At 71.1% G+C, this 110,482-nt stretch carries 114 protein-coding genes, 1 tRNA gene and 1 riboswitch (2 of these 116 running past the window's edge); of the genes, 69 read left to right on the forward strand and 46 right to left on the reverse strand.

The annotated features are described in order from the left end of the window. Positions 1-329, reverse strand: partial view of a DsrE family protein gene (locus ACFYNL_RS25695; RefSeq protein WP_388807346.1) — the 5' portion only. 34 nt of this gene lie to the left of the window's left edge; only the first 329 of its 363 coding nucleotides appear in the window; it begins with the start codon at positions 327-329; its stop codon lies beyond the left edge, outside the window. Positions 330-537: 208 nt separating this feature from the next. Between ACFYNL_RS25695 and ACFYNL_RS25700 the strand changes: the two genes are divergently transcribed. The 6 genes from ACFYNL_RS25700 (at position 538) to ACFYNL_RS25725 (ending at position 5,502) form a co-directional block, all read left to right on the forward strand. Beyond that, positions 538-1,215, forward strand: coding sequence for a hypothetical protein (locus ACFYNL_RS25700; protein WP_388807347.1), 678 nt, complete (start codon positions 538-540; stop codon positions 1,213-1,215). After that, complete coding sequence (locus ACFYNL_RS25705; RefSeq protein ID WP_388807348.1) at positions 1,212-2,045, forward strand: hypothetical protein; 834 nt, start codon at positions 1,212-1,214, stop codon at positions 2,043-2,045. Before ACFYNL_RS25700 ends, ACFYNL_RS25705 begins: the two co-directional genes overlap by 4 nt. A gap of 221 nt (positions 2,046-2,266) precedes the next feature. Continuing rightward, on the forward strand, positions 2,267-3,223 hold the full coding sequence (locus tag ACFYNL_RS25710) for a hypothetical protein (protein WP_388807349.1): 957 nt from the start codon (positions 2,267-2,269) through the stop codon (positions 3,221-3,223). Positions 3,224-3,464: 241 nt separating this feature from the next. Next, complete coding sequence (locus ACFYNL_RS25715; protein WP_019754952.1) at positions 3,465-4,040, forward strand: heme-binding beta-barrel domain-containing protein; 576 nt, start codon at positions 3,465-3,467, stop codon at positions 4,038-4,040. Between the two features lie 48 nt (positions 4,041-4,088). Continuing rightward, positions 4,089-4,526: a transcriptional repressor gene (locus tag ACFYNL_RS25720; protein WP_019754951.1), complete on the forward strand. Its 438-nt coding sequence runs from the start codon at positions 4,089-4,091 to the stop codon at positions 4,524-4,526. A gap of 10 nt (positions 4,527-4,536) precedes the next feature. Continuing rightward, positions 4,537-5,502 carry a YgfZ/GcvT domain-containing protein gene (locus tag ACFYNL_RS25725; RefSeq protein ID WP_388807350.1) on the forward strand — a complete coding sequence of 322 codons (966 nt, stop codon included), beginning with the start codon at positions 4,537-4,539 and terminating at the stop codon, positions 5,500-5,502. Positions 5,503-5,547: 45 nt separating this feature from the next. Here the strand turns inward: ACFYNL_RS25725 and dtd are convergent, their stop codons facing one another. Beyond that, the gene (gene dtd, locus ACFYNL_RS25730; RefSeq protein ID WP_388807351.1) at positions 5,548-5,973 is read right to left on the reverse strand and encodes a D-aminoacyl-tRNA deacylase; all 426 of its coding nucleotides are present in this window, start codon (positions 5,971-5,973) and stop codon (positions 5,548-5,550) included. Positions 5,974-6,131: 158 nt separating this feature from the next. Here dtd and ACFYNL_RS25735 point away from each other — a divergent pair, with 158 nt between their 5' ends. The 3 genes from ACFYNL_RS25735 (at position 6,132) to ACFYNL_RS25745 (ending at position 9,412) form a co-directional block, all read left to right on the forward strand. Next, positions 6,132-6,755, forward strand: coding sequence for an aerial mycelium formation protein (locus ACFYNL_RS25735; RefSeq protein WP_388807352.1), 624 nt, complete (start codon positions 6,132-6,134; stop codon positions 6,753-6,755). Between the two features lie 166 nt (positions 6,756-6,921). After that, entirely contained in the window at positions 6,922-8,181 is a 1,260-nt protein-coding gene (locus ACFYNL_RS25740) for a GNAT family N-acetyltransferase (RefSeq protein WP_388807353.1), read from the forward strand. A gap of 388 nt (positions 8,182-8,569) precedes the next feature. Next, positions 8,570-9,412: a winged helix-turn-helix domain-containing protein gene (locus ACFYNL_RS25745; protein WP_388807354.1), complete on the forward strand. Its 843-nt coding sequence runs from the start codon at positions 8,570-8,572 to the stop codon at positions 9,410-9,412. Positions 9,413-9,466: 54 nt separating this feature from the next. Here ACFYNL_RS25745 and ACFYNL_RS25750 read toward each other — a convergent pair whose 3' ends face one another. Beyond that, a complete protein-coding gene (locus ACFYNL_RS25750; protein ID WP_369170343.1) occupies positions 9,467-9,655 on the reverse strand; it encodes a hypothetical protein in 189 nt (62 codons plus the stop codon). A 153-nt stretch (positions 9,656-9,808) separates the two neighbouring features. Here ACFYNL_RS25750 and ACFYNL_RS25755 point away from each other — a divergent pair, with 153 nt between their 5' ends. The 8 genes from ACFYNL_RS25755 to ACFYNL_RS25790 all read left to right on the forward strand — a co-directional run bounded on the left by ACFYNL_RS25755 (position 9,809) and on the right by ACFYNL_RS25790 (position 19,620). After that, positions 9,809-10,687, forward strand: a complete 879-nt coding sequence (locus ACFYNL_RS25755) for a GntR family transcriptional regulator (RefSeq protein ID WP_388807355.1) — start codon at positions 9,809-9,811, stop codon at positions 10,685-10,687. 29 nt (positions 10,688-10,716) lie between these two features. After that, the gene (locus ACFYNL_RS25760) at positions 10,717-11,436 is read left to right on the forward strand and encodes an HAD family hydrolase (RefSeq protein ID WP_388807356.1); all 720 of its coding nucleotides are present in this window, start codon (positions 10,717-10,719) and stop codon (positions 11,434-11,436) included. 235 nt (positions 11,437-11,671) lie between these two features. Next, a complete protein-coding gene (locus ACFYNL_RS25765; RefSeq protein ID WP_388807357.1) occupies positions 11,672-12,736 on the forward strand; it encodes a phosphotransferase family protein in 1,065 nt (354 codons plus the stop codon). Between the two features lie 41 nt (positions 12,737-12,777). Next, a complete protein-coding gene (locus tag ACFYNL_RS25770; protein ID WP_388807358.1) occupies positions 12,778-13,494 on the forward strand; it encodes an HAD family hydrolase in 717 nt (238 codons plus the stop codon). Positions 13,495-13,578: 84 nt separating this feature from the next. Next, positions 13,579-14,583, forward strand: a complete 1,005-nt coding sequence (locus ACFYNL_RS25775) for an ATP/GTP-binding protein (RefSeq protein ID WP_388807359.1) — start codon at positions 13,579-13,581, stop codon at positions 14,581-14,583. A gap of 153 nt (positions 14,584-14,736) precedes the next feature. Beyond that, the gene (locus ACFYNL_RS25780; protein ID WP_388807360.1) at positions 14,737-16,920 is read left to right on the forward strand and encodes a phosphotransferase family protein; all 2,184 of its coding nucleotides are present in this window, start codon (positions 14,737-14,739) and stop codon (positions 16,918-16,920) included. Positions 16,921-16,938: 18 nt separating this feature from the next. After that, a complete protein-coding gene (locus tag ACFYNL_RS25785; RefSeq protein WP_388807361.1) occupies positions 16,939-17,550 on the forward strand; it encodes a TetR/AcrR family transcriptional regulator in 612 nt (203 codons plus the stop codon). 51 nt (positions 17,551-17,601) lie between these two features. After that, positions 17,602-19,620: a HelD family protein gene (locus ACFYNL_RS25790; protein ID WP_388807362.1), complete on the forward strand. Its 2,019-nt coding sequence runs from the start codon at positions 17,602-17,604 to the stop codon at positions 19,618-19,620. Between the two features lie 85 nt (positions 19,621-19,705). On the opposite strand, the gene ACFYNL_RS25795 is transcribed toward ACFYNL_RS25790, so the two are convergent. Continuing rightward, a complete protein-coding gene (locus tag ACFYNL_RS25795; protein WP_388807363.1) occupies positions 19,706-20,548 on the reverse strand; it encodes a nitroreductase/quinone reductase family protein in 843 nt (280 codons plus the stop codon). 167 nt (positions 20,549-20,715) lie between these two features. On the opposite strand from ACFYNL_RS25795, the gene ACFYNL_RS25800 reads away from it, so the two are divergent. Together ACFYNL_RS25800 and ACFYNL_RS25805 are read left to right on the forward strand one after the other, a co-directional pair. After that, the gene (locus tag ACFYNL_RS25800) at positions 20,716-21,339 is read left to right on the forward strand and encodes an RraA family protein (RefSeq protein WP_388807364.1); all 624 of its coding nucleotides are present in this window, start codon (positions 20,716-20,718) and stop codon (positions 21,337-21,339) included. A 62-nt stretch (positions 21,340-21,401) separates the two neighbouring features. Then, positions 21,402-21,920, forward strand: a complete 519-nt coding sequence (locus tag ACFYNL_RS25805) for an HAD domain-containing protein (RefSeq protein WP_388807946.1) — start codon at positions 21,402-21,404, stop codon at positions 21,918-21,920. Here ACFYNL_RS25805 and ACFYNL_RS25810 read toward each other — a convergent pair. Next, complete coding sequence (locus ACFYNL_RS25810) at positions 21,889-22,782, reverse strand: NAD(P)-dependent oxidoreductase (protein WP_388807365.1); 894 nt, start codon at positions 22,780-22,782, stop codon at positions 21,889-21,891. The genes ACFYNL_RS25805 and ACFYNL_RS25810 overlap by 32 nt on opposite strands. 114 nt (positions 22,783-22,896) lie before the next feature. Here ACFYNL_RS25810 and ACFYNL_RS25815 point away from each other — a divergent pair, with 114 nt between their 5' ends. After that, the gene (locus ACFYNL_RS25815) at positions 22,897-23,241 is read left to right on the forward strand and encodes a winged helix-turn-helix transcriptional regulator (RefSeq protein ID WP_388807366.1); all 345 of its coding nucleotides are present in this window, start codon (positions 22,897-22,899) and stop codon (positions 23,239-23,241) included. A 208-nt stretch (positions 23,242-23,449) separates the two neighbouring features. On the opposite strand, the gene ACFYNL_RS25820 is transcribed toward ACFYNL_RS25815, so the two are convergent. After that, complete coding sequence (locus ACFYNL_RS25820) at positions 23,450-23,968, reverse strand: AAA family ATPase (protein WP_388807367.1); 519 nt, start codon at positions 23,966-23,968, stop codon at positions 23,450-23,452. A gap of 24 nt (positions 23,969-23,992) precedes the next feature. Then, positions 23,993-24,283 carry a hypothetical protein gene (locus ACFYNL_RS25825; RefSeq protein WP_388807368.1) on the reverse strand — a complete coding sequence of 97 codons (291 nt, stop codon included), beginning with the start codon at positions 24,281-24,283 and terminating at the stop codon, positions 23,993-23,995. Between ACFYNL_RS25825 and ACFYNL_RS25830 the strand changes: the two genes are divergently transcribed. The 4 genes from ACFYNL_RS25830 to ACFYNL_RS25845 all read left to right on the forward strand — a co-directional run bounded on the left by ACFYNL_RS25830 (position 24,282) and on the right by ACFYNL_RS25845 (position 26,984). After that, positions 24,282-24,857, forward strand: coding sequence for a DUF4240 domain-containing protein (locus ACFYNL_RS25830; RefSeq protein WP_388807947.1), 576 nt, complete (start codon positions 24,282-24,284; stop codon positions 24,855-24,857). The genes ACFYNL_RS25825 and ACFYNL_RS25830 overlap by 2 nt on opposite strands. Positions 24,858-25,055: 198 nt before the next feature. Beyond that, a complete protein-coding gene (locus ACFYNL_RS25835; protein WP_388807369.1) occupies positions 25,056-25,730 on the forward strand; it encodes a helix-turn-helix domain-containing protein in 675 nt (224 codons plus the stop codon). A 120-nt stretch (positions 25,731-25,850) separates the two neighbouring features. Beyond that, the gene (locus ACFYNL_RS25840; protein ID WP_388807370.1) at positions 25,851-26,501 is read left to right on the forward strand and encodes a hypothetical protein; all 651 of its coding nucleotides are present in this window, start codon (positions 25,851-25,853) and stop codon (positions 26,499-26,501) included. A 150-nt stretch (positions 26,502-26,651) separates the two neighbouring features. After that, positions 26,652-26,984 carry a DUF2516 family protein gene (locus tag ACFYNL_RS25845; protein ID WP_388807949.1) on the forward strand — a complete coding sequence of 111 codons (333 nt, stop codon included), beginning with the start codon at positions 26,652-26,654 and terminating at the stop codon, positions 26,982-26,984. Between the two features lie 68 nt (positions 26,985-27,052). Here ACFYNL_RS25845 and ACFYNL_RS25850 read toward each other — a convergent pair whose 3' ends face one another. From ACFYNL_RS25850 to ACFYNL_RS25860, 3 genes are all read right to left on the reverse strand, one after another. Then, on the reverse strand, positions 27,053-28,351 hold the full coding sequence (locus ACFYNL_RS25850) for a PP2C family protein-serine/threonine phosphatase (RefSeq protein WP_388807371.1): 1,299 nt from the start codon (positions 28,349-28,351) through the stop codon (positions 27,053-27,055). Between the two features lie 284 nt (positions 28,352-28,635). Then, positions 28,636-29,721: an NlpC/P60 family protein gene (locus tag ACFYNL_RS25855; protein WP_388807372.1), complete on the reverse strand. Its 1,086-nt coding sequence runs from the start codon at positions 29,719-29,721 to the stop codon at positions 28,636-28,638. A 178-nt stretch (positions 29,722-29,899) separates the two neighbouring features. After that, positions 29,900-30,691, reverse strand: coding sequence for a class I SAM-dependent methyltransferase (locus ACFYNL_RS25860; RefSeq protein ID WP_388807951.1), 792 nt, complete (start codon positions 30,689-30,691; stop codon positions 29,900-29,902). A gap of 740 nt (positions 30,692-31,431) precedes the next feature. Here ACFYNL_RS25860 and mshA point away from each other — a divergent pair. Continuing rightward, positions 31,432-32,769: a D-inositol-3-phosphate glycosyltransferase gene (mshA, locus tag ACFYNL_RS25865; protein ID WP_388807373.1), complete on the forward strand. Its 1,338-nt coding sequence runs from the start codon at positions 31,432-31,434 to the stop codon at positions 32,767-32,769. After that, entirely contained in the window at positions 32,762-33,262 is a 501-nt protein-coding gene (locus tag ACFYNL_RS25870; protein ID WP_388807374.1) for a YbjN domain-containing protein, read from the forward strand. Before mshA ends, ACFYNL_RS25870 begins: the two co-directional genes overlap by 8 nt. A 24-nt stretch (positions 33,263-33,286) precedes the next feature. On the opposite strand, the gene ACFYNL_RS25875 is transcribed toward ACFYNL_RS25870, so the two are convergent. Continuing rightward, a complete protein-coding gene (locus tag ACFYNL_RS25875; protein WP_388807375.1) occupies positions 33,287-34,093 on the reverse strand; it encodes an AraC family transcriptional regulator in 807 nt (268 codons plus the stop codon). A 49-nt stretch (positions 34,094-34,142) separates the two neighbouring features. Here ACFYNL_RS25875 and ACFYNL_RS25880 point away from each other — a divergent pair, with 49 nt between their 5' ends. Next, the gene (locus tag ACFYNL_RS25880) at positions 34,143-34,589 is read left to right on the forward strand and encodes a DUF2000 family protein (RefSeq protein ID WP_388807376.1); all 447 of its coding nucleotides are present in this window, start codon (positions 34,143-34,145) and stop codon (positions 34,587-34,589) included. A gap of 36 nt (positions 34,590-34,625) precedes the next feature. Here ACFYNL_RS25880 and ACFYNL_RS25885 read toward each other — a convergent pair whose 3' ends face one another. Continuing rightward, positions 34,626-35,885, reverse strand: coding sequence for an MDR family MFS transporter (locus tag ACFYNL_RS25885; protein ID WP_388807377.1), 1,260 nt, complete (start codon positions 35,883-35,885; stop codon positions 34,626-34,628). A 153-nt stretch (positions 35,886-36,038) separates the two neighbouring features. Here ACFYNL_RS25885 and ACFYNL_RS25890 point away from each other — a divergent pair, with 153 nt between their 5' ends. Next, entirely contained in the window at positions 36,039-36,800 is a 762-nt protein-coding gene (locus tag ACFYNL_RS25890) for a phosphoglyceromutase (protein WP_388807378.1), read from the forward strand. A gap of 226 nt (positions 36,801-37,026) precedes the next feature. On the opposite strand, the gene ACFYNL_RS25895 is transcribed toward ACFYNL_RS25890, so the two are convergent. Further along, entirely contained in the window at positions 37,027-37,335 is a 309-nt protein-coding gene (locus ACFYNL_RS25895) for a hypothetical protein (protein WP_388807379.1), read from the reverse strand. A 153-nt stretch (positions 37,336-37,488) separates the two neighbouring features. Between ACFYNL_RS25895 and ACFYNL_RS25900 the strand changes: the two genes are divergently transcribed. Then, positions 37,489-37,743, forward strand: coding sequence for a hypothetical protein (locus tag ACFYNL_RS25900; protein WP_388807380.1), 255 nt, complete (start codon positions 37,489-37,491; stop codon positions 37,741-37,743). Positions 37,744-37,868: 125 nt separating this feature from the next. Here the strand turns inward: ACFYNL_RS25900 and ACFYNL_RS25905 are convergent, their stop codons facing one another. Beyond that, positions 37,869-38,117, reverse strand: coding sequence for an SCO4226 family nickel-binding protein (locus ACFYNL_RS25905; protein ID WP_388807381.1), 249 nt, complete (start codon positions 38,115-38,117; stop codon positions 37,869-37,871). A 485-nt stretch (positions 38,118-38,602) separates the two neighbouring features. Continuing rightward, positions 38,603-39,304: a phosphate signaling complex protein PhoU gene (gene phoU, locus ACFYNL_RS25910; RefSeq protein WP_388807382.1), complete on the reverse strand. Its 702-nt coding sequence runs from the start codon at positions 39,302-39,304 to the stop codon at positions 38,603-38,605. A gap of 412 nt (positions 39,305-39,716) precedes the next feature. Between phoU and ACFYNL_RS25915 the strand changes: the two genes are divergently transcribed. Next, entirely contained in the window at positions 39,717-41,006 is a 1,290-nt protein-coding gene (locus tag ACFYNL_RS25915; RefSeq protein WP_388807383.1) for a sensor histidine kinase, read from the forward strand. After that, positions 41,003-41,683 carry a response regulator transcription factor gene (locus ACFYNL_RS25920; protein WP_015659563.1) on the forward strand — a complete coding sequence of 227 codons (681 nt, stop codon included), beginning with the start codon at positions 41,003-41,005 and terminating at the stop codon, positions 41,681-41,683. Before ACFYNL_RS25915 ends, ACFYNL_RS25920 begins: the two co-directional genes overlap by 4 nt. A gap of 98 nt (positions 41,684-41,781) precedes the next feature. On the opposite strand, the gene ACFYNL_RS25925 is transcribed toward ACFYNL_RS25920, so the two are convergent. Continuing rightward, on the reverse strand, positions 41,782-42,495 hold the full coding sequence (locus tag ACFYNL_RS25925) for a DUF461 domain-containing protein (RefSeq protein ID WP_388807384.1): 714 nt from the start codon (positions 42,493-42,495) through the stop codon (positions 41,782-41,784). Positions 42,496-43,119: 624 nt separating this feature from the next. Between ACFYNL_RS25925 and ACFYNL_RS25930 the strand changes: the two genes are divergently transcribed. The 6 genes from ACFYNL_RS25930 to ACFYNL_RS25955 all read left to right on the forward strand — a co-directional run bounded on the left by ACFYNL_RS25930 (position 43,120) and on the right by ACFYNL_RS25955 (position 49,465). Further along, positions 43,120-43,602 carry a CarD family transcriptional regulator gene (locus ACFYNL_RS25930; protein ID WP_003953493.1) on the forward strand — a complete coding sequence of 161 codons (483 nt, stop codon included), beginning with the start codon at positions 43,120-43,122 and terminating at the stop codon, positions 43,600-43,602. Positions 43,603-43,900: 298 nt separating this feature from the next. Beyond that, positions 43,901-44,677, forward strand: a complete 777-nt coding sequence (gene ispD, locus ACFYNL_RS25935) for a 2-C-methyl-D-erythritol 4-phosphate cytidylyltransferase (protein WP_388807385.1) — start codon at positions 43,901-43,903, stop codon at positions 44,675-44,677. Continuing rightward, positions 44,667-45,164, forward strand: a complete 498-nt coding sequence (gene ispF / locus ACFYNL_RS25940) for a 2-C-methyl-D-erythritol 2,4-cyclodiphosphate synthase (RefSeq protein WP_388807386.1) — start codon at positions 44,667-44,669, stop codon at positions 45,162-45,164. Before ispD ends, ispF begins: the two co-directional genes overlap by 11 nt. Before the next feature lie 85 nt (positions 45,165-45,249). Beyond that, positions 45,250-46,647, forward strand: a complete 1,398-nt coding sequence (gene cysS, locus ACFYNL_RS25945) for a cysteine--tRNA ligase (RefSeq protein WP_388807387.1) — start codon at positions 45,250-45,252, stop codon at positions 46,645-46,647. 98 nt (positions 46,648-46,745) lie between these two features. Continuing rightward, a complete protein-coding gene (rlmB, locus tag ACFYNL_RS25950) occupies positions 46,746-47,687 on the forward strand; it encodes a 23S rRNA (guanosine(2251)-2'-O)-methyltransferase RlmB (protein ID WP_388807388.1) in 942 nt (313 codons plus the stop codon). Positions 47,688-47,821: 134 nt separating this feature from the next. Then, positions 47,822-49,465 carry a DoxX family membrane protein gene (locus ACFYNL_RS25955; RefSeq protein WP_388807953.1) on the forward strand — a complete coding sequence of 548 codons (1,644 nt, stop codon included), beginning with the start codon at positions 47,822-47,824 and terminating at the stop codon, positions 49,463-49,465. A 153-nt stretch (positions 49,466-49,618) separates the two neighbouring features. Here ACFYNL_RS25955 and ACFYNL_RS25960 read toward each other — a convergent pair whose 3' ends face one another. The 3 genes from ACFYNL_RS25960 to ACFYNL_RS25970 form a co-directional block, all read right to left on the reverse strand. Continuing rightward, positions 49,619-50,350, reverse strand: a complete 732-nt coding sequence (locus tag ACFYNL_RS25960; protein WP_388807389.1) for an NDP-sugar synthase — start codon at positions 50,348-50,350, stop codon at positions 49,619-49,621. A gap of 84 nt (positions 50,351-50,434) precedes the next feature. Further along, positions 50,435-50,890 (reverse strand): hypothetical protein, encoded by a 456-nt coding sequence (locus ACFYNL_RS25965; protein ID WP_388807390.1) that lies wholly within the window; start codon positions 50,888-50,890, stop codon positions 50,435-50,437. A gap of 232 nt (positions 50,891-51,122) precedes the next feature. Then, on the reverse strand, positions 51,123-52,214 hold the full coding sequence (locus ACFYNL_RS25970; protein ID WP_388807391.1) for an ABC transporter ATP-binding protein: 1,092 nt from the start codon (positions 52,212-52,214) through the stop codon (positions 51,123-51,125). A 219-nt stretch (positions 52,215-52,433) separates the two neighbouring features. Here ACFYNL_RS25970 and ACFYNL_RS25975 point away from each other — a divergent pair. The 5 genes from ACFYNL_RS25975 to ACFYNL_RS25995 all read left to right on the forward strand — a co-directional run bounded on the left by ACFYNL_RS25975 (position 52,434) and on the right by ACFYNL_RS25995 (position 54,900). Continuing rightward, positions 52,434-52,508: transfer RNA gene (locus tag ACFYNL_RS25975), tRNA-Thr, on the forward strand. Positions 52,509-52,693: 185 nt separating this feature from the next. Beyond that, a complete protein-coding gene (locus ACFYNL_RS25980; RefSeq protein ID WP_388807955.1) occupies positions 52,694-52,930 on the forward strand; it encodes a hypothetical protein in 237 nt (78 codons plus the stop codon). Between the two features lie 282 nt (positions 52,931-53,212). Further along, positions 53,213-53,593, forward strand: coding sequence for a hypothetical protein (locus ACFYNL_RS25985; protein ID WP_388807392.1), 381 nt, complete (start codon positions 53,213-53,215; stop codon positions 53,591-53,593). A 375-nt stretch (positions 53,594-53,968) separates the two neighbouring features. After that, positions 53,969-54,274: a hypothetical protein gene (locus ACFYNL_RS25990; RefSeq protein ID WP_388807393.1), complete on the forward strand. Its 306-nt coding sequence runs from the start codon at positions 53,969-53,971 to the stop codon at positions 54,272-54,274. A 278-nt stretch (positions 54,275-54,552) separates the two neighbouring features. Continuing rightward, positions 54,553-54,900, forward strand: coding sequence for a hypothetical protein (locus ACFYNL_RS25995; protein WP_388807394.1), 348 nt, complete (start codon positions 54,553-54,555; stop codon positions 54,898-54,900). A 142-nt stretch (positions 54,901-55,042) separates the two neighbouring features. Here ACFYNL_RS25995 and ACFYNL_RS26000 read toward each other — a convergent pair whose 3' ends face one another. The 3 genes from ACFYNL_RS26000 to ACFYNL_RS26010 all read right to left on the reverse strand — a co-directional run bounded on the left by ACFYNL_RS26000 (position 55,043) and on the right by ACFYNL_RS26010 (position 56,543). Continuing rightward, on the reverse strand, positions 55,043-55,348 hold the full coding sequence (locus ACFYNL_RS26000) for a hypothetical protein (protein ID WP_388807395.1): 306 nt from the start codon (positions 55,346-55,348) through the stop codon (positions 55,043-55,045). Positions 55,349-55,601: 253 nt separating this feature from the next. Beyond that, positions 55,602-55,895 carry a hypothetical protein gene (locus ACFYNL_RS26005; RefSeq protein ID WP_388807396.1) on the reverse strand — a complete coding sequence of 98 codons (294 nt, stop codon included), beginning with the start codon at positions 55,893-55,895 and terminating at the stop codon, positions 55,602-55,604. Between the two features lie 165 nt (positions 55,896-56,060). After that, positions 56,061-56,543 (reverse strand): hypothetical protein, encoded by a 483-nt coding sequence (locus ACFYNL_RS26010; protein WP_388807397.1) that lies wholly within the window; start codon positions 56,541-56,543, stop codon positions 56,061-56,063. A gap of 466 nt (positions 56,544-57,009) precedes the next feature. On the opposite strand from ACFYNL_RS26010, the gene ACFYNL_RS26015 reads away from it, so the two are divergent. From ACFYNL_RS26015 to ACFYNL_RS26055, 9 genes are all read left to right on the forward strand, one after another. Then, positions 57,010-57,792: a hypothetical protein gene (locus ACFYNL_RS26015; protein ID WP_388807398.1), complete on the forward strand. Its 783-nt coding sequence runs from the start codon at positions 57,010-57,012 to the stop codon at positions 57,790-57,792. A 70-nt stretch (positions 57,793-57,862) separates the two neighbouring features. Then, positions 57,863-58,144, forward strand: a complete 282-nt coding sequence (locus ACFYNL_RS26020; RefSeq protein WP_019758024.1) for a hypothetical protein — start codon at positions 57,863-57,865, stop codon at positions 58,142-58,144. A gap of 137 nt (positions 58,145-58,281) precedes the next feature. Beyond that, positions 58,282-59,541, forward strand: coding sequence for a WS/DGAT domain-containing protein (locus tag ACFYNL_RS26025; RefSeq protein ID WP_388807399.1), 1,260 nt, complete (start codon positions 58,282-58,284; stop codon positions 59,539-59,541). A gap of 37 nt (positions 59,542-59,578) precedes the next feature. Next, entirely contained in the window at positions 59,579-59,854 is a 276-nt protein-coding gene (locus ACFYNL_RS26030) for an acyl carrier protein (RefSeq protein ID WP_388807400.1), read from the forward strand. Beyond that, positions 59,851-61,059, forward strand: coding sequence for a beta-ketoacyl-[acyl-carrier-protein] synthase family protein (locus tag ACFYNL_RS26035; RefSeq protein ID WP_388807401.1), 1,209 nt, complete (start codon positions 59,851-59,853; stop codon positions 61,057-61,059). The genes ACFYNL_RS26030 and ACFYNL_RS26035 overlap by 4 nt, the downstream gene beginning before the upstream one ends. 22 nt (positions 61,060-61,081) lie before the next feature. Next, positions 61,082-62,317, forward strand: a complete 1,236-nt coding sequence (locus tag ACFYNL_RS26040) for a hypothetical protein (RefSeq protein WP_388807402.1) — start codon at positions 61,082-61,084, stop codon at positions 62,315-62,317. A gap of 207 nt (positions 62,318-62,524) precedes the next feature. Beyond that, positions 62,525-63,946 carry a hypothetical protein gene (locus ACFYNL_RS26045; RefSeq protein ID WP_388807403.1) on the forward strand — a complete coding sequence of 474 codons (1,422 nt, stop codon included), beginning with the start codon at positions 62,525-62,527 and terminating at the stop codon, positions 63,944-63,946. A gap of 343 nt (positions 63,947-64,289) precedes the next feature. Beyond that, positions 64,290-68,186, forward strand: a complete 3,897-nt coding sequence (gene fxsT, locus ACFYNL_RS26050) for an FxSxx-COOH system tetratricopeptide repeat protein (RefSeq protein WP_388807404.1) — start codon at positions 64,290-64,292, stop codon at positions 68,184-68,186. Positions 68,187-68,414: 228 nt separating this feature from the next. After that, positions 68,415-68,648, forward strand: a complete 234-nt coding sequence (locus ACFYNL_RS26055; protein WP_388807405.1) for a hypothetical protein — start codon at positions 68,415-68,417, stop codon at positions 68,646-68,648. Positions 68,649-68,762: 114 nt separating this feature from the next. Here ACFYNL_RS26055 and ACFYNL_RS26060 read toward each other — a convergent pair whose 3' ends face one another. The 4 genes from ACFYNL_RS26060 to ACFYNL_RS26075 form a co-directional block, all read right to left on the reverse strand. After that, on the reverse strand, positions 68,763-70,568 hold the full coding sequence (locus ACFYNL_RS26060) for an HEXXH motif domain-containing protein (RefSeq protein ID WP_388807406.1): 1,806 nt from the start codon (positions 70,566-70,568) through the stop codon (positions 68,763-68,765). Between the two features lie 17 nt (positions 70,569-70,585). Beyond that, positions 70,586-70,777, reverse strand: a complete 192-nt coding sequence (locus ACFYNL_RS26065) for a hypothetical protein (protein ID WP_388807407.1) — start codon at positions 70,775-70,777, stop codon at positions 70,586-70,588. 111 nt (positions 70,778-70,888) lie between these two features. Next, positions 70,889-72,001, reverse strand: a complete 1,113-nt coding sequence (locus ACFYNL_RS26070; RefSeq protein ID WP_388807408.1) for a trypsin-like peptidase domain-containing protein — start codon at positions 71,999-72,001, stop codon at positions 70,889-70,891. Between the two features lie 4 nt (positions 72,002-72,005). After that, positions 72,006-72,308, reverse strand: a complete 303-nt coding sequence (locus ACFYNL_RS26075) for a trypco2 family protein (protein WP_388807409.1) — start codon at positions 72,306-72,308, stop codon at positions 72,006-72,008. Between the two features lie 188 nt (positions 72,309-72,496). Here ACFYNL_RS26075 and ACFYNL_RS26080 point away from each other — a divergent pair, with 188 nt between their 5' ends. Next, positions 72,497-72,667: a hypothetical protein gene (locus ACFYNL_RS26080; RefSeq protein WP_388807410.1), complete on the forward strand. Its 171-nt coding sequence runs from the start codon at positions 72,497-72,499 to the stop codon at positions 72,665-72,667. Between the two features lie 12 nt (positions 72,668-72,679). Further along, positions 72,680-74,437, forward strand: coding sequence for an HEXXH motif domain-containing protein (locus ACFYNL_RS26085; protein ID WP_388807411.1), 1,758 nt, complete (start codon positions 72,680-72,682; stop codon positions 74,435-74,437). A 25-nt stretch (positions 74,438-74,462) separates the two neighbouring features. On the opposite strand, the gene ACFYNL_RS26090 is transcribed toward ACFYNL_RS26085, so the two are convergent. Both ACFYNL_RS26090 and ACFYNL_RS26095 read right to left on the reverse strand, forming a co-directional pair. Continuing rightward, positions 74,463-74,942 (reverse strand): GNAT family N-acetyltransferase, encoded by a 480-nt coding sequence (locus ACFYNL_RS26090; RefSeq protein ID WP_388807412.1) that lies wholly within the window; start codon positions 74,940-74,942, stop codon positions 74,463-74,465. A gap of 9 nt (positions 74,943-74,951) precedes the next feature. Then, the gene (locus tag ACFYNL_RS26095) at positions 74,952-75,875 is read right to left on the reverse strand and encodes an aminoglycoside phosphotransferase family protein (protein ID WP_388807413.1); all 924 of its coding nucleotides are present in this window, start codon (positions 75,873-75,875) and stop codon (positions 74,952-74,954) included. A gap of 181 nt (positions 75,876-76,056) precedes the next feature. On the opposite strand from ACFYNL_RS26095, the gene ACFYNL_RS26100 reads away from it, so the two are divergent. Further along, a complete protein-coding gene (locus ACFYNL_RS26100; protein WP_388807414.1) occupies positions 76,057-79,287 on the forward strand; it encodes a Tat pathway signal protein in 3,231 nt (1,076 codons plus the stop codon). 136 nt (positions 79,288-79,423) lie between these two features. Here the strand turns inward: ACFYNL_RS26100 and ACFYNL_RS26105 are convergent, their stop codons facing one another. Continuing rightward, positions 79,424-80,404, reverse strand: coding sequence for a zinc-binding dehydrogenase (locus ACFYNL_RS26105; protein WP_388807415.1), 981 nt, complete (start codon positions 80,402-80,404; stop codon positions 79,424-79,426). A 64-nt stretch (positions 80,405-80,468) separates the two neighbouring features. Next, the gene (locus ACFYNL_RS26110; RefSeq protein WP_388807416.1) at positions 80,469-81,629 is read right to left on the reverse strand and encodes an FAD-dependent oxidoreductase; all 1,161 of its coding nucleotides are present in this window, start codon (positions 81,627-81,629) and stop codon (positions 80,469-80,471) included. A gap of 239 nt (positions 81,630-81,868) precedes the next feature. On the opposite strand from ACFYNL_RS26110, the gene ACFYNL_RS26115 reads away from it, so the two are divergent. Further along, complete coding sequence (locus tag ACFYNL_RS26115) at positions 81,869-82,567, forward strand: pentapeptide repeat-containing protein (RefSeq protein WP_388807417.1); 699 nt, start codon at positions 81,869-81,871, stop codon at positions 82,565-82,567. Positions 82,568-82,759: 192 nt separating this feature from the next. Here ACFYNL_RS26115 and ACFYNL_RS26120 read toward each other — a convergent pair whose 3' ends face one another. Then, positions 82,760-83,260: a hypothetical protein gene (locus tag ACFYNL_RS26120; protein WP_388807418.1), complete on the reverse strand. Its 501-nt coding sequence runs from the start codon at positions 83,258-83,260 to the stop codon at positions 82,760-82,762. Between the two features lie 39 nt (positions 83,261-83,299). Between ACFYNL_RS26120 and ACFYNL_RS26125 the strand changes: the two genes are divergently transcribed. After that, the gene (locus tag ACFYNL_RS26125) at positions 83,300-84,703 is read left to right on the forward strand and encodes a M1 family metallopeptidase (RefSeq protein ID WP_388807419.1); all 1,404 of its coding nucleotides are present in this window, start codon (positions 83,300-83,302) and stop codon (positions 84,701-84,703) included. A gap of 139 nt (positions 84,704-84,842) precedes the next feature. Here the strand turns inward: ACFYNL_RS26125 and ACFYNL_RS26130 are convergent, their stop codons facing one another. Further along, positions 84,843-85,358 (reverse strand): GNAT family N-acetyltransferase, encoded by a 516-nt coding sequence (locus ACFYNL_RS26130; RefSeq protein ID WP_388807420.1) that lies wholly within the window; start codon positions 85,356-85,358, stop codon positions 84,843-84,845. Between the two features lie 164 nt (positions 85,359-85,522). Next, a complete protein-coding gene (locus tag ACFYNL_RS26135; protein WP_388807421.1) occupies positions 85,523-86,098 on the reverse strand; it encodes a TerD family protein in 576 nt (191 codons plus the stop codon). 169 nt (positions 86,099-86,267) lie between these two features. Between ACFYNL_RS26135 and arfB the strand changes: the two genes are divergently transcribed. Then, positions 86,268-86,705: an alternative ribosome rescue aminoacyl-tRNA hydrolase ArfB gene (arfB, locus tag ACFYNL_RS26140; RefSeq protein WP_388807422.1), complete on the forward strand. Its 438-nt coding sequence runs from the start codon at positions 86,268-86,270 to the stop codon at positions 86,703-86,705. A gap of 18 nt (positions 86,706-86,723) precedes the next feature. Here the strand turns inward: arfB and ACFYNL_RS26145 are convergent, their stop codons facing one another. Both ACFYNL_RS26145 and ACFYNL_RS26150 read right to left on the reverse strand, forming a co-directional pair. Next, positions 86,724-87,203 carry a GNAT family N-acetyltransferase gene (locus ACFYNL_RS26145; protein WP_388807423.1) on the reverse strand — a complete coding sequence of 160 codons (480 nt, stop codon included), beginning with the start codon at positions 87,201-87,203 and terminating at the stop codon, positions 86,724-86,726. 68 nt (positions 87,204-87,271) lie between these two features. Then, complete coding sequence (locus tag ACFYNL_RS26150) at positions 87,272-87,763, reverse strand: flavin reductase family protein (protein WP_388807957.1); 492 nt, start codon at positions 87,761-87,763, stop codon at positions 87,272-87,274. A 437-nt stretch (positions 87,764-88,200) separates the two neighbouring features. On the opposite strand from ACFYNL_RS26150, the gene cdgB reads away from it, so the two are divergent. Next, positions 88,201-89,859 carry a diguanylate cyclase CdgB gene (gene cdgB, locus ACFYNL_RS26155; protein ID WP_388807424.1) on the forward strand — a complete coding sequence of 553 codons (1,659 nt, stop codon included), beginning with the start codon at positions 88,201-88,203 and terminating at the stop codon, positions 89,857-89,859. A 119-nt stretch (positions 89,860-89,978) separates the two neighbouring features. Further along, positions 89,979-90,950 (forward strand): CBM35 domain-containing protein, encoded by a 972-nt coding sequence (locus ACFYNL_RS26160; protein WP_388807425.1) that lies wholly within the window; start codon positions 89,979-89,981, stop codon positions 90,948-90,950. A 100-nt stretch (positions 90,951-91,050) separates the two neighbouring features. On the opposite strand, the gene ACFYNL_RS26165 is transcribed toward ACFYNL_RS26160, so the two are convergent. From ACFYNL_RS26165 to ACFYNL_RS26175, 3 genes are all read right to left on the reverse strand, one after another. Beyond that, complete coding sequence (locus ACFYNL_RS26165) at positions 91,051-91,980, reverse strand: 1-phosphofructokinase family hexose kinase (protein WP_388807426.1); 930 nt, start codon at positions 91,978-91,980, stop codon at positions 91,051-91,053. Positions 91,981-92,122: 142 nt separating this feature from the next. Beyond that, complete coding sequence (nagA, locus tag ACFYNL_RS26170) at positions 92,123-93,334, reverse strand: N-acetylglucosamine-6-phosphate deacetylase (protein WP_388807427.1); 1,212 nt, start codon at positions 93,332-93,334, stop codon at positions 92,123-92,125. After that, positions 93,334-94,311, reverse strand: a complete 978-nt coding sequence (locus ACFYNL_RS26175) for an ROK family protein (RefSeq protein ID WP_388807428.1) — start codon at positions 94,309-94,311, stop codon at positions 93,334-93,336. Before ACFYNL_RS26175 ends, nagA begins: the two co-directional genes overlap by 1 nt. Positions 94,312-94,409: 98 nt before the next feature. On the opposite strand from ACFYNL_RS26175, the gene ACFYNL_RS26180 reads away from it, so the two are divergent. The 3 genes from ACFYNL_RS26180 to otsB are packed head-to-tail and all read left to right on the forward strand — an operon-like array spanning position 94,410 to position 96,898. After that, entirely contained in the window at positions 94,410-95,702 is a 1,293-nt protein-coding gene (locus ACFYNL_RS26180; protein ID WP_388807959.1) for an ABC transporter substrate-binding protein, read from the forward strand. 47 nt (positions 95,703-95,749) lie between these two features. After that, complete coding sequence (locus tag ACFYNL_RS26185; RefSeq protein ID WP_388807429.1) at positions 95,750-96,007, forward strand: DUF3263 domain-containing protein; 258 nt, start codon at positions 95,750-95,752, stop codon at positions 96,005-96,007. A gap of 45 nt (positions 96,008-96,052) precedes the next feature. Beyond that, on the forward strand, positions 96,053-96,898 hold the full coding sequence (gene otsB, locus ACFYNL_RS26190) for a trehalose-phosphatase (RefSeq protein ID WP_388807430.1): 846 nt from the start codon (positions 96,053-96,055) through the stop codon (positions 96,896-96,898). Here the strand turns inward: otsB and ACFYNL_RS26195 are convergent. Next, positions 96,886-98,319 carry a trehalose-6-phosphate synthase gene (locus ACFYNL_RS26195; protein ID WP_388807431.1) on the reverse strand — a complete coding sequence of 478 codons (1,434 nt, stop codon included), beginning with the start codon at positions 98,317-98,319 and terminating at the stop codon, positions 96,886-96,888. The genes otsB and ACFYNL_RS26195 overlap by 13 nt on opposite strands. Positions 98,320-98,403: 84 nt before the next feature. Further along, positions 98,404-99,348 (reverse strand): glucosyl-3-phosphoglycerate synthase, encoded by a 945-nt coding sequence (locus ACFYNL_RS26200; protein ID WP_388807432.1) that lies wholly within the window; start codon positions 99,346-99,348, stop codon positions 98,404-98,406. Between the two features lie 131 nt (positions 99,349-99,479). Next, positions 99,480-99,635, forward strand: a riboswitch (SAM riboswitch). Positions 99,636-99,653: 18 nt separating this feature from the next. Between ACFYNL_RS26200 and thrC the strand changes: the two genes are divergently transcribed. From thrC to ACFYNL_RS26225, 5 genes are all read left to right on the forward strand, one after another. After that, a complete protein-coding gene (thrC, locus tag ACFYNL_RS26205; RefSeq protein WP_388807433.1) occupies positions 99,654-100,940 on the forward strand; it encodes a threonine synthase in 1,287 nt (428 codons plus the stop codon). After that, entirely contained in the window at positions 100,937-101,212 is a 276-nt protein-coding gene (locus tag ACFYNL_RS26210) for a MoaD/ThiS family protein (protein WP_388807434.1), read from the forward strand. Before thrC ends, ACFYNL_RS26210 begins: the two co-directional genes overlap by 4 nt. A 452-nt stretch (positions 101,213-101,664) precedes the next feature. Next, positions 101,665-101,871: a cold-shock protein gene (locus ACFYNL_RS26215; RefSeq protein WP_019057200.1), complete on the forward strand. Its 207-nt coding sequence runs from the start codon at positions 101,665-101,667 to the stop codon at positions 101,869-101,871. A 383-nt stretch (positions 101,872-102,254) separates the two neighbouring features. Further along, positions 102,255-103,877, forward strand: coding sequence for a chaperonin GroEL (gene groL, locus ACFYNL_RS26220; RefSeq protein ID WP_388807435.1), 1,623 nt, complete (start codon positions 102,255-102,257; stop codon positions 103,875-103,877). A 200-nt stretch (positions 103,878-104,077) separates the two neighbouring features. Next, positions 104,078-105,205 carry an NADH:flavin oxidoreductase gene (locus tag ACFYNL_RS26225; RefSeq protein ID WP_388807436.1) on the forward strand — a complete coding sequence of 376 codons (1,128 nt, stop codon included), beginning with the start codon at positions 104,078-104,080 and terminating at the stop codon, positions 105,203-105,205. Between the two features lie 155 nt (positions 105,206-105,360). Here ACFYNL_RS26225 and ACFYNL_RS26230 read toward each other — a convergent pair whose 3' ends face one another. Then, positions 105,361-105,936: a hypothetical protein gene (locus ACFYNL_RS26230; RefSeq protein WP_388807437.1), complete on the reverse strand. Its 576-nt coding sequence runs from the start codon at positions 105,934-105,936 to the stop codon at positions 105,361-105,363. Positions 105,937-105,977: 41 nt separating this feature from the next. Beyond that, entirely contained in the window at positions 105,978-106,523 is a 546-nt protein-coding gene (locus tag ACFYNL_RS26235; RefSeq protein WP_388807438.1) for a DinB family protein, read from the reverse strand. Positions 106,524-106,665: 142 nt separating this feature from the next. Between ACFYNL_RS26235 and ACFYNL_RS26240 the strand changes: the two genes are divergently transcribed. Together ACFYNL_RS26240 and ACFYNL_RS26245 are read left to right on the forward strand one after the other, a co-directional pair. After that, complete coding sequence (locus tag ACFYNL_RS26240; protein ID WP_388807439.1) at positions 106,666-107,490, forward strand: helix-turn-helix domain-containing protein; 825 nt, start codon at positions 106,666-106,668, stop codon at positions 107,488-107,490. A gap of 128 nt (positions 107,491-107,618) precedes the next feature. Then, a complete protein-coding gene (locus ACFYNL_RS26245) occupies positions 107,619-108,623 on the forward strand; it encodes a methyltransferase (RefSeq protein WP_388807961.1) in 1,005 nt (334 codons plus the stop codon). A 32-nt stretch (positions 108,624-108,655) separates the two neighbouring features. On the opposite strand, the gene ACFYNL_RS26250 is transcribed toward ACFYNL_RS26245, so the two are convergent. The 4 genes in view from ACFYNL_RS26250 to ACFYNL_RS26265 are tightly spaced (at most 40 nt apart) and all read right to left on the reverse strand, a layout consistent with a single transcriptional unit that may run on beyond the window. After that, positions 108,656-109,498: an aldo/keto reductase gene (locus tag ACFYNL_RS26250; RefSeq protein WP_388807440.1), complete on the reverse strand. Its 843-nt coding sequence runs from the start codon at positions 109,496-109,498 to the stop codon at positions 108,656-108,658. A 40-nt stretch (positions 109,499-109,538) separates the two neighbouring features. Then, positions 109,539-109,772: a hypothetical protein gene (locus ACFYNL_RS26255; protein WP_388807441.1), complete on the reverse strand. Its 234-nt coding sequence runs from the start codon at positions 109,770-109,772 to the stop codon at positions 109,539-109,541. After that, a complete protein-coding gene (locus ACFYNL_RS26260) occupies positions 109,753-110,478 on the reverse strand; it encodes a hypothetical protein (RefSeq protein ID WP_388807442.1) in 726 nt (241 codons plus the stop codon). Before ACFYNL_RS26260 ends, ACFYNL_RS26255 begins: the two co-directional genes overlap by 20 nt. Further along, positions 110,463-110,482 carry the final stretch of a hypothetical protein gene (locus ACFYNL_RS26265; protein ID WP_388807443.1) on the reverse strand. The gene runs 1,639 nt beyond the window's last position, so 20 of the gene's 1,659 nt are visible here — the last part of the coding sequence; its start codon lies off the right edge, out of view — the gene reads right to left on this strand; the stop codon is at positions 110,463-110,465. Before ACFYNL_RS26265 ends, ACFYNL_RS26260 begins: the two co-directional genes overlap by 16 nt.

Here is a 110,482-nt window from a genome sequence, read left to right on the forward strand (position 1 = left end):
GCCTCCTGCACGAAGACCTGCGCCCCGGCGATCCGTACGCCCTCGATGACGTCCTTCTCCGTGATGTCCCGGCGGGCCGCGCACTGGGTGCACAGGGTGACGCGGCCCCCGGCCAGGAGCGAGTCGAGCAGGTCGGGCAGCGGGGCCGCGTGCGGGAGTTCGAACTCGGCGGCCTTGCCCGGCAGCGCGAACCAGGCGGACTCGCCGGTCAGCCACAGCGACACGTCCACGCCGCTGGCGACGGCCACCGCCGCCACCGTGAAGGCCTGCGAGCAGCGTTCGGGAGCATCGGCCCCCGCCGTCACCTTGATCACCAGCTTCTTCGCCATGGCTGAATCGTAATCAACTCCCCTACAACCCAGGGTGCAAGCCGTGGGTCTCCTGTGCGCACGCATACGGAATACGGGCTTCATGTTGGGTGGGGGCGTTGTGGAAGGACCCGAAGAGATACGGGAGGCGGTCGACGCGCCGGTGGCACCGCTCGCGTCAGCCGCTTTCGGACCGCCGCCCCTAGCGCGGCGGCGTGGGCGTACGGCGATGCTGATCGCCGGTGCCGCGGTGCTGGGGCTGGTGGCCGGGACGTGTGCCGGTTACCTGATCCAGGCGGACCGCGAGCCCACCAGGCTGCCCTCGCTGTCGCAGCCGAAGCTGACGCAGGCCGAGGGCGCGGCACCCGAGCCGCTGTCGGCCGCGCGGGATCGCCACGTACGGACCGACGGCGACCTGCGCAAGCTGCTGCTGAAGAAGCCGCGCGGGGCGAAGAGCGCCGAGTGGCTGAGAACCGCCGACGGCTGGGTGGACCTGGCCGATCACGCGCGTACGTTCGAACAGCCGGACGCCGCCTACCCGGAGCTGGTCAGCGACGAGTTCCGGCGCATGGCGGTGGTCGGCTGGAAGACCGGCGACCTCGCGGTGGAGATCCGGCTGGTGCAGTTCCGGCAGGAGGAGTCCACCGCGGCCGCCGACATCACCCAGGACAACCAGTACTGGGCGGAGGCCGAGGACCCCGACAGCTGGGCCGTTCCCGGCACCGGGGACGGTATGGCCTACGCCTCCTCCGAGCCCCGCTCCGAGCCCGGATACAGGCCGCTGTACTCGGCGCAGGCGTTCGCGTGGCGCGGTGACGTCGCGATGCAGGTCTTCGCCTTCGACACGAAGCCGATCGCCAAGAAGACGATCATGAGTCTGGCCGAGCGGCAGATGGAGCGGCTGTGAGCGAGAACGAGACGGGTGCCATCGACGTGCTCGGCTCCGGGGGCGAGCCGTCGGCCGTACCGCCCGCCGAGAGGCGCAGGAAGCTGCGCCCGGGCCGTATCGGTGCCGTCGCCGGGGCGGTCCTGCTGGTCGGCGCGGTCGTCGCCGGGGTCGGGTACACCGTCGTGACGGTGCGGGACGCCGACCGGGACGCGGGAGCGCCGGTGTGGAAGTTCCCCGCGGACCGGCCCGACGAGAAGGCGCCGAGCGCCACGGGGCTGGCCGGGATGCTCGTGCCGTACGGCACCGACGGCTGGGTGCGGGGTCCGGACCACGGCCGGTTCGGCTCGGACGCGCGGCTCACCGGGGCCGAGGCGACGGCCCTGAACAAGGAGTCGCTGCGCGACCTGCCCCGCTCGCAGCGGCGGCAGCTGGAGAAGCAGTCGAACCGGCTGCGCATCAAGGGCATGGCGATGCGGAGCTACTTCAGCGCGAACGGCAGCGGGCTCACCCAGGACGCCGCCGCCGGCATCTACTCCGTGAGCATCGTCCTCAGCCAGATGGAGAACCGGGCGGCCGTGCGGGACATGGCGACGTTCCAGAGCGGGTTCCTCGACGCCCTGGACTTCTTCCGCGAGGGCCCCGTGGTCAAGGGCCACAAGAACGCCAAGTGCTTCCTGGCGCCCAAGGAGGTCACCGAGGGCATCGACAGCATGTTCTGCTCCGCCTACGTCGGTGACGTCCTGGTCACCGCCTCGGCGGACGGCGTCAGGCCACTCGACAGCAAGGGAGTCGCGATGCTGCTGAGCACCCAGCTCGACCGCATCGCCGAGCCGGGGGAGGCGGTATGAGCGAGCACCGGTCACAGAGCACCGAGCAGGCTGGTCCGGCGCCGGAGCCGACGGTGGTGGGGGCGCCCGCCGCGGCACCGGAGCCGCCGGCACCGGCCGCCCCGGCCTCGCCCGCGGCGTCCGCGGCTCCCGGGCCTTCAGCGGCTCCCGGGCCTTCCGCGGCTCCCGCGCCTTCCGCGCCTTCCGCGCCTTCCGTGGCATCCGCGCCTTCCGTGGCGCCCGTGGCTCCCGCGCCTTCCGCGGCTCCCGCACCGACGCCCCAGCCCGCGGCCGACGCGGAGCGGGTGGATGACGCGGTGGACCGGGCCCCGCGTCCGGCCGACGCGTCCGGGTACGCCGCGACCCCGCCCCTCCCCGTTCAGCCCCCCGTTCAGCCCCTCGTTCAGCCGCCGCTCCTCCCGCCCGCGCCCGCCAGGAAGGACCGCCGTGTCCTGCGCGCCGCGCTGCGGTGGACCGCTGCCGTCGTCGTCTTCGCGGCCGTCGGGGCCGGGACGGCGTACGGGATCGCCGGGATGGAACGGACCGATGTGCCGGGGCTGCGGACCGAGTCGGACGGACGGTGGGACTTCCCGACGCTGCGCAAGCCGCCGCTGCCGTCCGGCAGCCCGCAGCCCTTCGCCGCGGAGAACAAGGCCGAGGCCCACTACGCCGACCTGCGCGCCCTGGTGCTGCCCGCGCCCGCGGGGGCCGAGGAGGATCCCGCGTTGCGGGGTGAGGACGGCTGGCTGGACACCAAGGGCTTCCTGGCGGAGTACACCGTGCAGGACGAGCGCGAGGAACTGCGGCAGAAGCTCGTCGACAGCGGCCTGCGCCACATCGCCGCCCGCGGCTGGACCACCCAGGACGGCACGCACTCCCGTGTCTACCTGCTCCACTTCGACACCGCCGCCATGGTGGACGAGCTGGTCGGCGACATCGCCCCGTACAGCGGACCGACGTACAAGGTGCGCGGCACCGATGCCTCGGTCATGGACAACGCCTTCGCGGAGGTGCCCTGGCCGGGTGAGTTCCCCCGCCTCGCCTTCACCGAGTCCGAGCCGTACGGCGCCGAACAGGTCCGCCAGGCGTACCTGTCCGCCGGTGACGTCCTCGCCGTCGTCATCCAGTCCCGCAAGGGCACCGCGAAGGCCGTGCCCTTCCAGCAGACGGTGACCCTGCAGAGCCAGCTGCTGGGCTGACCCCGCGAGGGCGTACCTCACACGGAGGGCCGGGCCCCGGCCGCGTAAGCTGGGGCCCGGCCCTGTGCACGTACCGCAATCCCTCCGCTCAATCGAGGAGCACCCCGTGGAGATCTTCTTCGAAGCCCTGCTGGTCCTGGTCTGCGTCGGCGTCCTCGCCTTCACCGGGCTGGCCGTGAAGAAGCTGTACCAGGGCCAGCGCTGACCGCCATCACCGACGTACGAGACTTCTGAGCTGCTCATGATCGAGATCCCGTCCGACCTCCACAAGGACCTTGTCCCGCTCGTCTTCCTGCTCGGCAACTGGGCGGGCGCGGGCGTGCACGACTTCCCCGGTTCCGAGAAGTGCAACTTCGGTCAGGAGGTCGCCTTCACGCACGACGGCCGGGACTTCCTGGAGTACCGGTCCCACACCTGGGTGCTCGACAACGACGGCAACAAGGTGCGGCCGCTGGAGTCCGAGCACGGCTTCTGGCGTGTCGACGCCGAGCGCAAGGTCGAGGTGACGATGGTCCGCGACGACGGCGTCGTCGAGGTCTGGTACGGCGAGCTCGCCGACAAGAAGCCGCAGATCGACCTGGTCACGGACGCCGTGGCGCGGACCGCCGCCTCCGGCCCCTACACCGGGGGCAAGCGGCTGTACGGCTACGTCAACAGCGACCTGATGTGGGTCGGCGAGAAGCAGACCCCGGAGGTCGAGCTGCGCCCCTACATGTCGGCCCACCTGAAGAAGGTCGTCACCCCGGAGGAGGTCGAGCGCTGGGCCAAGGCCCTCCCGGACGACCTGCCGGACGACGGCATCGCGTTCTTCAAGTAGTCCGGCGTCCGCTTAGGCAGCCGTTCGAATGGCTCTAGACTTTCCGGTGTGGTGAGCACCGACTGGAAGAGCGACCTCAGGCAGCGCGGCTACCGGCTGACGCCGCAGCGGCAACTCGTGCTCGAAGCCGTGGACACCCTTGAGCACGCGACCCCCGACGACATCCTCACGGAAGTGAAGAAGACGGCGTCGGGGGTCAACATTTCCACCGTCTACCGCACTCTGGAGCTGTTGGAGGAGCTGGGGCTGGTCAGCCATGCCCACCTCGGGCACGGCGCGCCGACGTATCACCTGGCGGACCGGCACCACCACATCCACCTCGTCTGCCGGGACTGCTCGAACGTGATCGAGGCCGATCTGTCGGTGGCCGCCGAGTTCACGGCGAAACTGCGCCAGACCTTCGGCTTCGACACCGACATGAAGCACTTCGCGATCTTCGGTCGGTGCGAGGACTGCGCGCTGAAGAGTTCAACTACCGAGTCGTAGGCTTAGTCGTATGAAGAGCCCCCTGCTGACCCTGCCCGGCGCCGTGCCCGCCGAGGGCGTGGACGAAGGCGTCGCCGCCCACTACGGCGATCTGTTCCGTGAGCAGCGCGCCCTCGCCGAGGGCACCGGTTTCGTCGACCTCTCGCACCGCGGCGTCGTGACCGTCTCGGGCGAGGACCGGCTGAGCTGGCTGCACCTGCTGCTCACCCAGCACGTCAGCGACCTGCCTGCGGGTGAGGCCACCGAGGCGCTGATCCTCTCCGCGCACGGCCACGTCGAGCACGCGCTGTACCTGGTGGACGACGGCACGACGGTCTGGGCCCATGTCGAGCCGGGCACCCAGGACGCGCTGATCGCGTACCTGGAGTCGATGAAGTTCTTCTACCGGGTCGAGGTCGCCGACCGCACGGCCGACTTCGCGGTGGTGCACCTGCCCGCGGGGTCGATCGCCGAGGTGCCCGAGGGCGTCGTCGTGCGCGAGACGGCGTACGGCCGTGATCTCTTCCTCCCCCGCGCGGACCTGGAGTCGTACGCCGCGAAGGCGGGCCCGGCGGCCGGGCTCCTGGCGCACGAGGCGCTGCGGGTCGAGCAGCACCGCCCGCGTCTCGGCTTCGAGACCGACCACCGCACCATCCCGCACGAGCTGGGCTGGATCGGCTCCGCGGTGCATCTGCAGAAGGGCTGCTACCGCGGTCAGGAGACGGTCGCCCGGGTGCAGAACCTCGGCAAGCCGCCCCGTCGGCTGGTCTTCCTGCACCTGGACGGCAGCGAGGTCCATCTGCCGGCCCCCGGCACCGAGATCCGGCTCGCCGACGAGGGCCCCGACGGCCGCAAGATCGGCTTCATCACCACGTCGGTACGCCACCACGAGCTGGGCCCGGTGGCCCTCGCGCTGGTGAAGCGGAACGTGCCGGTGGACGCTCGGCTGGTGGCGGGGGAAACGGCGGCGGCGCAGGAGGTCGTGGTCGAGCCCTGAGGCGGGCGCCGTGACCGCGGCTCGCGGTGGCTCTCCTCCTGGTGATCAGATCTCGATCAGCACCGTGAACGGGCCGTCGTTGGTGAGCCCCACCCGCATCCGGGCGCCGAACCGGCCCGTCGCCACCGTCGCGCCCAGCGCGCGCAGTTGCGCGACGACCTCGTCGACGAGCGGCTCGGCCACGTCGCCGGGGGCGGCGGCGTTCCAGGTGGGGCGGCGGCCCTTGCGGGCGTCACCGTAGAGGGTGAACTGGCTGATGACGAGGAGCGGGGCGTCGATGTCGCTGCAGGACTTCTCCTCGTGCAGCATCCGGATCGACCAGAGCTTGCGGGCGAGTTGGGCCGCCTTCTCCTCGGTGTCCTCGTGCGTGACCCCGACCAGGACGCACAGCCCCTCGCCGGTGATCTCCCCGACCGTCTCGCCGTCCACGACGACGCTCGCGCCGTCCACTCTCTGCACCACAGCTCGCATGCCGCCATCATGCCGGGTGCGGGAAAGTGCCTCGTAAGGGGCTTCTTTTTTGATCACTAAGCCCCCATCTGGGGCTGTTCGTGGGCACTCGGTCACATAGCGTCCAGTTGGGATGGCACCATGCTTCCACGCGCCGGTCGAGGGGACGGTAGAGGCACATGAGCACACCGAGTACCGGGCAGCCGCCTGGGGCTGTCGTGTTGGACCAAGCGGGCCGGCTGGAGGCTCTTCGGCCGCCCACACAGCGCACCGCCGAGGATCCGGGACCGGGTGCCGATCCACGGCTTCCGGTGGACCCGCCCGAGCCTGATCTGATCCGGCTCAGCCTGCCCGAGCTGCGCACCCTGCGCCGGGACGCCCAGCGGGACGAGGCGGACCTCAGTTACGTACGGCGGCTGCTGCAGGGGCGGATCGACATCCTGCGGGCCGAACTGGCGCGGCGCTCCCCGGCGGGCGCGGCGTCCGTCGTGGAGCGCCTGTCGGAGATCCTGACCGACGCCCCGGCCCGCCACCGCTCCTCCGCGCGCCATGTCACGCTCGGCACCCCGCAGAGCGAGGAGTACCGGCGGCTGGCGTCCGAGATGCTCGCCGAGGTCGAGCTGTCGGACCTCCAGGCGCGTACGGACGTCGAGCTGAACACCGCGATGGGACGGCTCGTGCAGTACGAGCAGCAGGTCTCGCGGCGCCGCCAGTTGCTGCAGCGGACGGCGGACGACTGTGGCGCGGAGATCAGTCGCCGGTACCGGGACGGCGAGGCCCAGGTCGACGATCTGCTGACCTAGGGCCTGTCGTTTGGATCATGTCGGTGTCGCGGGGCGGCCGCCGCCGTCCACAGGCTGTGGACGGCGGCACCGGATCGGGACGCGGGTCGGGGGACACGGGCGGGGCGCGGCGGGCCGGCGGAAATTTCGGCGACACCCCCGCGCCCGCCCGCCTACCGTGGGCCCCATGAGCCGCCCCGAACCCCCCATAGACGTCCGCCCGATCACCGAAGCCGACATCCCCGACTGGACCCGGGCCCTCAACACCGGTTTCCTGCGCACCCCCGGCGTCGCCGAGACGGAGATCGCGGACCGCGCCTCGTACCTCGTGCCGGCCCGGACTCTGGGCGCCTTCGACGACGGCCGGTGCGTCGGGACGTTCCGGTCGTTCGCGCAGGAGCTCACCGTGGTGGGCGGCGGGACCGTTCCCGCCGACGCCATCACCAACGTCACCGTCACCCCCACGCACCGTCGCCGCGGCATCCTCGGCCGGATGATGGAACGCGACCTGGCCGCCGCGAAGGACCGCGGCGACGTCGTCGCGACGCTGATCGCCGCCGAGTACCCGATCTACGGCCGGTACGGCTTCGGCCCCGCCACCTGGACCGCCCAGTGGACGATCGACGTCCCGCGTACCGGCCTGGACCCGAGGTGGGCAGGTCCTGGGGACGGCGGCCGTATCGACATCGTGGACCCGGCGGACGTACGCAAGATCGGGCCGGAGCTGCACGAGCGGGTGCGCCGTGCCCAGCCGGGCGCCGTCAACCGGGACGCGCGCTGGTGGCAAGTCGCTACGGGGGCGCTGCGCCTGGACCGGGACCCGTGGACCGAGCCCTTCTTCGCCGCGTACCGTTCGGCGGGCGGTGAGGTCCAGGGGCTGGTGGCGTACACGGCGGACGACCGCTGGGGGGACGGCAAGCAGCCGTTGAACACGGCGAGCGTGAAGTGGCTGATCGCGGCGACGCCGGACGCCGAGCGCGCGCTGTGGCGCTACCTGTGCTCGATCGACTGGATCACCACGGTCAAGTCCGGCTGGCGGGCTCCCGACGACCTGCTGCCCTTCCATCTGCCCGACCCGCGGGCCGCCCGGATCACGACGCTGGCGGACTGGTTGTGGGTGCGGATCCTCGATGTCGTACGGGCCCTGGAGGCCCGGACCTACGAGGGCGAGGGGGCGCTGGTGCTGGAGGTCGTGGACGAGGGCGGACCGACCGGCGGGCGGTACCGGCTGGAGGCGTCCGCGGACGGAGCCCGTTGTGCGCCGACGGCCGCTGCCGCCGACCTCACCCTCGACGTCGCGGAGCTGGCCCGGTTGTGGCTCGGCGACGAGTCGGCCGTGCGGCTCGCCGCGCTGGGACGGGTGCGCGAAGACCGAGCGGGCGCCGCCCGGGTGGCCGACGCCCTGCTGCGTACGTCCAGGCGTCCTTGGTGCCCGGACATCTTCTGAGGTCTCCTCTCTGCCGACGACGGGGGCTCATCCGTAGCGAGCTGTGCGGTTGTGGTTGGTGTTCGGTTGTGGCTGTGCCATCACGCTGTTCGGTTGTCGGTGTGAAGTTGTGGCTGTGCTGACCGATCGGGCTCCCGGCTCCCCTCCGGAAGGGAGCCCGGCCGGTGGAACTTCGGCTTCAGTGGCCAACCCTCTGAAAGCTTGACCATGTTGTTGAAGTTGGCGACCAACTTCCCTGTAGTTATGACCGCTTGGGAGCGGCTCATAACCACCATGCGCGGAACTGCCTAAAGATGGCGGGAAGTTGTAGTGTTTTGTCGTGGAGCCGAAACACGCCCCCGTCACTGGACGGAACAGGTCACAGCGGCCACAGAAGTCACACCGGGAGGTGGCCGACGAGCTGCGCGCCCGGATCGCCTCGGGTGAGTTGCGGCCCGGCCAGCGCATGCCCACCCAGGCCAAGCTGGCCGACGAGTTCGGCGTCGAGCGCGGAGCCGTGCGCCAGGCCCTGCGCATCCTGCAGTCGGAGCACCTGCTGACCAACGTGTCCAAAGGGGCCCCGGCGACCGTCGCCCTCGACCTGGGCAAGGCGCTGACCGGCCCGGGAGCACCTCCGCAGCCCACCATGGTGGCGCTCGCCCCGCGCATCGCGGCCGCCTTCGCGGCTCCGCACGTCGAGATCGACGCCCTGTGCCTGACCTCGGTCTCCCTCACCCTCGCCATGGGCGAACCGCTGCGCCAGATCCACGCCGGACAGCTGAAACCGGCCAAGGTCGACGTCCGCGTCCTGCTGCCCAGCCGGGACATCTCGCTCGCTTTCCCGACCCCGGTGGACGCCACGGCCGACGACGCCGACGAACGGCTGCGCCGGCGCTGGCTGGCCCAGCGCAACGCCCAGGGGCAGGTGCTACGGCACAACCTGCTCGCGCTGCGCTCCACGCACGGTATCGATGTGCGGGTCAGCTTCCGCGCGCTGCCGTTCACCCCGCCGGTGAAGCTGTACCTGCTCAACAGCACGGAGGCGCTCTTCGCCTACTACACGCTGAAGCGGCACGAGGTGGAGATCGACCACCAGCAGCTGGAGATGTACGACGCCCCGGGCATCCAGTCGACGCTGTTCGCCTTCGAGCAGGGGGCGGGGCTGCGGGACACGACGTTCGTGGAGCAGTCCCATGTGTGGTTCAACGCACTGTGGGAGACGATCAGTTCGGAGCTGGTGCTCACGAGCTGATCGTCTCCCACAGCGTTTGACCTGTGCGTTCGTGGTTCCGGTGGTGCGCATGGCTCATAGGGCGGGCCCCGAGACCAGAAGGGCGAGGACGACGGCCCCGATCGAGGAGACGGTGGGGCTCTTGGCCTTGATGCCGATGGTGAGCAGCAGCAGGCCGATGACGCCGGTGGCTCCGTACTTCCACTGGAGGGTCTGTTCGACGCCGACGACGAAGACGGCGGAGAGGAGTGCGAGGACGGGCATCGGTGTTTCCCCCTTCGGGCTCCTGGGGATGGAAGGATTACTTCCGCCAACTCAACCAACTTGACGCCAACTCTGATTAAGTTGTCCCCACTTGGCCCCTACTTTGAAACAAGTCGCTAACAACTCCCGCTAGATGGATCAGAGTTGTAGCGTTTGGTCGTGACTCAGGAGAGCGTGGCAGTGAACGGCAGCAGGAGACTCTCTCCGCAGGAGATCGCCGACAACCTGCGGGAACGGATCCGGGTCGGAGACCTCAAGGCGGGCGACCGCCTGCCCACCCAGGCCGAGCTGGCCGAGGAGTTCGGGGTGGAGCGGGGCACCGTTCGCCAGGCGTTGCGCGCGCTCCAGGAGGACGGTCTGCTCACCAACGTCAGCAAGGGCAGCCCGCCGCGCATCGCCCTGCCGGCCCCGACCCGGGACGCCCCCCAGCCGACGATGGTCAGCCTGGCCCCCCGGCTCGCCGATGCCTTCGCCGCCCCGCAGGTCCGCGTGGACGTGGTGTGCCACACCTCCGAGACCCTGATGGTGGCCCTCGGCGAGCCACTGCGCCTGATCCACGAGGGGTCGGTCCGCCCTCGGACGATCGACGTACGGATCCTGCTGCCCTCCCGGAACATCCATCTCGCCTTCCCGGTGCTGGTCGAGGGGCGGGGCGACGACGACCCCGTGCACCAGCGCTGGCTGGCCATGCGCAACGCCCAGGCCCAGGTGCTGCGCAACAACCTCCAGGCCACCCGCGCCACGCACGGCGTCGACGTCCACGTGACCTTCCGCGCGCTGCCGTTCACCCCGCCGATCAAGCTGTACCTGCTCAACGGCGACGAGGCGCTGATCGGCTACTACGTCCTCACCGAACGCCAGGAGGAGTACGAGAGCCGGACCCTGGACATGTACGACGCCCTGGGCTCGCAGTCGCTGCTCTTCTCCTTCGCGCAGTCGGCCGGGCAGCGCGACGCCGCCTTCGTGACGGAATCCCAGAAGTGGTTCGACGCCCTCTGGGAAACCATCAGCACGGAGCTGACACTCTCCTAGTGACTTCTGATACGACACGGACCGAACCGGTGACCGCCGAGACCGAAACCGACCCGCACCGGCTCCGGGAACTGATCGCGGGCGCCCGCATCGTGCTCTGGGACTTCGACGGACCGATCTGCCGGCTGTTCGCCGGGCACTCGGCGGAACGGGTCGCGACCGACCTGGTGGAGTGGCTGGAGCGACGGGGACTGCCCGGCCTGCTGTCCGAAGACGAACGGGAGTCGCTGGACCCCCATGTCGTCCTGCGTGCCGTGGACCGCCGGCGCCCGGGCAGCGACCTGGTCGCGGAACTGGAGGAACGTCTCACCCAGGAGGAGCTCAGGGCGACCTCCTCCGCGATGCCCACCGCGTACGCCGACCCGCTGATCCGCACGTGGACGGCGGTCGGGTCCCGGCTGGCCATCGCCACCAACAACTCCCCGCGCGTGGTCCGCACGTACCTGGACGGCCGCGGGCTGCTCCCCTGCTTCAGCCCTCATGTCTACGGCCGCACCCAGAACCTCCACCAGCTCAAGCCGGACCCGCACTGCCTCAACCGGGCCCTGAGCGCCATGGGCGCCGCCCCCTCGTCGGCGCTGATGATCGGCGACACGCCCTCGGACTTCATCGCGGCGGATCGTGCCGGAGTCCCGTTCCTGGGCTACGCGCGTAACCCGCGCAAGGAGAAACTGCTGCGCGAGGCCGGGGCCACGTCCGTCGTGGACTCCCTGTGGCCGGTGCTGGCGCTGGTCCGCGCCGGCGCCTGAACCAGTTACGGCGCACCCTTCCGAAAAGCTCGATGTGGCTCCGAACGGGTTGTCTCGTTCGAGTCGCCGTCCACACCGAACATGTTGGCGCAAACCGGCGGCCGTCTCCCGGACGTGCACGAATGTGTTTGTGCAACGTGCCACAAGGATCGGAAAGTTATGCACCTGTTGACATGGTCCTCAGTCTGAACCGCTACTCTCGGCCATCGTGCCCCCTCTGCAACACGGAGCGCGCTTGTCGCTCGCGCACCGCCTTCTGGAGTCCCGTCGACTCCGAGGCAGGGGAAAGGTGCTCAAGGGCCACCACAACACCAACTACGTGGTGCGGGTAGGGCTGTTGCTAGCCCTGGTGATCGGTGTCGTGCCGTACACGCGGTTCAAGTACCGGGTGCCGCTGAACACGGTCGAGGTCGTCCCGCGCATCTGGCCGCGAGAGTCTGATGTCCTCGAGGTCGTCTGCCGGTATCTGCGCGAGGTGCCGCGTTGCCGCGCCGTGCTGGGCGACCGCTCCCTGCACCGGTATCGCAGGGGCAAGGCGCTCAGTGAGCGGAACTCCGACGGTGTCGTCGACGACAAACTGATGCGCGAGTTCGCCGCGTTCTTCGCCAGGGCCGCCGAGGTGCCGGTCAACGAGCTCCCGCCGCCCCCTCAGGACTGGCCGACCGATGGCGACAGCCAGGGCTTCCTGCACTGGCTCATCGACTTCACCGAAGAGCGCGTCCACCGGCCCAACCGGGACCGCTTCGGTGTCCTCTTCGACGCGGTGGGCATCCCCCGGGACGCGATGGCGACGTTCAGGGAGAACCACCAGGGTCTGACATCCCGACCGTTCCGGCTTCTGCACACCGACGTCCACCGCGCCAATGTCGTGGTGCGGCGCGGGCGGATCTCGGTGATCGACTGGGAACTGGCCATATATGGGGATCCTCTTCATGATCTCGCGACTCATATCGTGCGCATGGGGTACGGCAAACAGGAGCAGGCCGTGATGACCGACCTGTGGGCCCAGGCGATGAAGGAGGCCGGCCACCCCGAGCTGACCGTCGGTCTGGACAAGGACCTGAAGACCTACCTGGCCTTCGAATACGCCCAGTCGGTGTTCCCCGACGTCATGCGTGCGGCTCTCGCGCTGCAGGGCGACCCGGGGGAACAGGACTTCCACGCGGCGGCGGAGCGGGTGAGCCGAGCCATGGGGCGGGCCCGTGAACCGCTGAAGCTGGTGGAGGTGCCGGACTTGGAGCAGATCGTGCAAGCCCTGCGGGAGTGGCACAGTACGACCGTGCCGACGACCGCGGCATGACCGTACGCCGGAATTCCATGCCGGACAGAGGAACTGCGCAGGTGAGTGTGCTCGACGACGAGGATCTACTGCTGGGTGCGGCGAAGCAGATCGTGAACGGACGATGTGTCCTGTTCGACTTCGACGGGCCGTTGTGTCGTCTGTTCCCCGGCAGGTCGTCGGGGCCCCTGGCGGACACCCTGCGGGGGATCGTCGCGGAGCACGGCGCATCGGGGCTGCTCCCACCGGCGGCGTTGGTGTCCATCGACCCTCAGGACGTACTGCGGGCCGTGGATCTGGCGCGTCCCGGGAGTGAGCTGGTGGCGGCGCTGGAGGCGCGGCTCGTCGAGGGGGAGATCGAAGCGGCGCTGAGCGCCCCGCCCACGCGCGGGGCGAGCCCGCTGGTCCGGCGCCTGGCGAAGGAGGGTGTGCGGATCGCCGTCACCACCAACAACTCCCCGGAAGCCGTCGACACGTACCTGCGCCGGATGCGCCTGCGCCGCTGCTTCGCGGGTCACCTTTACGGCCGTACCGACAACCCCAGGCGGCTCAAACCCCACCCCGACTGTCTGGACCGCGCGCTGCACGCGCTGGGCGCTGACACCCAGGACGCGCTGATGTTCGGTGACACGGTGACGGACCTCGCAGCGGCCGAGGCTGCCGGTGTGCAATTCGTGGGATACGCCCGCGACGCCGATGAGGCGAAAGAGCTGTGGGAGGCGGGTGCGCCTGTCGTGCTGTCCCGCTTCGATCACTTCTCGGCCATGATTCCGTGGTGATCTCGCAGTCCTCTTCCTGGTCACCCGTCCGGCGGGGCACGATGAGCAGGCTCGAATCAAATCGGGGGCGCACAGGGGGAATTGGTGTCGGACACAGGCTCGTCGTGGACCAGGAGACTGGCCGCCGGGTGGGGGCGTGCGGAGTCCACGGTCACGAAACTCTTCCTGTTCGCCGTCTTCGTCGTCGGGCTGGTGGCCCAGTTCGTGAAGCCCGTAGGTGACGCCCTGCAGGACAAGGTCTACCTGGGCGGGGCACTGCTCACAGTGGTGGGGTACGTGCTCTACGCCGAGGTACAGCGCCTCAACGCGGGGCACTCCGAGCAGCGGCGGGCCGAGGCGGAACTGCAGGCCGTGGCGCGGCGGCTGGAAGGGGAGGTACAGCGTCTGAACCAGGCCCTTCGCCCGCGTGGAGTCCCGCCCACGGAGCTGGAGGCACGGTTCAAGGATGTTCTCGAACGCGGCGGAGACGTCCGCCTCTCGGTGCTGGGGTTCACCGGCGAGACGGTCGCGGATCCCCTGGTGACGCGGGTACTTCCACGGCTGACCCAGGGCGTTTCGCGCACCATTCGGCTTCGGGTTCTCGTCCCGGATTTCACCAAGGAGATCGAGTTCCCCGGCCGGGTGGGCGCGGACGGCAAAGCCGGTGACGCTCCCCGGTTCCGGGCGAGCCTGGTGAACCGGATCGCCCTCCACGAGGAGAGGTTGAAGAACCAGACAGAGCGCATGGAGCGAAAGGCCCAGGGGACACTGTCCGTCGAGTTCCGCGTGCTGCACATGTCGCCCTGGCTCAAGCTCTACTTCATCAACGACGACGTCGTGTACGAGGGGATCTACGACAAGGTCGAGCCGAACTCCGAGACCCGCGACGCCGACGTCACCGGGCAGCCCGAGCCCAACGGGAGTGGCGGCCACCTCCTGGATCCCCAGGGCTACGACTCCTTGCTGACCCGCTGGGCCAAGGACGACGGCGACGAGGCAAGGGAGATCGTCACTCGGCGCCTGGAACTGTTCGACACTCTCTGGGACAGCGCGCGCGCCTTCACCACCGAGACGTCCGGCACGACGCCGGAACGGCCGGAGGTCTCCTGAGGGAAGGGAAACCGATGGCTCCGGCTCCCGACGCCGAGCCTCGGCCCTCTGGGGCTGGACCCCGTGTATCGGGGCAACCGGGGCCGCTTCGGCGGTGGTTGTGGTCCTATGGTGTTTTACGTCTTTCCTTCGCGCGACACCCGGGAGCGGCCCGTGGGCGCACATCCCCTTCCCCGTCCCGTCCACGAGCGGCGTGACATGTCCGCCGACGTCATCAGGGAGTTCGTAGGGCGAGCCGTGAGGCTGGGCCAGGTCACCGGTGGGCATCGCAACCAGGGCTACGTGTTGCCGCTCACGGATTCCATGGCCCGGCTGGTGGGCCGCGAGGCCGGGACATCCGTGATCGTGCGGATCAGGCGTACGGAGGCGTGGCCCGGCGTGATCAGGACATGGAACGACGAGGCGCGGATCCTCCATGGCATCAGGGGCTCTGTGCCGCACGCACCCGAGTGCCTGATCAGACGGGGCGGGTTCTCGATCCACAGCCATGTGGAAGGTGTGCCGCTGTCGGCTGTCTGTGGGAACGACGAACCCGTCGCCCCCTCGCTGGCCGAGGAACTGGTCGGCCTCCTCGCCCAGACGTCGAAGGTGCGCCTGGGCTCCCTACCGCCTCTGCCGGCGGTCTGGCCGCGCAACCACATGGACAGCCAGGGGTTTCTGCGGATGCTGGCGCGCCTCGTGGACCGGCAGTTCCGGCAGCCCGACTGGCATGCCTTCGGCGGGCTGTTCAAAGTGCTCGGCATCCCCGAGGATGCCCTGATCGGGTTCGCCGAGCGCGTGCCCGCCATGGCCCGGCGGCCGTACAGCCTGCTGCACGCGGACCTGCACCGGGACAACCTGATCATGACCTACGACGGTCACCAGTCCCTCGTCTGCCTCGGCTGGGAGCTGGCCACCTACGGTGACCCTCTGCACGACCTCGCAACTCACCTCGTGCGCATGCGCTATCCCGGGTACCAGTGGGCGGAAGTCGTCGACGCCTGGGCGGAGGCCATGACGGAGGTCCGCCCTTCCGCCGTCGTCGGCGTCGCCAAGGACCTGCGCCACTATGTGGCCTTCGAGCGGGCCCAGTCGGCGTACTCGGACGTGCTGCGGACGGTGCGTTCTCTGGAGCAATCGTTCCCGCAGAAGAGCCTCGGCGAGGCGACTGCGGAGGTGCGCCGGGCGCTGGCGGAGGCCCAGGAGCCACTCCTGCTCGGACACGTACCGAGCGAGGGGAACGTCGAGGGGGCTCTCGTTCGGTGGCTCGCGTCGCGGAGGGGGCCTGATCTCGGGGGCCTGGACGCGGAGGCCTTCGGCTGGAAGCCGGACCGTCGGCTGCCCGCGGCTTTCGACTTTCCCGACTCAGCGGTGCGCGACGCCCTGCTCACCGAGGGTGCGGCCCCGGCAGGCCGGGTGTTCAGGGGCACCGCGCACGTCAACACGGTGGTCCCGGTGCCGGGCAACAGGTTCCATGTCGTGGTCCGGCGCAGATTGGCGGACATCCGCCGACGCGAGCCCAGCTTCCTCAGCGAATACGCGGTGCTCAGGGCGATCGAGGACTCGGGCGCCAGGATGGCGGTTCCCAGGATCCTGGCGCTCGGCGAGAGCCATCCGCGCGAGTTCTTCGCCGTTCACACCTATGTCGGGCATCCGGACGTCGACAGCCCGCCGAACCACCCGGTGCACGGCCTGATGCCGCACGAGGCCGACGGGCTCGTCGACCAGCTCTCCGCCCTGACGCACGTCAACTACTGGCGACTCGACCCGGCCGCCGGGGAGGGCGGGTTCTTCTGCTGGCTGAGAGCCCAACTCGTGCTGCTGGTGAGCGACTTGCCCAGGGAGTCGCAGCGGTTGGCCCGCCTCATGGGGCTCCCCGACGCGGAACGCCTTCAGCAGATCCTGTCCCGTCATCGGGTGAGCGAGCGCAGGTCGTCGCTTCTGCATGGTGATCTCAACCCATGGAATCTGGTGCGCCGCAACGACGACCTGGCGCTGACCATCATCGACTGGGAGATGGCGGTGGTGGGCGACCCGTTGTACGACCTGGTGCGCCACATGCACCTCACCCCGACCCGGCCGGAGATCCGCGACCGTATGTTCCGGCGCTGGGAGAGCACGCTCGGCCCCGAGTACAGCCTCGACTGGCGTCGCGACTGGCGCGAGTACCGGTTGATCGAGGTCGTGCGGTCCGCGTACATCGACCTCGACCGAATGGTCACCGGAGCGAGCCTGGACGCCCCCAACGTCCGCCGGGCGGTCGAGTCCTACCCGATGACCCTGGCGGCGGCCCTGGGGGCGCTCGGGCTGCCGGTGCGGTGGACGGCCACCCCCTCTCTGGCGACGGTGCTGGTCTGACGCCCGTAGGCTCACGTCATGAGCGAGATCGGCCTGCGGGAGCGCAAGAAGCGGCGGATGTACCGGACCGTGTCGGACACCGCCATCCGTCTCTTCCTGGAGAAGGGCTTCGACGCCGTCTCCGTGGCCGAGGTCGCCGCCGCGGCCGAGATCTCCAAGCCGACGCTCTTCCGGTACTTCCCGACGAAGGAGGATCTCGTCCTGTACCGGTTCGCCGACCACGAGGACGAGGCCGCCCGGATCGTACGGGAGGGACCCTCGCCCGTCGCGGCACTGCGGCGGCACTTCCTGGCCGGGCTGGAGCGGTGCGACCCCGTCACCGGGCTGAACGACCATCCCGAGGTCCTCGCCTACCAGTCGATGCTGTACGGGACTCCCGCACTGGCCGCCCGCCTGTACGGCTACCTGGAGCGGTCGGAGGCCGCGCTCGCCGAGGCGCTCGGCGGCGGGCTGGAGGCGAGGCTGGCCGCCGGGCAGATCGTCGCCGTGCAGCGGGTCCTGGCGCAGGAGAACTGGCGACGGATCGCGGCGGGGGAGCCGTTGGCCGAGGTGAAGCGGGATGCGGTGACGGCGGCGGAGCGGGCGTTCGGGGCGTTGGAGGCGGGGCTGACGGGACTGACCGCGCTCTGAGCCTCAGTAAAAAATTTAACTCAGTCACGATTTTTGGGTACGCTCCATGGAATGACGTCACCCGACCCGGCCCTGCGCCACGCCCTCGCCCAGGAACGCGCCCATCACGACCGCTGCCGCGCCGCCTTCGCCGAGATGGTCGAGGGTGCCCAGGAACACGTCGTCACCGGTGAGGACGTCTCCGCCTCCGGCGCAGACGCCGAGGTCCTCGGACGCCGACTGCGCAGCCGCGCCAAGGAGATGCGCGAGCTGCCCGAGGGACCGCTGTTCTTCGGGCGCCTCGACTTCGGCGGCGACGGGCAGGCGCTGCACATCGGGCGGCTGCGGATCAGCGAGCATCCCGCCGAGCCACCCCTGGTGGTCGACTGGCGTGCTCCCGTCTCCCGCGCCTTCTACCAGGCCTCCGTCCACGACCCGCAGGGCGTCGCCGTACGGCGGCGGTTCGGCTGGGCGCCCGGGAGCTGCGGCGACTCCGCCGACCTCACCGGCCTGGAGGACGAGCACCTCGACCGGGGCGAGTCCCGGGCGAGCGAGATCGTCAGCCGGGAGATCGAGCGCCCCCGGGTCGGGCCCATGCGGGACATCGCGGCCACCATCCAGCCCGAGCAGGACGACCTGGTACGGGGCGACCTCACCCTCTCCGTCTGCGTGCAGGGCGCTCCGGGCACCGGCAAGACCGCTGTCGGCCTGCACCGCGCCGCGTATCTGCTCTACACCCACCCGCGGCGCATCCGGCGCGGCGGCCTGCTGATCCTCGGCCCCAACCGCACCTTCCTGGCGTACATCTCCCAGGTGCTGCCCGCGCTCGGCGAGACCGGCGTACGCCAGTCCACCCTGCGGGACGAGATCGCCCGGCATCCGGTCACCGGAGCCGACGACGACCGGGCCGCCGGGGTGAAGCACGACGTGCGGATGGCTCAGGTCCTGCGGCGGGCGCTGTACGCGCGGGTGGGCGCCGAGAAGGCGGAGGCCCTCGTGGTCCCCGACGGCTCGTACCGGTGGCGGGTCCCGGAGGGCGAACTGCTGCGGATCGTCGACGGGGTGCGGGCCGAGGAGCCGCCGTACGCCGTCGGGCGGGAGCGGGTGCGCACGCGGGTGGTGCGCTACATCCGGGACCGGGCCGAGCGCCGTGCCGGCCCGCAGGGCAACGCCTGGGTGCAGAAGATCTCGCGGGCGCGGGCGGTCGGGGCGTACGTCGACGCGGTGTGGCCGCGGGTCCGGCCCGAGGAGGTGGTCGCCGCACTGCTCACCGGTCCCGGGACGCTGGCCGCGGCGGCGGACGGGCTGCTGGACGCCGACGAGCAGAAGGCGCTGCTGTGGGCGAAGCCGCCCCGGTCGTGGAAGTCGGCGCGCTGGTCGGCCGCCGACCTCGTGCTGCTGGACGAGGTGGCAGGCCTCATCGAGCACCCTCAGGGGTACGGCCATGTCGTCGTCGACGAGGCGCAGGACCTGTCACCGATGGAGTGCCGGGCGATCGCGCGCCGTGCGGCCTTCGGCTCGATGACGGTGCTGGGGGATCTGGCGCAGGGGACGACGCCCTGGGCGGCACGGTCGTGGCGGACGGTGCTGCGGCACCTGGGGAAGCCGGACGCGGCGGTCGTACCGCTCACCGTGGGGTTCCGGGTGCCCGGGGCGGTGCTGTCGCTGGCCAACCGGCTGCTGGAGCGGCTGGACGTGGAGGTGCCGGCGGCCCGGTCGCTGCGCGGCGAGGGGGAGCTGCGGTTCCGGGAGGCGGGCGGAGACCTGCCGGGGGCGGTCGCGGCCGCCGTACGGGACGCGCTGGGCCGGGAGGGATCCGTGGGGGTCGTCGCGGCCGACGGCGAGGTGGAGCGGGTGCGTGCGGCGCTGGAGGCGGCCGGGATCGAGGCGGGGGGCGCGGACGAGCTCGGGGCGCGGGTGGCCGTCGTGCCGGCGGGTGTGGTGAAGGGACTGGAGTACGACCACGTCGTCGCCGTGGAGCCGGCCGCGATCGTGGCGGCGGAGGAGCGCGGGTGGCAGCGGCTGTACGTGGTGGTGACACGGGCGGTGGCGGGGCTGGAGGTCGTGCACGACAGGCCGCTGCCGTTCTGAGGGGTGCCGCGCGGTCGGGAGGGGGTGACTTCGAGGGGTGCCCGCCGTCGTCCGCCGCGGCACGGGAGGCACCCCTCGTCAGGTCCTACGCGGCGTCGAGGATCGGGATCAACTGCTCCTCCTCGTAGGCCAGATGGTCCTCCAGCGCCGCGGTGAGGCGCTCGACCTCGGCGCGGGCGGTGGCCGGGTCAGCGGCCTCGGCGGACACGGCGCGGCGCAGGTCCTCGACGAGCTCTGCGATCCGCTCGTGCTCCTCGCCCAGCCGGGCCAGCGCCGGCGCGAACTCGGGGTGGCGGTCGGCCAGGACGGGGAACATGCCCTGATCCTCGCCCGTGTGGTGGTTGTGCAGGCCGGCGCAGAAGGTCAGGCAGTTGACGCGGAGCTGGGCACCGAGGGTCGTACCGCCGTCCTTGCTCATCTCCTCGCGGATCAGCGCGAGTTCACGGCGGAAGGCGTCGTGGACGACCTTGATGGCCTCGCCCATGGAGGAGGCGTTGATGTTCGGCGGACCACCCCGGGCGATCTCCTCCAGGGCCACGACGGGTATCACCCGCTCCGTCTTCTCCTGGTACTCCGCCCAGCCGGGTTCCGCCTCCACGGCCCGCGCGAAGGCCCGGTCGCGCTCCTCGCCTTCGAGGACGACGGCCCGCGCCTCGTAGGTGAAGGCGCCGCTCTCGACGGTGACCTGCGGATTCGCGACGAGGTTGTGGAACCACGCCGGGTGCCTGGGGGCGCCGCCGGCCGAGGCGATGACCAGGACGCGGGCGCCGCCGTCGGGAAGGTAGCCGACGGGTGTGGTGTGCGGGCGGCCGGTGCGGGCGCCGGTGGTGGTGAGCAGCAGGAGCCTGGCACCTTCGAAGTAGCCGCCCACGCGGCCCTTGTTGGCGCGGAACTCCTCGATGACCGGTCGATTGAAGTCGTTGGGCAAGTCTCTCTCTTTCTCTGTCGCTGGTTTCCGTACGAAGGGAAGGCGAAGAGAAAGAGGCGGGCCCCTGGCCCGCCGCCCTGACCTCACTCAGAGGCCGGGCAACACCCAACTCGTTCACGGCACATGGCCGACCCGGCAGTCATGGGGCAGACGGTACCGTCCGTCCCATGACTGCCGCCACGGAATATCAGCAGATACCGACGACCACGCTCGCCGACCTGCTGGGGCGCGGGCAGGTGCTGGACCTCGGCATCCGTCCGCTGTGGGGGCCCGTCCCGCGTGTGGCAGGCCCGGCGTACACGGTCTCGTGCCCGCCCGGCGACAACCTGATGCTGCACGCGGCCATCCACCGGGCGCCCTCCGGTTCGGTCGTGGTGGTGGAGTCGGGCGACCTGGAGTACGCCTTGGCCGGCGGGAACGTCTGCGCCGTCGCCCAGCGCCGCGGGATCGCCGCGTTCGTCGCCGACGGGGTGATCCGGGACCTGGCCGAGGTGCGGGAGGCGGGCTTCCCGGTCTTCGCCCGGGGCGTCGTCCCGATCCCGGGCACCAAGGCGGCCGTACGGCCGCTGAACGAGCGGGTGCGGTGCGCAGGCGTGGCGGTCGACGCCGGGGACGTGGTGGTCGCCGACGAGGAGGGCGTCGTGGTCGTACCCGCCGCCCGCCGGGAGGAGATCCTCGCGGCGGCCCGGACCAGGCTGGCCGAGGAGGCCGCGCGGTCCCTCGACCAGTGGGAGGCCGCGCACCGGGCGCGGGTCGACCGGCTCCTGGCCGAGGGCGGGTTCGAGGGATGAGTCCGCCGCCGGTGTCCCGACCGCCTTCGATGCCCTCGTCGCGCCCGCCCTCGTCGCGGTCGGTGCTCGTCTTCCTCGACGTCGACGGAACCCTCGTCCCGTTCGGGGCGGACCGCCCGTACCCGCGGTACGAGCCGGCCCACCCGCTCCCCGAGTCGGCCGACCACCCCCTGCTCTCCCGGGTCGACCCCGGCCTCGGCGCCCGCCTGGCCGGACTCGCCGGGCTCGGCTGCGAGCTGGTGTGGGCCACGACCTGGCTGGACGACGCGAACGCCTGCCTCGCCCCCTGGCTCGGGCTGCCCGCGCTCCCGGTGGTGGACTGGCCGGACGAGGGCGGCGAACCCGGGCTGTGGCCCCGTGGCCTGCACTGGAAGACGCGTCCCTTGGTGGCGTGGGCCGCAGGGCGCCCCTTCGTCTGGGTCGACGACGAGATCAGCGGCACCGACCGCGCCTGGGTGGCCGGCCACCATTCAGGGCCGGCTCTCCTCCACCGCGTCGACCACCGCCACGGCCTCACCGACCGGGACTTCGCCGTCCTTCAGGAGTGGATCACCGCAGGTGGCGGGTCAGCAGCTCGCTGACCCGCAGGTACCCGTCCGTGCCGTGCCCGAGGGCGATGACGCGGCGGGCCTGCCCCTCGATCGCGCGCATGACGGCGGCGTCGATGCCGTGGGACTCCGACGCCTCGACGATGTGCGCCATGGTGGAGGCGCCGGAGGTGATCGGGTTGAGCTCGCCGGAGTAGGTGGCGTCGTCCACGTCCCCCGCGAACTCCTCGAAGAGCGGCGGCAGGATCGCGGCGATGCCCTGCGCGAAGGGAGTGAGCTCCCGCGCGGTGATGCCCTCGGCCCCCGCCACGGCCACGGCGTGCGCGAAGCCCGCCATCGAGGTCCAGAAGATGTCGAGCAGGGCGATGTCGTAGGCCGCGGCCCGGCCGATGTCCTCGCCGAGGTGGGTGTGGGCGCCGCCGAGCGCGTCGAGGACCGGTCGGTGCTCGCCGTAGAGCTCCGCGGAGCCGCTGTAGATGAACACCCCCTGCGGTGTGCCGATCGCCGTGGTCGGCGTCATGATCGCGCCGTCCAGATAGCGGATTCCGTGCGCGTCCGCCCACGCGGCGGTGTCCCGGGCGCGGTCCGGGGTGTCGGCGGTCAGGTTGACGACGGTACGGCCCTTGAGCGCGTCGGTGACCGCGTCCTGCCGCAGGACGGCGTCGGCGGCGTCGTAGTTCACCACGCAGACGACGGTCAGCGCGCTGGCGGCGACCGCCTCCGCCGCGGACGCGGCCGACGTGGCGCCGCGGCCGACCAGCTCCCGGTCCCGCCCCGGAGTGCGGTTCCAGACGGTGACCCGCACTCCGGCGTCCAGGAACGCGCTGGCCAGGGCCCGGCCCATCGGGCCGAGACCGAGGACGGTGACAGCGGACTCGGAGGCGTGTGTGGACATGAGTAACTCCCTGTAGGGTGAAGCCGATTGATGACAAAAGGGGTGGGACATGGCGGAGCAGGGCCTGGCCCGAAAGGGCGCGGTGAAGAGGGCCGTGGCACCCAGGGGCGTGGCATGACGCACCGGCGCCATGACCCGAACGTGTGCGGGGTGACCGCGGCGATCGCCGTGATCGACGGCAAGTGGAAGACGTCGCTGCTGTGGCGGCTGGAGGACGGCCCGCACCGCCCGGCCGAACTGCGCCGCCGGCTGCCGGGGCTCAGCGAGAAGGTGCTGACCCAGGCGTTGCGTGAGATGGAGGCGGACGGACTGGTGCACCGGCAGGTCTACGACGTCCTGCCGCTGAAGACCGTCTACTCCCTGACCGACTTCGGCCGCGAACTCGCCGAGGCCCTCGGCCCGCTCTCCGACTGGGGGCACCGCCGCCTGGAGAGGCTGACGGAGAGCAGGTCGGCCTGATCCGTCGCTTGGACCGGTCGGTCCTGGACCGTTCGGTCCTGATCCGGTCGATCCTGATCCGGTGGGTCACCTCCCTCGTGGTGTCGAGCCGGTCCTGCGGTGGCCGGGTGCCTCGCCGATCACGCGTATCCAGGTTCTGATGTTCGTCGGCCGCTGCCAAGTACCCACAAAAAAGTGGGTACCGCAGATGACGTGCGGTTCGGGTACCTCAGCAGCCGACGGCCGCCGCGATCCGCCGGGCGGCCTGGGCGGGCGTGAGGCGAGTGGTGTCGACGACCTCGGCCTCGTCGTGCAGCCAGGTGCGGGCCGCCTCCGCGTAGGGCTCCAGGTAGCGGAGGCGGAACGGCGAGGGCACGGGAGTGGCCCGCTCGATGCGCTCGCGGAGGGTGTCCTGGTCGGCGTGGAGCACGAAGTGCCGTACAGGGATGCCGTGGTGGGCGAGACCGGCGCTGATCTCGCGCCAGTACTGCTCGACCAGGACCGTCATGGGCATCACCAGAGTGCCGCCGGTGTAGTCGAGTACGCGGCGCGCGGTCTCCACCACGAGCTGCCGCCACGGCGGCCAGTGCTGGAAGTTGTCCGTCCCGGGGAGCCCCGGCGCGATGTCCATGAGCGTCTCGCCGACCTTCTCCGCGTCGAGCACCCGGGAATCCGGGATCAGCGGTTGCACGAGTGCACTGGTCGTCGTCTTGCCCACGCCGTGGGTGCCGTTGAGCCATACGATCACGGAACCCACGCTAGGCGCTCAGTCTCAGGACCGTGTGCCCTGCGCCGCTTCGCACTCGGCAGCGAACTCGTCGAGGAGCTCGAACAGGACCCTGATCGCGTGCTGTTCCTCCTCAGGCGGAAGGTTCCAGAGGTCGTCCCAGCCGTTCGGGAGGGCGATGTGCGGGACCTGGCCGGGCCAGGCATGGTTGCAGTCGCGTCCGCGACGGGCGACCAGCCGGTCGTGCCAGCCGGTGAGCCGCGCCCGCCTTTCAGACGCTCGGCAGGGTCCGCCATGCGTTGTCAGAGGCGCCTGGCACAGTGGCGCTGTGGACATGGATTCCTTCTGGGGGCTCATCGAGGAGTGCCGGCGTCAGGGGCGGGGCCGGGACGGACGGCTCGCGTGGCTGCGTGACGAATTGTCGCGACGGCCGCTCGCTGAGGTCGTGCAGTTCCAGGTGCGCTTGGACGAGGTGACGCACGAAGCGTTCACGTGGGATCTGTGGGCAGCTGCGGACCGGATCTTCGGGGGCTGGTGTTCGGATGACGGGTTCTGCTACTTCGGCCTGTGGATGGTAGGACTCGGCCGGGAAGCCTTCACTCAGGCGGTCGCTGATCCGGATGCCCTGGCCGCCACCCCGGAGGTCCAGGGCTTGGTGGGCCGTCCGCGGGAGGTATGGAACGACGACTGGCCCGGGTGGGAGTCGCTCGACTATGTCGCCATGGAGGCGTACCGGATCTCGGCCGGTGTGGACGACGAGTGCGGCGATGCCTTCTACGAAGCCGTCGACGCGGAGCGGGGCGATGGAGGCGGTAGCACCGGACCGCTCGGCGAGCGTTGGGACGTCCGATGCGAGGACGAGGCAGCACGCAGGCTGCCGAGACTGAGCGCGATGTTTCCCCTGTCATAGTGGCCCGGACGCGAGCGGGCGTAGCCAAGGTCGACTGAGACGGACGGACGGCCCGGTGGTTCGGACGGACCGAGACCGGTCCGCCTTCAGCGAGTCGTGTCACGGGACACCCGGTTGCTCGGCCCGCCGCACGTGGCATGGCGCACTTTTGCAAGCAGGTGCTTGCAATAGTTAGCGAGAGTGGTGCAAGGTGGAGGCATGGCATCGCTCAACGTCGGCAATCTCGGCGAGTACCTGCGTGAGCAGCGGCGCAACGCGCAGCTGTCACTGCGGCAACTCGCCGATGCCGCCGGGGTGTCCAATCCGTACCTGAGTCAGATCGAGCGCGGGCTGCGCAAGCCGAGCGCGGAGGTGTTGCAGCAGGTCGCCAAGGCGCTGCGGATCTCCGCCGAGACGCTGTACGTGCGGGCCGGCATCCTCGACGCCGAGCGGGACCGTGACGAGGTGGAGACGCGCGCCGTCATCCTCGCCGATCCCACGCTCAACGAGCGGCAGAAGCAGGTACTGCTCCAGATCTACGAATCCTTCCGCAAGGAGAACGGGTTCGGGATATCCCCCGAGGCGGGGGAGGCGGCCGAGTCGGTCGACCTGGCCGAGGCCGTCGGCTCGGGCTTGGGCGCCCATCACGGCGACGGCCACCGTGACGACCACCGCGACGGCGCGGCGGTCCTCGACCGCAGTGACGCGGGCGACGAGAGTGACTTCGGCGACTCCGCCGTACGTCGCGGCCGTACGACCCGCACGAACAGCACGGCCGACGGCGGCCGCAAGTCCGCCGAGCGCCGTACCCGCACCACCCGCACCACCCGCACGACTCGTACGTCCGACGGCACCGAAGCCGACCCGGAGAACCCGAACGACCCGCGGCAGTAAGACGGTTGACCACGCGCTGCCCGACGCACGCCACGACCCGGCACGCGTCGGCGTTCAGCCGTACGGCCCGCCGCGGCATCCAAAACCCTCACCTCGAAGCAACCCGGGAGGACCATCACCATGGCCATCACCGACGACCTGCGTAAGACCTTCAGCGACCCGACCCCGCTCTACTTCGCCGCCGGCACCGCCGACCTGGCCCTCCAGCAGGCCAAGAAGGTGCCCGGCCTGGTGGAGCAGCTGCGCACCGAGGCGCCGGCCCGGTTCGAAGCCGTGCGCAACACGGACCCGAAGGCCGTCCAGGAGAAGGCCACCGCCCGCGCCAAGGAAGCAGGAGCCAAGGCCAAGGAGGCGCAGGAGACCATCCAGACCAAGGTCACCGAGTTCATCGGCAGCCTCGACGCCGACGTCAAGAAGCTCGGCAGCAATCTCGACGCCGACCTGAAGAAGCTCGGCGAGACCGCCCAGGACCTCGCGCTGCGCGGTGTGGGTGTCGCCGCGGAGTACGCCGTCAAGGCCCGGGAGACCTACGAGAAGGTCGCCGAGCACGGCGAGCAGGCCGTGCGGACCTGGCGTGGCGAGGCGGCCGAGGAGATCGAGGAGCTCGCGATCGCCGTCGAGCCGAAGGCGGAGCCGGTCGAGGTCAAGCAGGACAAGGCCGAGGCGAAGCCGGCCGAGCCGAAGCCCGCCGCGGCCGCCAAGGCCCCCGCCAAGAAGGCCCCGGCGCGCAAGCCCACCGCCGCCAAGAAGACGACGCCGCCCGCCAAGTAACACGGACGGGTGAGAAGCGGCCGCCGGACCCGGGCCGGGCACTTACGGAGTGCCCGGCCCGTTGTTCGGGTAGCGGTCCCTCCAGTGCGGGTACGGTGACCGCGTAGGTACGAGCCGATAGAGCCGATACGGGTGGTGGACGTTGTGCTGATGGAGGGCTTCCAGGGATTCCTGTGGCTGCTGAGCATGGCCCTGATTCTTTTCAGCGGATTCGCGCTGATCGACGCGGCCATCCGCCGTGAGGACGCCTATCGCGCCGCCGACAAGAAGACCAAGCCGTTCTGGCTGATCATCCTCGGGCTCGCCTTCGTGGTGAACCTGATCTTCAACATCCTGTCGTTCCTGCCGATCATCGGCCTCATCGCGACGATCGTGTACATGGTCGACGTCCGCCCCGCGCTCAAAGGCCTCCCGGGCGGAGGCCGCAGCAGAAGGGGCTCCAGCAGCGACGGCCCGTACGGCCCGTGGAACGGCGGCCGCTGATCAGGCGGAGGACCGACGCCGCCGGGCACGCCCCGTAGGGGGCGCGGGGCTTCGTCGGCGGGCCCCGATCACACGCCTCGGTCGAGCAGCAGCACCGCCACGTCGTCCGTCAGCTCGCCCCCGTTGAGGTCGCGCACCTCGTTCACCGCGGCCCGCAGCAGTGCCTCGCCGCGCAGCCCCTCACCCAGCTGTCGGCGCACCATCTCCACCATGCCGTCCTGGCCGAGCCGCTCGCGGCCGTCACCGACGCGTCCCTCGATCAGCCCGTCGGTGTAGAGCATCAGGCTCCACTCGGCGCCCAGCTCCACCTGCATCCGAGGCCACCGGGCGCCGGGCAGCAGCCCGAGCGCCGGCCCGTTGTTGTCGTACGGCAGCAGCCGCGCCGCCCGACCCGGCCGGGCCAGCAGCGGCGAGGGGTGACCCGCGAGGCACAGCCCCGCCCGTCGGCCGTCCGGTGATATGTCCACCGTGCAGAGCGTCGCGAAGATCTCGTCGTCGGACCGCTCATGCTCCAGCACCTGCTGCAGCGTCCCGAGCAGCGCGTCCCCGCACAGCCCCGCCAGCGTCAGCGCCCGCCAGGCGATCCGCAGTTCCACGCCGAGCGCGGCCTCGTCGGGCCCATGGCCGCAGACGTCGCCGATCATGGCGTGCACGGTGCCGTCGGCGGTGCGCACGACGTCGTAGAAGTCACCGCCGAGCAGCGCGCGCGAGCGCCCGGGGCGGTAGCGGGCGGCGAACCGCAGCGAGGAGCCCTCCAGCAGCGGCGTCGGCAGCAGACCGCGCTCCAGACGGCGGTTCTCCTGGGCCCGCATCCGGCCCTCGGCGAGCCGTCGCTCGGCGGTGTCGGAACGTTTCCGTTCCACCGCGTACCGGATGGCCCGGCTCAGCAGCCGCCCGTCCAGCTCGTCCCGGAAGAGATAGTCCTGAGCGCCGACGCGCACGGCCTCCGCGCCGCGCTCGGCGTCTCCGGAGGCGGTGAGGGCGAGGACGGCGTGCCGGGGCGCGAGCTCCAGGACATGGCGGAGCACGGCCAGCTCGTCGTCGGTGGCACGCCCGGGCGCCTGGAGGGCTAGGTCCAGCAGGATGCAGTGGACGTCGTCGGTGAGCAGCCGCTCGGCCTCGGTGAGGTTGCGGGCGGTGCGCACACGGATCGGCTTGCCGGCCGAGTCGAGGAGTTCGGGCACGATCGGCGAGCCGCCGGGATCGTCCTCGATCAGCAGCAGCGTCAGGTTGGTGTGAGCGGTGTTCTCTACCGTTTCTTCCTTACGCGGGGCCTCTTCCGTGGAGGTGCCGCCTGGGGATGCGGCCTGCGCCTGACCACTCTCCACGGCCGGGATCGCTCTCTGCCGCGGTATGGGTACGGGCATCGTCTTGAGTTCCTTCCCTCCCCCCGAGGGCACGGTGGGAACGAGGGACCTCGATCCACCGACGGGGACCATAGCGGTAGTCGGCGCCGCAACGGAATGGCGTGAGCCACGCCGCGTTGACGCTCGCCCCTGTCATATGCCGCGTTCCCTACCGCAGTTGGACAGGGCGGAAGTGTCTTCGGGATGACGAAGGTCACGTCGGCGCCCGATTTCGGAGCGATGTGACGTGGGGTGGGTCACGTGGCAGGCGTCACGAGGCACCCGTCACAAGCCCCCCTGAATCCTCATGCATCCGGGCGAACCACCCCGAGGATGGGCATCGAGCCGGCCCCCGCGACGGTCACCGTCCGCCCCGGACGCGGGGCGTGGATGATCGCGCCGTCGCCGATGTACATGGCCACATGGCTGGCGTCGGCGTTGTAGATGATGAGGTCGCCGGGGCGCATGTCCGCGATGTCGATGCGCTTCAGCTGCCTCCACTGCTCCTGGGAGGTCCGCGGGATGCCGCGCCCGGCGCTCACCCAGGCCTGCGACGTCAGCCCCGAGCAGTCGTAGGTCTCCGGACCCTCGGCGCCCCATTCGTACGGTTTGCCGAGTTGCTCGGAGGCGTACTCGACCGCCTTGCGGCCCTGCTTCGACGCCTTGCTGTCGAGGTCCTTCAGGACGCCGGAGTCCAGCCAGGCGGTCTGCGCCTTGCGGGCCGCGGCCTCCTCCAGCTGGGCGAGGCGTTCCTTCTCCTCCTTCTCCAGCCGGGATTCGAGCTTCTCGGCCTCCGCGATCTGCTTCTCGATCTTCTTCTGGGCCGCCGCCTTGGCCTTGCGGCCGGCCTCCAGCTTGTGCCACCGGGCGGAGGCGTCCTTGGCGTACAGCTCCAAGTCCTGCTGGGTGCGGGCCATCTCGGCCAGCAGTCCCTTGGTCGCGCGCTGCCCCTGCAGCACCCGTCCGGCATCGTCGAGGAAGTCGCGCGGGTCGTCGCTGAGCATCAGATGGGCCTCGTCGGGCAGTCCGCCGGAGCGGTACTGGGCCGCGGCCGCGGCGCCGGCCCGCTTCTTCAACTCGGCGAGCTTCTCCTTGCCTTCGACGATCCGCTTGGCCAGCGCGACGATCTGGGCGGACTGCTTCTCGGTCGCCTCCTCGGCGGCGTTGTACTCGTCGGTGGCGACGGACGCGGCGTGGTAGAGCTTTTCGAGCTTCTGGCGGACCGCCTCCAGCTCTTCGTTCGACACGGTCGCCGCGGAGGCGCTGGGGCTGGGATCGGGTGCCGCGAACGCCGTGCCCGGTGCCGCCAGTACGGTGACCGCGCAGACGACGGCCACGGCGGCGAGGACGCTGCGCCTGCCCACCGGAAGGGTGCGCTTGCCCCGTCCCATACCTCTTCCCCCAAACCTGATTTACCGTCAGTAACATACGGACGCTTGGGGGATCGTGCCATGCCACGGCGCAAAACGACAGGGGCAGTGACTCTCTCCCCCGCGCCCTCCGTGGTACGACGATCTCCCCGCCTTTGTGACGAACGACTCACGGAGATCGTTCCATCGGGCCACGAAGTCAGCCCCGTGGGGCCAACGCCTCCCACCGGACCGTCACTTCCCCCTGCCGCCACCGCACCGGCCCGTCCACCACCGGCCAGTCGCCCGCGAGATCCCGTACCGCGCGGATCCAGCGCTGCCGCGCGCCGTACGACGCGTAGGGCGCCGCGGCGGCCCAGGCGCGGTCGAAGTCCCGCAGAAAGGCGTGCACCGGCTCGCCGGGGACATTGCGATGGATGAGCGCCTTCGGCAGCCTCTCGGCGAGATCCGAAGGCCGCTCCAACGACCCCAGCCGCGTCGCGAAGGTCACCGTCCGGGGCCCCTCCGCCCCGAGCGCGACCCACACGTGCCGACGCCCGATCTCGTCACAGGTCCCCTCCACGAGCAGCCCGCCACGGCCCCCGGTCGCCGGATCGGCGGGCGCGAGCCGCGCGCACAACCGCTCCCAGACCGCCGCGACCTCGCTCTCCTCGTACTGCCGCAGCACATTCGCCGCACGCACGAGCGTCGGCCGCTGCGGGATCGGGATCTCGAACCCCCCGTGCCGGAAGACGAGCCCCTCCCGCTCGTACGGCTTCGCCGCGGCGACCCGCGCGGGCTCGATCTCCACACCCACCACACGCACCCGCGGCGCCACCATCCGAAGCCGCACAAGCAGCTCCACGGCGGTCCAGGGGGCGGCCCCGTACCCGAGGTCGACGGCGACCGGATCCCCCGCACGCCGCAGCTCGGCCCCGTACGTGTGAGCGATCCACCGGTCCATCCGACGCAGCCGATTCGGATTAGTGGTCCCGCGAGTGACGGTGCCCACAGGTCGGGCAAAGGCGCGGGAACTCATACGTACGAGGGTATGCGCCGCCCGCGACCCCAAGTGAGCACCACCCCCACGGCCCAGCTGGCCGCCCCGCCCGCCCCCGGCTCACGGCCGCACCCCCAGCGCCCCGCCCGCCTCCGGCTCACGGCCGCACCCCCAGCGCCCCGCCCGCCTCCGGCTCACGGCCGTACCCCCACCGCCCCGCCCGCCTCCGGCTCACGGCCGTACCCCCACCGCCCCGCGGCCGCCGACGGCGCAAGGGGCCGTGCCGGGGGGTGCCCGCCCGCAGTGGCCGGCGTCAAGAAACAGCACTTCCAGTCGCCGCCCGACCGCCGGCCCGAGGACGGACACCCCCCGGCACGGCCCCGACCCCCCACCGACGCAACGCGCACCCCACCGCCCTCGGCGTGCCGCAGTCACAACGCGCACCCCACCGCCCTCGGCGTGCCGCAGTCACAACGCGCACCCCACCCGCCCCTGACCCCCACCGGCGCAACGCGCCCCCCACCCCCGCCATGCCGCAGGCACGACACACCCCCCAATCCCGATGCGCCACAGGCGCCGCCCCCCTCAAGAGGCCACCGACCACCCACCCCCCGAACAGTTGAGCGACCCCCGGTAACGCCTAGGCAAAAACCGCCCCGCCCGGAATGGGAACCCCTCCCTCCGGCGTTGCACCGCCTTGGAGGGCGCCCACACCCTCCACCCGGCATGCCCGCAGCAAGGAGGAACGCCACGTGAGCCAGTACGTGAGCAGGCTCGGGCGCCGCGCCCAGGCCGCCCCCCACCGGCTGCGCCTGCACCGCCGCCCCCGCCGCGTAGCCATGCTCTCCGTGCACACCTCACCGCTCCACCAGCCCGGCACCGGCGACGCCGGCGGCATGAACGTCTACATCGTGGAACTCGCCCAGCGCCTCGCCGCGATCAACATCGAGGTGGAGATCTTCACGCGCACCACGGCGACGGACCTCCCTCCCACCGTCCAGCTGGCCCCCGGCGTCCTCGTCCGCCACATCGACGCGGGCCCGTACGAGGGCCTCAACAAGGAGGACCTCCCCGCCCAGCTGTGCGCCTTCACCCACGGCGTGATGCAGGCCTGGGCCGGTCACCGCCCCGGCTACTACGACCTGGTCCACTCCCACTACTGGCTCTCCGGCCACGTCGGCTGGCTCGCCGCCCAGCGCTGGGGCGCCCCCCTGGTGCACGCCATGCACACCATGGCGAAGGTCAAGAACGCCAACCTGGCCGACGGCGACACCCCCGAGCCCGCCGCCCGCGTCATCGGCGAGACCCAGATCGTGGCCGCCGCGGACCGCCTCATCGCCAACACCTCCGAAGAGGCCGACGAACTCGTACGGCACTACTCCGCCGACCCTGACACGGTCGCCGTGGTCCACCCCGGCGTGAACCTGGACCGCTTCACGCCCGCCGACGGCCGAGCAGCCGCCCGTGCCCGCCTCGGCCTCCCGCAGGACGCGCTGATCCCCCTGTTCGCGGGCCGTATCCAGCCGCTGAAGGCGCCCGACATCCTGCTGCGCGCGGTGGCCGTGCTGCTGGACGAGCACCCCCACCTCCGCTCCCGCGTCGTCGTCCCGGTCGTCGGCGGCCCCAGCGGCAGCGGCATGGCCAAGCCCGAGGGCCTGCAGAAGCTCGCCGCCCGACTGGGCATCGCGGATGTCGTACGGTTCCGCCCGCCCGTCGGTCAGGAGCAGCTCGCCGACTGGTTCCGCGCGGCATCCGTGCTGGTCATGCCCTCGTACAGCGAATCCTTCGGCCTGGTGGCCATAGAGGCACAGGCGGCCGGCACCCCCGTCCTGGCGGCAGCGGTGGGCGGCCTCCCGGTGGCCGTACGGGACGGCCGTACCGGCTTCCTGGTGCAGGGCCACAACCCGGCCGACTACGCGCGCGTGCTGCGCGCCTTCGCCGACGACCCGCACCTGTCCCCGCGGATGGGCGAGGCCGCCGCCCGGCACGCGCAGTCCTTCGGCTGGGACACCGCGGCCGCCGCCACGGCGGACGTCTACACGGCCGCGGCCCAGGCCCACCGCCGTCGCGTACGCTCGCACCATGGCTGACGAACAGAAGGCGGCGCGGATCGTCGAGGGAGCCCTGAAGGACGCCGAACTCGACTTCGAGAGCCCGGCCCCCGGCAACTACGTCGTCAAACTCCCCGGCACCGACAAACTGTCGACGACGGTCTCCCTCCTCGTGGGCCGCCACTCGCTGTCGCTGAACGCCTTCGTCATCCGCCACCCCGACGAGAACGAGGGCCGCGTCCACCGCTGGCTCCTGGAGCGCAACCTCAAGCTGTACGGCGTGAGTTACGCCGTCGACCAGCTCGGCGACGTCTACGTCACCGCCAAGCTCCCACTGGCCGCCGTGACCGCCGACGAGATCGACCGCCTCCTCGGCCAGGTGCTCCAGGCGGCGGACGGTGCCTTCAACACCCTCCTGGAACTCGGGTTCGCCTCCGCGATCCGCAAGGAGTACGAGTGGCGCGTGGCGCGCGGTGAGTCGACGCGGAACCTGGACGCGTTCGCCCACCTGACGAAGCGGTCCGCCGACTGAACGCCCGCGCGACCTGAACGACGCTCAGCGCGCGCTGCCGCGGTAGCGCCCCGGCGGCACGCCCACCAGCTTCCGGAAGTGCCTGGTGAGATGGGACTGGTCGTAGAACCCCGTCGCGGCGGCCACCTCGGCGGGTGAGCGGCCGTCCAGGAGCAGGCGACGGGCGCGTTCGACGCGGCGGGACATCAGGTACTGGTGCGGGGCGATGCCGTACGCCGTGCTGAACGACCGTACGAGATGGGCGGGATGGGCGTGCAGCAACTGCGTCGCCTCGTCGAGGGCGAGGCCCGCCACGACGCGCTCGTCGAGCAGCTCGCGCAGCCGACGGGCGAGGACCGGGTCGCGACGCGGGACGTCCCTGCGCCTCCCGGGACGCAGGTGGCTGCGCAACCGGTCGCTGACGAGAGTCAGCCTGCTGTCCGCCTCCAGCTCGTCGCCGGGATGGGTGAGGGCCGTGTGCAACTGGCCGACGCACAGCCGCAGGGCGGGGTCCCGCAGGTCGGGGGAGTCCACCGCCGGGCCGATCAGATCCTCGCCCAGCCGGGTGCTGTCCAGGTACAGGACGCGTTTGCGGAAGCCGTGCGGGGTGGCGGGGGAGCCGTTGTGGGGGACGTGCGGCGGGAGGAGGGACACCGTGTCGTGCGGGGTGCCGTGCTCGTGCCGGTCGAGGTCGTAGCGTACGGCGCCGTCGTCGACGATGAGCAGCGTCCAGGCCTCGTGGACGTGCATCGGGTAGGCGTACTCGGTGAAGTGGGCGTGGAAGACCTCGGTGACGCCCGGGACGGAGGGGCGCCACGCGGAGACTTCCTGGCGGTTCCGGGCGGCGGCCATGCAAAGAACGTACAAGACCGTGCCGTACGGCGGCCGCCAGTCTCGTCCTATGAGCGATGAGGCATCCGTGAGTGATGAGGCACCGGTCCGTTTCGACACGAAGATCGCTGTGCTGCTGCGCGAGGATCTGGAGCCCTGGCAGCGGCTGAACGTGACCGCCTTCCTGGTCAGCGGCCTTGGGACGCAGGTCCCCGAGGTCATCGGGGAGCCGTACGAGGACGCGGACTCGGTGGCGTACCTGCCGATGTTCCGCCAGCCGGTCCTGGTCTTCGAGGGCACGAAGGAGATGCTGACGACGGCTCACGCGCGCGTGCTCTCCCGTTCCCTCCCGCGCGCGGTGTTCACCTCCGACCTGTTCACCACGGGCAACGACCGCGACAACCGGGCGGCGGTGCGGGCCGTGGGCACGGCGGAGCTGGACCTGGTGGGGCTGGCGGTGTACGGGCCGAGGAACGCGGTGGACAAGGTGGTGAAGGGGGCGCGCATGCATCCGTGAGACACACCAGGGCCCCCGGCGGGCCCGGTCGGTGGCTCAGGCCGCGCTGACCTCCGGCTTCGCGTCGGCCGGCGTCACGGTGGAGGCCGGCTCCTCGGCCGGCATCCACCGCATCAGCGTCGCGTACCCGATCCCCGCCGCCGTACCGACGACGGCGCACATGCCCCACAGCCACTCGGCGCCCCAGCGGTCGATGACGAAGCCGGACATCAGGGGGGCCACCAGGGCCGCCACCGACCACGACAGGGTGTACATGCCCTGGTAGCGGCCGCGCCCCTGGGCGGGGGAGAGGCGGACGACGAGGCCGGTCTGGGTCGGCGCGTTCAGCATCTCGCCCAGCGTCCACACGCACACCGTCAGCGCGACGGTCCCGACCGATCCCGCGAACGCGGTGAGCGCGAAGCCGTACCCGGCGAGCAGAGACGACACGACGAGGATCCGCCCGGTGTCGCGGCGTTCGATGAAGCGCGTGAGCGGGATCTGGAGGGCGACGATCAGGACACCGTTGACGGCGATCGCGAGCCCGTAGTCGGCGGGGGAGAACCCGGCCTCACCCATGGCCACCGGCAGCCCGACCGAGCCCTGCTGGAAGACGAGGGCCACGAGGAAGGACAGCCCGACCACGCCCATGAAGCGCCCGTCACGCAGCACGGTGCCGAGTCCGATTTCCGCCTCGGCGGCCTTCTCGGTGGCCGTGCGCTCGGGCCGGGACTCCGGCACCTTCATGAAGACGACGACCGCGCACACCATGGTCATCCCGGCCTCGATGAGGAACCCGGCCAGGTAGCTGGCCTCGGCGATGAAACCGGCGGCCATGGAGGACACGGCGAAGCCGAGGTTGATCGCCCAGTAGTTGAGCGAGAAGGCCCGCACCCGGTCCTCGGGCCGGACGATGTCGGCCATCATCGCCTGCACGGCGGGCCGGGAGGCGTTGGAGGCCGCACCGACGACGAAGGCGACGGCGGCGATGGCGACCGGGTGGTGCATGAACCCCAGCACCGCCACGGAGACGGCGGTGGCGACCTGCGCCAGCAGCAGCGTGGGCCGCCGCCCGAGCCGGTCGGTCATGACCCCGCCCCCGATGGAGGAGACGACCCCGCCCAGTCCGTGCAGCGCCGCGACAAGACCGGCGTAGGAGGCGGAGTACCCGCGGTCGAGGGTCAGGTACAGGGCCATGAAGGTGGCGACGAAGGCGCCGAGCCGGTTCACCAGGGTGCTGGTCCACAGCCACCAGAACTCACGGGGCAGCCCGGAGACGGATTCTCGGGTGGCACGTCTCAGCGCGGCGACGGACACGCGTACTCCCCCACAGATGTAAGAATCAAAAACGGCATGCGCAACTTACGACTCCGCCGCGGCGCGCGACCACCGAATTAACAGATCCCGTCAACCGTCCGCTCCTCGAACGGGGGGCTCACCCCGCCAAAGGCTTCGATTACGCTCAGACGCATGGCCGACGCACCGTACAAGCTGATCCTCCTCCGCCACGGCGAGAGCGAATGGAACGCGAAGAACCTGTTCACCGGCTGGGTGGACGTCAACCTGAACGAGAAGGGCGAGAAGGAGGCAGTCCGCGGCGGCGAGCTCCTGAAGGACGCCGACCTTCTCCCCGACGTGGTCCACACGTCCCTCCAGAAGCGCGCGATCCGCACGGCCCAGCTGGCCCTGGAGGCCGCTGACCGCCACTGGATCCCCGTGCACCGCTCGTGGCGCCTGAACGAGCGCCACTACGGCGCCCTCCAGGGCAAGGACAAGGCCCAGACCCTCGCCGAGTTCGGCGAGGAGCAGTTCATGCTGTGGCGCCGCTCCTACGACACCCCGCCGCCCCCGCTGGAGGACGGCACCGAGTTCTCCCAGTCCGCCGACCCCCGCTACGCGACGATCCCGCCGGAGCTGCGCCCGCGCACCGAGTGCCTCAAGGACGTCGTCGTCCGCATGCTCCCCTACTGGTACGACGGCATCGTCCCGGACCTCCTGACCGGCCGCACGGTCCTCGTCGCCGCCCACGGCAACAGCCTGCGCGCCCTGGTCAAGCACCTGGACGGCATCTCCGACGCCGACATCGCGGGCCTGAACATCCCGACGGGCATCCCCCTGTACTACGAACTCGACGCCGACTTCAAGCCGGTCACCCCCGGCGGCAAGTACCTCGACCCGGAGGCCGCGGCGGCGGCCATCGAGGCGGTCAAGAACCAGGGCAAGAAGAAGTAACACGGAACGATCGAGGCCCCTGCCTGCGGTTCATCCGTGGGCAGGGGCCTTGGTGTCTCCCCGGACGGCGGCCAGGAGTCCCACCGGGACAGCGATCTCGACGGGGCACGGGCCCAGAGTCGTGAGCGCGCCGCCGGTTGTGCCGTCGAGCGCGGTGACGACGTACGAACGCCCCCGCCCCGCGCTTGTGGCGCGGGTCGAGGGCGTGATCGCGAAGAGCCGGGGACTAGCCGGGGAACGGCTTGCTCGCGTCCTCGTCGGCCTTGATGCAGGCGTCGAGCCTCTTCTGCAGGGCCGCCGCCTCGTTCAGCGCCTTCCGGGCCGCCGCGGGCTCGCCCAGCTGCTTGAGCTTCGCGGCCTTGGACTTGAGGGCGGCGATCTGCTGGCGCATCTGGCTCGGGTTGCACGTGATGGCGGCCTTGGCCGAAACCTTGCTCTGGCCGGCCGACGGCGCGGCCTGCGCGGGCGCCGACGTGATGAAGAGGCCTCCGACGATGGCCGCGGAGACGGCCAGGGCGGAAAAGCGCTTGGTCATAGGTTGTTCCCCCATGTAGGGCTGTGCGTTGGTCGGGAAGGATCTTACGCACACTTGTAAACTCAGCGGTAACCGGCCCCGGACTCAACCCACTTGAGCGCCGGACGACTGGCAGACTGGCCGCCTGTCGTGGGCACCTGGGCCGGGGGTGGGATGAGCGGGCGTACGAGAGCGTGGCTGATCGGTGGCTGGCTCGTACTGGTCGTCGGTGGATGGTCGTTCACGGAGTCGATCGACGACGGGATCGAGCCGACCTCGGGTCCGCGGCCGAAGTCCTCGTCGCCCAAGTCGCCCTCCGGGTGCGAGGTGCCGACGCCCGCACCGTCGGAGCCGGCGGAGAACGACCTCGCCGACCGCCACGGCGAGGAACCCGGCGTCGCCACAGCGGTCATCTGCCGAATCGGGTGAGGTGAGGTGATCGGCGGGCGTCGACGCCGCGAGTGTCCCCCATCCCTACCGCCCCGTCTTGATGCTCGACGGCGGCAGTGGCGTCGTGGGCCTCCTGCAACTGTTCGGTACTCCCCAGACCCTCCTCAGACCGTCAGCGGAACCGGATGGACCTCGTCGGCCTTGTGCCCGGCCCGCTCGTGAATGCGCTGGACCGCTTCGGCCGAGGGCGCCTCGGAGAGGCAGTAGACGACGCCGGACTCGGGGTCGGCCCAGGCCCGCTGGAAGTGCACGCGCTCGTCCTCCTCGATGGCGAGGTCGGCGTTGTGCGCCTCGCGCAGCTGCTCGGCCGTGATGCCCTTCATCCCGTGGTGGACGTCCATGTACAGAGCCATGTGTCCGCACCTCCTTTCTGAACCCGGAGTGCGTTCACCTGCTCTCCTTCCATGCTGCGCCCGCACGGCATGGTGAGCGAGGCGAGGCGGGCACAGCAGAAGGGCCCCGGTGCGGTCGCCGCACCGGGGCCCCTCACCGCCGTACAGCCGCACGGCGTCGTACGAGGCGTCGTACAAGATCCAGGGCGCCTTACGCCGTGGGCCCTCCCGCCGCCCGCTTCCTCACCCGCACTGGCAGGGGTTCCCCGACTGGCATCCGCACCCGCAGCCCGAGCCGCAGCCGCACGCGCCGAAGAGCGGGAGGCTTCTGATGTCGGCGGACTGCTCGGTCGGGCGTTCCTGCGTGGGGTCCGGTGTCGTGCCGGCGCTGTTGGGGGATTCGGCCATGGTCCCTCCTCAAGGCTGGAGCCTGTGCCCATTCCATGCCCGCGTCCCTGGGCGCATCAACGGCGCACAGAGGCTTACGTACGCCCCGCCCGGAAGGCCTACGCCCCCTCGGCCCCCGAGGCCGGCTGGATCTCCGGCTGCAGGTCCGCCTGGAGCTCGTCCGCGTGCTCGCCCGTCACCAGGTACACCACGCGCTTGGCCACGGCCACCGCATGGTCGGCGTACCGCTCGTAGTAGCGGCCGAGCAGGGTGACGTCGACGGCCGTCTCGATGCCGTGCTTCCAGCGCTCGTCCATCAGGTGCTGGAAGAGGGTGCGGTGGAGCAGGTCCATCGCGTCGTCGTCCTGCTCCAGCTGGAGCGCGAGGTCGACGTCCTTGGTGACGATCACCTCGGCCGCCTTCGCCATCAGGCGCTGCGCGAGCTGGCCCATCTCCAGGATCGTCGCGTGCAGGTCCTGCGGGATCGCCCGCTCGGGATACCGCAGCCGCGTGAGCTTGGCCACGTGCTGGGCCAGGTCGCCCGAGCGCTCCAGGTCGGCCGACATGCGCAGCGAGGTCACGACGATACGGAGGTCCGTCGCGACCGGCTGCTGGCGGGCGAGCAGCGCTATGGCCCGCGCCTCCAGGTCGTGCTGAAGATCGTCGACCTTCTGGTCGGCCTCGATCACGCTCTCGGCCAGCTTCAGGTCGGAGTCGAGGATCGCCGTCGTGGCGCGCCCGATCGCCGACCCGACCAGCCGGGCCATCTCGACCAGACTGTCGCCGATCGAGTCCAGTTCCTCGTGGTACGCGTCCCGCATCAGGGAGTCCCTCTCTTACGTCTGCCTCGGGTGTTCCGGGGGCCGGGAACCGTTGCCGGACCGTCCGGTCCGCTCCGCCGGTCCGCACCGCCCACCGATCCGTCAGTCCGCTCCGACCCGTCAGTCTTGTCGTCAAACCGGCCAAACCGTCAAACCGACAGTCCTACCGTCGTGACTTAGACAGTAAGACTGTCGTCAAAACGTCAGTCGGACTGTCGTGAAACCGTCAGTGTGATCTCCATGCCGAACCGGCAGGGCGAACCCGACGCTCCCACGATCCGGCCCCTACGCGTCTGTTTCCGCCACCCCAAATGAACCATCTCTGGCTCCAAGGTGAACTCTGAGCGACGAGTGTTCGAGCTCGCACTCCGACGGCTGTGGCCGACGCCTGCCCCATGCCTAACCTGGACTCATGGACGTGAACGCGGCGGTCGCCGCAGCTGCAGCGATCGCCGGGGTACTCACCGGCGTCATCGCCATGCTGGCGTTCCGCTGGAGCGAACGCGACCTCAAGCGCCCCACCCGGACCTCCCTGCACACCGACCCGGTCCTGCCCCCCGGCGTGGACACGGTCCTGTCGGTGCTGCGCTCCTCCGCCGTCGTCCTCGACGAAGGGGACGGCGTGGTCAAGGCCAGCTCGGCGGCGTACGCCCTCGGCCTGGTCCGCGGCGGCAAGCTCTCCGTCGAGCCCATGCTCCAGATGGCCCGGGACACCAGACGGGACGGTGAGATACGGCAGGTCGAGCTGGACCTGCCGAGACGAGGCACCGGACGCGGCGAGGCCCTCGCCGTGTCCGCGCGCGTCGCGCCCCTCGGCTCCCGCCTGGTCCTGCTCCTCGTGGAGGACCTCACCGAGGCCAGGCGCATAGAGGCGGTACGGCGGGACTTCGTCGCCAATGTGAGCCATGAGCTGAAGACGCCGGTCGGCGCGCTCTCCCTGCTGTCGGAGGCCGTCATGGACGCCTCCGACGACCCGGAGGCCGTGCAGCGCTTCGCCGGCCGTATGCAGATCGAGGCGACCCGGCTCACCAACCTGGTGCAGGAACTGATCGACCTCTCCCGGGTGCAGAACGACGACCCGCTGGAGGACGCCGAGCCCGTCCGCGTCGACGAACTCGTCGCCGAGGCCATGGACCGCTGCCGGCACGCCGCCGGGACCAAGCAGATCACCATGGCCGCCGGGGGCACCTCCGAGCTCAGCATCTGGGGCCACCGCGGCCAGCTCGCCGCCGCGCTCGGCAACCTCGTCGAGAACGCCGTCAACTACTCGCCCGCCCGCACCCGCGTCGGCATCGCCGCCCGCCGGGTCGCCGCGCCGGGCGGGGACCTCATCGAGATCGCCGTGACCGACCAGGGCATCGGTATCTCGGACAAGGACAAGGAGCGCATCTTCGAGCGTTTCTACCGCGTCGACCCGGCCCGTTCCCGTGCCACCGGTGGCACCGGCCTCGGTCTCGCGATCGTCAAGCACGTGGCCGCCTCGCACGGCGGGGAGGTCACGGTGTGGAGCTCCGAGGGACAGGGCTCCACCTTCACCCTGCGGCTGCCGGAGGCCGGTGCGGCCCGCGACCGTGCTCAGCAGCACCCCGACCTCGACGACGAGGCCGGACAGCCCACCGGCGCCCGCTCCCGCACATCCCCCGACTCACCCCCTGACACCACCGCGTACGAAACGCTTTCCGCCCCGGAGGTCCTTCCGTGACCCGTGTGCTCGTCGTCGAGGACGAGGAGTCCTTCTCCGACGCCCTGTCGTACATGCTCCGCAAGGAGGGCTTCGAGGTCGCCGTCGCGACCACCGGGCCCGACGGCCTCGACGAGTTCGAGCGCAACGGCGCCGATCTCGTCCTCCTCGACCTGATGCTGCCGGGGCTGCCCGGCACGGAGGTGTGCCGTCAGCTGCGCGGCCGCTCCAATGTCCCGGTGATCATGGTGACCGCCAAGGACAGCGAGATCGACAAGGTCGTCGGCCTGGAAATAGGGGCCGACGACTACGTCACCAAGCCGTTCTCCTCGCGCGAGCTGGTCGCTCGTATCCGGGCCGTCCTGCGCCGCCGCGGCGAGCCGGAGGAGGTGACACCGGCCGCCCTGGAGGCGGGCCCGGTCCGGATGGACGTCGACCGTCACGTGGTCACGGTCTCCGGCTCCAAGGTCGACCTTCCGCTCAAGGAGTTCGACCTGCTGGAGATGCTCCTGCGCAACGCCGGCCGCGTACTGACCCGGATGCAGCTCATCGACCGCGTCTGGGGCGCCGACTACGTCGGTGACACCAAGACCCTCGACGTCCACGTCAAGCGTCTGCGCGCCAAGATCGAGCCGGACCCGGGCGCGCCGCGGTACCTGGTGACGGTGCGCGGCCTCGGTTACAAGTTCGAGCCGTAGGCCCGAGCGCGTACCCGGCCACCGTAGAAGAAAGGCGGGACCCCCCGAACGGGGGGTCCCGCCTTTCTTCTACGGCCGTGCAGCTGCCGTACGGCAGCTCAGTGACCGGCAGCCGTGTGCGAGGCGCTGTCGGACGGGGACGCCGCTCCGGCGCCGCTGCCGGCGCTCGTGCCGGCCTCGTGCCCGGCTTCCGCCCCGGCGCTCGACGTGGCCGCCCCGCCCGGGGAGGCCGTGCCGCTCGGGTCGGTGCCGGCGGCCGGTGAGCCGCTCGGCGAGGCCGACGCGCCCGGCGCCGCGGGAACCTCGGTCGGGCCCCACTCCTTGAAGTAGTGCTCGGCCGGGACGACGAACGCGCGCAGGCTCACGTCACCGGTCTTGCTGAAGGTGAAGGTGATCTTCTGGGCGTTGCCGTCCTGGACCGCCTCACGGCTGCTCGGCAGCACCGCGGCGGCGTTGTCCTTGCCGCCCAGGATCAGCGATCCGCCGGCCGGGATGGTCAGGCTGCCACCCTTGGCGGGCTTGAGCTGGGCGGTCTTGTCGGTGCCGTCCACCTTGATCGCGTCCAGCGTCTGCGGGGTGCTGCCGGAGTTGAACAGGGTCGCGGAGATCGCGGCCGGGCCGGTCGACTCCAGGTCCGGCTGGGTGATGACCACGGCGTTCTGGATCTCGATGTCGCCGACGGAGGTGGCCGCGTTGTCGGGCTTGATCTCCAGCGTCTGGGCGTTGTTGCCGGCACCGCACGCGGCGAGCGAGGCGATCGAGAACGCGATGGCGGCGGCGGCGAGGGCACCGCGTCGAAGGCTGCTGCTCACGGCGGCGGCAACTCCTTGACTCGAACGGGGCGGGCTGCATAAAGCCGCCCTAAGTGTCTGTCAGCGGCCTTAGGTTACCGAGCCGTTCCCGCGCCGCCGCACCCGACCCTCCCCTGAGCGGCCGAAGTGCCGAGGAAGCACCTCTTCGTACGTCTTCCGGCATCCGACCGTCACCCACAAGTGAGCCGCCGGTCACATTGCCCGCGCTCTCGTCCGCCATTCGCATTAGCGCCTCGCAAGTCCGCGCGCAAAACCTCGGTGAAGGAATACGCGACCCCACCGGAATTGATCACCGAGTGTGCCGCCGGCCCGGCCGTGATCAATTCCGGAAACGTCCGGTACCCGACTCCGGACGCCGAACGGAGTAGCGGAAGTCGCACACTTGGAACCGGACATATGTGGACGTTCGGCCGCTCGAAGGTGCCTCCGGATGTGTGTAACGTACGCGTTTCACCTCGCCCGAAGAGCCCCTCCGACCTGCGAATACATTCTTCCGCTCGGCCTGCGCAGCACGTTCCTGTCGGACTTGTCAAGCCCCGAGATATGCCCTGACCTGCGAAAACGCCATTCAGTAGACGCCGTATCCGTGTTACCCTGGATAGCCACGGAAGGGGTACCTGTCACATGACGTTCAAGGTTGGCGACACCGTGGTCTATCCCCATCACGGGGCCGCGCTGATCGAGGCCATCGAAACTCGCCAGATCAAAGGCGTGGACAAGACCTACTTGGTGCTGAAGGTCGCCCAGGGTGACCTGACGGTACGTGTGCCAGCGGACAATGCGGAGTTCGTCGGCGTGCGTGATGTGGTCGGTCAGGACGGGCTGGACCGGGTCTTCGAGGTGCTGCGCGCGCCGTACGCCGAGGAGCCCACGAACTGGTCGCGTCGCTACAAGGCAAATCTGGAGAAGCTCGCCTCCGGCGACGTCATCAAGGTCGCGGAAGTCGTGCGTGACCTGTGGCGTCGTGAGCGTGAGCGTGGACTCTCCGCAGGTGAGAAGCGCATGCTCGCCAAGGCCCGCCAGATCCTGGTGAGCGAGCTCGCTCTCGCGGAGAACACCAACGAGGACAAGGCCGAGGCCCTGCTCGACGAGGTTCTCGCGTCCTGACGCGATCCATCCGCCTCGGTTCAGCACAGTGCTGAATTTCTTCAAAAAAGTGCCGCGGTGCCCGATGACGCAACAGCCGTCGCCGGGCGCTGTGGCATGTTCGCTCACAGGCGCTGTACATCCCCCCTCGGGGGTGTCCCCCGATACTCGGCGTGCCGGGCCGGGCGGCTGCTCGACCGCTGTCACGGAAGGGGTCCGGTCAAGACGGCCCACCCGGCACTTCCCCGAGCTCCACGAGCAGGGGGTACCTCCAGGGCCATACCCACGTAGGCCGAGCACACAAACCTGACAGGAACCGATGTCTGACGTTTCGCTTCCTTCGCCCTCGGAAGTCCTTGGCGCGGCCCGCTCCGGCGCCCGAACGGCCGTCGTGATCCCGGCCGCCGGCCGGGGCGTACGCCTCGGTCCGGGCGCCCCCAAAGCGCTCCGCGCGCTGAACGGCACACCCATGCTCATCCACGCCGTGCGCGCGATGGCCGCCTCCCGAGCCGTCTCCCTCGTGGTCGTCGTGGCCCCGCCCGACGGCGCCGCCGAGGTCAAGTCGCTGCTCGACGCGCACGCCCTGCCCGAGCGCACCGACTTCCTGGTCGTCCCCGGAGGGGAGTCCCGCCAGGAGTCCGTGCGGCTCGGCCTGGACGCGCTCCCGCCCGACTACGACATCGTGCTGGTGCACGACGCCGCCCGCCCGCTGGTCCCCGTGGACACGGTGGACACGGTGATCGAGGCGGTGCGCGACGGAGCGACGGCCGTGGTCCCCGCCCTGCCGCTCGCGGACACCGTCAAGGAGGTCGAGCCGGCCACCGCCGAGGGCGAGCCCGAACCGGTGGTGGCCACACCGCCGCGCGCCCGCCTGCGGGCCGTGCAGACGCCGCAGGGCTTCGACCGCGCGACGCTGATCCGGGCGCACGAGACGGTGACCGGCGACGTCACGGACGACGCCGGCATGGTCGAGCAGCTCGGGCAGACGGTCGTGGTCGTCCCCGGCCACGAGGAGGCCTTCAAGGTCACGCGCCCGCTGGACCTGGTGCTGGCCGAGGCGGTTCTGGCGCGCCGGAGGCTGAACGATGGCTTCTGAGCTGCTGCCGGCACTGCCCCAGGTGGGCATCGGCACCGACATCCACGCCTTCGAGGAGGGCCGGGAGCTGTGGTGCGCCGGCCTGAAGTGGGAGGGCGAGGGGCCGGGACTCGCCGGGCACTCCGACGCCGATGTCGTCGCGCACGCCGCCTGCAACGCGCTGTTCTCGGCGGCGGGCCTCGGTGACCTGGGACAGCACTTCGGCACCGGGCGGCCCGAGTGGTCCGGCGCCTCCGGGGTCGTACTCCTCACGGAGGCGGCGCGGATCGTGCGCGAGGCGGGCTTTCGCATCGGCAACATCGCGGTTCAGGTCGTCGGCCCACGCCCCAAGATCGGCAAGCGGCGCGACGAGGCCCAGAAGATCTTGTCGGAGGCGGCGGGAGCCCCCGTGTCGGTGTCGGGCGCGACCACGGACGGCCTGGGCTTCCCCGGCCGGGACGAGGGCCTGATGGCGGTGGCGACGGCGCTGGTCGTCCGCACCGGCTGAGGCGGGGGTGTCGACCCGGGGGCGCGGGACGCGACAAACGGGGCACTGCTCCCCGCACCCCCACCGGCCCACTACCCTAGGTGCCGTGACTATTCGGCTGTACGACACCAGCGCCCGGCAGATCCGTGACTTCACCCCGCTCCAGCCGGGCTGCGTCTCGATCTACCTGTGTGGCGCCACCGTGCAGGCCGCACCGCACATCGGGCACATCCGCTCGGGGCTCAACTTCGACATCATGCGCCGCTGGTTCGCGTACCGCGGCTATGACGTGACGTTCATCAGGAACGTAACGGACATCGACGACAAGATCATCAACAAGTCGGTCGAGCAGAACCGCCCCTGGTGGTCCATCGGCTACGAGAACGAGCGCGCCTTCACCGACGGCTACACCGCCCTCGGCTGCCTCCCGCCCACGTACGAGCCCCGCGCCACCGGTCACATCACCGAGATGGTCGAGATGATGCGCGGCCTCATCGAGCGCGGCCACGCCTACGAGGCGGACGGCAGCGTCTACTTCGACGTCCGCTCCTGGCCCTCCTACCTGGAGCTGTCCCGGCAGGACCTCGACGAGATGCGCCAGCCCACCGAGGAGGGCATCACCGGCAAGCGGGACCCGCGCGACTTCGCGATGTGGAAGGCCGCCAAGCCGGGTGAGCCCGACTGGGAGACGCCCTGGGGCCGCGGCCGACCCGGCTGGCACCTGGAGTGCTCGGCGATGGCGCACAAGTACCTGGGCTCCGCCTTCGACATCCACGGCGGCGGCCTCGACCTGATCTTCCCGCACCACGAGAACGAGATCGCCCAGGCCAAGGCCTACGGCGACGAGTTCGCCCGGTACTGGGTGCACAACGCCTGGGTCACCATGAGCGGCGAGAAGATGTCGAAGTCGCTCGGCAACAGCGTGCTGGTGTCCGAGATGGTCAAGCAGTGGCGCCCGATCGTCCTGCGCTACTACCTGGGCACCCCGCACTACCGCTCCACCATCGAGTACAGCGAGGACGCCCTGCGCGAGGCCGAGTCGGCGTTCGCGCGCATCGAGGGCTTCGTGCAGCGCGTGGTGGAGAAGGCGGGAGTCGTCGAACCGTCCGCCGAGGTGCCGCTCGCCTTCGCCGAGGCGATGGACGACGACCTCGGCGTCCCGCAGGCTCTGGCGGTCGTGCACACCACCGTCCGGCAGGGCAACTCCGCGCTGGCCGCCGACGACAAGGAAGCCGCGGTGGCCCGCCTCGCCGAGGTGCGCGCCATGCTCGGCGTCCTCGGTCTGGACCCGCTCGATGCGCAGTGGGCCGGCGAGACCGACCGCGGCGAGGATCTGCACGGCGTGGTCGACACCCTGGTCCGCATGGTCCTCGACCAGCGCGAGGCGGCCCGCTCCCGCAAGGACTGGGGCACCGCGGACGCCATCCGCGACCAGCTGAGCCAGTCCGGCCTCGTCATCGAGGACAGCCCGCAGGGCCCGCGCTGGAGCCTCGGGCCGCGCTGACCGGGCTCAGGCCCGGGAAGATCGATTGTGCCGCCCGGCCCTCCGGGCGGCACACTGCATAGACGCACATTCGAACGCTCACGACAGACAGGTAGGTCATGGCCGCGAACAACCGCCGCATGTCCGGCAAGAAGGGCGCGCAGGTCGGCAGTGGCGGCCAGCGACGCAAGGGTCTTGAGGGCAAGGGCCCGACCCCGCCCGCCGAGATGCGCAAGGGACACAAGAAGAACCGCATCGCCGGCGCCAAGGCGAAGCAGGCCGTCCGCCGTCCCGCGCCGCGTGGCCGCGGCGGCAAGTCCTCGTCCGAGCTGGTCGTCGGCCGCAACCCGGTCGTCGAGGCGCTGCGCGAGGGCGTGCCCGCGAGCACCCTGTACGTCCAGCAGTTCATCGACAACGACGAGCGCGTCCGCGAGGCCCTCCAGCTCGCCGCCGAGCGCGGCGGCATCAACCTCATGGAGGCCCCGCGCCCCGAGCTGGACCGCATGACCAACGGCCTCAACCACCAGGGCCTGGTCCTCCAGGTCCCGCCGTACGAGTACGCCCACCCCGAGGACCTGGCGAGCGCCGCCTACGACGACGGCGAGGACCCGCTCATCGTCGCCCTCGACGGCGTGACCGACCCGCGCAACCTCGGTGCCGTCGTCCGCTCGGTCTCCGCCTTCGGCGGCCACGGCGTCGTCGTGCCCGAGCGCCGCGCGGCCGGCATGACCGCCGGTGCCTGGAAGACGTCCGCCGGTACGGCGGCCCGCACCCCGGTCGCCCGCGCCACCAACCTCACCCGCGCCCTGGAGGCGTACAAGAAGGCGGGCATCGTGGTCGTCGGCCTCGCCGCCGACGGCGAGCACGAGATCGGCGAGCTGGAAGCCCTGCAGGGCCCGGTCGTCATCGTCGTGGGCAGCGAGGGCAAGGGCCTGTCCCGGCTCGTCGGCGAGACGTGCGACTTCCGAGTCCGCATCCCGATGCCCGGTGGCGCGGAGTCGCTCAACGCCGGTGTGGCGGCGGGAATCGTGCTCTACGAGGCGGCACGTCGGCGCGGCTGAACACGCGTCCGTCGTTTCACCCGTACGGGGTAATTCTGGTGGCAGTGGTGCGACCTGCGCATCTTTGACGGAGTCCGGACAGATCCGGCCGGTCAAGGCAGTGTCCTAACGTCACGTCACTCGGTTAGTTGAGTGTGGACACCAGAACACCCCGCACACCCACGGGGGACCGCTCGTCGGGATACGACGACGCTCCCGCGCTGAGCATGGTGAAGGTGCCGAGCGATCCGGCGCAGATCATCGTCAATCACGCGAGCTTCCGCGTGTTGTTGGGCGCGTCGACCGGGCGTACCAAATCCCCGCGCATCGCACGGCACTTGAGCGCCACCGAGGACACCACCCGCATCCCCGCCGTGGGCGCGGCCGGCAGAGCGGGTGCCGCGTCCGGCGCCCGCCGCCGGGTCTCCGTCTGGAACGGCACGTCGGCGCCGGACGACACCGGCGCCCACCGCCTGCTCCAGGCGGTGCGGGACGGAAGCGTCCGCCACGGCGACGAGACGGCGCCCCTCGGCGGGGGCACCCAGGTCATCCCGCGCGTCGACGTCGGCGGCTACGACCGGGGCTACGACGACGAGTTGACGCAGACCGTCGAGACGCCGACGGTCGGCGCGCAGCGCACGCACGAGTCCCTCGAGACGCGGCTGCTGCCCCACATGCGCACGGTCGAGAGCGCCTACGACGAGGAACTCGTCTACGACGACGAGCAGTTCGAGGACGAGGCCCGCGGTCCGGACGAGTCCGGTGCGCAGCACAAGCGGTACGGCGAGGACCCCGCACGGCACGCCTACTACCCCGGCCGCCGGATGAACCTCGGTGTCGTCCTGCTGCCGCTGCGCGTCTTCCTCGGCTTCATCTCCATCTACGCCGGCATGGGCAAGCTCTGCGACCCCGTCTACTTCGACGGCGGCAAGCGCGGCTCGATGGTGACGTGGCTCAACACCCTGCACCCGTGGGAGGTCGCCGAGCCGCTGCGCCAGTTCGCCCTGGAGCACCCCATCGGCTCCGGTCTCGTCATCGCCTTCTTCCAGGTCATCGTGGGCGTGCTCACGGTCCTGGGCTGCTGGCAGCGGGTTGCCGCGGTCGTCGGTGCGCTGCTGTCGGCCGCGCTCCTGGTCACCGTGAGCTGGAAGAGTGTCCCGGTCTACGACGCCCCGGACATCATCTACCTCGCCGCGTGGTCCCCGCTGATCATCGCGGGCGCCCCGGTGTACTCCATCGACGGCCGCCTCGCGGGAATGGCCTGGCGGCGTCTCGGCCCCCGCTCCGACATCTGGGAGCTGCGCCAGTACGTACTGCGCCGCGGTGCCCTGGTCACGGTGATCGTCACCGGCCTCACCCTTCTGATCGGCTCCCTGCTGGGCGGTGCGGTCCGCGACGCGGACCGTGTGGTCGTCCCCGGCCCCGGTGAGGCGCCCCGCAACGAACTGCCCGGCTCCCCGCTCCCGCAGGAGTCCGACCAGCGGCACAGGAGGACGCCGTCGGCGTCCAACTCGCCCACCCAGGGCGCCACGTCGGGCACGGCCACCCCGTCGGGCGCCGCGACCACGCCGGGCGCCACCAGCGACACGGGCAACGCGGGCGTGGGGACGCCCAGCCAGACGCAGGGCACGGGGGGACAGGCCCCGCCCCAGCAGTCCACGCCGGTCGACCAGGCGCCCAGCACCAGCACCGGCCCGACCTCCGGTGGACCGTCCTCCGGCGGCGGCTCGACCGGCGGTTCCGGCAGCGGCGGCTCCGGCTCCGGCGACGAGGGCCTGGTGGGCGGCCTGCTGGGATGACCGGTGCGGTGGGCGGGTTCCCGGCACCCCGCCCACCGGCTGCCACCGCACGACGCCGAGTACGACGAGGGGCCCTGGACGGATCGACGTCCAGGGCCCCTCGTCGTGCCCGCCGGGCTCACGGGCCGTACACGGGAAACGGCACGGGCGGTCTCAGCGGCCCAGTGCCGCCAGTTCCTTCGCGGCCTCCGTGAGGTCCTTCGCCGTGTCGATGGCGCGCCAGTACGCCCCCTGCGGGATCGGGAAACCGGCCAGCCGGCGCTCTCGGGCCAGATGGGGGAACGTGGTGCGCTCGTGGTCGCCGCGCTCGGGCAGGAGGGCGGCGAAGGCGGGGGAGAAGACGTAGACGCCCGCGTTGATCTCGAAGGTCGACGGCGGGGCCTCGATGAAGTCGGTGATGTGCCCGAAGCCGTCGGTCTTCACCGCGCCCCACGGGATGCGGGGGCGCGCGAGGGCGAGCGTCGCGACGGCGTCGCGCTCGGTGTGGAAGTCCGCCATGTCGCGCAGCGAGAAGCGCGTCCAGATGTCGCCGTTGGTGGCGTACCAGGACTGATCGGGGTGCGGCAGGTGCGCGGCGGCGTACTTCAGGCCGCCGCCGCGGCCGAGCGGCTCCGTCTCCACGACGGTCGTGACACGCACGGGCAGGTCGGCCGTCTTCAGCCAGTCCTGCAGGACGTCGGCGAGGTGGCCGCAGCTGACCACCACGTCCGTCACGCCCTCCTCGGCGAGCCAGGTGAGCTGATGGCCGATGATCGGCGTCCCCGTGCCGGGGATCTCGACCATCGGCTTGGGCCGGTCGTCGGTGTAGGGACGCAGCCGGGACCCCTGGCCCCCGGCCAGGACGACGGCTTGAACGGGGCGGGACGCGGCGTTCGGATCAGTCATGAACGAACTGTACGCGGCGCCCCGCTCACGGCATTCGCCGGCAACCGTCGCCCTTCGGCCGTCACCGTCCGATGAACCAGGTGATCAACGATGCGCGGCCGCCACACCCGAGGCGAAGGCGGTGTCGCAGACGGGGCGGGAGTACGACTGGGCGCGCGTCGGACCGTACACCCGCACCGCGGCACGGCCGAGGGCGCGGGCGATCGAGGCACAGTGCCGCGCCAGGGACGGGCGCTCGTCCACGGCCTGCTGGAGGTGGGTCAGGGCGACGCCCGGGTTCTTCTCCTGCAGCTCGGTCAGCAGCTGGTCGCGCAGCACGTCCTGCGGGGCGCGTGGAGTGGCGTTCCTGGACCCCGCGGTCGAGACGTCGGTCGCGGTGAGCACCGAGTCCGAGGGGTTCCCCGACCAGTTGACCCGGGTGACCGCGAGGGTCCCGGAGAGCACCAGGACGACGGGCAGGACGAGGGCGAGCGTGCGGCCGAGCTGGCGGGCGGGGCCCCGGTGGCCGCGTCGTGTCTGTTGGGTGGTGGAGTGCTTCACGCGAGTGAGGGTAGCGTTCAGTGCTGATATGGCGACATTTGGTCACCGTTTCGGGGGATGAACTGACGCCTGCGCCCGGCGACGTGTTGACGTACAGCGCTCGAAATGACCCGATCTGCCGGGGTATTTATCGACACGGAAGAGGGCCCCGCAGCAGCGTGCGGGGCCCTCTTCGTCAACCTGGGTGAATTATCCGGGGTTGTGCCTCCTGTGGTCGCCCCCGGGCGCCGCCTCAGTCGGAGAGCCGCTCACCCGTGGAGGTCGAGAACACGTGGGTCTCGCCCGAGCGCGGGACGACGTGCAGCGTGCTGCCCTTCTCCGGGACGTCACGGCCGCTGACGCGGACGACGAGGTCCTTGGAGTCGTCGCCGCCGACCTTGGCGGTGCCGTAGACGTACGCGTCGGCGCCGAGCTCCTCCACCACGTTCACGGTGACCGCGAGGCCCTGGTCGGAGTCCGGGCCGGCCACGTCGAAGTGCTCCGGGCGGACACCCACGGTGACGGTCTTGTCGGTGGCGGCGGAAAGCGCGTCGCGGTCGACCGGCACGACCGAGTTGCCGAACTTCACACCGCCGTCGGTGATCGGGACCTCGACCAGGTTCATGGCCGGGGAGCCGATGAAGCCGGCGACGAAGAGGTTGGCGGGGCGGTCGTACATGTTGCGCGGGGTGTCGACCTGCTGGAGCAGACCGTCCTTGAGGACCGCCACACGGTCACCCATCGTCATGGCCTCGACCTGGTCGTGGGTGACGTAGACGGTGGTGATCCCGAGCCGCCGCTGCAGCGACGCGATCTGCGTACGGGTCGACACACGGAGCTTGGCGTCCAGGTTGGACAGCGGCTCGTCCATGAGGAAGACCTGCGGCTCACGCACGATGGCGCGACCCATGGCGACACGCTGGCGCTGGCCACCGGAGAGGGCCTTCGGCTTGCGGTCCAGGTACTCGGTGAGGTCGAGGATCTTCGCGGCCTCCTCGACCTTCTTGCGGATCTCCGCCTTGTTGACGCCGGCGATCTTGAGCGCGAAGCCCATGTTGTCGGCGACGGTCATGTGCGGGTACAGCGCGTAGTTCTGGAACACCATGGCGATGTCCCGGTCCTTCGGCGGCAGGTGCGTGACATCGCGGTCACCGATGCGGATGGCGCCGCCGTTGACGTCCTCCAGCCCGGCGAGCATGCGGAGCGAGGTGGACTTGCCGCAGCCGGACGGGCCGACCAGTACGAGGAACTCTCCGTCCTCGATGTGGATGTCGAGCGCGTCAACGGCGGGCTTCTCGGTGCCCGGGTAGATCCGGGTCGCCTTGTCGAACGAGACAGTGGCCATGGTGAATGGGCCCCCTTCTACCGGCAGGAACGTGCCGGACGATCCGTTGTAGGAAGGTGGTTGGTTTAGTCCACACATGCGGACTGGCTCTGGACGGTACCTGGCGTTCGCCTGGTCTGTCAGTACCTAAAGGCATGTGAACTTCGCGGAAATTTTCGACGGGGCCGACTCGGAACCTGGGTACACTGCACGGGCGCGTGCCCGAGCCGGCGCGCGCAGGCCTCCTTAGCTCAGCTGGTCCAGAGCGGCTGTCTTGTAAACAGCAGGTCGTCGGTTCGAATCCGACAGGGGGCTCTCCGAGGCGGGGCGGTGTCGACGACACCGCCCCGCACGTTTTTTTCCCACTCCCTCCCGCACCCCATGTCCCCCAAGGGACACGGGACATGGACCGGCATGCAACCGCTCCGCTACTGCTAGTGTTCGTTCCGTCACGGTAGGCAATCAGCCTCAATGTATTTGTCATGAAAACCGAGGGTTCCATGCGCAAGCTCCACCAGGTCATGATCGTCGCGGCGGCGGCCGGCAGCCTTTCCGCCATCGGTGCGGGCACCGGTGTCGCGTACGAGAAGGCGCCGAGCAAGACCGACCTCTACCGCCCCTACCAGGAGTGCAGCCCGCAGACGGTGGCCGAGGGCAGCCTCCCGATCGCCGTGCTGGGTCTCTCCGAGACGTTCGACACCACCTGCGGTCAGTTCAACAACGCCTTCACGGGCTGAGGTCGGCGGCGTAGTCGTGCGCGACGCCTTCCGCGGGCCCCTTCGGGGTCACCCCCGAAGGGGCCCGTCCATGTCCTGAACTCCGGTGCGGCGATGAGCGGTTGTGGCCACCTCGGACAGCGCCACACAGCAGGTCAGTCCTTCACTTCGTAAAGCGAAACGGTCCCGAACCTCCCGGACGCCGGTGGGGCGCGGGGCCCGTATCTCCGACTTCCCAGGCCCTGGCGCGGCGGTTCGCGGCGCCCGGTGCCCGGGCACCCCTCACAGAAGGAGACGCAACACATGTTCAACGGAAAGAAGATCGCGGCCGTCACAGCACTTCTCGGTGGCCTCGCCATGACTTGTATCGGTGTCACCCAGGCTCACGCCATGGCGAACCCGGGCGGGTGCGCCCCCGACGCCCAGGGCAACATCGTCTGCACCCAGCGGATCGTGGGCCAGGTGCCCGAGGGTGAGGACATCGCCCTGCGCCGCTCGGTGACCTGCCAGCCCACGCAGCCCCTGACCTTGCCCGCTCCCGGCCTGCTGTCCAGCGGACAGACGCGGATCGGCCCCCACATCACCTGCACCGACGTGACGCCCGCGGCCCCGGCGCCGGCCGCCGACACGAGCAGCGACAACGTCAGTGCTCTCTCGCGTCTGCTGGGCAGCCCCAGGGTGTAGCTCTCGACGCGCCCTGCCCCCCTCTCAAGCAGCGGATGGCCGGAACCGGCTCGACCGGTCCGGCCTCCGCTGTTTCTGCGTTCTCGACGCTCGGATCCACCGGCGTCGGCAAACGGGTGACGGCCGCCGGCTGCCCGTTACCCACCCTCGGGCAATCGTCGTTCCCCTCAAGGGAGAAGGGCGGCCGCGGCATGGCCGCGGCACCGGCTTCCGCATTCCCTTCGAGGCCCGTGACGGGACGGACGAAAGGGTTCCTTGGCATGGGCCGACACGACACGGAGAAGGGTAAAGGTCCCAAATTGCTACGGATTGCGTGTATATGCTCACATTAAGTAGTCAGCCAGGGCTTCGTGCCCGGGAAGAAAGGGTCAAACTATGCGCAGGTTTCAGCGTGTTGCCGTCGTAGCCGCTGCGGTCGCGGGGCTGTCCGCCTTCGGTATCGGCGCCGGCACCGCCTTCGCCCACGAGGACGACGACCTCAACGCCCAGAACGTCACCGCGGTCGCCACCTCGACGGCCAACGCCGTGGGTACGTGGGGCGTTCCGGCCGACGACAAGTCGAAGGCTGCTCCGCACGCCGCGCCGGAGGCCGCTCCGCAGGCCGCTCCGGAGGCTGCCCCCAAGGCCGCCGCTCCTGAGTACGGCTACGGCGAGTACTCCGCTCCTTACGTCGCCAAGTAACAAAGCGCCGAGGACTCGATGCGCGAGTTTCAGGGCACTGTGATTGTCGTCGTGACGGTCGCGGAGCGGGTGACTTCGCACTCCGCACCACGGCCGGCCCTCTAGGGCGTATTCACGGCAGGCGCATCAACGTTCCTCGGACCCTTAGCAACGGCAGCCCGGACGCGCGGCAGACCCATCAGGGTGCGCGTCCGGGCTGCGTCAGTGTTCTCCAAGGCTCGGGCGGGCGCCGGTCGACGGCGCGGGCGTCCGGGCCTAGATTGCAAAGGACGCAGCACATGATCGGTCGACAGAAGATCGCAACCGTCTCCAGCCTCATCGGGGCTCTCGCCCTGGTCTACGGCGGTGCGGCGCAGGCGCACGCCGATGACGACAAGGGCGCGTGCACGATCTCCGCCCAGGGTGACATCGTCTGCATCAAGAAGAGCGAGACCATCCGCAAGGACAAGCGCGGCGGTTATGTCGTCAAGCAGAAGCACGACTGCGAGACGACCGAGCGGCCGCGCTTCACGTTTCCGGAGGGGCACCTGCTGAACGACGGTTCGACGGACTCCGGGCCGGTTGTGGACTGCTCGAACAAGACCAAGCTGCCCAAGGGTTACAAGCTGCCCAAGTTCAAGTTCTGAGGACGAGCGGGAAAATGCCGGACCCGAATCGGGGATCGATTCGGGTCCGGCATTTCCGGGTCATTTGTCGGCGGTGGACCCGCGGGTAAAAGCCCGGTGCCCGGCCTCAGGCCGGGCACCGGGTGGAAGGCTGTCTTCGGTGTTACTTGCCGACGGCGTTGTTGCAGCCCATGGTCGAGCCCAGCGACGTCTCCTGCGCGCCCGGGCTGCCCTCGCCGTTCAGCAGGTTGCCGCCCAGGCCGTTCGCGATGCCGACCTGACCCAGGATCGAGGCGTTGGCGTCGTGCGACCTGCAGGTGGTGCTCTGCTGGACGCTGAACGAGGTGCCGCCCTTGCCCCGGCCGTGCGAGCCGTAGCCGCCCTGGTCGGCCTGCGCGACGCCGGCGCTCAGGAGTCCGACGCTGCCGAGAGCGGCGACCACCACGGCGGCCTTGCGAAGCTTGTGCATGTCATCTCCGGTGGAGTGGAGTGGTGCGATCTGTAACAGATCGACTTCGTACGTTTACGGAGGCTAATAAGAAGTATTGCGAAGCAATATGCGGCACGCCGAATTACGAATCGGTCTCACCGTCTTGGCCGATGGCCTGAAAAGGTGCGGCTCGGCTGGGTCAGGGCACAAAAAGAAGTCCCGGCGCCGGACTTGCGGCTCGGCGCCGGGACTTTCTTTTGTGCCGTCAGTCGGCTGTGCGACCGTCAGGCGTTCAGAACGCGCTGTTGTTGCAGCCCATGGACGAGCCGAGGTGGGTGTCCTGGCCACCGGCGTTGCCCTCGCCGTTGAGGCCGTTGCCCAGCAGGCCGTTGAGGATGCCGACCTGGCCCAGCACGTCGAGGTTCAGGTCGTGCGACTTGCAGTTGGAGCTCTGCAGGACGCTGACCTTGTCCCCGCCCTTGCCGCCGTGGCCGTCGAGGCCCTGGGCCGTGGCGGTACCGGCGCTCAGAAGTCCGACGCTGCCGAGAGCGGCGACCAGGACGGCAGCCTTGCGAAGCTTGTGCATGTCATCTCCGGTGGAGTGAGGTGTGGTTGCGACCCGTAAGGGATCGACTTCGTACAGTCACCAGAGATTAATACGAAATATCCGATATGTCTTAGCGACGCGCCGATTTTGCGCACGCGTGTTGCGTATGTGCGTGATGTACGTGTGCGGCGCGCCTGTGCTTTGTCAGCTGGTCGCGCGGGCGCTGGCGGCGGAGTTCGCCTGGCTGTTGGCCTGGTCGCAGTCGACACCGCGGGCGTCGGCGGCACCGAGAGCGGCGACCGGGACGTTGGCGTTGAGCAGGGACTGCGGGCTGCACTCCTGGTAGGGGCGGAAGAGGTTGGCCTGGCTCAGCGGGTCCGACTGCGGCGCCTGCTGAGGGCTGATCTGGGGGCTGATCTGCGGGCTCAGCTGGGGGTTGAGCTGCGGGCTCACCTCGGCGCCGCGCTGGGGGGCCGGTGCCGCCTGGCGCATGCCCGGCCCGTTGGAGCTCTGCACGGAAGCCTGCGAGCGGGTCCACGAGTGCGCCTGGGCGTCCTGCTGTCCGACGGGGGCCGGGTGGCCACCGTTGTAGGCGGCGGGAGCGTCGGCGACGCTGGGGCCGGCACCGATGGCTGACAGACCGCTGGCTGCTGCGACGACGAGCGCGACGTGGTGGAGCTTGCGCATGGAAACTCGGCCCTTCGTTGACCTGGCATGGAACGTGTGGAAGTGCTGTGAGCCATTGCTCTGACCCGTGGGGAACGAGACGACTGCGGCGTCGGTCACGTGAGTCGGGGTGTGGTCACCCGTTTGCCAGAGGGTGTTAATCATCAACCATGAGAAGTGCGCCTCGATCGCACCCACTTGACGGGATGACAAGTCCGCAGAGCCGTTTATCCGATCGATGGCAATGGAGTGATGGGCTTTCCTGTCCCGTGACCTGCCCCCTGAAATGTCGTTGCCAGCGGGGAGAGGGCAGCGATCAGGAGTCAGAGAGGGGCTACGGGATTCGCTGTCGCTCCAGCGTGAAGTCCACATGACAGCTCAGGCATTACCCCTGTAAGGGCACAGTACGAATATCAGACTGAGCGCACGCAAGACTGCACTGAATACACCGGATTCCCTGTACAGGTAATGAAGGGCCGAGGGTTCCATGCGCAAGCTTCACAAGGCCGCGCTCGTCGTCGCAGCGGCCGGCGGTCTGACCGCCATCGGTGCCGGCGTGAGCGAGGCCACCGAATATCCCGTCGGGTACAGCGGCGCTCCGGCGCCGGGTCCGCAGTATCCGGCGCCTCAGTACGCGGCCCCGGCGCCCCCTCCGCAGTACGCGGCGCCCCAGTACGCGGCACCCGCCCCCCAGTACGCGCCGCCCCAGTACGCGGCACCCGCCCCCCAGTACGCGCCGCCCCAGTACGCGGCCCCCGCGCCCGCTCCGCACCACCCGGCGCCCCAGCAGGCCACGGCGGAGGCTCGTTCGACGGGTGTCGCGCAGGTCAGCGCTCCGCGCCCGCACCCGCAGCCGGCGCCCCACTACGCGGCTCCCGCCCCGGCCCCCGCGCCCGCTCCGGCGTCCGCGCCGCAGGCCGGTTACGCCTCCGCCTCGGCGTCGTCGGGCGGCATGGCGGAGGCCTCCAACGCGCCGCGTGCGCAGGCCGCTCCCCAGTCGCCGGTGTCGCAGGTCGTGCCGCAGGTCACCCCGCAGACGGCGCCGCAGGTGATGCCGCAGGTCGCCCCCCAGGTCAACGCTCCCCAGGTCTTCAACCCGGAGCCCCCGCCGCGGGTCGCCCCGCAGGTGAACCCGCAGGTGAACCCGCAGGTGAACCCCCTCATCAACCCGCTGCTCACGCCGGCCGGACCGCCGCAGGTGCCGGGGCTCGGCCTCGGCCAGGTCCAGGCTCCGCCCGTGGGCCAGTTGGGTCTGCCGCGGCTGGGCTGACGGCCCGTAATTGTCCACCGTTCCCCTCGATCTGCTGCACAACAGATCTGCTCGACCAACGGAGAAGGAAATGCGCAAGCTTCAGAAGGTGGCCCTCGTGGGCGCCGTCCTCGGCAGTGTCGGTTCGTTCGGCGTCGGCACCGCCGTCGCGCACGGTGAGGCGGGTGCCCACGACCTCGACATCACCCAGGGCATCGAGTGCCGCTCGCACGACATGAACATCGACGTCCTCGGCAGCGTCGGCCTCGTCAACGGCCTTGCGGGCAACCTGCTGAACGGTGAGGGCTCCCCGGGTGCGCAGCCCAGCCACCTCGGTTCGGACATGGGCTGCAACAGCCAGGCGCTGCGGTAACGCGGCACAGCGTTCGGTCCGACGCCCGCTCCACCACGGGGCGGGCGTCGGACTGTTGACCCATGTACGGTGAGTGAACCTTCGTGACCCTGCGTGTAGGGTGATCTCGTTATCAGGAAGGGTGGGCGACCTGTCGCATGAGATTGTCCTGCGCCGACGAGATGCTGTTGCTCAACGGATGCCCGGGAGTGATCGGCCTGGCGGCGGTGTTCTGCGGTGAGCAGCCCGACGTGGACCGGGTCAGGGCGCGGGTCGCCGAGCGGTGGACCGGTCTGGAGCGGATGAGCCGGGTGCTCGACGGAGGTCCGGGCGACGTCGGTACGGGGCGGCGTGGCCGGGCGCGCTGGACGGTGCCGGGGCCGTTCGATCCCGCCGTGCATGTCGGCGTGGCCGACAGCAAGTTGGACGACCTGTGGGCGGTGAGCGTGGACCGGCCGCTCGACGGTGCGGTGCCGCCCTGGCGGTTGTCGGTGGTCCCGGACACGACGCACGGCGGCGGGTTCGCCCTGGCCCTCGTCGCCCAGCACGTACTGCTCGACGGACGCTCCTTGGCGACGTTGATGCGTTCGCTGATGGACAGTCCCGCGACGGTGCGGCAGCCGGGGCGGTCGGCGTCGCTCACCCGTACCGGGCTGCGCGCGGCGGGCAGGGAGCTGAGACTGATGGCGGCCGCCGGGCAGGCCCTCCCGATGCCCTCGCCGCAGGGGACGTGCTCCTCGGTCGCGGTGTGCGAACTGCCCGCGGACACCGTCCGATCCGCCCGCCGGCAGCCCGCCGACGGCCGTGGCGCGACACTGAACGAACTGCTGGTGGGCGCGGTCGCCGGAGCGCTGCGGGCCGAGTACGGGCCGGTGCGGCGCTGGCGGCAGCGGGAGGAACCCGTGTACACGGCCGTCCCGTGCGACCTGCGTACCCGGGCCAATCCGAGGGAACTGGGCAACACGCTCACGGTCGTCCGGGTGCCGTTGCCCGTCGACGTGGACGGCCCCGTGGCGCGGCTGCGCGCCTGCCAGGCCGCTATGGCCACCGTCCCCGAGCGGGCCGCCGCCCACGCCGGCGTGCTGTTTCCCACTGCAGAAGCGGTTCGGCGGACGGGGCCCTGGGTGACCAGGCTGCTGACCGGTCGCGGTCGCCGCTCGTGCTTCGCGGCGACCGCGACCACAGCCATGAAGTGGCCCGGCGGGAAGAGCACCTTCGAAGGGCGCCGGCTGGTGCGCACGGTGGGGCTGCCGCCCCTGCAGCACCCCGGCACCGCCAGCTTCGCGCTGGCACAGGCGGGGGACACGTTCACGCTCACCGTGGTGTGCAACCTGCGACCGGACGACGCGGGTCGGCTCGCCGAAGCGGTCGTCACGGAGTTCGAGACATGGGCTATGGCGGCGACGCCGTCGCGGTGAGCCGGCCCTGACGGCACCAGGAGATGGAGGCAGTTGCATGGATGTGGAACACGGCGACGTATGGGAAGCGCTGCGCCCGCTCTGCGCGCGGGTGATGTCGGTGCCGCCGGAGGCGGTCGTGCCGCATGCCCGGCTGGTCGCCGACCTCGGAGCCGACAGCCTGGACATCACCGAACTGGAAGCGGCGTCCGAGGAGTTGTTCGGGGTGTCGCTCAGGGGCACCGACAAGAGCGGGGTGTCCACCGTGGGTGACGTCGCCGACCTCATCGTGCGGCTGCGCGCCCCCGAGCCCCGCAGCACCCTCGCCCGATGAGCCGCCGACCCGCCGTCGCCGTCACGGGACTGGGCGTCCGCTGTGCGGCCGGAGCGACTCCGCAGGCGCTGTGGGACAGCCTCCTGCAGAGCCGTACGGCGATCTCGCTGCACGCCTTCGACGACGAGGGCACCGTCGTGTACCCGGCGTCCGCCATGACCGGCTTCGACCCGGCCGGCTACCTCTCGCCCAAGGAGGTGCGGCGGGCCGACCGTTCGGTGCAGATGGCGGTGTGCGCGGCCGTGGACGCCGTGGAGGACGCCGGGGGACTGCATGGCGCGTCCGACCGGCGGGCGGTGGTCACCGGCACCGGGTACGGCGGTGTGATCAGCCAGGAGAACGGCATCGGGCACCCCGACGTGCTGTACGCGCCCCGGCTGATGCACAACGCGGGGGCGTACTGGGTCAGCGCCCGGCTCGGGATCACGGGTCCCAGTCTGACGATCTCCACCGCCTGCGCCTCCGGCACGCACGCGGTCGGGGAGGCGCTGCAGATGATCCGGTCCGGGTGCGCGGACGTGGTGGTGGCGGGCGGTCATGACAGTCCGCTGACTCCCACGACGGCGCTGGCCTTCGGGCGGGCCGGTGCGATGGTCACCGAGTGCGCGGAACCGGCCGCCGCCTCACGGCCGTTCGACATCGACCGGCGCGGGTTCGTCCTCGCCGAAGGGGCGGCGTTCCTGGTGCTGGAGCGGTTGGACCTGGCCCGGGCGCGGGGTGCCCGGATCCACGCCATGCTGACCGGGTACGGGCGCACCTCCGACGCGCACCACCTCACCGCTCCCCATCCGGACGGTGCGGGCGCGCGGGCGTGCATGGAGCAGGCGCTCGCCGATGCCGGTACGACGGCCGACGCCGTCACCCATGTCAACGCGCACGGCACCGGCACCGAACTCAACGACCTCGCCGAAGCGCGGGCCCTCGCCGCCCTGTTCGGGCCCGCGAGGGTCCCGGTCACCGCTTCCAAGTCGGTGACCGGGCACGGGCTGGGCGTGGCGGGAGCGCTGGAGGCCGTGATCACGGTCCTGTCCGTACGGGAAGGGCTCGCGCCGCCGACGGCGTCGCTCACGCGGCTGGACCCCCGGTGCGACATCGACGTGGTCACCGCCGAACCGCGCAAGATCCCCAACGGTCCGGTGATCAGCAACAGTTTCGCCTTCGGCGGCCACAACGCCTGTGTCGTGTTCGATTCACCCCACGGCTGAGCACCGAAGGAGGCTGCGGAGCATGAGGCTGACGGCGGTCGAGGAAGGGCACCTGCGCAACGGGATGCCGGGGACCATCGGCATCGCCGCGATGTTTCCCGGGGGGCCGCTCGACCTGGGGCAGGTGCGGTCCCGGGTGCGCGAGCGGTGGGGCGCACTGGAGCGGATGAGCCTGGTCGTCCAGCCACCGAGAGGGCCCCGGGTGCTGTGCGGCCACCGGTGGAGGGCGGCCCCGTCGTTCGATCCCGGCGCGCACATCACCGCCACGGACCAGGACCTGGAAGCGCTGCTCTCCGACGGTGTCAGGCGTTCGTTGCCACCCGGTCTCCCCCCGTGGCGGCTGCTGGTCACCCCGCTCGCCGTGGTGCTGCTCGGCCACCACGCCCTGCTGGACGGCCGGTCCTTGGAGACCCTCTTCCGGCTGCTGATGGACGACGCCGTACCGCTCGGCACTCCCGGACCGGGCGCGGCACACCCGTCCGCGACGGCGCGGCAGCGGCCCCGCGTCGGTCCGCGCGGTGTCGGTGGGGAGTTGCGTCGCGTCAGGGCTCTCGGTCAGCGCCTGCCCGTGGTCCCCGCCGGCGAGGCGCGGCCGTCGGTGGCCGTCGTCGAACTCGACCCGCAGGTGATGCGCGCGGCCCGTCGACAGCCGGCCGACGGGCGCGGGGCCACGCTCAACGAACTGCTGCTGAGCACGTACGCCGGCGCCCTGCGCTCCTGCTACGGGCCGCTGAGCGCCTGGCCCACCGGACCGGCCCCGCTGTACGCCACCGTGCCGGTGGACCTGCGCACCCGCGACCACGCCCGGCGGCTCGGCAACGGCGTCACCGCGCTGCGCGTCCCGCTGCCCGTCGACACCGAGTCCCCGGTCGCCCGCCTGCGCGCCTGCCAGGAACTGGTCGCGGCGTTCCAGCACCGCAGCGACGCCCACCGTGCGATCCTCCCCACGCTGCAGGCCGTCGCCCGTGCCGTGCCGTGGCTGGCCGGGGTGATGGCCAGGAGCCTGGCGCGTCCCGAGGTGACCACGAGTCTGTGCACGGCCTTCAAGTGGCGGGACAACCCCAGCCACCTGCTCGGCCGTCCGCTCTCGCGGGTCGTGCCGCTGCCGCAGCTCTCACCGCCGGGCACGGCGAACCTCTGCCTCGTCCACACCGGCGACGCCTACACGTTGACCGTCGTCAGCCACTTGCGTGCGGGAGACGCGGGGATGTTGGGGGAGGCGGTCGCACAGGACCTGAAGGCGGTCGCGGTGTCCTAGGTCGTGTCACCGACGTCCCGGGGCAGCACACCTGGCGACCCCGCGGGCAACGTTGGCCAGGCATGGCCGACTTCCTGCCGCGCCCGATGCGTCGGCCGTACCCTGGTCGGCACCATCAGGGCGTCTTGGCGGCTGTCTGGAGGTAACGGGGTGGCAGGGCGGGTGCGTAATCCGGAGCGGGTTCGCAACAGGTTGGTTGTCTCCATCGTGGATACCCTCCAGGGTTCGGCCACGGTGAACCAGGCGGGCAGCCGGGAGTTATGGCGGGAGATACTCGCCGACGAACTGGATTCCCCCGTGGAGCCCTTCGGCAGTGACCGGCTGCGGCCCTGGTTGCTGCATGTGGTGAAGAGATGCACCGAGGTGGGCGACGGCCTGGCCTGCCTCGTACGGTCGCTGGAGTACGTGGAGCAGCAGTCGGTGACGGTTGCCGCGCTGTGGCCGCTCGTGGACGAGTGGGAGGCCGTCGACTTCTTCAACCACGCCGACCTCGGCGAGCTGCGGCCCGTTCTGTCGTCCCTGCCGTCCTCGGACCTGGCCGCGATGACGCGGCGCGCGAGCCGTTCACGGGTGCAGGAGCTGCCTGTGTGGTGCCAGACGGCGTGGCAGGTCTTCCTGCGGCTGGCGGGCGAGAACGCCCCGGTCGGCGAACTTCCGCCCAGCATGGCCTTCCTCGCGCTCGCCGCCGACCGGTTCGTCGAGGAGGGCCGACCCGACGCCGCCGAAGTGCTGCGCCGGTTCAATCGCGCCACGGCCACGGACCTGGGCGTGGCCGACCTGCTGGCGGACTGGCAGCACTCGGAGTTCCTGCAGCCGGCCCCCTCCCTGGTACCGGCGTATCTGCTCATGCAGTTCGAGCCGGACCGGGTCGAGGCGAATCACTACCACCTCTCGCATTGGCGTCAGTCCGACTCGGAGGGCTGGCATCCCGTGCGCGGCGAGACCGTTCGCCTGACCAGGGAAGAGCTGCCGGCGGCGGTGGAGCGGCTCATCGAGGACGTCGAGGAGAAGTGGGCCGATCTGCGGCAGCCGGTGATCCTCGAATTCGTCCTGCCGTGGGAACTGCTCAACGAGCCGGTCGAGTGGTGGTCCAAGGAGTCTGATTCCTCTTCTCCCACACCACTTGCCCTGGACTACCCGGTCGTGGTGCGCAGCCTGGAGCGGTTGCAGCGGGCCGCCTGGCATCGGCCCTGGCACAACAAGTGGCGCCAGCTGCGGGAACGCCCGGCGGACAGCCATCCGCACTGGAGCCGCCCTGAGGAGGACGGGGCGTACTTCTTCCACCTGGAGCGTGAACTCAAGGAAGACCTCCGTGCGGTGTGCCTGGTGCTCAGCGAGCCGCCCGGCGATGACTCGGGCACCGGACGCAGCGAGGTCCTCGCCGGGCTGCGGGCCGGGGTGCCCGCGATGATCTGGCACCGCAACGACTGCTCCGACCCGGCGTTCCAGGACGCCATCGGCGAGATCCTGGAGGACCGGGGGCTGGGCAGTCTGGCCGAGCGTGTCGGAAAGTGGCGCAAGGAGGCGCTGGCCCTCGGCCCGGGCGGCTGGGGGCAGCATGTCGGACGCCATCTGGCCATCCTGCTCGACGATCCGGAGCGCAAGCCGAGCCCGCCCGGGCCGGCGTAGCCTGCCGTGCCGTGCGGCATGCGGTCGTGGAGTGTGCGATCGCTGCGCGGCAGAGGGGGTGAGGTCCACGGGTTCTTGGCTCACCCGGGGGGTGGGAACGCCGCCGAGATGCGTGCGCGCCGCCCCTCGTGGCACGGTGGTTTGTGGCTTGTGTCCCATGTTGCAAGGTACGCGGACCGCTGCCAGTCTTGGCACGTGGATGTCACGCATGCCCGCGGACTGCGGGACTCCTCTTCGGTGCCTCCTCCGTCCCTCCTCTCGCCCTCCGGCATCCCCGGACGCTCTGAGAGCGCTCATGCAGTGTGACCACGGCCCACGCCCGGTACCGGCATCAGAATCTGACATGACGTCAGTCGATGTGGTGGTGCGGACCCTGAGCGAACTGGAGCGATCGGATTCGCCTACGCGCCCCGGTGTGCTGCTCGTCCTGGACGACCACGTGACCATGCGGGTCTGGGACGAGACGGTCGGCCGTCTGGCCGAGGCACTTGCCCGCGACGAGCGGCTGGGCGAGGTCACCACGCTACGGCTGCTGAGTTCGGACGACACCGAGCCGGAACGGATCCGGTTGGAGCACGAGCATCTCCCGCCCGCCGGCTCCGGGCGCCGGGTGGTGCTGGTGCTGACCGACGGACTCGCCGCGGGCTGGCGGTCGGACGCGGTGTTACCACTGCTACGTGAACTCGGACGGAGCGAGCCGCTGGCGATCCTGCATCTGCTGCCGCAGCGACTGTGGTTCCGCACCGGCCTGGACGTCCACCGCATGGGGCTGCTCGCCGAGCACCCCTGGGCACCGAATGCCTCCCTTCGTTGGGAACTGCGCACCTCCCCGCTCGAACCCGTCGACGACCCCGCCGCGCGTGAGGGTGTGGTGCCCGTCCCCGTTCTGGAGCTGACCGAGCGCTCCCTGTCGGGCTGGGCCGACCTGGTGGCCGGGCGCTCCCGCGACTGGCTGGAGACATCGGGCGTCCGTGCCCGCGGCTGGAAGCGGCGGGCGGACGCCGCGCGGGCGGTGCCGTGGATCGAGGACGTGCCCGATCCCGCCAGCGCTGTGCCGCCCTGGGAGCGGATCTCGCAGTTCCGTGCCGCCGCCTCTCCCACCGCGTTCGCACTGGCCACCAGGCTCGCGGCGGCGCCACTGACTCTTCCGGCGATGCGGGCCGTGACCGCCTCCGTGCCGGGCGCCGGTCCGGCGCACCTCACCGAGCTGCTGATGAGCGGACTCGTGCGGCCCGCGGGCACGGACGCCGAGCGTGCGGCCGGTGTGGCCTTCGCCTTCGGTCCGAACATCCGCCAGGAGTTATTGGCGCTGGCCCGCCGCAGGGACACCGCTCGTGTGCTGCACGACGTGCGCAAGCTGCTCACGCAGGTCCACGAGGGCGACGATCCGGTCCTGCCCGCCGCCGACGACCTGTTCGAGGCGGCCGAAGTGCCACCCGTGACCCGGCGCAACGTGGCGTTCCTGCGCGTTGAACTTGCCGCTCTGCGCGCTCTGTCCGGGCGCTTTCTGCGGCGCGCCGAGCGGCTGGGACAGGCACTGCGGACCTACGACCGACAGAACACCGTCAGCCTGAGCAAGGGATCGGGCGGTAGTGCCCACCCTGTCGAAAGCAGGCCCACCGGGGCCCGGACATCTTCAGAAGGAGCGACGGCGATGGCGACCACGCAGCAGCCCGCGGTGGAGGGCGGGCGATCGACGCAGCCGCGCATCTGGGGGAACATCCCGCCGCGCAACCCGAACTTCACCGGCCGTGTGGACCTTCTGGAGCGACTGAGCGAACGCCTGCGGGAGGGTATGACCACCGTGCTCCCCGAAGCTCTGCACGGGATGGGCGGTGTCGGCAAGACCCAGTTGGCGATCGAGTACGCGTACCGCCACCAGTCCGAGTACGACATCGTGTGGTGGATTCCCGCCGAGCGCCCCGGCAAGATCGGCCAAGCGCTGGTGGAGCTCGCCCAGCGGCTCGGCCTGAGCACCAGCGCCGAGGCCAATATCGCCGGTCCCGCGGTGCGCGAGGCGCTGCGCGAGGGGCGGCCGTACTCCCGGTGGCTGCTCATCTTCGACAACGCCGACGATCCCGAGCGGGTCCGCGAGTACTTCCCCGCCACGACCGGTGGCAGTGGCACCATCCTCGTCACCTCGCGCAACCGTCGCTGGAGTGTGAGCGGCCACGGGCACTCCCTGGAGGTGGACGTCTTCACCCGGGCGGAGAGCAAGGAACTGCTGCGGCGCTCCGGACCGGCCGGGGGCGACCTCGACGACGGCGAGGCGGACCGCCTGGCCGAGGCCCTCGGCGACCTGCCGCTGGCTCTGGAGCAGGCCGCCGCCTGGCGTGGAGAGACCGGCATGCCCGTGTCGGAGTACCTCCGCCTGTTCGAGCACAAGCGCAGTGAACTGCTGGAGGTCTCTCCGCCCCCGGACTACCAGCTGCCCGTGGCGGCCGCCTGGAACGTCTCCCTCGACCATCTGCAGACGCGCAGTCCGACCGCGCTGCGGCTGCTGCAGCTGTGCTCCTACTTCGCGCCGGACCCCATTTCCCGGTCCATCTTCTCCGGCCTCGGCGGAGGCAGCATCGACCCCGATCTCGACCGCGCCCTGAACGACCCCATGCGGCTCGCACGCGCCGTACGAGAGATCAACCGCTACTCACTAGCCCGGATAGACCACCGCACGAACTCGATCGAGATGCACCGGCTGGTTCAGGCGGTATTGATCAACCGTATGACACCCGACGAACAGACCCGCATGCGTAACGGCGCCCACACCCTGCTGGCCGCCTCCGACCCGAAGGGCCCCAACCAGCCCGCGAACTGGCCGCGGTACGCCGAGCTGTACGGCCATGTCATCGCCTCCGGCGCCGTCGAGTCGGATCAGCCGTGGGTGCGGGAACTGGTGATGAACGTCGCCAAGTACCTCTGGTACTGGGGCGACCACAAGGTGGCACTCGAGTTCACGGAGCAGGCCTGGCAGACCTGGGAGCGCAAGTTCGGGGAGGAGGACCAGCAGGCGCTTCTGATGGCGTGGTGGCTCGGCTTCCTCTACCTGAAGGTGGGCCGCTACGACGACGCCTCGGAGCTGGTAGCCCGGATGAAGGGCGTCTACGCCCGCACAGCGCCGCAGGGCCGCGAGGACATCCGCGAGGACGCTCTGGAGACGTTGATGCTGGAGGCGGCCGTACGACGGGTGCAGGGGGACTTCGCCGCCGGTGCCGAGCTGGACGAGATGGCCTACGACCGGGCGCGCCGCGCCTTCGGCGAGGACGACCCGACGACGCTGAGCACCGCGCACAACCTCGGGGTGAGTCTGCGGCTGGTCGGGGAGTTCCAGCGGGCGCTGGAACTGGACGAGCACACGCACGAGATGAAAACGCGGTTGTTCGGCCGTGATCACCAGCAGTCCCTGATCACCGAGGGCAGCATCGCCATCGACGTGCGCGAGACCGGTGACTACGTCGGAGCGCGGTCCAGGCAGCAGGGGGTCGTCGACGGTTTCCGGGCCGAGTTCGGAGCCGGCAACCCCTCGACGCTGGGGACCCTCCGCCAGCTGGGAGAGGCCTGCCGCAAGGAGGGGGACCACTCCGCCGCGCTGGACATGGCGCGCGAGGCGTACAACCAGTTCGTCCGCCGCTACGACGACATGCACCCGGAGGCCCTGACGGCGGCACTCGCGCTGTCGGTGGCCCTGCGGCACAACGGGGACCTGGAGGCGGCACGGGAGCTGGGCAAGACCACGTCGCAACGGTTCCGGACGCTGTTCCAGCCCCATCATCCGCACGTGCTGGCGGCCGATGTCGACCTCGCGGTGACCCTGCGGCTGCTGGGCCGGGGGGAGGAGGCCAAGGAGCTGGACCAGGCGGCACTGGAGTCCCTGACCGGACGGCTCGGGGCGAGCCATCCGATGGCTCTGGCCTGTGCCATCAATCTGGCGAGCGATCTGAGCGCCCTTGGGCGGGTGTCCGAGGCCTGTGAACTGGGCCGCAGGACGCTGGAGCTGTGCCGGACGAGGCTGGGCGAGGACCATCCGACGACGCTCGTGGGCGCGGCCAACCTCTCCCTGGACCTGTTCGCCCTCGGCGAGGAGGCCGAGAGCGAGGCGCTGCGGGCGGATGCCCTGGCACGTATGGAGCGGGTCCTGGACGAGCCGCGGCGGAACTCCGCCCAGACGGCACCGCACCCCGCGACCGTGCAGACCCGCGCCCGCGAGCGGGCCAACTGCGACATCGATCCGATGCCGTTGTGATATGACGCGCGGCCCGTGGGGCGGCGCCTGGAGTGCCGCCCCACGGTGAATTCCATTCCACCGATATTTGCGTTCCCGAGCGTGTATCGTGCTTCTCCGATCGGGGGCTCGGAGCGGTGAAGTGCCGGCTTGGCGGTCGGCCGAGGTTCGATCAAATCCTGATTTCTCGCATGGGTACCCCTTTCCCTGATTTCGGGAATGCCGGGGGTGGATGAAAGGTGTTCTGTGATGGCGCACGATGCTGTGGACTGTCCCTATCAGCGCGTGGTGAGGGCGGCCGCCTGGTCGGTCTCGGGTGTATCAGGGCTGGCCAGTGCGGGTTCTTTGGTGATGATGGCAGGGGAGATGGTCCAGCAGGACGGGCCGATGGTGGGGGGCTGTGCGGCTGCGGCCACCGTATTCGGCGGCGTCTGCGGCGGTCTCGTGAAGTGGCTGAAGAAAGACAAGGGCAGGGAGTCCTGACCCATTCTCGAAAAAGTTAGATCATTTCCTTTCGAATGACCCCCGGTGCGAAAGTCGCCGGGGGTTTTCTCATGCCTTTTTCGAGGTCACCCGGGCAGGAAAAGGAACGCCGCGTCACGAACGCAGCCACGTCGCCAGTCGGATCGGGTCGGGTGCGGGGTGGGTGGCGCGGGTCACGGCCTCGTGGACGGTTCGGGCCCGTTCGGGGTGGTGGCACAGGAGGTGTGCCGCGCCGGGGGCCAAGCCCGATGCCTTCAGGGCCTGGCCCAGGCCGGCCCAGGCTCCGGCCGTGCCCGGGTCGGCCGTCAGGTGGGCGACGTAGGCACGGCGGGCCGAGTCGGCGTCGCCGGCCACGAGCAGTGCGTCGGCGGGCAGGGCGCCGGTGACTTCGGCCGCGGCCTTCTCCGGGTCCTCGGGCGCCGCACGGCCGTCGGCGGCGTCGACGAGGCGATGGCGGACCAGTGTCGCCATGCTGTCCAGCCCGTGTGCGCAGGTGTCGGGCACGATGACCGGTTCGGCCGACAGGGACGAGGGCGGTCCGCTCGCGCCGGTCAGCCAGGCGCGCACCGCCTCGTCCACCGCCGGGGCGGGGGGACGCAGATGGTGGGCCCGCCAGCGGGCGACGTGGTAGTCGTTGCACAACCTCGCCAAGGCCGACTCGGCCTCGGGCACCGGCTCCCGCAGCCACTCGGCGCAGCGGTCGCGAAGCGTGTCCAGCAGGGCCGCTCCGACCGGGGTCAGACGCGCGTGCCCGCGGATCTGGTCCAGCGCGGTCGCCACATGGGTCCGCCACAGGGCGAACTCGAAGTGCTGCAAGCCGTCCGGTGCGGCGGCGGTGGCGCGCCGCGCGCGCCAGAACCCGGTGACGCCCATGAACGCGTAGATGCCCTGCAGCAGCCCGTCGATGGGGCGCGGGTCGTCCCGCCAGGGCGCGTACCACAGTTCCCCGTTCTCCCCGGGGCTGCCGGTCAGGAGCGGAGTCAGGTGAAGCAGTCCGCCCAGCTTGGTGTGCTGGAACTCGTGCACCAAGGTGGCGGCCAGCTGAACGGCGTCGTCCGGCTCCGAGGCCTCCATCCCGCCGAAGGCGTCTCCCGCTGACACGCTGCGTGGCCGGAACCTTTCTCCAGCGGGGGTCGGGGTGAGCGACAGCATGCCTCGCCGCATGGCCTCGGCCGTTCCGGGAAGTTCGCGCAGCAGCACCTCCCATGCCTGCCCCAGCACCTTCCGCCACCGCGCCGCCGCCTGCTCGGACACCGGGTGCGGCACGGTCGGCTGGGGATAGGTCCGGAACGGATCCGTGTCGTCCAGTGTCAGGTTCAGCCGGTGTCCCAGCGGGCCGACTGCGACTCGGCGTACCGGATGCCAACCGGGCCCCGGTGAGTTCGGCGGGTCCGGTAAGGCGACCGACGCCTCGCGCGTCTCGATCGCCGCTCGTCCGCCGGCGGCCCGGACCGTGGCCGTCGTCCATGGCTCGGGCGCGGGCAGTTCGGCACAGCCGAGGGTCGGCAGGGAGACCCGGCCGTGCCACACCGGCACGTCGAGGGCGAAGTCGAGGCCCGCGCGCAGCGCCGCCGCGGAGGCCAGGGCCGCGAAGTGGCCGAGCACCACCTTCAGCGGAAGCTTGTCCTTCGGTGCCGTGCCGCGCAGTCGGCGCAACGCCGTGGCCAGCCACATGCCCGTCTGCGGGTACATGAGCAGATCGTCGACGACGGCCGGGGCGCGCCGCTGCGCTCGGCTGAGCACGTCCCAGGCGGGGCCGAGGTCCGTGGTGTCGTCGAGCATCCGCAGCAGCAGCAGACGTCGGCTGCGTTCGGCACCGAGCAGGATGTCCACGGTGGCCGGACCGCCCTCGCCCCGGAGCAGTTCGGCCAGACAGGAAGCGGGCAGGTGGTGGTGGGGCAAGGAGGGCTCAGTGCTCATGGCCGGCCCCGGCGTCGTCAGTCGAAGCGCTCCGCCGGGTTGAAGTCGCCTCCCCCGCTGGCCTGCGGATGGTCGATGCGCTGCCGCAGCTCCTCCAGTGGAGCGGCGAGAACTCGACCGTCGATGGAGCGCAGCGCTTCAAGAGACACCCCCGCGAGATCGACAAGATGGGACTCGACGGTGGCCACAGACGGCTCGATGACGGCCAATCCCCTTCCCTCCCCGATTGGTTCGTCGATGCGATCTGCCCACATCCCCCTGATGATGGCCCGTCGTGCCGAGGATGAAACACCGCTGTCGCGGGGCGCCGCGATATCAGGTCAGCGTCTTTCCCCGGACCGGCCATGGCTGCGCGACAGCGCCGCCGCCTCCTGGTCCACGCGGATCATCCCGGCGGAGTTGCCCTCCAACAGCCTTATCTCATCGAGGAGTTGGTCGAGAGTGCCGGGGTAGCGCAGGCATGTCCTCACGATCCCGAACACATCCGGCCGCAGGGCGGGGGAGCGCAGGCTCATGGCGGCGATCACCGGGTCGATGCCGGCCAGGACGAGAGCGAGGGACGTGCGGTCGCTCACCGTGGGCAGGGCGGTCAACGCGTCCACGAGACCGTTGATTTCGCGCAGGGGGAGATCGTCCGGAAGGCCCGCCAGACTGAACCGTGGCGTCGTGCCGCCGGGCGGGCAGGAGAAGCGGACCAGTTGCTCCGCGGACGTGGGGAGACCGGCGTGCTCGTGCAGCAGGGCCAGTTCGGTGCTCGTCAGGAGGTCGTACCAGCGGTCGACGCGAACGGCGGCCAGCCGTCCCGGCCCGTCGGTGCGGTGGTGTGCGCTGACCAGGCCGATGAGCGTGCCGTCGTGCCAGACCGCCGCGCCGGACATGCCTTCCCAGGGTGAGCGGTCCGGCTCGGGGTCCGTCCCGGGCGGGGTGACGGCGATCTCAAGGGTGCCTTCGCGGCGGTTGGACAGCACTGAGGTCAGGCCGGACGCGTGGCAGGAGTCGCGGTACCGGGACGGCGATCCGTCGTCGAGCCGCCGCATCCGGTGCTCGCGGAGTTTGAACCGCGGGAAGCCCATGGCCGTCACCGGCAGCACGTCGTCCGTGTCCGGCACGGCTCCGAACGCGGGCGAGGTTTCGGCCGCGGTCGCGTGCACGCCCGCCGGCACGGCTCCGGTGATCTCCAGGAGCGCCACATCGGCCTTGTCGGCCACCAGCGCCACGTCTGCGGACGCGGTCCACTCGTCGGCGCGGTCGGCCTCGAACCGTACTCGCGTGGCTGCCGGGTCGGTGTCCCGGACGACGTGCGCCGCGGTGAGGACCCAGCGCCGCCCGACTCGGTAGCCGCTCCCGCGACGTCCGAGGCCGTGGGAACCGCGCGTGATCACCTCGGCCACCCGTACGGGGTCCAGTCCGCGGCGTCCTCCCGTTGCGCCCACCGGCTCAGCGCTCCCGCTCGGCCTCGTCGCCGCTCACCCACGGTGCCCGCCCGCCGCCGCTGCGGGTGCGCGGGTCCAGGGTCAGCTTGATGCGGTGGGTGACGCTGTCCGCCAACCGGCCGTCGGCACCTGCCTCCACCACCCAGAAGCGGACCTTTCCGCCGGCCGTGGCCGACCGTTCCACCGTCACCGCCGCCTCCACCTCCACCGGGCCCACTTCGAAGTAGAGGTCCTCGCCCGCCGCGGCGGCCCGCGCGGCGGTGAGTTCTCTGCGCAACTCCTCGATCATCTCCGCGAGTTCAATCACATACGGGGCCTACCCGCCGCGCCCTGTCGTCACTCGATCGAGGGCCGGTTGCGCGCTGTCGCGCCGTGCGATTCCTGTGATGCATTAGGGTGCTGAAGCAGCATGAAACCACCTGAAAGACTGATTTTCAGGCATATCTGGTTACGCATCGCATTCCTCGTAGCGCCTTCACTGCACAGGGACGGGTCATGGAGAAGTCATCGGTCGAGTCCGAGCTGATCGATCTCAGTGAGATTCCCCTGGATGCCTGGCCGTCCCACGACCTCCGCGGCGTCGAAGGCTCCATGCGCCGACTCCTGAGCCGTATCGACGATCCGGCGAGCAGCCTCGGCGGCTACAACCCCCAGCGCGACGCGTAGGCCCTCGCCCCCATGCAGCCGACCACCCGTCGACACGCGCTGTCCTCCGTTTCCTTCGACGAGTTGCTGGGCGGCGGAGGCAGTCCCGGGACCGTGGCCGCCCTGCGCGCGAGCGAGCGCAGCTGGCGGCTGCTCGTCGTCCGGGCGCTGCTGGACACGGCCTCCTCGGTGCCCACCGGACCTCTTCCCCCACTGGCCGACGGCTGGCAGTTGCTGTCCCGGGCCCGGGCAGTGGACGAGGACATCGTCGAGCGGTTGCTCGCCTATCCGGCCGTGGGAGTGTGGGCGGCGCACACCCTGCGCCGGCTGCGGGGGGCCGCCGAGGACGACGCCCCGCTGTGGGTGGACACCGGTCACCTGCACTCGATCGCGGCCTGTGCGGCGATCCACGCCGGACTCGAATTCCGTACGGCTGTCCCCGTCCGGCAGGGCTGGGCGGTGCTTCCCTCGCTCGGGGCCATGCGGGTGCCCGGACCGGTGCCGTGGGCGACGGCCGAGGTCGCCGCCGACGCCGACGGCGTACGGATCGCGGGGCGGCACCTGACGGGACCGGACTGGCATGCCCTCACACGGCTGCGCGCCGACGGGTGCACGCTGCTGCTGGACGACAGCGATCCCTACCGCACCCTGCGCCGGCCGACGTCCGCCGAACCCCTGGACCGCCCCGAGTGCTGGCAGGAGGTGTTCGAGGAGGCCTGGGAGATCCTTCGCGGCACCGGCTCCGAGGAGGCTCGGGCGCTGTCCCTCGGGCTGGTCTCGCTGGTGCCGCGGCCACGGGCCGAGCGGTTCCGGCCGCACAGCGCCTCCTCCGGCGACGCGTTCGGCGCGGCGCTGGCGTCGATGCCGGACGACGGCGAGCAGTTCGCGTCCACGTTGGTGCACGAGTTCCAGCACAACAAGCTCAGCGCCTTCATGCACCTGTTCACGCTGTACGACGACCGGGCCGAGCGCGACGGACTCGGTGGCCCGGGCACCCGGCTGTACTACGCCCCGTGGCGCGACGATCCCCGGCCGCTGGGCGGACTGCTCCAGGGCGTGTACGCCTTCTTCGGCGTCACCGGGTTCTGGCGGCGGCGCGACTCGGCGCTCGCGCGGTTCGAGTTCGCGCTGTGGCGGGCCCAGACGGCATACGCGCTGCGCTCGATCTCCCGGGCGGACGGGCTGACCGACCTGGGGCGTCGTCTGGTGGCCGAGCTGTCTGGGCGTCTGGAGCCGTGGCTGGACGAGCCGGTGGACGCTCGGGCCCGGTCCGCGGCCGAACTCGCGGTCGCGGACCACCGGGCGACCTGGCGGGCCCACCACCTGCGGCCCGAACCACGGGAGGTCCGGGCCCTCGCCACGGCCTTCGCCGACGGCGCTCCCCTCCCGTCACCCACGCACGAGGGGACGCTCACCCCGGGCACGCCGGTGCGCGGCTTCGACACCCGCGCGGCCCTGCTGCGCTGGTCCCTGGCCCACCCCGCGGGCTTCGACGGTCTGCGCGGCGACCCGGGTGGCACGGTGAGCGGGGCCCGGCCGGAGGACGTCGCCCTGGTCACGGGGCACACGGCCGAGGCGCTGGACACCTGCCACGCGCGCATCGTCCACGGCGACGGCGACCCGGAGACCTGGGTGGGGCTCGGCCTGGCGGCCCGGGCCGTGGGCGACCCGGCGGGCGAGGGTCTGCTGAGCCACCCGCAGTGGGCGATGGCCCTGTACGCGGAACTGGCGGCGCGGGCCGACCCGTTGCGCGTGGGCCGTGCCCTCGCGGGCGTCGCCGGGAGCTGGTGAGCGCGGGCTGAGCGGTGGGTCCGCGTCAGACGCCGCTGCCCAGCTTCGTCAGCGCCTCGTCCGTCAGGCGGTACACCGTCCACTCGTCCTGGCGGCGGGCGCCGAGGGACTCGTAGAAGGCGATGGACGGGGCGTTCCAGTTCAGCACGGCCCATTCCAGGCGCTGGTAGCCGCGCTCCACACACAGCCGGGCCAGTTCGGTGAGCAGGGCCTTGCCGTGGCCGGCGCCGCGGGCGGCGGGGCGGACGTAGAGGTCCTCCAGGTAGATGCCGTGGACACCGCGCCAGGTGGAGAAGTTCAGGAACCAGATCGCGCAGCCGACGGTCTCGCCGGTCGTGTCGTCGGCCGCGATGTGCGCGTAGGCGGCCGGGCGGTCGCCGAACAGGGCCTCGTGGAGCTGCTCCGGGGTCGCCTTGGCCTCGTGCGCGGCCTTCTCGTACTCGGCGAGCTCGCGGATCAGGGCGTGCAGGGCGGGGATGTCGTCAGGGGTCGCGGTGCGGATCATGCCGTGAGGTTAGCCGCGCGGCTCGCGCAGCCGCCGGGCGATTTCCAGATGCTGCTCCTGCGGTGCCTCGCCGTCCTCGACGTCCCACAGGGAGTTCTGCAGGAGTCGGCCGTACGTCCACGCACGCGCGCGTTCCCGGTCCAGGCCGAGGACGTCGGTCATGGCGTCGAAGCGCCAGCGCACGTCGGCGGGGTCGAAGCGGTTGGCGAGGGCGGGCCACAGCTCGAAGCCCGGGTCGCCGGCGAGCGGTTTGGGGTCGATGGCGAGCCAGGGGGCGCGCGCGGAGGCCAGGACGTTCTCGTCGTGCAGGTCCCAGTGCAGCAGGCGGTCGCCGGGCTCGTCGGCCACCTCGCGGACGGCGGCCGCGCAGTCGGCGACGGCCCGGCGGGTCCGCGCGTCCGGGATCCGCCGCAGCGCCCAGGGGGTCTGCTCCAGCATGTCCCGCGTGATGTCGCCGAGTCGGCGCAGGCCGGCGGGCGCGGGGAAGGACGTCAGGTGGGCCAGCAGACGGGCGATGACCAGGACGGACTCGTGGACGTCCGGGAGGTGCGCGAGCATACGGTCCGAGTCGAGGCGTTCCAGCAGCATGGTGCCGGTCGCCGCGTCGTGGTCGAGGAGCCGTACCGCCCCGTCGCCGTCCCAGACGCGCAGGGCCACCGGTTCGCCCTCGCTCTCCTCGTCGAGGAGCTGCAGCTTCAGCGCGGCCCGGGTGCCGTCGGCCGCCGTGACCGGCAGGACCAGGGCCGACCAGCCGTGCATCGCGGAGCCGTCGAGGCGCAGGTCCCAGCGGTCGAGGAAGTCCGCCGCCAGGTCCGGCAGCCGCTCGATGAACGCCCGCCCCTCCTCACCGTTGACCTCCGCCTGTACCGCCGCGAGCTTCTCAGGGACGTCGATCACCCTGCGGACCCTACGGGTGTACCGCGATCGGCTCACCCGAATTCGACGTACCGACGGACGAGCAGGGGGAGTCGGTGGGCAGGGCGGGGCGGGAGACGGTCGGCGACATGGCCCACGCCTTCATTCCTTCGGCGGCTTTCGGTCCGGATACTCATGCGTGCGTTGTCGTACCTGTGTGCGACCATCCCCTCAACGACCAATGATCCAGGGGGATTCCGTGTCCGACGACGACTGCTGTCCGTCGGCGAGACGGAGGCGGGCGGCCGGGTCGCCGACCGTGTTCGCCGTCATCGTCTCGCTGTTCGCCGCACTGCTGACCTGGACCGGGGCGAGCCCCGCCGGTGCCGTCGGCGAGGAGTGCGCGCCGCTCGCGCTCGCGCCTTTCGGTGACCCGGGGGACGCCGTCGGCAAGGCGACCGTCCCACCCGACGCGAGCGTCTGCTACACCGTCACCGTCGAGACGCCGGGCCTGTATCTGGCACCGGCGAAGGACGGTCACGGCAACGCGATGACCCGGCAGCTGCTCGCCGCCGACGGCAGCCAGGTGGACTGCCACGGCGACGGGTACGCCACGGACGGCATGTGCGACGTGCCCGCGGCCGGCACCTACACGCTGAAGGTCCTCAACACCGGCTGGGAGGACGCGGCCACCGTCGTCGCCTTCGTGCCGCTCGGCTCGTCGGAGGGCTGCGCGGAGCCGGTGGGCACCCACTGGGACCAGCCCGACCTCCTGCGCAGGACCGTGAGCCCGGTGGAGGTCGACTGCCAGCCCTTCCGCGGCGAGCGCGGCGACCGGGTCCGGCTCGCCCACGGCACGAAGACCTACGGCGACTCCCTCGCCTGGATCACCGACGCGACCGGTGCCCGGATCTGTGAGCGGTTCCCGCAGGACGACGAGGACAGCTGCGTACTGCCCGGCGACGGGCCGTACCGGGTGATCTCCACCGTCTGGCGTGCGGAGGGCGGCTTCCCCGCCGAGTACGAGGTGAGCGTGCGCCGGCTCAACGACCCGCAGGGCTGCACCACCGCCCCGGTCCGTGCGTTCGGGCCGCTCGGGCAGCAGCAACCGGCCACCAGCCCCTGTGTCACCTTCACCGCGTCCGCGGCGGGCCCGTACACCGTGCACTCGGTGAGCGCGGACCGCGAGGTCGGGGTTCCCCGGGTGTACGACGCGGACGGGCTGAGCGTGTGCCGCTACGAGGCCGACCCGTGCCCCGTCAAGAAGCCGGGGACCTACACGGCCGTCGTCGGCCGGGGCGCGTACCCGGTGGTCCTCGACCGGGCCTCCGGCGCCGGGTGTGTGGCGACCGGACTCGGCCTGCACAGGGGCGAGTTGAGCACGGTCGGGCAGTACGACTGCCTGACGCTGGACGTCCCGCGGGGCGCCCGGATCGCCGCGCTCACCTCGCTGTCCTCGGCCGGGCTGACCCCCGAGGTGGAGATCCTCGACCGTGACGGCACCCCGCAGTGCGGCGCGGACGAGCTGCGGGGCGGGGACTGCGCGCTCACCGGGGCGGCTCCCTACCGGGCGCTGGTCCACACCGAGGACGGCGGGGACTCGGCGACGGGCCGCTACGCGGTGGCCTTCCACCGCACCGACGTGGCGCGGGGCTGTCCCGTGCTGCCCGCCGGCAGCTTCGGCGCGGGCGGCGCGAAGGCCACGCTGACCACCGGTGACGGTGTCTTCTCGCACTGCCTGGGCATCCCGGCGGACGCGCACACGGCCACCGAGGTGTTCCAGCTGGCCGCCACCGCCGGGACCGCCTCCGCGGCGTTCTCGGTGCTGGACGCCGACGGCAAGCGGGTCTGCCAGCGCTACGCCACCACCAACGGCTGGAGCATCTGCTCGCTGACCCCGGGCAAGGCCCACACCGTGCTGGTCACCGGCCGCGACGAGGCGGCGACGTACACCCTGACCCGGCGGGACGTCACCGCGAGCGCCTCCGCGGCGGGCTGCCGCAGGACCGCGGCGGCGAAGGTCGGCGGGCCCTCCGTGAAGAGCGGGTACGACGGCCCCGGCACGCTCGACTGCCACCAGGTGACCACCGCCGCGGACACCGATGTCGTGCACGTCGACGTCCGGGACGCCCTCGGCACCGCCAACAGCGCGGTCGTCGCAGGGGACGGTCGCGTGGAGTGCTCCTTCCGCAACACCTCCTGCGCGGTCACCGGGTCCACCATGCACCAGGTCCTGGTGCAGACCCCGGTCACGCTGAAGGCGGCGCCCGAGTACCGCCTGGACGCCCTGCGCGTCTGGACCGCCGACGGGCCCGCGCCGGAGTGCGTGAAGGTGCCGTCGGTGGCCTACGGGTACGGGCCGATCACCGGGACCCTGGACGAGTCGCGGACAGCGGTGTGCGCGGCGCTGCCGACCGCCGGGTCCGACCGTTTCGAGACCGACATCAAGGACACCTCCGGCGCCGCCGGCACCGCGGTGCCCGTGCTGTACAACACCAAGACCTGGGCCAACGGCTGCACGCACTACATCCCTGAGGGCTACGACTGCGACGCGCTCGGCTCCTCGCAGGAGAGCACACCGACGCTGTTCCTCCTCGGTCTGCCCGAGAAGGCACCCCGTACCGCCTACAGCGCCGAGCTGACCTGTACGTCCCCGGTCTGCGGCACGGAGAAGACGGCCGTCACCGCGGTGAGCCCCGACACCGGGGCCGCCGGCGGCAAGGTGCGGCTCACGGTCACCGGCACCGCGCTCGGCCCGGACGTCACCGTCCGGCTCAGCCAGGCCGGCAGGACGATCACGGCGAAGGCCGACTCGGTCTCCGCGGACAACCGGACGGTGACCGCGACCCTCGACCTGACCGGCGCGGCCACCGGCACCTGGGACGTCAGCGTGCACACGCGCGGCTGGGAGTTCCCGCGCGGTTCGTTCACCGTGACCGCGCGGCCCGAGCTGAAGAACACGGCGGCACCCGAGGTCACCGGCACGGCCAGGACGGGCGCCAAGGTCACGGCCTCGCCCGGAAGCTGGTCGGCGGCCCCGTCGTCGTACACGTACCAGTGGAAGGCGAACGGCACGGCGATCAGCGGGGCGATGGCGGCGACGTACACCGTCCCCGCCTCGCTGGTCGGCAAGAAGCTCACCGTGACCGTCACCGCGGTCAAGGCCGGCTGGGTCAGCGGGTCGGCGACCTCGGCGCCGGTCACGGCGGCCAAGGGCGACGCGCCCAAGGCGACCGAGGCGCCGGTGATCAGCGGGACCGCGAAGGTCGGGAAGACGCTGAAGGCGGCCAAGGGGACGTGGAGTCCCGCGCCGACGACGTACTCGTACCAGTGGTACGCCGACGGCAGGGCGATCAGCGGCGCGACCAAGTCGTCGCTCGTGCTGAAGGCGGCGCAGAAGGGCAAGAAGGTCACCGTGAAGGTGATCGCGCACCGCACCGGTCACCACGACGGGGCGGCGGTGAGCAAGGCGACGAGGGCGGTCGGCTGATCGCCCACGGCATGCGGTGGGGGGAGGGGCTCTGCGGTCGGCGGGGCCCCTCCCCCCGTGCCGAACGGTCGGGTGCCGCTGCTGGAAAGGATGCGGGCCCGCCTCGGAGGTCATGGCTGGAGGTCATGGCTGGTGGTCATGGCTCCAGCACCACCTTTCCGACGGTCCCGCGTGTCTGGAGGGCGCGGTGGGCCGCCGCCGCCTCGGCGAGCGGGAAGCGCTGCACGACCGGGGTGAGCCGGCCCGCGGCGGCCTCGGCGAGGGCGCGCAGTTCCAGGGTCCGCAGCGGGTCGGGGCCGCCGGTCCTCCGCATCATCACCGGGCCGAGGACCTGCTCGGAGACGCCGTCCACGATGTAGGGCCCGCCGTCGTGGAGTCCCTGTCCCGACCAGCCGAAGACCAGGTGTCGGCCGCCCGGCCCGAGCAGGGCGACCGACTCGCGGGCCACGTCCCCGCCGACGCCGTCGAAGACGACGGTGGCCTGCCGCCCTCCGAGGAACGCCCGTACTTTGCCGGGCCACCCGGGGTCCGTGTAGTCGACGGCGAGATCGGCGCCGTTCTCCCGTACGAGGGCGGCCTTCCGCGGCCCTCCGGCCAGCCCCACGACCACGGCACCGGCGCTCTTGGCGTACTGCACGAGCAGGCTGCCGATGCCGCCGGCCGCCGCCGGGACCACGGCCACCGCATCCGGCCCGAGCTCGGCGAACTGCAGGATCCCCATCGTCGTACGTCCCGTGCCGATCATGGCGACGGCCTCCGCGAAGCCGAGGCCCGCCGGGATCTCGTGGACGCGGTCGACGTCGACCACGGCCAGCTCGGCGTAGCCGCCCGGCGCGAACCCGAGGTGGGCGACCACACGCTTGCCGAGCCACGACTCGGCGACCCCCTCACCGAGGGACTCGACGACTCCGGCGACCTCGCGGCCGGGGATCGTGGGCAGCGCAGGCAGCCGGGGTGCGGGGCCCTGCACCCCCTCGCGCAGGGCCGTGTCCAGGAGATGGACGCCGGCCGCGGCCACGGCGACCCGGAGTCGGCCGGGGCTCGGTGCCGGGTCGTCGACCCGTTCGTGGGTGAGGTTCTCGGCCGGGCCGAAGGCGTGCAGGCGGATGGCGTGCATAGGATCCCCCATCGGGTGTGCGCCGGGTGGTGCCGGGGCGGTGCCGGGAACCCACTCTTCGACCTCAAGCCCGCTTGAGGTCAAGGACGTGCCGGCCGAGTGCCAAGGAGACGGCCGTGAGCGCGCTGTTGAAGGAGACCTCGGACAGCACGCCGGGTGCGGCGACCTGATCGCCCGCCAGGTAGACGCCGTCGCCCCGGTCCACGGCCGGACGGTCGCGCCAGCTCGTGCCGGGCAGGTCGACGGCGCCGGTACGGCCGCGCGCGACGGCCTCGCGCCGCCAGGTGACGCGCTCGCGCCAGCCCGGGAAACCGAGGTCGAGGAGCTGCTCGGCGCGTGCGACGCCGTCGGCCTTCGACTCGTGCGGGGCGAGCGGTATCTGACCCTGGATCAGCTGCTCGCCGGCCGGCGCGAGGGAGCGGTCCTGCGCGGTGAACCGCTCCAGCCACCCGGTCGCGTCGAGATCGGAGACGGCGAAGGCGTCCCCGCGCCGGGTGCGCACGGCCAGGTCGACGAGGGTCGTACGGCCGCTGGTCCAGGTCAGGGAGTCGTCCTTGAGGAGGCGGCGGGCGGCGTCGAGGGAGGTGGCGACGACGACGGGAGTGTCGGTCGGCAGCTCGTCCACGCGGGACAGGGTCTCCATCCGCACCCCGAGGTTCCACGCCCGCGCCGCCATCCGGTCGATCAGCGTCGCCCAGCCGCCCCTCGGGTAGTGCGCCTCCGGAGGCAGCTTGGTGGCCCGGCGCAGCCGCTCCTGCACGAACGCGGCGGACAGGGCACCGGGGTCGTGGTGGAAAAGGGCGACGGCGCTGTAGTGCGCGGCGGCACGCGCACCCTCCTCACCCGCGATGCCCGTGGCCCAGGTCATGAAGTCGACGTCGACGGGCGCCTCGGGCAGGCCGCGCCGCAGCAGCTTGAGCATGGCGAAGGGCGGGGTGCGGCGCAGGGCGCCCCGGTGCCGCAGCCGCAGCCGGGCGGCCTCCAGGGGCGGGATCGGCGCGAGCGGCCCGATCAGGTCGCGCTGCCTGAGCCAGGACCAGTGCGGGCCGCCGTTGTACAGGGCGTGCGGCCCCTCGTTCGTGCGGTAGGGGCCCTCGGCGGTGCGCGCCCGCCCGCCGAGGGTGTGGTGGGCTTCGTGCACGGTGACCTTGGCGCCCGCCTCGGCGGCGGTGATGGCCGCGGTGAGCCCGGCGAAGCCGCCGCCGATCACGGTGATGCGGTGCATGGCTGGACTGCTCCCTCTGCTCGGGGTCGCGTTTCGTGCTGGTGCTCTGCGCGTACGGCTCCTGTGCGCACGACGCTTGTCGACCACGACTCTGTGACCGCGATCGACTCTGTGACCGCGACCGACTCTGTGACCGCGACCGACTCTGCGACTACGACGGATCACGGCCGTGGAATGTGACATCGATGGCGTCGTCGCAGGTCAGGCGGATTGTCAGTGGTGGGGTGCAGCATGGGGTCATGGCGAGGAGAGCGATGGGTGAGGGTGGCGGTCCGGGCCGAGGCGTGGTGAAGGGCGCGCGGCGGCCCGAGGTGCGGCTGCCGGCTCTGGAGCCGTTCAGGGGCGGCGGGTTGGAGCCGGACGGGGACTACGACGGCCTGGAGTTCAGGGAGGAGGACCTCGCCGGGCAGGACGGTGGGGGCGCCCGCTTCATGGACTGCGCGCTGCGGGGCTGCGCCGTGGACGAGACGAGACTTCGGCACGCCCGGATCCTCGACTCCCTCCTCACCGGCCTGCGGGGCGTCGGCACCGACCTCGCCGAGTCGACCCTGCGTGATGTGGAGCTGGTCGACGCCCGCCTCGGCGGGGTGCAGCTGCACGGTTCGGTGCTGGAGCGGGTGGTGGTCCGGGGCGGGAAGATCGACTACCTGAACCTGCGCAAGGCAAGGCTCAGAGACGTCGTCTTCGAGGGCTGTGTCCTGATCGAGCCGGACTTCGCGGGCGCCCGGCTGGAGCGGGTGGAGTTCGTGGACTGCGCGCTGAAGGGGGCGGACCTCAGCGGGGTGACGCTGACGGACGTGGACCTGCGACGGGCGGGCGAACTGGACATCGCGAGGGGGGTGGACCGGCTGGCCGGTGCGGTGGTCAGCCCGTCGCAACTGCTGGATCTCGCCCCGGCGTTGGCGGCCGAGATGGGGTTGCGCGTGGAAGCGGAGTAGGGATGGGGCAGGGAGGGCGTGTATGCTGGATCTTGAGCTGCTTGCCGGAACTCCCGGCGGACGGTGCTGCGTTGGTGGTCCAAGGAAAGACGCCCCGCTTCCTGCGGGGAAATGCAGGTGCAAGGCCTGCCCGGCGCTCTGACAAGGAGCCCCTCCCGTTGCCGAACGGGAGGGGCTCCTTCGTTGTCCGGTCTAGCCCACCCGGGGGAAGCGAGCCTGGAGCGTCCAGATCGCCGGGTTCTCGCCCAGGTCCTCGTGCAGGTCGATCAGGTCGGCGATCAGGTCGTGCAGGAAGTCGCGGGCCTCACGGCGCAGTTCGGAGTGGGAGAAGGTCAACGGGGGCTCCTCGGCGGGCATCCAGTCCGCCTCGATGTCCACCCAGCCGAAGCGGCGCTCGAAGAGCATGCGGTCCGTGGACTCGGTGAAGTCCAGTTCCGCGTGTTGCGGGCGGGAGGCACGGGAGCCGGCCGGGTCCCGGTCCAGCCGCTCGACGATGTCGCACAGCGCCCAGGCGAAGTCGAGCACCGGCACCCATCCCCAGGCTGTGGACAACTCCCGGTCCGCCTTGGTGTCGGCGAGGTAGACGTCCCCGCAGAACAGGTCGTGGCGCAGGGCGCGGACGTCCGCGCGACGGTAGTCCGTCTGCGGGGGGTCCGGGAAGCGGGTGGAGAGGGCATAGCCGATGTCGAGCACGTAGGGATGGTGTCACGCCCGACCTCATAGGATCACAGCGTGTCCCGTTTCGCGCCCCGTGCCCTGACCGTCACCTCCGCCCTGCTCGTCCTCAGCGCGTGCGCCGGCGGCGTCGAGGGCAGCCCCGGCGGCTCCGGCCTGCGCGACCCGTACTTCCCCAGGTCCGGCAACGGCGGCTACGACGTCACCCACTACGCCCTCGACCTCGCCTACACCCCCGACGACCGCCGCCTCGCCGGCACCGCCGAGATCACCGCCCGAGCGACCCAGGACCTCTCGGCCTTCGACCTCGACCTGAAGGGCATGGACGTCGAGCGGGTCGAGGTGGAGGGCGAGCGTGCCCGCTGGAGCCGTAACGGCCAGGAACTGGTCGTCCGGCCGCACGGCGACCTCACCGAGAACGAGACCTTCCGGATCACCGTCCGCTACTCCGGCACGCCGCAGACCATCACCGACCCCGACGGCTCGCAGGAGGGCTGGCTCCCCACCGCCGACGGCGTGCTCGCGCTCGGTGAGCCGACGGGCTCGATGGCGTGGTTCCCCGGCAACCACCACCCGTCCGACAAGGCGTCGTACGACCTCGCGATCACCGTGCCCGAAAAGCTCCAGGCCGTCTCCAACGGGGAGTTGACCCACCGGTCCACCCGTGAGGGCCGTACGACGTTCCGGTGGCGCACCGCGGAGCCCATGGCCGGCTATGTGGCCATGCTGGCCATCGGCGACTACGACATCCGCCGCTCCACCGTCGCCACCGAGGCCGACGGGGAACTGCCCGTCCACACGGCCGTCGTCCGCTCGCAGTCCGACTCCGCCCGCAAGGTCCTCGACCGGCTGCCCGAGATCATGGAGTGGGCCGAGTACAACTTCGGCCCCTACCCGTTCTCCTCCACCGGCGCGGTCATCGCCCCGCGGAACGCCGCCGCCTACGCCCTGGAGACCCAGAACCGCCCCGTCTTCCCCGGCGCCCCCGACACCAAGCTGTTCGTCCACGAACTGGCGCACCAGTGGTTCGGCAACTCCGTGACGCCGAAGAGCTGGCGGGACATGTGGCTGAACGAGGGCTTCGCGACGTACGCGGAGTGGCTGTGGCGCGAGGACGACGGCGGCGACAGCGCGCAGGAGACCTTCGACGCCCTGTACGACCACGGCGAGGACGAGTACGAGGACCTGTGGTCCTTCCCGCCCGCCGAGCCGACCAGCGCCGCGCACATCTCCGACGCCCCCGTCTACCAGCGCGGCGCGATGGTCATCCACAAGATCCGCCAGACCGTCGGCGACGACGCCTTCTACGACATCGTCCAGGGCTGGGCGGCGGCCCACCGGCACGGCAACGCGGACACCGCGGACTTCACGGCGTACGTGGAGAAGAGCGCGCCGGACGAGGACTTCGACCCCATCTGGCAGGAGTGGCTGTACGGCGACGGAAAACCCGCCCGGCCCTGACACGGCCCGTCCTCACCCCGCCGGCCGCCCCCCCGCGTCGCCGCACGGGCCGCCCGTACCGCCTCGGCGTGCGTGAACCGCCGCTCCGGCACCTGCGGCGAGTCGCTCCGGGGGTCACCGGCGGCGAACACGTCCGGTCTCAGAGGAGCGGCTTGCGCAGGACCGTGCAGGGGCGGTCGAGTTGGCGGTCTCTTCCGTAGCCGATGGTCTCGTAGCCGAGGGCCGTCCAGAAGTCGAGGGCCTGGGGGTTGTTCTCCAGGACGGCCAGACGCAGGGCGGAGCGGCCCGCCGTGCGGAAGCGGTCCTCCACGAGTGCGGCCAGCCGGCGTCCGTGCCCCTGGCGTTGCGCGTCCGCGTCCACCATCAGCAGCCCGATCCAGGGGTCCGGGTCGGACGGGTCCGGGTGCCGGGTCAGTGCGATCACGATGCCGACCAGCCGTCCGGCGCTGCGCCCGAGCAGCACCTCTGCCCCCGGCACCCGCGACTCCTCGGCCAGCGCTGCCGCCACCTGCTCCCGCCGTACGTCGTCCGGGTCGGGGAAGTCGCCGCTGAGGGCGTGGAACTCGCGGTTGGAGGCGTAGAGCGCGGTGAGTTCGGTCAGGAGCGCGGCCGGGATGTCGTGGTCGGGGGTGAGGGGGAGGGAGTCGAGGATCACATGGGGCAACCTATCGAAGCCCTCGGCCGGCCTCTCCCGCGGGAACCCCCGGGACGCCGGGGTGCCGAAATGCCGGAACCCCCCGGACGCCGGCGTGCCGAAATGCCGGAACCCCCGGCCGCGGCCAGGGGTTCCGAGGGTTCCGGTACAGCGGACCGCTCCGGTCAGACGTTCACGCCGAAGTCCTGGGCGATGCCCACCAGGCCCGAGGCGTAGCCCTGGCCGACCGCGCGGAACTTCCACTCCGCGCCGTTGCGGTAGAGCTCGCCGAAGACCATGGCGGTCTCGGTGGCCGCGTCCTCCGACAGGTCGTAGCGGGCGATCTCGGCGCCGCCGGCCTGGTTGATGATGCGGATGTAGGCGTTGCGGACCTGGCCGAAGTTCTGCGAGCGCGACTCGGCGTCGTAGATGGAGACCGGGAAGACGATCTTGTCGATGTCGGCCGGGAGGGCCGCCAGGTTGACGTTGATCGCCTCGTCGTCGCCCGCGCCCTCACCGGTGCGGTTGTCACCGGTGTGGACGATCGTGTTGTCCGGCGTCTGCTTGTTGTTGAAGAAGACGAAGTGGGCGTCGGAGTAGACCTTGCCCTGCGTGTTCACGGCGATCGCGGAGGCGTCGAGGTCGAAGTCGGTGCCGGTGGTGGTGCGGACGTCCCAGCCGAGGCCGACGGTGACGGCGGTCAGGCCCGGAGCCTCCTTGGTGAGCGAGACGTTGCCACCCTTGGACAGGCTTACAGCCATTGTTGGGAGTCCCTTCCCTCGTTGCGGTACGGCTAGACGCTACAGCTACCCCTATGAACGCGGAGACGGGTGCCATAGGTTCCAGGTGTCTTTACTTTCTTTGCCAAAGAGCACCCGTAGGGGAGACAGCGGGATATTCGCGTGACGTGGACCGGACAGAACCGGGAACATGGACGGCATGTCCGGTCCCTACCTCATCCGCGGCTCCGTCTCGCTCCCCGAGGCCGAGCTCATGTGGCGTTTCTCGCGGTCGAGCGGCCCGGGCGGCCAGCACGTCAACACCAGTGACTCGCAGGTCGAGCTGCGGTTCGACCTGGCGAGGACCGAGGCGCTGCCCGAGGTGTGGAAGCAGCGGGCGCTGGAGCGGCTGGGCGGGCGGCTCGTCGACGGCGTCCTCACCGTCCGCGCCTCCGAGCACCGCTCCCAGTGGCGCAACCGCGAGACCGCCGCGGTACGCCTCGCGGCGCTCCTCGCCGAGGCGACGGCCCCGCCCCCCAAGCCCCGTAGGCCGACCCGCATCCCGCGCGGTATCAACGAACGCCGTCTGAGGGAGAAGAAGCAGCGCTCGGACACCAAGCGGGGCCGTTCCGGACGGGACTGGGGATAGCCGGCCCGGGCGCCGCCGTCACCGCTCCAGGTCCAGCACACCCACGGTCTCGCCCTCGGAGGTCTCCCCGTTGGGGCGGAAGCCGAGGCCGAGGTAGAAGTTCTCCGGGCCGTTCGCGCCGGGGTGCCAGGTGACGTACAGCTGCTCGCCGCCCCGGCGCCGGATCTCAGCGGCCACCGACTCGACCGCGAACCGGCCGTAGCCCCTGCCCTGCTCCTCGGCGGCGATGTTCAGCCGCCACAGTCCGGAGCGCAGGACGCTGCCGTCCTCATACCAGTCGATGTCGAAGAAGGCCATCAAGAACCCGACCGGGCGGTCGCCGTCGACGATCAGGCGGGGCCAGGCGACGCCCTCGGGATGGACGTACGCCTCGGCGAGGGACTGCATCACGGGCGAGACCGCGTGTTCCTGGTCGGGGCGGACCCGTATGCCTGTGGCGGCCTCGAAGTTTCCGGGTGTGATCTTTTCGAGGCGCGGAGACGGAGTGGTCGACGTCATGCCGGAACGGTAAGTCGGGTGATCACTCGCGCGCCACGCAATTGAGTGTGGGTCGCCGCCGCCGGGACTTACCCCAAGTGCCGATAACGGCCCCGGAAATACGTCAGCGGACCGCCGTCGGCACTCGGCGCCGAGGCGGACAGGACACGGCCGATCACCAAGGTGTGGTCGCCCGCGGTCACCCGCTGCTCGGTGCGGCACTCCAGGGTGGCCAGGGCGCCGCCCACCAGGGGCGCGCCGGACTCCAGGCCGCGGACGTACGGGATGTCGGCGAACAGCAGCCGGTCGCTGACGCGGCCCTTCATGGCGAAGCGGCCGGCGATGTGGCGCTGGCTCTCGGCGAGCACCGAGACCGCCCACACGGGCTGTTCGGTGAGCAGGTCGTCCATGCGGGAGCCCTCGCGCAGGCTGACCAGGACGAGCGGCGGGTCCAGGGAGACCGACATGAACGCCGTCGCCGTCATGCCGACGTCCTCGCCGGCGGGTGCGTGCGGGTCGTCCGGGTCCAGGGGCGGCTCCAGCGCGGTCACCAGGACCACACCCGCGGCCAGCCGCGACATGGCGGCACGGAACTCGTCGTTGCTCACTCCCTCAGCATGCCCGGAGCCGGTTCGGGAGGCGGGGAGGGGGGCGGTCACGGGCGGCGCTGCAGCGGAAGTCTTCGGCACGCCGAAAACGCTAATGTCAGGCCCGCCCACGCCGCATCGGGCCTCCGTACGAGAACGGACCTAGGACTCCCGACCTACCTTGTTCCTGGGCGTTTCGCGGCACCTCCACAGGCATGCCGAGTTCGCGTTCGGCAAACGCGCAGGAGAAACGCAGAAACACCGCTCAATTGTTCACGTTTATCTGTGACTTGAGTCACAAGAGCCATTAATTGTTGACCCTGTGTACCGAGTGAGCAGCGCGCTGTGATTCAGTGGCGGGGAAGTCAGCAAGGAACGTTACGCCGAAGAGAACCCTTGATTCGCTGCGAGGTCTCGGGGGGAGGGCGAGCATGGAGACCGAGTCGGAGCCGTATGTCCGTCTTGCGACCCTGCGAAAACTGCACCAGGTCATGGCTGACATGAACACGGCCCGAAGCCTGGCGGACACACTCCAGACCGTCGCCGACGGCGTCGTCACCGGCCTCGGCTTCGAGCTCGCGTGCGTCAACCTCGTGCGCCCCGACGGCGATCTCGTCGTCGCCGCCTTCGCCGGCAACCCCGCCGCCGAGGCCCTCATCACCGGCCGGGTCGGCTCGCGCGAGTCGTGGGAGCGCCGGCTGGGCATGGGCGAGCAGTGGGGCGACCTGGTCTTCATACCGCACACCGAGGGCTGGGTCCTCGACGACGACGACGTACCGCAGTGGTACACCGACGGGCCCGCCCCCCGCTTCGAGGACGAGTGGCACCCGGCGGACCGGCTCTTCGCGCCGATGTACACGCCCGGTGTGCAGGGCGGCGCGTGCGGTGAGCTGATCGGCGTCCTGTCCGTGGACCGGCCGCGCAACGGCCGGCTGCCGGGCGCGTGGGGGCGCGAGGCGCTCCAGATGTACGCGTTCCAGGCGGCGATCGCCATCAGCAACGCACGTCTACGCGCGAATATGCAGCGGGCGCTGGTGAGGTTGGAGCGCGAGCAGCAGGCCCTGCGCGCGAGCGAGGAAAGCTTCAGGCAGGCTTTCGAGTACGCCCCTTCCGGCATGGCCATCGCCGAGATGGGCGGCGACCAGCACGGCCGGATCCTCAGGACCAACGACGCGCTCTGCCGCCTCCTGGGCCGCCCCGCCTCCGCGATGCGCCGCTACTCCTTCTCCGACCTCGTCCACCCCGAGGACATCGGCACCCTCCTGCGGACCTCGGCGGAGGGCGGACGAGCGGAACTCCGCCTCGGGCGCCGTGACGGCACGTACGTCTGGGTGTCCCTGCGCAACAGCGTCGTCGCCGACGCCGCCGACGGACCGCGCTTCCTGCTCACCCACGTCGAGGACATCGAGGAGCGCAAGCGCCGCGAGCTCCAGCTCGCCCACCGCGCCTCGCACGACTCGCTGACCGGACTGCCGAACTCCGCCGAGCTGCGCGCCCGCCTCTCGGCCCGCCTGTGCCAGCGGCCCGCCCACGCCGGCTCCCTGGAGTCCACGGACGCGGCCTACGGCCACCCGGCCGTCTTCGACGCCAACGGCCACGGCTTCGACTTCCGGCCGAGCCCGGCGGCGTACGACGCCTTCGACCACCACGTCCACACGGTCGCCCCCGTCGAGGGCGAGCGCGACGACGGGGCCAAGGGGCTCGCGGTGCTCTTCTGCGACCTCGACGGCTTCAAGTCGATCAACGACCGGTTCGGGCACAACGCGGGTGACGCGGTTCTCATCGAGGTGGCCCGGCGGCTGTCCCGCGGGGTGCGCGACGGCGACACCGTCGCCCGGCTCGGCGGCGACGAGTTCGTGATCCTCGCGGACGGGCTCGGCCGGGCCGACGCCCAGGACCTCGCCGTACGTCTGCGCAACGAGATCATCCAGCCGATCCGGGCCGAGGGGCGGGCCGTCCGGGTGGGCGCCAGCTTCGGTATCGGGTGGGCACACTGCGGCATGACCGCGGACGAAGTGTTGAAGTCCGCTGACGAGCGGATGTACGTAGAGAAACGATCTCGTCCCAAACAACACCGCCGCGCCGGGTAACTCCAGGTCAGCTGGCCGATGCGATTCGAGTCACCCGTTTGGGCCAGTGAGAGCGGGTAGGCTCGCCCTTCTGAACTCACGTATCGCATCCGCCCGCACCTGGTGAGGAGTACCAAGGGATGACGTCCGGCAACAACGGCGCGACCACGCCCGAGGACGACGACCCGTTCGGCTACCTCTACGCCGACGGGCAGGCCAACGGAGCCCAGCCGCCGTCGGGTGGCGGGGGCTACGGCTACCCGGGCTCGGTCAACCGGGTGCGGGCGGTCGGCCAGCGCCAGTACGGCCAGCCCGCGCAGACCGCGCAGTACGGTCAGACGATCCCGCAGCAACAGCCGCAGGGCGCGCCCGGCCAGCCGAACGCCCACTACGCGGCACCGGAGACGCTCCCCGGCGGGGCGACGACGGCTTCGCCGCAACCGGCGTACGGCGGCGGGTCCGGGAACGGCCGCGGCTCGGGCCCCAACACCAAGGGCCTGCTGATCGGCGCGATCGCGGTCGTCGCGGCCGTCGTCATCGGCATCAGCGTGGCCATGCTGGGCCCGGGCGGCGACAAGGACGAGGCGGGCGGCGACGCCACGGCCACGCCGACGCAGTCGCAGCCGCAGAAGAGCACCGCGCCGAGCCCGTCGAACAGCAACAGTCAGGCGGCCAAGGAGGACCTGCCGACGATCGACGTGAAGGCGCTCGCTCTCGACGGCGGCGCCACCACCGCGTCCGACGTCAAGGGCGCCAAGGCTGACGGCGGCGTCTACGTCAGCGGCTTCAACCAGGTCGGTGCCTCGGTCACCTGGACCGTGGACAGCATCCCGAAGTCCGGCAAGTACACCGTCTACGTCGGCTACAGCGTTCCCGGCAAGGACCAGAACGCCACCCTCACGGTCAACGGCACAGCCGCCGGCAGGCCGGTCGACATGAAGAACTGGACGGGCGCCGGCGAGGGCGACTATCAGAAGGGCTGGACGGAGACCTACAACTACGTCCAGCTCAACAAGGGCACGAACACGATCAAGGTCTCCTGCGAGCAGGGCAACCAGTGCGACGCCCTCCTCGACCAGATGTGGATCGTCAAGGGCTGGGTCGACGAGTAGGGGTCGTCGTTCGGATCACGGCCGGGATCGCGTCGGCGCAGCGCAGTCGCTTCTCTCAGCCGACCTCAGCCGACCTCAGCCGAACGGCAGGCCGTAGCGGTCAGGCGGCACTCGCCTCACTCGTCACCGCCACCCGCCCCAGCAGCTCCTCGTAGACCTCCCGGTCGAACTCCCCCGCCACCGGCGCCGTCACGCTCGCCGCGCTCAGCGCCGCCGCGCGGGCCAACCGGTCCGGCCACGGCAGCTGTTCCACCAGCCCCGACAGCAACCCCGCCACCGCCGCGTCGCCCGCGCCCGTCGGGTTGCCGTGGAGGCGGGTCGGGGGAGTCGCGCGCCAGTGGCCCTCGGGGGTCACCGCGAGCAGGCCGGCTTCGCCCAGCGAGGCGACCACGGAGCGGGCGCCGCGCCTGCGCGCGTCCTGCGTGGCCCGCGACGGCTCGTGGGAGCCGGTCAGTTCGGCCAGTTCGTCGGCGTTTGGCTTGATGACGTCCGGGCGGGCGGCGACGCCCCGGCGCAGTGCCTCGCCGCTGGTGTCCAGCAGGACGGGCACCCCGGCGGCCTTCGCGGACCGCACCAGATGGGCGTACGCCCCCACCGGCACGCCCGGCGGCAGGCTGCCGCACAGGGCCACCGCGGAGGCCGACGCCAGCAGGTCCTCGTACGCCTGCTGAAAGGCGGACCACTCGGTCGGCGTGATCGTCGGGCCGGGTTCGTTGAGCTGGGTGGTGTCGCCGGTGTGGTCGTCGACCACGGCGATCGTGCGCCGGGTGGCGTCCGCCACCGGGACCAGCGCGTCCGTCACGCCCGGCGTCCCGGTGAGCCGCTCCCGGACGACGCGGCCCGTCGCGCCGCCCGCGAAACCGGTGACCGTCACCTCGTGGCCGAGGGCCGCGAGGACACGGGCCACGTTCAGGCCCTTGCCGCCCGGGCGTTCGGTCACCTCGGAGACCCGGTGGGCGGCGTGCGGGCGCAGCGCCGGGACTCGGTAGGTGATGTCGAGAGCGGTGTTCAGCGTGACCGTGAGGATCACCTGGGCCGACCTCCCCCGAAGAAGTTCGCGATGTGTTCGCCGTCTGTCCGCCGGACGCTCCGGCCGGAGGCTTGATCATGCCAAACGGGCGGCGGACGTCCCAGTCTCCCAGGACAACCGCCGCCCCCAACAGCAGGACACATCACCCCAGTTGGGGCTCAACCACCCATTCGCCCCGGCGCATCACGCCCACGAGGTCGAAGCCCGAGTCCAGCACGACCAGGTCGGCGTCCTTGCCCGGCTCCAGCGAGCCGATGCGGTCGTAGCGGCCGAGCAGCTTGGCGGGGTTGGCGGACAGGGCGGCCACCGCGTCCTCGATCGGCAGCCGGTCGATCGTCACCGCCCGCTTGAGGGCACGGTCGAGGGTGAGGGTCGAGCCCGCGATCGAGCCGCCCTCGACGAGGCGTGCCACACCGTCCGTCACATCGACCTCCAGCGGGCCGAGCATGTAGCGGCCGTCACCGAAGCCGGCCGCGTCCATCGCGTCCGTGATGAAGGCGACCCGGTCGGCGCCCGCGTGGTGGAACGCCAACTGCAGGGCCGCCGGGTGCAGGTGCGTGCCGTCGTTGATCAGCTCGACGGTCACCCGCTCGTCCTCCAGCAGCGCCGCGACCGGGCCGGGCTCGCGGTGACCGAGCGGCGGCATGGCGTTGAACAGGTGGGTGGCGACCGTGGCGCCCGCGTCGACGGCCCGCACCGTCTGCTCGTACGTGGCGTCCGTGTGCCCGACCGCCGCGATCACGCCGTGGTCGGCCAGCAGGCGTACGGAGTCGAGGCCGCCCGGCAGTTCGGTGGCGAGGGTGACCATCGCCGCGTGACCGCGCGCGGCGTCGATCAGCTTGCGGACCTCCGCCGGGTCCGGGTCGCGCAGCAGTTCCTCGGAGTGGGCGCCCTTGCGGCACGGGGAGATGAAGGGGCCCTCGAAGTGGATGCCGGCGATGTCGCCCTGCTCGGCGAGTTCGGACAGCAGACCGGCCCGCCGGGCCAGGAAGCCCATGTCGCCGGTCACCGTGGAGGCCACCAGGGTGGTGGTGCCGTGCAGACGGTGGGTGTGGATGCCCTTGAGCACGTCGTCGGCGGTGCCGGAGGTGAAGGAGGCTCCGCCGCCGCCGTGGTTGTGGAGGTCGACGAAGCCCGGGACCAGCCAGTGGCCGGTCAGGTCGATGCGGTGGGCGTTCTGCGGTGCCGTCCCGGCGATGCGGGTGCCGTCGACGACCACGTGGCCCTTGGCGAGGGTTCCCGTCGGCATGACCACGTCGGCGCCGGACAGGACCAGGGGCGCCTTGCCGTGCGCGGGCCGCGGCTGGTGGGTGGTTTCTCGCGCAGTTCCCCGCGCCCCTAGGGCGTTGGCCATCAGGGGGTTACCTCCGTACGGTCGATGTGGTCGAGGAGATCCCAGGCCAGGAGTCCGGCACCGAGGCAGCCGGCCGAGTCCCCGAGCGCCGCGGGGACGATCTCCGGCAGCTTCTGGAAGGTCACCCGCCGCCGGACGGCCTCCCGCAGCGGTGTGAACAAGGTTTCCCCGGCCTCGGCGAGGCCGCCACCGATGATCAGGACGCGGGGGTCCAGCAGGGTGAGCGCGGTGACCAGGCCGTCGGCGAGTGCGTCCACGGCCCGCTGCCAGACCCGTACGGCGTTCGGGTCGCCGGACGCCACGGCCTTGGCGCAGTCGGCGGCGTCCGCCTCCGGGTCCCCGCAGGCGGCGGCCCACGCCTCGCTCACCGCCGCCGCGGACGCGAACCGCTCCAGGCAGCCGCGCTGCCCGCACGGGCAGGGGTCCCCGCCGGGCCGTACGACGATGTGGCCGATCTCGCCCGCGAAACCGTGCGCGCCCGCCTCCACGCGCCCCTCGATGCCGATGGCGCCGGCGATCCCGGTGCCGAGCGGGACGAAGAGGAAGCGGTCGGCGCCCCGGCCCGCGCCGATGCGGCCCTCGGCGAGGCCGCCGGTGCGCACGTCGTGGCCGAGGGCGACGGGGACGCCGCCGAGCCGTTCGGTCAGCAGCCTGCGCAGGGGTACGTCCCGCCAGCCCAGGTTGGCCGCGTAGGTGGCGACGCCCCGCTCGGCGTCGACGATGCCGGGGACGGCGACGCCGACGGCGGCCGGGGGTTCGCCGAAGCGCTGTTCGCCGTACGCGCGCAGCTCGGCGGCGAAGCCGAGGATGCCCTCGACGACCGCGTCCGGCCCGCGCTCGCGCCCGGTGGGGCGACGGGCCCGGTGGAGCAGGGGTGCCGTGCCGGGCGCGCCGTCGGCAGGCGTGCTGCCGCTCGCCCCTACCAGGGCGGCCTTCATCCCGGTGCCGCCCACGTCGAGGGCGATGACATGTCTCACGGGGACAGTGTGTCTTGCGTACCCGCGAGAGGTCTAGTCCACTTACGTGGTGTAGACCTTAGGGGGCAATTTGTATGACGTTTCGAAAGTATTCGAACATGGGTGTGGGGCGGTTTTGCGTGCAGCGGCGTAGGCGTACCGGAACGATCGCGGCGGTGTCCGCGCTGGGCCTGACGGCGGTCCTGGGCGGCTGCGGGCTGACCGGCGGTCCGGGCGAGGTCACGCTGAAGCTGGTCGCGGCGGACTACGGCGACAGCGCGGTGAACAGTTCCCAGAAATACTGGGACAAGCTGGTCGAGGAGTACGAGAAGCAGCACCCCGACGTGACGGTCGACGTCACGGTGTACTCCTGGAACGACGTCGACGCCAAGGTCAAGGGGATGGTGGCCGCCGGGGAGGCGCCGGACCTGGCGCAGATCGGCGCGTACGCCGACTACGCCGCCAAGGACCTCCTCTACCCGGCCGACGACCTGCTCTCCATCCCCGTCCAGGGCGACCTCGTCTCCCAGCTCGCGGACGCGGGCCAGGTGAACGGGGTGCAGTACGGCATTCCGTTCGCCTCCTCCACGCGCCTGCTCTTCTACAACAAGACCCTCTTCGAGGAGGCCGGCATCACCCCGCCGACGACCTGGAAGGAGCTGGCAGCCGACGCCCAGGCGCTCAAGGCGAAGGGCGTGAAGTACCCGTACGCGCTGCCGCTCGGGCCCGAGGAGGCCCAGGCGGAGACGATGCAGTGGCTGCTCAGCGGTGGGGGCGGCTACACCGACCCCGAGACCGGCACCTACAGCCTCGACTCGGCGGAGAACGTCGCCACCTTCAACTGGCTGAAGAACAACCTGGTCGGCAAGGGCCTCACCGGGCCGGTCGCGCCCGGAGAGCTCAACCGGGCCGACGCGTTCTCCGCCTTCGCGGCCGGTGACGTCGGCATGCTCAACGGACATCCCTCGCTGATGCAGATGGCGGCGAAGAAGGGCGTGAAGTTCGGCATGGTGCCGATGCCCGGCCTGGAAGGACCGACCAAGGTCTCCATGGGCGTGGCCGACTGGATGATGGCCTTCAAACAGAACGGGCACGCCGAACAGGCGGGCGAGTTCCTCGACTTCGTCTACGACGAGCGGAACGTGCTGGACTTCTCGCGGCGCTACGACCTCCTTCCCGTCACGACCTCCGCGTCCGCGCGGATGACGGCGGCGAAGCAGGACGCCGACCTCAAGCCCTTCCTGGAGCAGCTGCCGCTGTCCGAGCTGTACCCGGTCGGCCACACGTCCTGGGCCTCCGTCAGCGCGGAGATCAAGCAGCACATGGGCAGGACGGTGGCCGCCGGTGGCAGCCCGTCGACGATCCTGGGCCAGCTGCAGTCGACGGCCGCGCGGGTGGAGAACGCGGAGTAGGCGGCGGCCCGGGCCGACTGTCAGCGGCCGGGGTTACGGTGCTGGGCATGGACCAGCACCAGGACGGGAGCAGGACGCAGGGCGGCCTCGCCGAGCGCGAACAGGCCGTCCTCGCCCTGGAACGGCGAAGTTTTCCGGGGCCCGGCGCGAAGGAGCGGGCCATACGGGAGGAACTGGGCCTGGCCCCCGTGCGCTACTACCAGCTTCTGAACGCCCTCCTGGACGACCCACGCGCCCTGGCGCACGACCCGGTCACGGTGAACCGGCTGCGGCGGGTCCGGGAGGCGCGGCGGGCGGAGCGCTGAGGGCGGCCACGCGTACACCGGGCCCAGCCTGGATAGGGTCGCCGTATGGGCAGTCACAAGGAATCTCTGCCGGTACCCGTGACCCCGCGGGGGCGTGACGGGCTGGACGCCATCCTCGCGAGGCCCGCAGGCACGCTGGTGGCGCTGGACTTCGACGGGACGCTCGCGGCGATCGTGGCGGACCCGGAGCGGGCTCGCGCCCACCCCGACGCCGTGCCCGCGCTCGTCGCGCTCGCGCCGAAGGTGGCCGCCGTGGCGGTGATCACCGGCCGTCCGGCCGAGGTGGCCGTGCGGTACGGCGGCTTCGCGGGCGTCGCGGGGCTGGAGCACCTCGTCGTACTCGGGCACTACGGAGCCGAACGCTGGGACGCCGTCAGCGGTGAGGTCACCGCCCCCGACCCGCACCCCGGCGTCGCGGCCGTCCGCGACGAACTGCCGCGGGTCCTGGAGCGCACCGGCGCGGGCACCGGCACGTGGATCGAGGACAAGGGGCACGCAGTCGCCGTGCACACCCGCCGCGCGGCCGACCCGCAGGGCACCTTCGAGGCCCTGCGTGAACCCCTCCACGACCTCGCCGCCCGAAGCGGCCTCGTCGTCGAGCCGGGGCGGATGGTCCTCGAACTGCGCCCGCCCGGCATGGACAAAGGCAGGGCACTGAGCGAGTACGTCCGCGAACTGGGCGCCGGGTCCGTCCTGTACGCCGGGGACGACCTCGGGGACCTTCCCGCGTACGCCGCCGTCGACGAACTCCGCTCCGACGGCGTCCCGGGCCTGCTGGTGTGCAGCGGCAGCGAGGAGGTCACCGAGCTCTCCAAGCGGGCGGACCTCGTGGTCGACGGCCCGGAGGGCGTCGTACGGCTGCTGCGGCAGATCGCCGATCAGGCGGACTGACCGGCGTCGCCCTCCTCCAGCGCGTGCAGCTGGTCCAGGAACCACTGGGCCGGGGGGAGGGCGGTCGCCGACGCGGCCAGCCGCTTGGAGCGCTCCGCCCGCTCCTCCGGTCCCATGGACAGCGCCTCGTGCAGGGCCCGCGCCGTGCCGACGACGTCGTACGGGTTCACGGCGATCGCGTCCTCGCCCAGCTCCTCGAAGGCACCGGCCTCCCGCGACAGCACCAGCGCGCATCCCTCGTCGGAGACGACCGGCACCTCCTTCGCGACCAGGTTCATGCCGTCCCGGATGGGGTTGACCAGCGCCACGTCCGCCAGCCGGTACGCCGCCAGCGAGCGCGCGAAGTCGTCCTCGACATGCAGCACCACCGGCGTCCAACCCGGTGTTCCGTACCGGGAGTTGATCTCCTCGGCGAGCCGCTGCACCTCGGCCGTGTAGTCCCGGTACACCGCCAGGTCCTGCCGCGAGGGGTAGGCGAAGGCCACGTGCGTCACCCGCTCGCGCCACTCGGGGTGGTCGTCGAGCAGCTGCCGGTACGCCAGCAGGCCCCGAGCGATGTTCTTGGACAGCTCGGTCCGGTCGACCCGCACGATCGTCCGGCGGGCGCTCCCGTCGGGTGCCGCACCGATCTCGCCCTTCAGCGCCGTCATCCGCTCGACGACGTCGGCCTCACGGGAACGTGCCCTCAGGAAGTCCGCGTCCGCCCCCAGCCCGTGCACCCCGACCCGGGTGCCGCCGAGCCCTCCGGCGAACCGGTCGCAGCACGCCTCGAACGCGTCCGCCCACCGCCGGGTGAGGAAGCCCAGCCGGTCCGCGCCGAGCATGCCGCGCAGCACCTGCCCGGCCACGTCGTCCGGCAGCATCCGGAAGTACTCCGGCGGTGCCCAGGGCGTGTGCGAGAAGTGGCCGATCCTGAGGTCCGGGCGCAGCTCGCGGAGCATGCCCGGCACCAGGGTCAGGTGGTAGTCCTGCACGACCACCGCGGCACCCGGCGCCGCCTCCTCGGCCAGCGCCTCGGCGAACGCCCGGTTGTAGGTCTCGTACGACGCCCACCGGCGCCGGAACTCCGCGTCGAAGACCGGTTCCAGAGGCGTCTGGTAGAGCATGTGGTGCACGAACCACAGCACCGAGTTCGCGATGCCGTTGTACGCGTCGGAGTGCACCTCGGCAGGGATGTCGAGCATCCGCACGCCGCCCCGGCCCGCCCCCGCGACTCCGCGCCGGACCGCCTCCCGGTCGCCGTCGGAGAGCGCGGAGCACACCCACAGCGCGTCCGCGTCCGAGCCGATCGCGGACAGCCCCGAGACCAGCCCGCCGCCGCCGCGCTTGGCGTTCAGCGAACCGTCCGCGGCCACCGTGTACGAAACCGGGCCGCGGTTCGACGCGACCAGCACTTTTGCAGCACCCTGCGTGGAAGCCATACGCCTCAACCTAGCCCGGCACGGAAACGCTCAAACGTGCGGTTCCACTCAGTGGCGGGCCTGTATACGGCCCGTGTGCGACACCTACGCGACCCGCCGCGCCGCGTACTCGGCGATCTCCACCATGGGCGGCCGCTCCTCGGTGTCCACGGAGTACGTGCGCGGCTCGAACCCGTCCTCACCGCGCTCGAACTGGGTCAGGCAGGGACGTACGAGATGCCCGCGGGCCAGCCGCAGCTGGGCCGTGCGGTAGATCGCCGCGGACATGCGGCCCAGGGCCTGTCCGTCCTGGTGGCGGTGCTTGCGCACACCCACGTCCACCTGGGCCAGGGCGTCCAGGCCCACCAGGTGCAGGGCGTCGACCAGCATGCCCAGCTCCACGCCGTACCCGACCGGGAACGGCAGCTGCTCCAGCAGCGAGCGGCGGGCCGCGTACTCGCCGCCCAGCGGCTGCACGAAACCGGCCAGCTGCGGCCAGTGCATGTTCAGCAGCGGGCGTGCCATCAGCTCGGTGACCCGGCCGCCCTGTCCGGCCGCGGCGCCCAGGGGGCGGTCGTACATCGCCTTGACCAGGTCGACGCCCGGCTCGGTGAGCAGCGGGCCCACGATGCCGGAGACGAAGTCCGAGGAGAACTCCTTCAGGTCGGCGTCGATGAAGCAGATGACATCCCCACGGGTGACGAGCAGGGAGCGCCACAGGACCTCGCCCTTGCCGGGCACGGCCGGCAGGCGCGGCAGGATCTCGTCCCGGTGCACCACGGTCGCGCCGGCCGCCGCGGCCACCTCGGAGGTGCGGTCGGTGGACCCGGAGTCGACGACGACGATCTCGTCGACCAGCGGAATCTGCCGTATCAGGTCGTGTCGGATGATCGCGACGATGTCGCCGACGGTCTCCTCCTCGTTGAGCGCCGGCAGCACGACGGAGACCGACTGGCCCGAACGCTGCTTGGCGGCCAGTACGTGGTGCAGCGGGCGGTCGGACACGGACCAGGAGCGGGTGCTCAGCCAGCGCTCGACTTCTTCCAGCACGGTCGGCTGCTCCTCACTGTTGTCTCGCGGTTCGGACGACTATCTCAACTGTCCTGGCCGTCGGTTACAGTCTTGGACAACGCGGATGACCATCGCATGTCCAGGGTCGGCCGCGGTTCACAACCGCATACAGCTCATCCAGAGGGGCAGAGGGAAACGGCCCGATGAAGCCCCGGCAACCCTCCAGTCGGTACTCGTAGGTCACTGGCGACCACTTCGCGAGGCTCCCGGCTTGGGAAGGTGCCAAATCCGTCTCACGGCGAAGTGCGTCGTGAGGAAGATGAGGAGAAAGGGCCTCGCCTCACATGGCTGTGCAGACTGTTGCAAGCACCACGGAATCCACCGTAGACCTCGGTCCCGCCGCGGCGCTGTCCTGCCGCGAGTGCGGTCACCGGGTACCCCTCGGACCGGTCTTCGCGTGCGAGGAGTGTTTCGGCCCGCTGGAGATCGCGTACGACTTCTCGGCCTACGAAACCGAGGAGCTCCGCAGGCGGATCGAGGCGGGACCCGCGAACATCTGGCGCTACGCGCCCCTGCTGCCCGTCCCGGCGGACGTGGCGACCAAGCCGAACATCAACCCCGGCTGGACCCAGCTCGTCCAGGCCGACAATCTCGCGGCCGAACTCGGTGTCGAGGCCGGCAAGCTGTTCGTCAAGGACGACTCCGGCAACCCGACGCACTCCTTCAAGGACCGTGTCGTCGCCCAGGCCCTGGAGGCGGCCCGCGCCTTCGGCTTCACCACGCTCTCCTGCTCCTCCACCGGCAACCTGGCCGGTGCCGTCGGCGCCGCCGCCGCGCGCGCCGGCTTCCGCTCGTGCGTGTTCATCCCGCACGACCTGGAGCAGGGCAAGGTCGTCATGGCCGCCGTCTACGGCGGTGACCTCGTCGGCATCGAGGGCAACTACGACGACGTGAACCGGTTCTGCTCCGAGCTGATCGGCGACCCGGCCGGTGAGGGCTGGGGCTTCGTCAACGTCAACCTGCGGCCGTACTACGCCGAGGGCTCCAAGACCCTGGCGTACGAGATCTGCGAGCAGCTCGGCTGGCGGCTGCCCGACCAGATCGTGGTGCCGATCGCGTCCGGCTCGCAGCTCACGAAGATCGACAAGGGTCTTCAGGAGCTGATCAAGCTCGGGCTGGTCGAGGACCGGCCGTACAAGATCTTCGGGGCGCAGGCGGAGGGCTGCTCGCCGGTGTCGGCCGCCTTCAAGGCCGGCCACGACGTGGTCCGCCCCCAGAAGCCGAACACCATCGCCAAGTCCCTCGCGATCGGCAACCCGGCCGACGGTCCGTACGTCCTCGACATCGCGCGCCGCACGGGCGGTGCGGTGGAGGACGTGACCGACGAGCAGGTCGTCGACGCGATCAAGGTGCTCGCCCGGACCGAGGGCATCTTCGCGGAGACCGCTGGCGGGGTGACGGTGGGCGTCACGAAGAAGCTGATCGACAACGGTCTGCTCGACCCCGCCAAGACCACCGTCGTCCTCAACACCGGCGACGGCCTGAAGACCCTCGACGCGGTGGCCGGTACCGGCCTCACCGCCACCATCCGCCCGAACCTGGACTCCTTCCGAGAGGCTGGCCTCGCATGAGCGTGACCGTCCGCATCCCCACCATCCTGCGCACCTACACCGGCGGTCGGGCCGAGGTCTTTGCCGAGGGCACGAACCTCGGCGAGGTCATCGCCGACCTGGAGAAGAACCACACCGGGATCGCCGCTCGTGTTCTCGACGACCAGGGCAAGCTGCGCCGGTTCGTCAACGTGTACGTCAACGACGACGACGTGCGCTTCGAGCAGGGGCTGGAGACGGCCACCCCGGACGGAGCGGGCGTTTCCATCATCCCGGCCGTCGCCGGCGGCTGAACACGGCTGACCGAATGACCGATCATTACCTTCGGTAACCCCAATTACCGAGAGTTCATCGAATTGCCCCCACCGTGAGAGAAGCGGAGGGGGCAATTCTGTGTGGTTGAGCGAGGTACAGTTGGGGAACGCGCTGCCGATCCCTGAGTCGACAGCCCTGGATTTCTGCCGCATGCCCGACAAGAAGTAGCCAAACTGTGTGGGTTTTATGCGGCTTTTGTCATGTTTGCCGGGCCCGACTTGACCTGAAGTCAGAGGAATTGTCCCCACATTCCCGACCGGCCGTGCCCGGATTTCTCGTCCGATTGACCTGTTGCAGACGGCAGTTGGGCAGATACATTCAGCCGCGGTCGACGCGTTCCGGCGCACGCCCCCGACCGATGGGGGGTGAGGTCTGACCCGGATCCGCGAAGTGTGGATCTGTGCAAGGGCCAGTAATAGGGGAGTTAGGCATGGCTCAGGGCACCGTCAAGTGGTTCAACGCGGAGAAGGGGTACGGCTTCATCGCGGTCGACGGTGGTGCGGATGTTTTCGTCCACTACAGCGCGATCCAGATGGACGGGTACCGCACCCTGGAGGAAGGTCAGCGGGTCGATTTCGAGATCTCGCAGGGCCAGAAGGGGCCGCAGGCGGACATGGTCCGTCTGGCGACCAGCTGAAGCACGCGTCGACACTGCAGCGACGTTCTTCGAAGGGTCCGCACCTCCCGGGGTGCGGGCCCTTCGCCATGCCCGGGGTCCCTCGAAGCCCGTGTGCGCCGGGGCGTGCGCCCCGCCCGAACACCGAGAGCCGCTTGCACCCGTCCGTCACCCGACCGCCGCCCCTCAATGAGCGCCCGCTTCGCGAGCGCGCCTTGCACTCTCCTGGGTCGAGTGCTAATCATTGGCGTTAGCACTCTGAAGGTGAGAGTGACAACGAAGGACCGGGTCGGTGAGGCCCGCAAGCCGGGTGGGGCAAGGAACCACGAGGCAGGCAGGCCGTCCGTCGCGGGCGCGGGCGCGGTCCGAAGGAATCACCCCCAGTCCTGGAGGGACCACTTCACATGGCCAAGATCATCGCGTTCGACGAGGAGGCGCGGCGCGGCCTCGAGCGCGGCATGAACCAGCTCGCGGACGCCGTGAAGGTGACGCTCGGCCCCAAGGGTCGCAACGTCGTCCTCGAGAAGAAGTGGGGCGCCCCCACGATCACCAACGATGGTGTGTCCATCGCCAAGGAGATCGAGCTCGAGGACCCGTACGAGAAGATCGGCGCCGAGCTGGTCAAGGAAGTCGCCAAGAAGACGGACGACGTCGCCGGTGACGGTACGACCACCGCGACCGTTCTCGCCCAGGCCCTGGTCAAGGAAGGCCTGCGCAACGTAGCCGCCGGCGCCAACCCGATGGCCCTCAAGCGCGGTATCGAGAAGGCCGTCGAGGCCGTCTCCGCCGCCCTGCTGGAGCAGGCCAAGGATGTCGAGACCAAGGAGCAGATCGCCTCCACGGCCTCCATCTCCGCCGCCGACACCCAGATCGGCGAGCTCATCGCCGAGGCCATGGACAAGGTCGGCAAGGAAGGCGTCATCACCGTCGAGGAGTCCCAGACCTTCGGTCTGGAGCTGGAGCTCACCGAGGGTATGCGCTTCGACAAGGGCTACATCTCGGCGTACTTCGCCACCGACATGGAGCGTATGGAGGCCGTCCTCGACGACCCGTACATCCTGATCGCCAACTCCAAGATCTCCTCGGTCAAGGACCTGCTTCCGCTGCTTGAGAAGGTCATGCAGTCGGGTAAGCCGCTGCTGATCATCGCCGAGGACGTCGAGGGCGAGGCCCTGTCGACCCTGGTCGTCAACAAGATCCGCGGCACCTTCAAGTCCGTCGCCGTCAAGGCCCCGGGCTTCGGCGACCGCCGCAAGGCCATGCTCGGCGACATCGCCATCCTCACGGGCGGCGAGGTCATCTCCGAGGAGGTCGGCCTCAAGCTGGAGAACGCCACGCTCGACCTGCTGGGCAAGGCCCGCAAGGTCGTCATCACCAAGGACGAGACCACCATCGTCGACGGTGCCGGCTCCTCCGAGCAGGTCAACGGCCGGGTGAACCAGATCCGCGCCGAGATCGAGAACAGCGACTCGGACTACGACCGCGAGAAGCTGCAGGAGCGCCTGGCGAAGCTCGCCGGCGGCGTCGCGGTCATCAAGGCCGGTGCCGCCACCGAGGTGGAGCTCAAGGAGCGCAAGCACCGCATCGAGGACGCCGTGCGCAACGCCAAGGCGGCCGTCGAGGAGGGCATCGTCGCCGGTGGTGGCGTGGCCCTGCTGCAGGCCTCCCAGGTCTTCGAGAAGCTGGAGCTGGAGGGTGACGAGGCGACCGGCGCCAACGCCGTGAAGCTCGCGCTGGAGGCCCCGCTGAAGCAGATCGCCGTCAACGGTGGTCTTGAGGGCGGCGTCGTCGTGGAGAAGGTCCGCAACCTCGCCGTCGGTCACGGCCTGAACGCCGCGACCGGTGAGTACGTCGACATGATCGCCGAGGGCATCATCGACCCGGCGAAGGTGACCCGTTCCGCGCTGCAGAACGCCGCCTCCATCGCCGCGCTGTTCCTCACCACCGAGGCCGTCATCGCCGACAAGCCGGAGAAGGCCGCCGCGCCCGCCGGTGGCGGCATGCCGGGCGGTGACATGGACTTCTGATCCCTCGCGGATCGGGCTCGTCCTACCGAGGGCGGCACTCCCTGGAGACAGGGGGTGCCGCCCTCGGGCGTGTCCGGGGTCACGGCCGGAGGGGGTGGGACGGGGAATGCGGCGCCCGTACGATCAGTTGCTTAAGAGGCTGCAACAATGCAGGCGCACATACCTACCGGTTTGCAGACCCCACCCCCGAGGAGACCCGCGTGACCGTCACCGAGACCCCCGCCTCCCGTGCGGCCCAGATCCTGTCCCGGCCCGCCGTGATCAACGGTCTGACCGTGCCGAACCGCATCGCGATGGCCCCGATGACGCGCATGTTCTCGCCGGGCGGCGTTCCCGGCGAGGACGTGGTGTCGTACTACGCCCGCCGCGCCGCCGCCGGCGTCGGTCTGATCGTGACCGAGGGGACGTACGTCGGTCACGACTCGGCAGGGCAGAGCGACCGCGTCCCGCGGTTCCACGGTGAGGAGCAGCTCGCGGGCTGGGCGAAGGTCGCCGAGGCGGTGCACGCGGCGGGCGGCACGATCGTCCCGCAGCTGTGGCACATCGGCATGGTCCGCAAGCAGGGCCAGCCGCCTTTCGCGGACGCCCCCGCCGTCGGCCCCTCCGGTCTGCGCATCGGCGCGACCGAGCCCACGGGCAAGGTGATGACCCGGAGCGATCTGGACGACGTCATCGGCGCCTTCGCGCAGGCCGCCGCGGACGCCGAGCGCATCGGCTTCGACGGTGTCGAGCTCCACGGCGCCCACGGCTACCTGCTCGACCAGTTCCTGTGGGCGGGCACCAACCGCCGCACGGACCCGTACGGCGGCGACCCGGTGGCCCGTACGAAGTTCGCGGCGGAGATCGTGGCCGCCGTGCGGGAGAAGGTCTCCGCCTCCTTCCCCGTCATCTTCCGCTATTCGCAGTGGAAGCAGGAGGCCTACGACGCCCGTCTCGCCGAGACCCCCGAGGAACTGGAGGCCATCCTCACCCCGCTGGCCGCGGCCGGTGTCGACGCCTTCCACGCCTCCACCCGCCGCTACTGGATCCCGGAGTTCGACGGCTCCGACCTCAACCTGGCCGGCTGGACGAAGAAGCTGACCGGCAGGCCCGTCATCACGGTCGGCTCGGTCGGCCTGGACGGTGACTTCATCCAGGCCTTCGTGGGCGAGGGATCCGCGGTCAAGGGCATCGACGACCTCCTGGACCGCCTGGAGCGCGAGGAGTTCGACCTGGTGGCCGTCGGCCGTGCCCTGCTCCAGGACCCCGAGTGGGCGGCGAAGGTCCTCGGCGACCGCCTCGACGAGCTGAAGCCGTACGACGCGGCGGCGCTCAAGACGCTGAGCTGATCCCGGACACCCCGCGGTCGTCTGGGAGACGAGGGGTTCGTCGTCAGGGGGAGCCGGTCGTCCCGGGGCCGACGGGGGAGCCGGTCGCCCCCGGGCCGACGGCCGGGTCCGAGGCGCCGGCGGGCGCGGCGGCGAGGCCCTGGCCGGAAGGCCGCCTACAGGTTGCCCATCGGCTCGATGTCGACCCGCATCGGGGTGCCCCACACACGCAGCACCTCGTAGTCCGTGAACTCGTGCACGAGCCGGTACGCCATCGCGGGACGCGGTCCCCGGCGCTGGGCGGCGAGATAGAGCTCGGCCTCCCGGCGGTCCCGGCGCGGGGTGCCGCACAGCTGCCACTCCTGCCCGTTCCACAGCTCCGGCAGCCAGCGCTGCTGGGGCTGGGGGCGGTCACCCCGGACGCCGTAGCGGGAGGGGACGGGGTGCTCGGACGTGCGGGGTGCGGCGGGGGCGGGGCCGTTGAACTCGGAGCGGCGGGCGGCTCGGCGCCGGGTCTCGCACAGCAGGCACAGGTCGGGGGCGGCGGGGTCGACAGGGCCGGTGGGGTGCTCCGGGCAGCGTGTGCTGGGGGCGGCGCCGGCGACGCTCTCGTCGAGCAGGTCGAGGGCGCGGCGCAGGTCCGCCTTCACCTCGTGCAGCCTGGCGTCCGGGGTGGTGGCGGTGAGGGCCTCGCCGTGCTCGCCGAGGAGGCGGAGGGCGCGGCCCAGGGCGGTCAGCTGGGCGTGGTTCATGGGTGCCAGTCTGTGCCAGTCCCCGGGCCGTCCGCCAATGGTCAGCCCATGCTCTTCGCGCCGTCCAGGGACTCCCGGATGATGTCGGCGTGTCCGGCGTGCTGGGCCGTCTCGGCGATGATGTGCAGCAGCACCCTGCGGGCCGTCCAGCGGATACCGGGCTCGTACCAGGGGGCCTTGGGCAGAGGGTGGGAGACGTCGAGGTCGGGCAGGGTGGCCACCAACTCGTCGGTACGGCGCGCCACCTTGTCGTACGCGGCCAGCACGCCTGCCAGCGTCTCGCCGGGCAGCATCCGGAACTCGTCGGCCCGCCGGGCCCAGTCCTCCTCGGTCATGGCGTCGAAGTCGGCCTTCGGCGACGGGCCGTGCTCGATGAAGTCCACCCAGTTCTGTTCCACCACCGTGACGTGCTTGATGAGACCGCCCACGCACAGCTCGCTGACCGTGGTCCGCTGCCCGGCCTGCTCGTCGGTGAGATCACGGGCGGTCAGGCGCAGGAACTCGCGGTGCTTGGCCAGGGACTCCAGCAGATCGGCGCGCTCACCGGTGGCGGTGGCGGTGGCGGTGGCGGGGGTGGTCTCGCTCATGGCGTCGGCCTCCAAGGACGTGTCTTCCAGCGGTCGTGGACCACGTTAGGAGCCATTGAGGTCAGATCCTGTCCTCTTTGCGCTCGGTCCGCCCGGAACTTTCGTCCAAGACAGGGCCGCCGGAGTCGGGGACGCTGGTGGCATGCGCAGCCAGGAACCGGGGTCCGCCCCCGTACATCGCGGCACCGACCACGGCTGGGAGGTCGCCCTCCCCGCCGGCACGTCCCTCGACGGCGTCCGGATGGCCGGATTTCGCGACCGCGCGGCCGCCGGGCTGGACATGCGGGTGCTGCCCCAGCCCGTCGTGGTCGTCGTCATCGGGCTCGGGGAGGGGCTGGTCACCGTCGAGGGCCCCGACGGGTCCCGGTCTCCGCGGAGCTTCGTCGCCTCGTTGTCGCCCGGCCCCGCCCGCGTCCGCGGTGAGGGGATCGAGTGCGTCGAGGTGTGCCTGTCGCCCGGGGCCGCGTATGCGTTGCTGGGCGTCCCGCCACGCGAGCTCGACGGGTCGGTGACCGGCCTGGAGGACCTGTGGGGGCGGCACGAGCGACGTCTTCGGGAGCGGATGACCGACGCCGGGACGTGGTCGGAACGCCTCGCGCTCATGGACGACTTCCTCGCCCGGCGGGCCGCCCGTGCCCCGGCGATGGCGCCCGAGGTCGCCGCCGCCTGGGACACCATCGTGGCCCGCCGGGGACGGGTGCGGGTCGACGACCTCGCCGCGTCGTCCGGGTGGAGCCGCAAGCGGCTGTGGTCCCGGTTCAGCGCGCAGATCGGCCTCACCCCCAAGCGGGCCGCCATGCTGGTCCGCTTCGACCACGCCGCCAGGGCGCTGTGCGCGGGCGCGAGCATCAGCGAAACCGCCCTGACCTGCGGCTACGCCGATCAGTCCCACCTTCACCGCGATGTGCTCGCCCTCGCCGGATGCACGCCGGGCGCCCTGGCCGGAACGGTCACGTCCGCCGACTAGCCGCGCCCCGCTCCACCGCGCCCCGCTCCACTACACCGTTCTCCACCACACCGTTCTCCACCACACCGACTCACTGAAGGGACACCTCTGTGCCCGACACCGACACCGACGTCCGAGCAACGGCCGGCATGGCCGACCGCGACCTGATCGTCCGTCTCGCCTTCGGGAGCATGGCCGCGCAGACCCTGCGTGCGGCCGTCCGCTTGAAGGTCCCGGAGCTGGTCGGCGACAAGCCGCGCCCGGCCGCCGAGGTGGCCGTCGCCGCCGGAGCCGAGGTCCAGCCCATGACCCGCCTGCTGCGCGCCCTGACCGGCCTCGGCCTGCTGCGGGAACACGCCCCGGACACCTTCTCGGTGACCCCGGCGGGCAGCCTCCTCGACCCGGCCCACCCGGAGTCCCTGACCTCGTTCGTGCGGATGTTCACCGAGCCCGCGATCATCCGCGCCTGGGAGCACCTGGACGGCAGCGTCCGCACCGGCGACATCGCCTTCGACACGGTCTTCGGTACGGACTTCTTCAGCCACCTCTCCCAACACCCGGAACTGTCGGCCGAGTTCAACGCCGCGATGAGCCAGGCCGTCGCGGAGACCGCCGCGGTGCTGCCGTACGCCTTCGACTTCGGCCGGTACACCTCGGTCACGGATGTCGGCGGCGGCGACGGCACCCTCCTGGCCGCCGTCCTCGCCGCCCACCCCGGCCTCACCGGCGTCGTCCTCGACACGACGGACGGTCTCGCCCAGGCGCCGCGGACCCTTGAGCGGCACGGGCTTCAGCAGCGGTGCTCCCTGGTCGCCGGGGACTTCTTCCGCGCCGTCCCGGCCGGTTCGCAGCTCTACCTGATGAAGAGCATCCTGCACGACTGGTCCGACGACCAGGCGGTGACGATCCTGCGCCACTGCCGCGAGGTGCTGCCGCCGGGAGGGCGGGTGCTGATCGTGGAGCCCGTACTGCCGGAAACCGTCGAGGACGACGAGGCCACCTACCTGAGCGACCTCAACATGCTGGTCAACGTGGGCGGCCGGGAGCGCACCCGCGCGGACTTCGAGGACGTGTGCGGGCGCGCGGGGCTGACCGTGACGTCGGTGACACCGCTGGCGGACGCGGCGCCGTTCTGGCTCATCGAGGCCGCCTGAGATCTGGGGCCGAAGGCCGGGAGCCTGCCGGGTCAGACGGACCCGGCGGCGCGGTCGAGGCGGTCGTACTGCTCGCGGGTGAGGTGAACGGCGTCCGCGCCGAGGTTCTCCTCCAGGTGCGTGATGCTCGTGGTGCCCGGGATGGGGAGGATCACCGGCGAGCGGGCCAGCAGCCAGGCCAGGACGACCTGTGTCGCGGTGGCGCCGACCTCCTTCGCCACCGCGGCGATCTCCGACCGCGTCCCCGTCGTCCCGGCCGCGACGGGCCGCCAGGGCAGGAAGGCGATTCCGGCCGCCTCACAGGCCCTCAGTACGGGTTCGTGCTCGCGGTCGAGCAGGTTGTAGCGGTTCTGGACGCTCGCGATGTCCACGATGCCGCGTGCCTCGGCCAGTTCGGCGTCCGTCACCTCGGACAGGCCGATGTGGCCCACCTTGCCCTCGTCGCGCAGGTCACGCAGGGCGCCGAGCTGGTCGGCGAGCGGGACGCCCGGGTCGAGGCGGTGGAGCTGGAGCAGTTCGATGCGGTCGAGGCGGAGGCGGCGCAGGGCCTCGTCGACCTGGGCGCGCAGGTCACCGGGCTCGCCCGCGTGCCGCCATCCCTCGCCGGAGGCGGTACGCCGGATGCCCACCTTCGTGGCGATCACGAGCCCTTGCGGGTAAGGGTGCAGGGCTTCGGCGAGGAGATCCTCGTTGGCACCCCAGCCGTACATGTGCGCCGTGTCCACCAGCGTGACGCCGAGGCCGACCGCGCGCCGTACGACCGCGAGACAGTCCGCGCGCGCCTCGGCCGTCTCGGGACGCAGGTGCATGGCCCCGTATCCCAGTCGCCGTACTTCCAGTTCGCCGCCTATGGGGAAGGTCGTCGGTTCCGTCATGGGGGCACGCTAACAAGGGAGTTGGGAGATCCGGCGGTTCTCATTCCCCTCGCCGGCGGCTGCGGCGCAGGATGAGGACCGAGGCGGCGAGCGTCGCGAGGGTGACCGCGTAGACGATCAGAGCCGGACCGTCCGTGAGGCCGGTGGTGTTCGTGGTGCTGTGGCCCGAGGCGTCGGTCGTGGTCTGTGAACCCGAGACGGTCACCAGACCGACCAGGAGGACGAGCAGAGGCGCGGCGCACGCGAGCAGGGCGTTACGGACGGATCGCTTCATGAGGGTCTCCAGAGAGGGACGAGTCCGGGGCGTCGTGGCCGGCGGAATGACGGTGCTGCCCGGTGGGACGCTGCTCTCGCAGCAGTACGGCGGTGATTGCGGCCGTGACGACCAGAGCCGAGGCCCACACCCAACGGGACGCATCCCAGGAAGCGCTGTGAGGCACGGCGAACAGCCGCTCGCGTCCGGGGCTCAGGACGAGCACGAGGGGCAGCAGGACGCTGCCCGGCGCGGCGAGGGTGCTGCCGCGCTCCCCGCCGCTGAGGCGGAGGCCGAGCACGGCCAGCAGGATCGTCGCCGCCCCCAGGGCGAGCGCCTCCAGGCACAGTTCGGCCAGGGGCAGCGCGACCCGGTCGTCCGGGTTCATCGCGGCCTTGAGCAGGAGACCGCACGCCGTCCAGATCACGGCGAGCGGTACGCAGAGCAGCGCGAGCCGCAGCGACCGGCGTACCGCCTGCGGGAACGGGAGTGCCGCTGTGGTGGTGGCCGCTGGATCGTCCAGGGCGAACGCGGCGGGGACGACGCACAGCACCGCCGAGATGCGCAGCAGGAGGGCCGCGTCGCTCGGCTGGAGGCCGGTCGACAGGACCAGGGGCAGTGCGCAGATCGCCAGGGCCGGACCGGCGCCCAGGGCCAGCGGCATCCGAGGTACGACACGGAGCAGGTGGGGCACCACAGCGGTGTGCAGGGTCAGCGCGTCTCGCACGGCG

It is taken from the genome of Streptomyces sp. NPDC007808 (assembly GCF_042868655.1).
Taxonomy (GTDB): domain Bacteria; phylum Actinomycetota; class Actinomycetes; order Streptomycetales; family Streptomycetaceae; genus Streptomyces.

Excerpts from the sequence above, each read along its gene's own strand:
- ACFYNL_RS25870 (WP_388807374.1), top strand. The coding sequence starts at position 32,762 with ATGGCTGACGAACAGAAGGCGGCGCGGATCGTCGAGGGAGCCCTGAAG.
- ACFYNL_RS25700 (WP_388807347.1), top strand. The coding sequence starts at position 538 with ATGCTGATCGCCGGTGCCGCGGTGCTGGGGCTGGTGGCCGGGACGTGT.
- ACFYNL_RS25875 (WP_388807375.1), bottom strand. The coding sequence starts at position 34,093 with ATGGCCGCCGCCCGGAACCGCCAGGAAGTCTCCGCGTGGCGCCCCTCC.
- ACFYNL_RS26035 (WP_388807401.1), top strand. The coding sequence starts at position 59,851 with ATGAGCCGCCGACCCGCCGTCGCCGTCACGGGACTGGGCGTCCGCTGT.
- ACFYNL_RS26020 (WP_019758024.1), top strand. The coding sequence starts at position 57,863 with ATGCGCAAGCTTCAGAAGGTGGCCCTCGTGGGCGCCGTCCTCGGCAGT.
- ACFYNL_RS25850 (WP_388807371.1), bottom strand. The coding sequence starts at position 28,351 with ATGCCCGTACCCATACCGCGGCAGAGAGCGATCCCGGCCGTGGAGAGT.
- ACFYNL_RS25845 (WP_388807949.1), top strand. The coding sequence starts at position 26,652 with ATGGAGGGCTTCCAGGGATTCCTGTGGCTGCTGAGCATGGCCCTGATT.
- ACFYNL_RS26115 (WP_388807417.1), top strand. The coding sequence starts at position 81,869 with ATGGCGAGGAGAGCGATGGGTGAGGGTGGCGGTCCGGGCCGAGGCGTG.
- ACFYNL_RS25890 (WP_388807378.1), top strand. The coding sequence starts at position 36,039 with ATGGCCGACGCACCGTACAAGCTGATCCTCCTCCGCCACGGCGAGAGC.
- ACFYNL_RS26255 (WP_388807441.1), bottom strand. The coding sequence starts at position 109,772 with ATGAAGCGATCCGTCCGTAACGCCCTGCTCGCGTGCGCCGCGCCTCTG.
- ACFYNL_RS26055 (WP_388807405.1), top strand. The coding sequence starts at position 68,415 with ATGGCGCACGATGCTGTGGACTGTCCCTATCAGCGCGTGGTGAGGGCG.
- ACFYNL_RS25800 (WP_388807364.1), top strand. The coding sequence starts at position 20,716 with ATGACTGCCGCCACGGAATATCAGCAGATACCGACGACCACGCTCGCC.
- ACFYNL_RS26105 (WP_388807415.1), bottom strand. The coding sequence starts at position 80,404 with ATGCACGCCATCCGCCTGCACGCCTTCGGCCCGGCCGAGAACCTCACC.
- ACFYNL_RS25970 (WP_388807391.1), bottom strand. The coding sequence starts at position 52,214 with ATGGCCACTGTCTCGTTCGACAAGGCGACCCGGATCTACCCGGGCACC.
- ACFYNL_RS25815 (WP_388807366.1), top strand. The coding sequence starts at position 22,897 with ATGACGCACCGGCGCCATGACCCGAACGTGTGCGGGGTGACCGCGGCG.
- ACFYNL_RS25735 (WP_388807352.1), top strand. The coding sequence starts at position 6,132 with ATGAGCACACCGAGTACCGGGCAGCCGCCTGGGGCTGTCGTGTTGGAC.
- ACFYNL_RS25835 (WP_388807369.1), top strand. The coding sequence starts at position 25,056 with ATGGCATCGCTCAACGTCGGCAATCTCGGCGAGTACCTGCGTGAGCAG.
- ACFYNL_RS26110 (WP_388807416.1), bottom strand. The coding sequence starts at position 81,629 with ATGCACCGCATCACCGTGATCGGCGGCGGCTTCGCCGGGCTCACCGCG.
- nagA (WP_388807427.1), bottom strand. The coding sequence starts at position 93,334 with ATGGCCAACGCCCTAGGGGCGCGGGGAACTGCGCGAGAAACCACCCAC.
- ACFYNL_RS25900 (WP_388807380.1), top strand. The coding sequence starts at position 37,489 with ATGAGCGGGCGTACGAGAGCGTGGCTGATCGGTGGCTGGCTCGTACTG.
- ACFYNL_RS26195 (WP_388807431.1), bottom strand. The coding sequence starts at position 98,319 with ATGGCTTCCACGCAGGGTGCTGCAAAAGTGCTGGTCGCGTCGAACCGC.
- arfB (WP_388807422.1), top strand. The coding sequence starts at position 86,268 with ATGGACGGCATGTCCGGTCCCTACCTCATCCGCGGCTCCGTCTCGCTC.
- dtd (WP_388807351.1), bottom strand. The coding sequence starts at position 5,973 with ATGCGAGCTGTGGTGCAGAGAGTGGACGGCGCGAGCGTCGTCGTGGAC.
- ACFYNL_RS25825 (WP_388807368.1), bottom strand. The coding sequence starts at position 24,283 with ATGTCCACAGCGCCACTGTGCCAGGCGCCTCTGACAACGCATGGCGGA.
- ACFYNL_RS26210 (WP_388807434.1), top strand. The coding sequence starts at position 100,937 with ATGAGCGTGACCGTCCGCATCCCCACCATCCTGCGCACCTACACCGGC.
- ACFYNL_RS26010 (WP_388807397.1), bottom strand. The coding sequence starts at position 56,543 with ATGCGCAAGCTCCACCACGTCGCGCTCGTCGTCGCAGCAGCCAGCGGT.
- ACFYNL_RS26090 (WP_388807412.1), bottom strand. The coding sequence starts at position 74,942 with ATGATCCGCACCGCGACCCCTGACGACATCCCCGCCCTGCACGCCCTG.
- ACFYNL_RS26080 (WP_388807410.1), top strand. The coding sequence starts at position 72,497 with ATGGAGAAGTCATCGGTCGAGTCCGAGCTGATCGATCTCAGTGAGATT.
- ACFYNL_RS26150 (WP_388807957.1), bottom strand. The coding sequence starts at position 87,763 with ATGTCGCGGCTGGCCGCGGGTGTGGTCCTGGTGACCGCGCTGGAGCCG.
- ACFYNL_RS26025 (WP_388807399.1), top strand. The coding sequence starts at position 58,282 with ATGAGATTGTCCTGCGCCGACGAGATGCTGTTGCTCAACGGATGCCCG.
- fxsT (WP_388807404.1), top strand. The coding sequence starts at position 64,290 with ATGACGTCAGTCGATGTGGTGGTGCGGACCCTGAGCGAACTGGAGCGA.
- ACFYNL_RS25985 (WP_388807392.1), top strand. The coding sequence starts at position 53,213 with ATGTTCAACGGAAAGAAGATCGCGGCCGTCACAGCACTTCTCGGTGGC.
- ACFYNL_RS26085 (WP_388807411.1), top strand. The coding sequence starts at position 72,680 with ATGCAGCCGACCACCCGTCGACACGCGCTGTCCTCCGTTTCCTTCGAC.
- ACFYNL_RS26245 (WP_388807961.1), top strand. The coding sequence starts at position 107,619 with ATGGCCGACCGCGACCTGATCGTCCGTCTCGCCTTCGGGAGCATGGCC.
- ACFYNL_RS26030 (WP_388807400.1), top strand. The coding sequence starts at position 59,579 with ATGGATGTGGAACACGGCGACGTATGGGAAGCGCTGCGCCCGCTCTGC.
- ACFYNL_RS25990 (WP_388807393.1), top strand. The coding sequence starts at position 53,969 with ATGCGCAGGTTTCAGCGTGTTGCCGTCGTAGCCGCTGCGGTCGCGGGG.
- ACFYNL_RS25895 (WP_388807379.1), bottom strand. The coding sequence starts at position 37,335 with ATGACCAAGCGCTTTTCCGCCCTGGCCGTCTCCGCGGCCATCGTCGGA.
- cdgB (WP_388807424.1), top strand. The coding sequence starts at position 88,201 with ATGGAGACCGAGTCGGAGCCGTATGTCCGTCTTGCGACCCTGCGAAAA.
- ACFYNL_RS26060 (WP_388807406.1), bottom strand. The coding sequence starts at position 70,568 with ATGAGCACTGAGCCCTCCTTGCCCCACCACCACCTGCCCGCTTCCTGT.
- ACFYNL_RS25880 (WP_388807376.1), top strand. The coding sequence starts at position 34,143 with ATGAGCGATGAGGCATCCGTGAGTGATGAGGCACCGGTCCGTTTCGAC.
- ispF (WP_388807386.1), top strand. The coding sequence starts at position 44,667 with ATGGCTTCTGAGCTGCTGCCGGCACTGCCCCAGGTGGGCATCGGCACC.
- rlmB (WP_388807388.1), top strand. The coding sequence starts at position 46,746 with ATGGCCGCGAACAACCGCCGCATGTCCGGCAAGAAGGGCGCGCAGGTC.
- ACFYNL_RS25905 (WP_388807381.1), bottom strand. The coding sequence starts at position 38,117 with ATGGCTCTGTACATGGACGTCCACCACGGGATGAAGGGCATCACGGCC.
- ACFYNL_RS26235 (WP_388807438.1), bottom strand. The coding sequence starts at position 106,523 with ATGAGCGAGACCACCCCCGCCACCGCCACCGCCACCGCCACCGGTGAG.
- ACFYNL_RS26215 (WP_019057200.1), top strand. The coding sequence starts at position 101,665 with ATGGCTCAGGGCACCGTCAAGTGGTTCAACGCGGAGAAGGGGTACGGC.
- ACFYNL_RS25725 (WP_388807350.1), top strand. The coding sequence starts at position 4,537 with ATGAAGAGCCCCCTGCTGACCCTGCCCGGCGCCGTGCCCGCCGAGGGC.
- ACFYNL_RS26185 (WP_388807429.1), top strand. The coding sequence starts at position 95,750 with ATGGACCAGCACCAGGACGGGAGCAGGACGCAGGGCGGCCTCGCCGAG.
- ACFYNL_RS25980 (WP_388807955.1), top strand. The coding sequence starts at position 52,694 with ATGCGCAAGCTCCACCAGGTCATGATCGTCGCGGCGGCGGCCGGCAGC.
- ACFYNL_RS26135 (WP_388807421.1), bottom strand. The coding sequence starts at position 86,098 with ATGGCTGTAAGCCTGTCCAAGGGTGGCAACGTCTCGCTCACCAAGGAG.
- ACFYNL_RS25740 (WP_388807353.1), top strand. The coding sequence starts at position 6,922 with ATGAGCCGCCCCGAACCCCCCATAGACGTCCGCCCGATCACCGAAGCC.
- ACFYNL_RS26000 (WP_388807395.1), bottom strand. The coding sequence starts at position 55,348 with ATGCACAAGCTTCGCAAGGCCGCCGTGGTGGTCGCCGCTCTCGGCAGC.
- ACFYNL_RS26145 (WP_388807423.1), bottom strand. The coding sequence starts at position 87,203 with ATGACGTCGACCACTCCGTCTCCGCGCCTCGAAAAGATCACACCCGGA.
- ACFYNL_RS26250 (WP_388807440.1), bottom strand. The coding sequence starts at position 109,498 with ATGACGGAACCGACGACCTTCCCCATAGGCGGCGAACTGGAAGTACGG.
- ACFYNL_RS25750 (WP_369170343.1), bottom strand. The coding sequence starts at position 9,655 with ATGCCCGTCCTCGCACTCCTCTCCGCCGTCTTCGTCGTCGGCGTCGAA.
- ACFYNL_RS26160 (WP_388807425.1), top strand. The coding sequence starts at position 89,979 with ATGACGTCCGGCAACAACGGCGCGACCACGCCCGAGGACGACGACCCG.
- ACFYNL_RS25855 (WP_388807372.1), bottom strand. The coding sequence starts at position 29,721 with ATGGGACGGGGCAAGCGCACCCTTCCGGTGGGCAGGCGCAGCGTCCTC.
- phoU (WP_388807382.1), bottom strand. The coding sequence starts at position 39,304 with ATGCGGGACGCGTACCACGAGGAACTGGACTCGATCGGCGACAGTCTG.
- ACFYNL_RS25810 (WP_388807365.1), bottom strand. The coding sequence starts at position 22,782 with ATGTCCACACACGCCTCCGAGTCCGCTGTCACCGTCCTCGGTCTCGGC.
- ispD (WP_388807385.1), top strand. The coding sequence starts at position 43,901 with ATGTCTGACGTTTCGCTTCCTTCGCCCTCGGAAGTCCTTGGCGCGGCC.
- ACFYNL_RS25995 (WP_388807394.1), top strand. The coding sequence starts at position 54,553 with ATGATCGGTCGACAGAAGATCGCAACCGTCTCCAGCCTCATCGGGGCT.
- ACFYNL_RS25715 (WP_019754952.1), top strand. The coding sequence starts at position 3,465 with ATGATCGAGATCCCGTCCGACCTCCACAAGGACCTTGTCCCGCTCGTC.
- ACFYNL_RS25915 (WP_388807383.1), top strand. The coding sequence starts at position 39,717 with ATGGACGTGAACGCGGCGGTCGCCGCAGCTGCAGCGATCGCCGGGGTA.
- ACFYNL_RS26005 (WP_388807396.1), bottom strand. The coding sequence starts at position 55,895 with ATGCACAAGCTTCGCAAGGCTGCCGTCCTGGTCGCCGCTCTCGGCAGC.
- ACFYNL_RS25790 (WP_388807362.1), top strand. The coding sequence starts at position 17,602 with ATGACGTCACCCGACCCGGCCCTGCGCCACGCCCTCGCCCAGGAACGC.
- ACFYNL_RS25840 (WP_388807370.1), top strand. The coding sequence starts at position 25,851 with ATGGCCATCACCGACGACCTGCGTAAGACCTTCAGCGACCCGACCCCG.
- ACFYNL_RS25930 (WP_003953493.1), top strand. The coding sequence starts at position 43,120 with ATGACGTTCAAGGTTGGCGACACCGTGGTCTATCCCCATCACGGGGCC.
- groL (WP_388807435.1), top strand. The coding sequence starts at position 102,255 with ATGGCCAAGATCATCGCGTTCGACGAGGAGGCGCGGCGCGGCCTCGAG.
- ACFYNL_RS26015 (WP_388807398.1), top strand. The coding sequence starts at position 57,010 with ATGCGCAAGCTTCACAAGGCCGCGCTCGTCGTCGCAGCGGCCGGCGGT.
- otsB (WP_388807430.1), top strand. The coding sequence starts at position 96,053 with ATGGGCAGTCACAAGGAATCTCTGCCGGTACCCGTGACCCCGCGGGGG.
- ACFYNL_RS26240 (WP_388807439.1), top strand. The coding sequence starts at position 106,666 with ATGCGCAGCCAGGAACCGGGGTCCGCCCCCGTACATCGCGGCACCGAC.
- ACFYNL_RS26180 (WP_388807959.1), top strand. The coding sequence starts at position 94,410 with ATGGGTGTGGGGCGGTTTTGCGTGCAGCGGCGTAGGCGTACCGGAACG.
- ACFYNL_RS25830 (WP_388807947.1), top strand. The coding sequence starts at position 24,282 with ATGGATTCCTTCTGGGGGCTCATCGAGGAGTGCCGGCGTCAGGGGCGG.
- ACFYNL_RS26040 (WP_388807402.1), top strand. The coding sequence starts at position 61,082 with ATGAGGCTGACGGCGGTCGAGGAAGGGCACCTGCGCAACGGGATGCCG.
- thrC (WP_388807433.1), top strand. The coding sequence starts at position 99,654 with ATGGCTGTGCAGACTGTTGCAAGCACCACGGAATCCACCGTAGACCTC.
- ACFYNL_RS26230 (WP_388807437.1), bottom strand. The coding sequence starts at position 105,936 with ATGAACCACGCCCAGCTGACCGCCCTGGGCCGCGCCCTCCGCCTCCTC.
- ACFYNL_RS25960 (WP_388807389.1), bottom strand. The coding sequence starts at position 50,350 with ATGACTGATCCGAACGCCGCGTCCCGCCCCGTTCAAGCCGTCGTCCTG.
- ACFYNL_RS25785 (WP_388807361.1), top strand. The coding sequence starts at position 16,939 with ATGAGCGAGATCGGCCTGCGGGAGCGCAAGAAGCGGCGGATGTACCGG.